Below are 114,800 nucleotides of genomic sequence, written 5' to 3' on the forward strand. Positions count from 1 at the left end.
CCGCGGCCGCGCAGCCGCCGCGCGGCCGCGGCCGCCGCGGCGAGGAGGGCGGCGGTCAGCGCGGCGGCGAAGGTGACCAGGGGCGCGCCGCCCAGGGCGGCCAGCGGCGTCAGCGGCGAGGCGGTGTTGGCGAAGGCCAGCCGCCCCCAGGGGAAGCCCCCGAAGGGGATGCGGTCGCGCGCCCACTCCTCGGCGACCCACAGGCAGGCCCCCCACAGCGGCCACAGCGGCAGCCGCGAGGTGAGGGCCAGCCCGGCGCCCAGCGGCACGAAGAACAGCGCCTCGACCAGGGCCAGGCCGAACACCGCGTCCCAGCCGACGACGTGGAGCCACTTCAGCAGCACCAGGAAGAACGGCAGCCCCGCGGCGAAGCCGAGCCAGGCCCCCTGCCGCGCGGTGCGCCCCCGGGTGAGGAGGGCGAGCGCGGCGACGGCGGCGACCGACAGCGGCCACAGGTCGTAGGGCGGGAAGGCGGCGGCCAGGGCGGCGCCGCTCACGGCGGCCGCGACCGAGCGGTACGCCCCGCGGCGTGCCGCCCGGACCAGCCGGGCCGGGGAACGGCGGCGTACGGAGCCGCCGGGGGCTGCGGCGCCGGGATCGCCGGCGCGCTCGTCCGCCCGGCGGCGCGGCGGTTCGTCCGGCCGTCCGGCGGTTGGACCCCCGGTCTCGGCTTCGGCGGTGGTGTCGGGACCCGATGGCACGGTCGCGGCCTTCCTTGCAGGTCGTGGGGTGACGAGCCCGACCGTACAACGCCGGGAGGCTCCGGCGGTCCGGGGGTGGCCCCCGCGGGAGGGGAGACGGGGGGAACGGGAGGCGTGAGGGAGGCCGGCGGGGCCGGAAGGAGGGCCCCGGGCGGCGCGGCGGCCGGGGCCGCGGCGGGCCGTCGCGGGACGGGGGCCCGGCGCCCTTCGGGCCGGCCTGGGGTCCGCCGGCTGCGGATCGGCCCAGGGCCGTTGTCTACTGAGCGTCCGGGCCCCTCCCGGGTCGCACCTGCCGGCCGGTCCGAACCCCTCCGCCCTCGGGTCGCGGGCGCTGGACCTGGCTCCCGGCCGTGCGCCGCTGGGGCGCACCGCCCGTGGCCCAGCCCGTCCGGCGACTGCGCGGAGGTTCTCCGGCCGAACGTCCTGTGGTGGACTCGGCCGAACCTACCCGCCCACGGCCGCCGCCTGTCAACACCCCCGTCACCTGCGGTTCTTCAACAAACCGGCAGGTCAGTGACGAGGACCGGACCGGGAAGCGGCCGGAGGCGGGAACATCGATCGGCGGTACCCGCGCCCTCCGCCGTCACTCGTCCGGGTGCACGTACACCGTCCGTCCGGCGACCACCGTCCGCAGGCAGACGGGCAGGTCACGGCCGGGCGTGAGGTCGGGCAGGCCCGGGGTGCCCGAGCGCGGGTCGGTGGACCAGGCGGCGATCCGGTCGTCGGGGACCTGCACCACCAGATCGCCGACGCGCCAGATCGCGTAGTCGGCCGGGGCGCCGGGGACGAGGACGCCGGCGTCGTCGCGGCCGATCGCCCGCCAGCCGCCGCGGGTGTGGGCGGTGAACGCGGCACGGACCGAGATCCGGTGCTCGGGCGTGCGGTGGAACGCCGCGGCCCGCAGGGTGCCCCAGGGGTCGAGGGGGGTGACGGGGCTGTCGGAGCCGAACGCCAGGGGGATGCCGGCGCGCAGCATGGCGGCGTACGGGTTGAGGGTGCGGGCGCGCCCGGGCCCCAGGCGGCGGGCGTACATGCCCTCCTCGCCGCCCCAGGCGGCGTCGAAGGCGGGCTGCACGGAGGCGGTGAGGGCGAACTCGGCGAAGGCCGCGATGGTGGCCCCGGTCAGCATCTCGGCGTGTTCGACGCGGTGCCGGGCGGCGCGCACCCGGTCCAGGCCGACCCGCTCGGCGGCGGCCCGCACGCCGTCGGTGACCGCGGTGAGGGCGGCGTCGCCGATGGCGTGGAACCCGGCCTGGATCCCGGCCTCGGTGCAGGCGGCGACGTGGGCGGCGACGGCGTCGGCGTCCAGGTGCGCGGTGCCGCGGTGGCCGGCGTCGGCGTAGGGCTCGTGGAGGTGAGCGGTGTGGGAGCCGAGGGAGCCGTCGGCGAAGAGGTCCCCGGCGGCGCCGAGGGCGCCCAGCTCCCGTACCCGCTCCGCGCCCTCGGCGGAGGTGATGTGCTCGGCCCAGTAGCCGAAGACCCGGGGTCCGGGCTCGTCGGCGGCCAGCCGCAGCAGGCCGGCCAGGTCGTCCTCGCCGGAGATCTCGGGGCCCGCGCACTCGTGGAGGGTCCCGATGCCGCGGGATGCGGCGTGGCGCAGGGCGGCGCGCTGGGCCTCGGCGCGCTGGGCGGGCGTGATCGAGGCGTGCGCGACGGCCCGGGCGGCGTGGTGGGCGTCGCCGGTCAGGGGGGCGTCGGGGGCGTAGCCGGACAGGCCGGTGATGCCGGGGACGAGGTCGAGCAGGGCGGTGGTCGCCAGCGCGGAGTGGACGTCGACACGGGTGAGGTAGAGGGGCCGGCCGCCGGCGGCCTCGTCGAGTTCGGCGCGGGAGGGCGGCCGCTGCTCGGCCCAGGCGCTGGCGTCCCAGCCGTGGCCGAGCAGGATCCGGTCGGCGGGGCGGGCCTGCGCGTGGGCCCGGACCCGCTCCAGGACCTCGCCCGGGGAGCGGGTGCCGGACAGGTCGAGCCCGGTGAGCGCCAGACCGGTCGCGGTGGTGTGGACGTGGGCGTCGGTGAAGGCGGGGGTGACGAGCGCGCCGTCGAGGTGGACGACCTCGTCGACGCCGTCGGCGAAGGAGTCCGCCGCTCCTTCGGAGCCGATCCAGGCGATGGCGTCGCCGTCGACGACCATGGCGGTGGCGAAGGGATCGGCGGGACTGTGGACCTCGCCGCCGCGCAGCAGGACGGTGCGGGGCCGGTCGAGAGGGGCCGTGCTGTCGCTCATGACCGCCAGTCTCCCCCGTCCCGGCGGCCCGGGGCCGCCCGGGGTGGCCGAGGCGGCCCCGGATCCCTCACATGCGGGGCGGCCGGGCCTCGTAGGGCGTGGAGAGCACCACGGTGGTCCGGGTGGAGACACCGGCCAGGGACCGGATCCGGGCCAGCAGGTGCTCCAGCTCTATGGGCGAGGCGACCCGCACCTTGAGGATGTAGTTCTCGTCGCCCGCGACGCTGTGGCACGCCTCGATCTCGGGGACCTCGGCGAGCCGTTCGGCGATGTCGTCCGGCGCGCTGGGGTCGAACGGCTTGACCGAGATGAACGCGGTCATCGGCAGCCCGACGGCCTCGGGGTCGACGATGGCCCGGTAGCCGCGGATGACGCCGCGCTGCTCCAGGCGCCGGACGCGCTGGTGCACCGCCGAGGTGGACAGGCCGGTGGCCTTGCCCAGATCGGTGTAGCTCATCCGCCCGTCCCTGACGAGCAACTCCACGATGCGACGATCCAGCTCCTCCACGACAGGCAACCTACTGCGCCGGGCGCGCCGGGTCACACCGGACGTGCCCGCGGCACTCCTCCGGCGCCCGCCTGTGACGAACGCCACACCGATGCCCCCCTGTCCGCGGAGGCGGGGTGATTACGCGCCGGTCACGGCGGGAAATGCTTGCTGTGGCCGGGGCTCCCAGCGAAACGGACGCCCGGCGGCCCGTCCAAGGGGGATGCATGCGCATTGTGAAGTCACGTCATACCGGTCACCCGGAGCCCGAACTCCACGAGGAGAACGCCGAGGAGTACGACGCGTACGAGACCTACGAGATCTTCCGGGTGGTCTGCCCGGACTGCTCGCAGCCGATCGCGCTGCTGGCCGAGGAGGAGACGCTCCCCGAGCACGCGCTGTGCCCGACGCCGTGGAACCCCTTCGGGCTGACGGTGTGCCGGGGGTCGGGGCGCTCCGTGGACGACGCCCGGCCCGACGGTCCCGAGCACGAGGCGCAGGAGCGGGACGCCGCGACGCTGCTGACGCTGCCCGAGGGACTGGACTGGCGGACGCAGCCGTTCTCCCACGCGGGAGGCCCGGGCACGCGCCCGATGCGCGTCCCGCACCGGCGGCGCCCCCGCCGCTGACACGCCCGCGGGCGGGCTCGTCCGCCCACCGGTCCACCCGCCGGCGCCGCGCACCGTCCCCGCGGACCGCCTCCCGGCGCGGCCCGCTCCCCGCCGGCCGGTGATCCGCCGCCCGCGCCGCCTCCGCCCGGCGGGCCGCGGCGACCCCGTGCACGAGGCCGCCGCGCCTCCCGCTCCCGCGGCGCCGGGCCCGCTCAGCGGCTCTCGGGGCCCACGAGGCGGCGGGCGATCACCACCCGCTGGATCTGGTTGGTGCCCTCGACGATCTGCAGCACCTTGGCCTCCCGCATCAGGCGCTCGACCGGGTACTCCCGGGTGTAGCCGTAGCCGCCGAGGAGCTGCACCGCGTCGGTGGTGACCCGCATCGCCGCGTCCGTGCAGAACAGCTTGGCCATGGCGGCCTGCCGGGCGAACGGCTCCCCGGCGTCGCGCAGCCGGGCCGCGGCCAGGTACAGGGCGCGCCCGGCCTCGATCTGCGTGGCCATGTCGGCGAGCATGAACCGCACACCCTGGAAGTCGGAGACGGGACGGCCGAACTGCTCGCGTCCGGCGGTGTGGGCCAGGGCCTCGTCCAGGGCGGCCTGGGCGACGCCGACCGCGCAGGCGGCGATGCCCAGGCGCCCGGAGTCGAGCGCGTCCAGCGCTATGGAGAAGCCCTGACCCTCCTCCCCGATGCGGCGGCTGTCGGGCACGCGGACCCGGTCGAAGTGGACCTGGGCGGTCGGCGAGCCGTTCATGCCCATCTTCCGCTCGGGCGCGGCGGCGCTCAGCCCCTCCGCGTCGCCGGGGACGAGGAACGCGGTGACGCCCCGGGGGCCTTCGCCGCCGGTGCGGGCCAGGACGGTGTAGAAGTCGGCGATGCCGCCGTGGGTGATCCACGCCTTGGTGCCGTCGATGACCCAGTCGTCCCCGTCCCGCACGGCGCGGGTGCGCATCGCGGCGGCGTCGGAGCCGGAGGCGGGCTCGGACAGGCAGTACGCGCCCAGCAGTCCGCCGGTGAGCATCGCCGGAAGGTGCTCGGCGCGCTGCTCCTTGGTGCCGAAGCGGGCCAGGGCATGGCAGGCGAGGGTGTGGACGCTGACGCCGAGGCCGACGGTGAGGCGGGCCGCGGCGAGCTCCTCCAGGACCTGCAGGTACACCTCGTAGGGCTGGTCTCCGCCGCCGAACTCCCCGTCGTAGGGGAGGGACAGCAGTCCGGACTCCGACAGCAGGGCGAAGGTCTCGCGGGGGAAGCGGCCGGCTTCCTCCTCCTCGGCGGCGGCCGGCCGGATCTCCCGCCGGGCCAGGTCGCGGACCAGGGTGAGGAGGTCGCGGGCCTCCTCCGTGGGCAGTCGGCGTTCCACCGGCTGGGGGCCGTACTCGGTCATCGCGACGCTCTCCTCCCTGTCGGGCGCTGCGGCGGTGCGCGCTCGGGGTGTGGCGGCGCCGCCGGGTGTGAGTGCCCAGCCGGTGTGGCTTCCTCGGGTCGCGAAGCGGCCTGCCCGCGGCTGCGGCGATTGGAGTATGCCCGATCATCGGCACGGCGTCACTGCGGGAGAGGAGCCGCGTCCGGACGGTGGGCGGGCGGGCGCGGGCGGTTGTCGGTGCCCGCTGCCACACTCGCCCCATGCGGAGTGATCGGGGCCGGTCCGTGCGCTGGGCGATGGCGGTGACCGCCGAGGGCGCGGCCCGGCTGTGCCCGCTGGACGCGCGGGGGCGCCCGGCCGGGCCGGTGGTGACCGAGCCGGACGCGGCGCGGGCCGTCGCGGCGCGGCCGGAGGCGGCGCGGTGGGTGTGGCGGTCGACGGCCGAGGTGTATCCGCGGCTGCTGGACGCCGGGGTGCGGGTGGCGCGCTGCTACGACGCCGAGGCGGCCGAGGCGCTGCTGCTGGGGCACGAGGGGCGGTGGGGCGAGCCCCGGTCGCTGGCCGCGGCGTGGGCGCGGCTGCACGGGCGGCCGGTGCCGGAGGACCCCCCGCTTCCCGGGGCCGACCTGCAGCCCTCGCTGTTCGCGCCGGGCCCGGTGCCGCTGCCGTCGGGCACGGACCCGCTCCGGGCGCTGCTGGAGGTGTACGCCGATCAGGTGAGGCGGGCGGAGGCGACCGGTCATCCGGAGCGGACGCGGCTGCTGCTGGCGGCCGAGTCGGCGGGGACGCTGGTGGCGGCGGAGATGAACCGGGCGGGGGTGCCCTGGCGGGCGGACGTCCACCGCGAGCTGCTGCGGGAGCTGCTGGGGGAGCGCTACCCGGGCGGCGGCGAGCCCAGCCGGCTGGCGGAGCTGGCCGAGGAGGTCTCGCGCGCGTTCGGGCCGGGGGTGCGGGTGCGGCCCGATCTGCCGGCGGACGTCCTCAGGGCGTTCGCCCGGGCCGGGATCCGGCTGTCGTCGACCCGGGCGTGGGAACTGCGGAAGGTCGACCATCCGGCCGTGGCCCCGCTGCTGCGCTACAAGCGGCTGTACCGGCTGCACACCGCGCACGGCTGGTCCTGGCTGCGCACCTGGGTGCGCGACGGCCGCTTCCACCCCGAGTACGTGCCCGGCGGCTCGGTCACGGGCCGCTGGACGAGCAACGGCGGGGGCGCGCTGCAGATCCCCAAGGTGGTGCGGCGGGCGGTGGTGGCCGATCCGGGGTGGCGGCTGGTGGTCGCCGACGCCGACCAGATGGAACCCAGGGTGCTGGCGGCGATCTCCCGCGACCGGGGGCTGATGGAGGTGGCCGGCAGCGGCCGGGACATGTACTCGGTCCTGTCCGACCGGGCCTTCGGCGGCGACCGGGACCGGGCCAAGCTGGCGCTGCTGGGCGCGGTGTACGGGCAGACCTCGGGGGACGGCCTGCGGCACCTGGCGGACCTGCGGCGCCGCTTCCCGGCGGCGGTGGCGTACGTGGACGAGGCGGCGCGGGCCGGCGAGGAGGGCCGTCTGGTGCGCACCTGGCTGGGGCGGACCTGCCCGCCCGCCGCCGTGCGGGAGGAGAACGGGGAGGCCGGGGCCGGCGGCACGCCCGCGGAGGGGGCGGACGGGGAGGACGCGGGGGGCGGTGCGTCCGGGGCCCGCGCCCGGGGCCGGTTCACCCGCAACTTCGTGGTGCAGGGCAGCGGGGCCGACTGGATGCTGCTGGTGCTGGCGGCGCTGCGCCGGTCCCTGACGGGGATGCGGGCGGAGCTGGTGTTCTTCCAGCACGACGAGGTGATCGTGCACTGTCCCGCCGAGGAGGCGGACGCGGTGGCCGAGGCGGTCCGCGCCGCGGGCGACCTGGCGGGCCGCACCGCCTTCGGCGAGACGCCGGTGCGCTTCCCGTTCACCACGGCCGTGGTGGAGTGCTACGCGGACGCGAAGTGACCGGGGCTCCGGGGGCCCGGGACCGCTCCGGGGCGAGGAAGGCGCGCAGCGCGGCGGCGACCTGCTCGGGGGCCTCCTCGGCCATGTGGTGGCCGCTGTCGATCGTGCCGCAGGTGACGTCGTCCGCCCAGGCGCGCCAGATGCCGGGGATGTCCGGGTAGAGGTCGCCCAGGTCGTCCTTCCGCGACCACAGCACCAGCACCGGGCAGGTGACGCGGCGGCCCGCGGCCCGGTCGGCGTCGTCGTGGTGCCGGTCCACGGTCAGGCCGGCCCGGTAGTCCTCCAGCATGGCGCGGACGGTGGCCGGGTCGTGGACGGCCCGCTGGTAGTCCTCCCACGCCTCGGCGCCCATCGCCTCCCGCGAGCCGCCGTACCAGGCGGCGGGGTCGGCCAGGATCGCGCGTTCGGGCTTGTCGGGGACGGCGAAGAAGAACCAGTGGTACCAGGCGCGGGCGAAGCGTTCGTCGCAGCGGGCCAGGTGCTCGCCGATGGGGATGCAGTCGCCCACCGCGAGGCGGGTGACGGCCCCGGGCGCGTCCAGCGCGAGGCGCAGGGCGACGTACGAGCCGCGGTCGTGGCCGAAGACGGCGAACCGCTCGTGCCCCAGGCGCCGCATCAGGGCCAGGCAGTCGCGAGCCATGGCGCGCTTGGAGTACGGCGCGTGGTCGGCGGTGGTGGGCGGCTTGGAGGACTGCCCGTAGCCGCGCAGGTCGGGGCAGACCACGGTGTGGGCGTCGGCGAGCAGGGGCGCGACGCGGTGCCAGGTGGCGTGGGTGCGGGGGTGGCCGTGGAGGAGCAGCACCGGCGGTCCGGAGCCGCCGTGGCGCACGCGCAGGGTCGCCTCCCCCGTGTCGATGCGCTCCAGTGCGAAACCGTCGAACACGTCCGCTCCTCGGGCCGGTTGGCTTCCGGATTCCCCGGGAGCGGGCGGCCAACCCGCCGGTCCGGGAATCGGGGCCGCTCGGCCCTGTCGGCGGGGCGCGCCCGGAGGGCGCGGGGGCCCGCACGCCCCGGCCTGCGGGCCCCGGCCCCGCGGTCGGACTCCTCCAGGAGGGTCCGGCCCCGCCCGTCACGGCGGGCCGGAGGGGACGTCCTCCCCCGGGGCGCGTCCCGCCCCGCCGAGCGGTTCGCGCGCCTGGAGGGCGCGGACGCGAGAGCATCGGGGGAGCACAGCCGTACCACCGAGCGACCGACGTCCCCGTGTCCCCAGGAGCCATCGCATGAGCAACCCGGTCACGAGCAACCAGGCGCAGATCGGCGTCACCGGACTGGCCGTCATGGGCCGCAACCTGGCCCGCAACCTGGCCCGCCACGGCTACACCGTCGCCGTGCACAACCGCACGGCCGCCAGGACCCGGGCCCTGGTGGAGGAGTTCGGCCACGAGGGCGACTTCGTGCCCGCGGGCACGGCGGAGGAGTTCGTGGCCGCGCTGGAGCGGCCGCGCCGCCTGGTGATCATGGTCAAGGCCGGCGGGCCGACCGACGCCGTCATCGAGGAGTTCGCCCCGCTGCTGGACGAGGGCGACATCGTCGTCGACGGCGGCAACGCCCACTTCGCCGACACCCGCCGCCGCGAGCGGGCGCTGCGCGAGCGCGGCATCCACTTCGTCGGCGCGGGCGTCTCCGGCGGCGAGGAGGGCGCCCTGAACGGGCCCAGCATCATGCCCGGCGGGCCGGTCGAGGCGTGGGAGGCGCTCCGCCCGCTGCTGGAGGACATCGCGGCGAAGGCCGCCGACGGCACGCCCTGCACCGCGCACATCGGCCCCGACGGCGCCGGGCACTTCGTGAAGATGGTGCACAACGGCATCGAGTACGCCGACATGCAGCTCATCGCCGAGGCCTACGACCTGCTGCGCACCGTCGCCGGGTACGAGCCGGCCCGGATCGCCGAGGTCTTCCGCACCTGGAGCACCGGCCGCCTGGACTCCTACCTGGTCGGGATCACCGCGGAGGTCCTGGCCCACACCGACGCCGCCACCGGGCGTCCCTTCGTCGACGTCGTCGCCGACGCCGCCGAGCAGAAGGGCACCGGCCGGTGGACGGTCCAGACCGCCCTGGACCTGGGCGTGCCGGTGTCCGGCATCGCCGAGGCGGTCTTCGCCCGGTCCCTGTCCGGCCACACCGGGCTGCGCGAGGCCGCCGCCGGGCTGCCCGGCCCGCGCGGCCGGGCCCTGGACGAGGGGGAGGCCGCGCGCTTCGCCGACCGGGTCGAGCAGGCGCTGTACGCCTCGAAGGTCGTCTCCTACGCGCAGGGCTGGAACATGGTGCGGGCGGCGAGCGAGGAGTACGGCTGGGACGTCGACCCGGGGGCCGTGGCCGCCGTCTGGCGCGGCGGCTGCATCATCCGGGCCGCCTTCCTGGACCGCGTCCGCGCCGCCTTCGCCGCCGATCCCGCGCTGCCCACCCTGCTGGCCGACCCCGGGTTCGCCGAGGAGGTCGGCGGGGCCCAGCAGGCGTGGCGGGAGACGGTGGCCGAGGCCGTCCGCCACGGCGTCCCCGTGCCCGGCTTCTCCGCCGCGCTGGCCTCGTACGACGCCCTGCGCGCCGGACGGCTGCCCGCGTCCCTCGTCCAGGCCCAGCGCGACTACTTCGGCGCCCACACCTACCGGCGCACCGACCGGGCGGGCTCGTACCACACCCTGTGGGGCGGGGACCGCTCCGAGGTGAGCGCCGACATCTGAACACCGTCCGGGCGTCCGCACCGGTCCGTCCGGGCCGGTCCGTCCGCGTTCCGGGGCCGCTTCCGCCGGGCCGGGCGGGAGCGGCCCCCTTCATTGGTATGGACATGACCGCGACACCCCCTCTACAGTCCCCTTGGACTAGACCTGAGAGCGCTCTCGGCTCCTCTCAGCGTCTCTCCGCTGTCCTGCCCCCACCCCGGCCCCGCTCGGGCCGGGCGACAGTAAGGAGACCGACCTCATGCGCGTCGCACGACGCAGAACCGGGGTGCGCGCGGGCCTGTCCGCGCTGCTCGCGCTGGGCGCCCTGACCGCCACGGGAACCGGCCTCCCCGCCGCCGCCGCGGCCCCCGCCCCCCAGGCCCACGCCCCCGCCCAGGCCCTGGTGGACGCCATGGAACGCGACCTGGGCCTGAGCGAGCGCCAGGCACGGGAACGGCTGCGGCAGGAGGCGGCGGCCGCCGCCGTGGCCCCCAGGGCCGAGAAGGCCGCGGGCGCCGCCTTCGGCGGCTCCTGGTTCGACGCCCGCACCGGGAAACTGGTCGTCGGCGTGACCGGCGAGAAGAAGGCCGAGGCCGTACGGGCCACCGGCGCGGTGCCCCGGATCGTCGAGCACAGCGCCGCGGAACTGGACGCCGCCAAGGAGCGGATCGACGCCCGGGCCGAGAAGAAGGCCGCCCCGTCCGGCGTGAGCGGCTGGCACGTCGACCCCCGCTCCAACACCGTGGTCGTCGACCTCGTCGAAGGGACCGCGCGCGACGCCGCCGTCCGCGCCTTCCTGGACGACGCGCGCGAGGCCGGCCCCGTGACGGTGCGCGAGAGCACCGGCGAGGTGCCGCGCACCTTCGCCGCGGGCGTCGTCGGCGGCGACCCGTACTACACCGGCAACGCCCGCTGCTCCATCGGCTTCGCCGTGCACGGCGGCTTCGTCACCGCCGGCCACTGCGGCCGGACCGGCGACTCGGTGCGCGGCTGGGACGGCTCCCAGATGGGGCAGTTCCGGGGCTCCTCCTTCCCCGGCAACGACTACGCCTTCGTGAGCACCGGCCACGGCTGGTGGACGGTGCCGGTGGTGCTGGGCTGGGGGAAGACGCCCGACGTGCTGGTGCGCGGCTCCGCCGAGGCCCCCGTCGGCGCCTCGATCTGCCGCTCCGGCTCCACCACCCAGTGGCACTGCGGCCAGGTGCTGGCCAAGAACGAGACGGTCAACTACAGCCAGGGCGCCGTCCACCAGATGACCAAGACCAGCGTCTGCGCCGAACCCGGCGACTCCGGCGGCTCGTTCATCAGCGGCGACCAGGCCCAGGGCGTCACCTCGGGCGGCTGGGGCAACTGCTCCAGCGGCGGCGAGACCTGGTTCCAGCCGGTCAACGAGATCCTGGCGGTGTACGGCCTGACCCTGCACACCGCCTGACACACCGCCGCACCGCCCCCGGGGCGCGTACGCGAGGGGCCGCCCGGCCGACGCCGGGCGGCCCCTCCGCCGCGTTCCCGGCGCCGCACGCCGGGGCTCCGCCGCGGGCAGGGGCGTCCACCAGCCGGCGAGCACCCCGCCCCGGGGGTGACAGCTCCGTCCCGGGGGTGACAGCTCCGTCCCGGCCCTCCCTCAAGTCACATGCGTGAACGCCGCCGCTCTTCCCGCCCCCGCGCACGCGGCCCACCGGGCCCACCGCACCGGCCTTCTTGACGCTCGCTCCGCCCCCTCCTAGGGTTCCCCACGGTTCACGAAACTGAAGCTCGTTCACATCCATATACAGGGGATTCGTGCCGGCCCGCCCGCAAGGCCCCCGCGCCTCCGCCCCGCCCGGCGGCCGGCCCCGCGGCGGGCCCGGAAGGTGCGCACCCGCCCGGCGCCCGATCCCCGCCCCCTCACCGATCTGTTGGAGGAACCGGTGGACCACGGCCCGAGGACGGTGGACGCATGAAGATACGCGACCTGATCATCACCCCGATCGCCTTCCGGGACCCGCCCCTGCTCAACTCCACCGGCGTCCACGAGCCGCTGGCACTGCGGTGCGTACTGGAGCTGGTGACCGACGACGGCACGACCGGCCTCGGGGAGAGCCCCGGCGACAAGGAGCACCTGGAGCGGCTGGCCGTGGCCCGCGAGGCCGTCCTGGGCATGGACGTCTTCGCCACCACCGCCATCGGGCAGGCCGTGGACGCCGCACTCGGCGGCCCCGGCGGACCGGTGCCCACCACCGCGCGGGCCGGGGTCTTCTCCGCGATCGAGGTCGCCTGCCTGGACGCCCAGGGAAAGATCACCGGACGCCCGGTGTGCGACCTGCTGGGCGGAGCCGTCCGCGACGCCGTCCCCTACAGCGCCTACCTGTTCTACAAGTGGGCCGAGCACCCGGCGCAGGACGGCCGCGGCCCGATCCCCGACGAGTGGGGCGAGGCCCTGGACCCCGAGGGCATCGTCGCCCAGGCCAGGCGGATGGTGGACCTCTACGGCTTCCGCTCCCTGAAGCTCAAGGGCGGGGTCTTCCCGCCGGACGAGGAGATCGCCGCGATCCGCGCCCTGGCCGAGGCGTTCCCCGGCCTGCCGCTGCGGATCGACCCCAACTACGCCTGGACGCCGGAGACCTCGCGGTACGTGGCCCGGGAACTGGACGGCGTCCTGGAGTACCTGGAGGACCCCACGCCCGGCTTCGACGGACTGGCGTCCGTCGCCGCGACCGCGACCATGCCGCTGGCCACCAACATGTGCGTGGTCTCCTTCGAGACCGTCCGCCCCGCCGTGGAACGCGGTTCGGTGCAGGTGATCCTCTCCGACCACCACTACTGGGGCGGGCTGCGCCGCACCCGCGAACTCGGCGCGGTCTGCGAGGCGTTCGGCCTGGGAATGTCCATGCACTCCAACTCCCACCTGGGCATCAGCCTCGCCGCCATGACCCATGTCGCGGCCGCCACCCCCAACCTCACCTACGCCTGCGACACCCACTACCCCTGGAACCGGGAGGACGACGTCGTCGTCCCCGGCGCGCTGCGCTTCACCGGCGGCAGCGTCCCGGTGCCCGACGGGCCGGGCCTGGGCGTCGAGCTGGACCGCGAGGCGCTGGCCGAGCGCCACCGCACGTACCTGGAGTCGGGCCGCGAGCGGCGCGATGACACCGGCTACCGCCGCCGCCTCGACCCCTCCTACGACCCCGCGATCCCCCGGTGGTGAGACGCGTCACGGCGGGGATCCGGCACCGCGGATCCCCGCCGGAGCGGGATACGTGTGTTACGGTCGTAGCAGTTGCAGTTTTGGTACCCATGAACTCTGTGTGCGCCTGACGGTTTGTGACCTTCGGGCGCCTTTTGTTTTTCCGGCTCTTCCGGCGGGGTCTCAATGCGGCGACACGGAGATCGGCACAGTGCGGATCTCCTGCACTGCCCCTTACCTGGAGGAGAAAAAATGGCCAGCGGCACCGTGAAGTGGTTCAACGCCGAAAAGGGTTTCGGCTTCATCCAGCAGGACGGCGGCGGCGCCGACGTCTTCGCCCACTACTCGAACATCGCCACCCAGGGCTTCCGTGAGCTCCACGAGGGCCAGAAGGTGACCTTCGACGTCACTCAGGGCCAGAAGGGCCCGCAGGCGGAGAACATCCTTCCCGCCTGACGCCCTAAGCGCCCACACGGCGCCCTGCAGACCGGGGCCCGCACCACACCGTGCGGGCCCCGGTCCGTGCTTCACCCCCGGCGCACCGGCGAACCCGCCGCCCGCCGCCCCTCCCCGCCCCGGCACGGGCGGGCCCGGTCCCGCGCGGACCGCACGACTCCCCACCGCACCGCGGTGGCGGGGGTCACGTCTTCTCACCGGCTCGTTCCCTCGATTCCCCGCCCGGCCGTGCCCGCGGGGTCTTCCTCGGCGCGTGCCACCCCGAGGAAGGGTCTTCCATGAGCTCCCCCACCCGTCCCACCCGTTCCACCCGTTCCGCCCGCCGCCGGCCGCCCCGGGCCGCCGTTCCCGCGCAGCGCCGCACCAGCCCGCCGCCACGGGACGGGCTCACCCTGCCCGCCGGCACCCCGGGCCTGCCCCCGGCCGCCTCGTTCGCCGAGCTGGACATGCCCGCCCCCCTGCTGGAGGAACTCGCCCGGCAGGGCGTCACCGCGCCGTTCCCGATCCAGGGGGCCACGCTGCCCGACTCGCTGGCCGGCCGCGACGTCCTGGGCCGCGGACGCACCGGGTCGGGCAAGACCCTCGCCTTCGGCCTGGCCCTGCTCGCCCGCACCGCCGGCCTGCGCGCCGAGCCCCGCCGCCCCCTGGCCCTGGTGCTCGTCCCCACCCGGGAACTGGCCCAGCAGGTCACCGACGCCCTCACCCCGTACGCCAAGTCCGTACGGCTGCGGCTGACCGCGGTCGTGGGCGGCCTGTCGATCGGCCGCCAGGCCGCCGCCCTCAAAAGCGGGGCCGAGGTGGTCGTGGCCACCCCCGGACGGCTCAGGGACCTGGTCGAACGCGGCCACTGCCGGCTGGACCAGGTGCGGACCACCGTGCTGGACGAGGCCGACCAGATGGCCGACATGGGCTTCCTCCCGCAGGTCACGCAACTGCTGGAGCAGGTCCGCCCCGACGGCCAGCGAATGCTGTTCTCCGCCACCCTGGACCGCGACGTGGACCGGCTCGTCCGGCGTTTCCTGACCGACCCGGTCGTCCACTCCGTGGACCCCCCGGCGGGCGCCGTCACCACCATGGAGCACCACGTCCTGCGGGTGGCCCCCGAGGACAAGCAGGCCACCACCGCCCGCATCGCCGCCCGCGACGGCCGCGTGATCATGTTCGTCCACACCAAGCGCGCCGTCGACCGCCTGGTCCGGCGCCTGCTCGCCGACGGCGTGCGCGCCGCCGCGCTGCACGGCGGGAAGTCCCAGAACCACCGCAACCGCACCCTGGAGCAGTTCCGCTCCGGGCACGCCACCGTCCTGGTGGCCACCAACGTCGCCGCCCGCGGCATCCACGTCGACAGCCTCGACCTGGTCGTCAACGTGGACCCGCCCGCCGATCCCAAGGACTACCTCCACCGCGGCGGGCGCACGGCCCGCGCGGGCGAGTCCGGCAGCGTCGTCACCCTCGTCCTGCCCGAGCAGCGCCGTGACGTCGACCGCATGCTGACCGCCGCCGGCGTGTCACCGCGCGTCACCGCGGTCCGTCCCGGCGACGCGGAACTCGCCCGCCTCACCGGCGCGAAGGCCCCCTCCGGCCTCCCCGTCACCCTGACCGCACCAGCCGCCGCGCAGCCCCGGCGCGATGCCGCCGACGCCCGCCCCGGGCGGCGCCGCCGCCCCGCACGGGGGCGGCGCACCGCGGGCGGCGGACGGGGCGGGAACCCGCCCAGGGCGGCGCGCGGCGCCTCCTGACACCAGACACTCCACGGCCCGCCCCCGGCCGCGGGCGCCGGGCGCCCGTGCATGCCCCCCGGGCCGCCCGGGTACCCCGGACGGCCCGCACAGACCGGAGGCATCCCATGGGAAAGATCAACAACCCGATCGAACTGCAGAAGGCGCTGGGCGGCGTGGACTATCCCGCCGACCGCGACACCCTGGTCGAGAACGCGAAGAAGAAAGGCGCGAAGGAAGAGGTGGTGAAGGAGCTCTCCGCGCTGAAGAAGGACCGCTTCGACGGCCCGGACGACGTCAGCAGGGCCGTCTTCGGCAAGGGCGGCTGAAGCCCGCCCCGCACGCGTCCGGCCGGGGCGCGGCCCGCCACGGGCCGCGCCCCGGCCGCCGGGCGCCCCGGTTCCCCCGCCCGGGGGCTAGCCGCGGCCGCCCTCGCCCTTCTCCCCGGTGAGGTCCTCGCGGTCCACACCGGCCTCGGACATGGCGTCCTCCAGCTCCCGCCCGACGTTCCCCCGGTTCTCGTTGGCCGCCTCGGCCCGGCGGGCGGACTGCTCGCCCTGCTCGTCGAAGATCACCTGGTCGGTCTTCTCGGTCTTGGGCCGGTTCTCCTCGGGCGTGCTCATGACGATCTCCTCGCTCCGTGACGTTCTGCGACGGTCCGTGGTCCTCGCGGATCCTCCGGACAGCGGACGCCGTACCCGCTCACGCCCGGCGCATGCGGACCGGCACGAAGACCCGCGCACCGAGGAACACCCCAGAAGCACTCCGGGGGCACCCGGGCCACGCCCGGGACCGCCGGAAGCGCCCGCCACCGCCATGCCGCGGCCCCCGGGCGGGTAGGACTCCCCGGACCGGAAACCGCGGAACACCCCACCGGAAGGGACGCGAGGTGCGACACATGGCCGCGACCGCCGACGAGCCGTGGTGGAAGACCGCGGTGGTGTACCAGATCTACCCCCGCAGCTTCGCCGACTCCGACGGCGACGGCATCGGCGACCTGCGCGGCATCCTGGAAAGACTGGACCACCTGGCCCGCCTGGGCGTCGACGTGATCTGGCTCTCCCCCGTCCACCCCTCCCCCCACGACGACAACGGCTACGACATCTCCGACTACCAGGACATCGACCCGCTCTACGGCACCCTGGCGGACTTCGACGACCTCCTGGCCGAAGTCCACGCACGCGGCATGCGGCTGGTCCTGGACCTGGTGGTCAACCACACCTCCGACGAGCACCCCTGGTTCGCCGCGTCCCGCGACGGCGGACCGAACGGCCCGAAACGCGACTGGTACTGGTGGCGCCCCGCCCGCCCCGGCACCGTCCCCGGCACACCGGGCGCCGAACCGAACAACTGGGGCTCGTTCTTCTCCGGCCCGGCCTGGGAGTGGGACGAGACCTCCGGCGAGTACTACCTGCACCTGTTCTCCCGCAAGCAGCCCGACCTCAACTGGGAGAACCCCGAGGTGCGGCACGCCGTGTACGCCATGATGCGCTGGTGGCTGGAGCGCGGCGTGGACGGCTTCCGCATGGACGTGGTCAACCTCCTGTCCAAGGACCCCGCCCTGCCCGACGGCGAGGTGCCCCCGGGACGCCGGTGGGGCGACGGATCGCCGTACTGCGCCTGCGGCCCGCGCATCCACGAGTTCCTGGCCGAAATGCACCGGAACGTGTTCGCCGGACACCCGAAGACGCTGCTGACGGTCGGGGAGATGCCCGGAGTGACGGTGGAGGAGGCGCGGCTGTTCACCGACCCGGCCCGCCGCGAGGTGGACATGGTGTTCCAGTTCGAGCACGTCGGACTCGACCACGGCACCGGCAAGTTCGACGTCCGCCCGCTGCGGCTGCCGGAACTGAAGGCGTCGCTGGCACGCTGGCAGACCGGACTGGGCGAAACCGGCTGGAACAGCCTGTACTGGAACAACCACGACCAGCCCCGCGCCGTCTCCCGCTTCGGCGACGACCGCCCCGCCCACCGGGTGCGCTCGGCGACCGCCCTGGCCACCGTCCTGCACCTGCACCGCGGCACCCCGTACGTCTACCAGGGCGAGGAACTGGGCATGGCCAACGCCCCCTTCGCCTCCATCGGCGACTTCCGCGACATCGAGTCGCTGCGCCACTTCGAGGAGGAGGTCCGGCACGGCGCCGACCCCGAGAAGGTCCTCGACGCGCTGCGCACGATGGGCCGCGACAACGCCCGCACACCCATGCAGTGGGACGCCTCCCCCCACGCCGGTTTCACCCGGGGCACGCCCTGGATCGCCGTCAACCCCGACCACACGGAGGTCAACGCCGCCGCGCAGGCCGCCGACCCGCACTCGGTGTACCACCACTACCGCCGGCTGATCGCCCTGCGCCACACCGAACCGGCCGTGGCCTTCGGCGACTTCACCCCGCTGCTGCCGGACGACGAGCGGATCTGGGCCTTCCTCCGCCGCCACGCCGACACCGCCACCGAACTGCTGGTGCTCGCCAACCTCGGCCCGGACCCGGTCGCCGCTCCCGTCCCCGGCGACTGGGCCGGCGCCGAGACGCTGATCGTCAACCACCCCGGCGCGGCCCCGCTCTCCTCCTCCGCCACGCTCCTCGCCCCGTGGGAGGCCCGCGTCCACCGCCGCACCACAGCGGCATGACGGCCCGTCAGGAGACCGCCCGGTCCCCCTCCCCCTCCCCGGAGGCCGGCCACGGCACGGTCGGCTGGAGCACGGCCTCGGCCAGCGCACGGGTCCGCAGCGCCGTCACCCGCTGGTACTCGGGGTCGGCGACCATGCGACTGAACGCCTCCCGGCTCGGGTACCGCACCAGCAGCACCGCGTCCCACGCCTGCCCGTCCTCCGCGACCAGCGGCGTCGTACCGTCCCCGGCGTAGAGGACCTCGGCCCCGTAGCGCTCCAGGAACCGCTCCCTCAGCCGCCGCGCGTACTCCTCGTACGACGGCCTGCCGCCCGGAGCGAACCGCAGCAGGTTGAGCATGACCACCGGCCCTCCCGGGTCCTCGGCCAGCATCCGCTTGAGATCGGCTCCCGTGGGATCGACGGCCATGAGGGTCTCCTTGTCGCCATGCCGGTGCGCCGCCGGCAGCGGGAAGGGCGCGCGGTGGGAGCTTAACCGCACCGGCCCCCGCTGCATACCGCCCGGTCGGTACAGCACGGGCGGCGGCCGGACCGAACCGCGCCCCGTCCCCTCCGGACCCCGAAAGGCCCCGGGACGGATTCACCGCGGGCACGGGCGGGTACGGCGCCCCGGGGACGACACGCAGGACACGGACGCAGAAGGCACAGCGGAGAGGAAGACGACGTGGAAAAAGCGGTGAACACGGTGAACACTGCGGACACGGTGGGCACGGCGGCGGACGGTGCGGTGGACATCGTCGCCTACGGAGTCGTCGCCGACGAACGGCCCCTGCTGGAGGAGGCGTTCCGCGGGCGGCACCGCCTGCGCTGCCTGGACCTGGTCCTCAACCGGGACACCGCCTCGACCGCCGCCGGCTGCGAGGTCGTCTGCAGCAGCGTCAACGACGTCCTGGACCGCGAGACGCTCACCGTCCTGGCCCGCGGCGGCACACGGCTGATCACCCAGCGCGCCACCGGCCACAACAACATCGACCTGGACGCGGCCCGGGAACTGGGCCTGTCCGTCGCCCGCGTCTCCTCCTACTCCCCCCACTCGGTCGCCGAGTTCGCCTGGGCCCTGGCCCTCGCGGTCAACCGCAGGGTGGCCAGGTCGGTCACCCGCACCCGCGACTTCGACTTCCGGCTCGACGGCCTGCTCGGACGCGACTTCCACGGGCGCACCGCCGGCGTGCTGGGCACCGGGAAGATCGGCGCCGCCTTCGCCCGGATCGCCGCGGGCTTCGGCATGCGCCTGCTGGGATCCGACATCGCCGAGAACCCCGAATGCCTGGCCCTGGGCGTGGAGTACGTCGACCGGGACCGGCTGTTCGCCGAGTCCGACCTGATCAGCCTCCACCTGCCCCTGGTCCCCGACACCCACCACGTGGTGGACGCCGACGCCCTGGCCCTGATGAAGGACGACGCGATCCTGATCAACACCAGCCGCGGCGGCCTGATCGACGCCCACGCCCTGGTGGAGACCCTGCGGGCGGGCCGTCTCGACGGCGTGGGCCTGGACGTCTACGAGGAGGAGGCGGGAGTGTTCTTCTTCGACAAGTCGATGGAGGTGATGACCGACGACACCCTCGCCCGGCTGATGACCTTCCGCAACGTCCTCGTCAGCTCCCACCAGGCGTACTTCACCCGCGACGCGGTGGGCCAGATCCTCGCGGCCACCGTCCGCAACGTCGAGGACCACCTGGCCGGCCGCACCGGCGAGAACACCCTCGTCCCCCCTCCCGCCCCCCGCTGACCGCCGACGGCGCCCCGCCCGGCCGCACCCGCCGCACCCGGCGGGGCACGGCCGGGACCGGCCGGGACCGGCCGGCCGCACGACGGCACGCCACCCGCGACCACACCGCATCCAGGACGCCTCTCCCGCCCCGTCGCGCCCGCACCCCCGCCGGACGCCCGGCGGCCCACCACGTCACGGCCGGGGCTCCCGCTCGGATCCGCCCTGGTCCAGCCGGAACGGCGGATAGGCGTCCGTCATCAACGCCGCGTAGGCCACCACCCGCAGCACCCAGCGGTTGAGCCCGACCACCAGATCGAACAGCCCCCGGGGATAGACGGCCGTAAAAGCCACCGCGACGACCGCGAAGAACGCCAGGACGGTGATCAGCCCGGCGTAGGCGAACCACCACCGCTCCCCGCCCGCGCCGCCGGCGAGGAACCCGACCACGATGTAGTGCGGGACCGCCAGCAGCCACCACTTCACCAGCACCAGACCGCGCGAGAGCCGCTCCGGACAGGCGATGTCCAGCCGCGCCGGATAGTCCGGCTCCGGTCCCAGGCTGAACGGCGGATAGCGGTCGGTGGCGAACGCGCCGGTCGAGTAGTACGACACCCGCCAGTTCCAGCGCAGCACCCCCAGATTGAAGTCGAACAGCGGACGCGGATAGCGCGCGGTGAACAGCACCGCGAAGAACGCCACCACGGTCACCACCGCGAACGCGATCCACAGGAAGAACAGCACCACGTAGTGCGGCACCAGGAGGATCCACTTCACCAGCCACAGCCAGCGCGACAGCGGCTCCTCCAGTTCCGCCTCCACCCTCACGGGCCCGGCGGACACCGTCGCCGTCCGATCGGTCACGGCGATCAACTCCTCACGGTACGAAGGCGTGCGCAGACGCCACGAGGACCACGCACCCGGCAGGGGAAGCCCGCCCCGCCGGCGGCCTGCCGGCCCCGGCAGTGGAACCGCGGACACCGGCACACCCCGCCGGGACGGCCGTCACGGCGCCCTCCCTCCCCTCCCCGGAACCGGCACCACGAGCACCGGACAACGGGCGTGATGGATCAGGGCGTGCACCACCGGCCCCAGCCGCATCGCCAGCCGCCCCCGCCCCCGATGGGCCGCCAGCACCAGCAGATCCGCCTCCCGGCTCGCCTCCACCAGAACGTGCGGAGCACTGCCGACGACCGTCCTGACCTCCACGCGCACCCCCGGATACCTCTCCCGGAACGGATCCACCACCCGCTCGGCCTCCACCGCCTCGGCGCGCCCGATCCGCCCCATGTCGTCCGCCGGCGGCCCGGAGGGCACCAGCGGCTCACCGGGCGGGGACAGACGGTGGTAGACCCAGGCGTGCACCGCCGTCAGCCCGGCCCCCCGCGCCGCGGCCTCCTCGAAGGCCAGGGCCACCGCGTCGGCGTCGGCGCCGCTCTCCACCCCCACCACGACCGTGCCGCGCCTCCGGCCGACACCCCCGGGCCCAGCCCCGCCCCGCACGACCAGCAGCGGCCCGGCGGCGTGCGCGGCGACCCGCAGACTCACCGAGCCCAGCAGCAACCCGGTGAACCCGCCCAGCCCACGGGATCCCACCACGGTGAGCGCCGCCCGCCGACTCGCCTCCACCAGCGCCTCGCCGGCGTCCACGTCCACCACCCCGGCCAGGACCTCCAGCCCCGGGGCGAGCTCCCCCGCCCGGGCGGCCGCCGCCTCCACCAGCGCCCGCGCCCCCTCGCGGGAGGACGCGCCGGACCCCCGCCCGGCGCCCTCCGGACGGGCCCACGGCCTGCCGTGCACGATCTCCAGCGGGACCGCCCGGCGCCGCGCCTGCCCCACCGCCTCCCCCAGCGCCGCCTCGGACAGCGAGGAACCGTCCACCCCGACGGCCACATGCCCGCGCGGCCCGCCCCCTCCGGGGAACGCGCCGGTGCCGCCGGTGCCATGGGTCCCGTGGGTGCCGTTGGCGTCCATCATGCTCCTCGCGGGGAAACCGCCGGCCCGGCCGGCGGGGGCCTCCCCAGGTCGCGGTGGCCTCCTCCCGCCTCCCGGAGTACCGCCCCCGGGCCGGACCACGCCTCCGGAGGCAGGAGAATCACCCCGGCGTCCCCAGAACGCGCGCAGGGTCCCGTCCCCGCGCGGCCCGCGCCCGGCGGGCGGACGCGCCGACGACACGGCACGAACACCTCACCGGTACGGGACGACGGCGACCGGCGCGGGCGAGTGGTGCATCAGCGCATGGGTGACCGGCCCCACGTGGAACCCCAGCGGCGTACGGCGGACATGCCGGCCGACGACCACCAGGGACGCCTCCCCCGCGGCGTCCAGCAGGTGGTGCGCCGGCCTGCCGATCACGGCCTGCTCCCCCACCTCCACCTGCGGATGCCTCTCCCGCCACGGACGCAGCGCCGCCTCCAGCGCCCGCGCCTTCTCCGCGGCCAGGTCGTCCACCGGATTGGGCCCCAGGGCGACGGGGTTGATCCCGTAGACCGGCGGCGGATCCCACCCGTGGACCACCCGCAGCGGCGCGCCCCGCAGAGCCGCCGCGTCGAAGGCGAACTCCAGCAGCTCCCCGGCCGGCCTGCCCAGGTCCAGCCCCAGCACGACGTCCCGGTACGGACCGCTCTCCCCCTCGCCCTCCCCGGCGCCGGCCCGCACCAGCACCAGCGGGCACCTGGTGCGGGCCACGGCGGACAGCGCGACGGAACCCACCAGGAACCCGGCCAGCGCCCCCCTGCCGTGCGACCCCAGGACCAGCAGCCCGGCATCGGCCGCCGCCTCCACGAGCACCTCGGCCGGACGGCCGGCCAACCGCTCCACCCCGACCTCCAGACCGGGATGACGGCCCACCAGACCGGCCGCCGCATCGTCCGGCATCCGCCGCCACCCCTCCCGCGCCTCCGCGTCCATGGCGGACAGGAAACGCCGGTGGTGGGACTCCGCCTCCTCCACGTGCACGAGCCTCAGCGGCAGCGACCGCAGCCGCGCCTCACGGGCCGCCCAGTCCGCGGCGGCCAGGCTCTCGGGCGAGCCGTCCAGGCCCACGACGACGGTACGGGTCATGGCGCACACCTCCACAGGTCTCACCGGGCCCAGCGCCCCCACCGGGTACCCGCCGGACGCGGAGGACACCGCCCCCGTACCCCCCTCCCCGCACGGCCCGCCCCCGCGACGCCCGCCGGGGCCGAACGGCCCCCGCCCCGGCCCCCCGACCGCCCACCACCGGCAGGCCGGCCCGCGGGTCAGCCGGGGGTCAGCGGAACACGCCAGACCAGGCGGCTCCCACCGCCGTCCGAGGACTCGATCAGCAACTCGCCGCCGAGCTTCTCCGCTCGCTCCGCCAGATTCCTCAGACCACTGCGCCGCCCCGCTTCGGGAATGCCCACACCGTTGTCCGCCACGGCGACGGCCAGGACTCCGGAACCGGCCACCAGGGAGACCTCGGCCGCCGAGGCGTCCGCGTGCCGCGCCACATTGGACAGCGCCTCCCCCAGCACCGCCACCACGTCGTCGGCCACGGCGGGCGGCACATCGGTGTCCAGCAGCCCCTCCATCCGCAGGGACGGGGTGAAGCCCAGGCTCCGCACGGCCTCCTCCACCGCCCTCGCCACCCGCACCCGCAGCCCCTGCCCCGCCGGACCGGCGCCGTGGCTGCGCAGCCCGAAGATCGTCGACCTGATGATCCTGATGGTCTCGTCCAGGTCGTCCACGGCCCGCAGCAACCGCTCGCTCGCCTCCTGGTGCCCGACGAAACGCACCGCGCTCTGCAGCGTCATCCCCGTCGCGAAGAGCCGCTGGATGGCCAGGTCGTGCAGATCGCGGGCGATGCGGTCCCGGTCCTCCAGCAGGGCCACCTGCTCGGCGGCCCTCCGCCGCTCCGCCAGCTCCATGGCGACCGCCGCCTGGGCCGCGAAGGACAGCAGCGGAACCGTCTCCTCCTCCGTGAACACCGCCGCAGGCTCCCGGCGCGCCAGCAGCAGCGCGCCGTGCGCCCCCTCACCGGTGCCCAGCGGCACCGCGACCGCCGGTCCCATCCCCTCCCACCGGGAGGAACCCGCCGTGATCCGCGGATCGTCCACGACACGGGCACTGGTGATCGGCTCCCCGGCCTCGACCGCCGCTCCCAGGAACGACCCCCGCCGGGGCAGCACCAGCCCGCGGAACGCCTCGCCCCGCTCGCCCGTGGCCAGCGCCACCTGCAGGTTGTCCGTGCCGTCCAGGGGGAGGGCCAGCACGACCAGATCCGCGGCGAGGATGCGGCGCGCGTGGTCGGCGATCAGCTCCAGCACCCGCTGCCCGCCCACCCCCGACAGCAGCCCGGCGGTGATCTCGGCGTTCGCCTCCAGCCAGCGCTCCCGGTTGCGCGCCTGCTCGTACAGCCGGGCGTTCTCGATCGCCACACCCGCCGCCACGGCGAGGGTGGACAGCACCGTCTCGTCCTCGGCGTCGAACTCCAGGCCGCCCCGCTTCTCCGTCAGGTAGAGGTTGCCGAACACCTCCTCGCGGACCCGGATCGGCACGCCCAGGAAGGAGTGCATCGGCGGGTGGTCGGGCGGGAAGCCGTGCGAGCCCGGGTGCTCCGACAGCTCCGGCACCCGCAGCGGCTCGGGGTGCCGGATCAGCTCGCCCAGCAGCCCGTGCCCCGAGGGCAGCGGGCCGATGGCCCTGATCTGCTCCTCGTCCATGCCCACCGGGATGAACTGGGAGAGTCCGCCGTCGCCCCCGATCACCCCCAGGGCCCCGTACTCGGCGTCCACCAGGACCACCCCGGCCTCCACGATCCGCCGGAGCACCTGGGGCAGGTCCAGCTCGCGCCCCACCGACAGCACCGCCTCCAGCAGGCTGTGCACCCGGTCCCTGGTGCCGCGCACGGCGTCGATCCGCGCCTGCAGCTCGTCCAGCAGCTCGTCCAGGTGCAGCCGCGGCAGGTGCCGCCCGGCGGCGCCGCGTTCCTCGCCCTCCATGCCCACGGGTCCCTCCCTCAGGCCACGAGCCCATCCGGCCCACCACCGTAACGGCCCGTACCGGCGGATGGCCGCCCCACCCCGGCGGGACCCTCCGATCCGGGGCCCCAACTCCCCCCGAAGCAGGCGTGGTTGACCCGCGGCCCGGTGCGCGGCCGGTCGGACGCCCTTCGGCTGCGCACCGCTTGGCACAGTTTTTCTACGGGTTTCCTGTGGATTTCCCATGGGCTTCCCGTGGGCGCCCGTCGCGGACGGCTCCCGCCCTCCGGGTGAACTCGGGCGTTTCGGCGGGCCGTGCCGCCGCCCCGGCGGGGGACGTGGCCACCCTGGGAGACGGCCGCGCCGAGGGCCGGCGACCCGGAAGAGAGGACCCAGGAGACCCCATGGAGATGCCCGTTGTGACGGAGTGCGCGGTGGAGTCCTGCGCGTACAACAGGGACGGTGACTGCCACGCGCTGGCCATCACCGTCGGAGACCCGCTGCACGCGCACTGCGACACGTACTTCACCGCGCCGCGCAAGGGCGGGAGTCCGTCCGCCGCCGGCCACGTCGGCGCCTGCAAGATGTCCGACTGCCGGTACAACACGGACTTCGAGTGCCAGGCCTCCGGCATCTCGGTGGGGGCCCGGCAGGACTCGGCCGACTGCCTGACCTACTCGCCGCGGTAGCGCGGACGGGTCAGGGGGCGATGTCGAGCACCTCCGACAGCGCGCGGCGCGGCGTCTGCGGGCCCGGGGGGCCGTAGCCCAGCCGCAGCACCATCTGCACCAGGCCCTTTCCGGACACGGGGTCGCGCAGCGGCCAGCGCAGGTCGGGCCATTCGAGGGCCTGGGTGGCGGGCGCCCCGGCCAGTCCCTCGGAGGTGGCCGCCAGCAGGACGCGTTCCATGGCCTGGCCCGCCCTCAGCCAGTCCTCGGGGCGGTCCCGGAGGGTGCTGAGCAGGGCCAGCTGGGGTGCGCGTTCGAAGTCGGCGGACTCCCGGTCGGGCATCCGCCGGGTGCCGGCGAAGTCGCGGACGGGGGCGCCGTCGTGTCCGCGCGGCCCGAAGGCGGGGGCGGGGACTCCGTCCCCCGCCGGGCCGGCCGCCCCGGGGCCGGTGCGGGTCCACCGCTCCAGGTCCTCCCGCCGGCCGGGGTCGGTGCGGTTGCGGGCATCCGCCTCCCCGGTCAGTTCCAGCACCCACCGCAGGTGCCGGGGGCCGGGGAAGTCCAGCAGGGCTCCTTCCCGGCGGGCGGCGCGGGACAGGGCGGACCGCACGTCCTCGGGGATGCGGGTCCCGGCGTACGGCCGGCGGCTGGTGTGCCTCCGCCGGACGGCCGGGTACAGCGCGGCGAGGTCGCCGCCGCCGCCGTCGGGTTCGGCCAGGTGCACCGTGGCGAGCAGGGCGGGGTCCCGCGGGTCGGGCAGCAGCCGGGTCTTCGGGCGCCAGCCGGCGTGGGCCGCGGCGACCCTCAGGTTGAGGACGGCCGCTCCGCAGCCGATGTGGAGGCCGCGCGCGTCGGGGTCGGTGTGCGGCAGGCCGCGTCCGGGGTCCGCGCGGATCTCGAAGGTGCGCTCGTTCCTGAGGCATCGGAAGCGCCACGGCTGCGCGTTGTGCAGGGACGGGGCGGTGGTGGCGTCGTGGACCAGGTCCGCCGCGCGTTCTTCGGTAAGGGTGCGTGCGCTCACCGGTTCTCCCCTGGCTGTCGCCCGTCCGCCGGCCGGCGGACGGTGGGTTCGGGACGCCCGCGGCGCCGCACCGGGCCCGGTGCGGCGCCGCCACGGCGGCCGCCGCGCCGTGACGGCGCGGCGGGTGCGGGGGCGCTGGTCAGGGGCCGGGGTGGGAGAGGCCCTCGATGTCGGTCCGGGCGATGGTCAGCAGTTTCTGCGCCAGGTCGTTCATGGCGCGGCCCGCCGCGAGTTCGTCGCCGATCTCGGGGATGTCCTTGTCGCGTGGGTTGCGGCGCGCGACGCCCTGGCCGGTGACCGACGTGCCGCCGATGTCCAGTTCCGCTTTCGCCTTCGTCGTGTTCTCGTCCTCCGTGAGGTGGAGGCGGACCTGCCAGTCCTGTGTGTGCCGCGGCATCGTGTGCTCCCTGGGTCTGCCGGGTCTGCTGTGCCCTGCCGGCGGGCCGGCGCGGCCCGTCGGCGGGGCGGTGGACGCGGTGGTGGGCGTGGTGCGGGTGGGTCCCGCGGGGCTCGGCGCGCGCTCCGTGCCGGCCGGGTGCCGTCCCGCGGTCTCCCGGCGGCGTTCCCGGACGTCCTCCGCCGGGCGTTTCAGGCGCTTCCGCCGGACGCGACGGCCAAAGGCCGGTGCGGCGCGGCCCGCCGGGGTGCGGGTCTGCGCCGTGAGGGGTGTGGGTGCGGCCGGACGCCCGGCCCGGCCTTGGCTTCCTCGGGCATCGACGGCACCTCCTCGGCGTCGGTGCGCGCCCGGTTCCGTTTCCACGGTACCCCTGGTGCCCCGGGGGTTCCATCGGACGGCGGAGGGCCGTCCGGGGGCCGGGGTGTTTCCGCGCCGGGCGCCCCCGGTACTCCCACCTACCGGGGCGTCCGGCGCCGTCCGGGGCGGGTGCCCCCGCGGTGGCCGCCGGCGGCCGTCGCACGGCGCCGGGCCGGCGGGCCGTCCCCCGCGCCGTGTCCACCGCGAACTCCAGGGTCCACCGCGAACTCCAGGAACGGATGCCCACAGGCCATGAGCGGACAGCTGACGGTGCCGGGAGCGCTCACCACCGATCTGTACGAGGTGGGCATGGCCCTGGCGTATCTGCGGGACGGCATGACCGGCGAGGCGGTCTTCGGCCTGTTCGTCCGGAAGCTGCCGCCGCGGCGCGGTTTCCTGGTGGCCGCGGGGCTGGAGTCGGCGCTGTCCTATCTGGAGGGGCTGCGGGTGGGGCACACCGAGGCGGCCGCCTTCGCCGAGGCGCTGCACCGTCCGGTGGAGGATCTGGAGCCGCTGGTGGGGCTGGAGTTCACCGGGGAGGTGCGGGCGGTGCCCGAGGGGCGGATCGTGTTCGCCGGGGAGCCGCTGCTGGAGGTGAGGGCCCCGCTGCCGCAGGCGCAGCTCGCCGAGACCTCCCTGCTGAACCTGATCAGCCACCAGACGGCCGTGGCCTCCAAGGCCGCCCGCTGCCGGATCGCCGCCGCCGGCCGCCCGGTGGTGGACTTCTCGCTGCGCCGCACCCAAGGGGTGGAGGCCGGGCTGCGCATGGCCCGGCTCGGCGCCCTGGTGGGGTTCGCCGGGACCAGCAACGTCGCCGCGGCCACCGCCTACGGCATTCCGGCGGTGGGCACCATGGCGCACTCCTTCGTCGAGGCGTACGAGGACGAGGAGGCCGCCTTCCGCGCCTTCGCCCGCGCCCATCCGGGTCCGGTGACGTTCCTGGTGGACACCTACGACACCGAGGAGGGGGTGGCCACGGCCGCCCGGGTGCTGCGCGACCTGGGCCACGTCCCCGGCACGGGCTGCGGCGTCCGCCTCGACAGCGGCGATCTGGGCGACCTGGCCGTGCGGGCGCGGCGGATCCTGGACGCGGCGGGGCTGGGCGAGGTGCGGATCGTCGCCAGCGGCGGGCTGGACGAGGACGCGATCGAGGCCCTGGTGCGCTCGGGCGCCCCGGTCGACGTCTACGCGGTGGGGACCCGGGTGGGGGTGTCGGCCGACGCCCCGTACCTGGACTCGGCCTACAAACTGGCGGTCTACGACGGCCGGCCGGTGATGAAGCTGTCGGCGGGGAAGGTCACCGCCCCGGGCGCCAAGCAGGTCTTCCGGGGCCCGGGCCTCGCCGACACCGTCGGGCTGTGGGACGAGGCCCCGCCGCCGGGCACCGAGCCGCTGCTCGGGACGGTGATGTCCGGCGGGCACCGCGTCGCCGGGCCGGCCCCGCTGCCGGCCGTCCGCGAGCGCTTCGAGGCCGATCTGGCCGCCCTGCCCGAGGAGGCGCGGCGCATCGCGGACCCGGTCGCGCCGAGGCCGGCCGTCTCCGGCGCCCTGGCCGAGCTGACCGAGCGGGTCCGGCACCGCATCGAGCGGCGGGTGTTCGGCGGGCGGGCGGCGGACGGCTGAGCGGGCGGGACGGCGATGCCCCGGGCCCCGGTGGGGGTGATGGCGGCGGAGACGCCCGGCATGCTGGTCGTGCAGGAGCCGTAGGCGGGCGGGTTGAGGGGGCCGGAGACGGGGCCGGCGGGGTTGGTGTTGCCCGGCGCCGCGGGGATGCGGTTGCCGGCGTCGGTGCCCAGCGGGGAGGTGGGCAGCGAGCTGGACACCGAGCAGGTCACGGTCACCGCGCCCGCCTTGAAGGTGGCCTTGCCGGTCAGCTTGGCCGCGAAGTAGTGCCCGGCCGGGGTGACCGTCGTGGCGGCCGCGGCGGCCGGGAACGCACCGGTGTCCCGGCGGGGGGATCCGCCGGGGCAGCGGTGCGTCAGGGGCCGGTCAGGGCCGGTCGAGCTGCTTCAGGTGCGGCAGGGCCGGCGGCGCCTTCGGCGCCGGCGCGGAGCGGCTGGTGGTGACCCGCCAGCCGGAGGAGTCGATCCAGGCCGCCCGCTGCACCAGCCAGTCCTGCATGAGCTGGAGCTGCTGCTGCCAGGTCTGGGTGGTCTTGGTCTGGAACGGCCCGACCATGGCGGTGTTGAGGATGGGCCACCGCTGGAAGTTGCGCTGGGCGCCGTTCGCCAGCGGCGACGCCAGCCGGGAGACCCGCGCCCGCAGTTGCGCGTCGGACAGCACTCCTTGGCGCAGTTCCTGCCAGCGCTGCCTGACCTTCTGGTTGAACGACGGGTCCTGCATCAGCTTGAGGAACCAGTCGGTGGTGGCCGGGAAGCCGGGGAACGAGAACGGCTGGAACTGCCAGCCCTGGATCGAGTCGCTTCCCGGGATCGCGCCGAAGCCCAGGTCGTAGTCCCACAGGGGCCCGGTGAACATCTTCCCGTCGCGGTCCTTGTGGAAGTACTGGCTGCGGATGTAGGCGTCGCCCTGGCGGCTCAGCTCGTTGACGATGACCAGGTTCACGAAGGAGTCGACGTCGATGTACGCGGGGTAGCCGTTCTGCGGGTCGGACGGGTTGGCGCCGCGCAGCGAGTCGTGGAACCGCTGGACGTACTGGGTCAGCCAGGTCCGCTGCGCGGGCTGGAGCGGATCGGGGTCCATGACCTCCAGGTCGCGCCAGCAGGTCTGGGTGTTGCCGGTGCACACCAGCTTCGGCTCCTCGGCCGCGAAGGCGTCGAACTTGAGGATGTAGCCGCCGGAGACCGCCGGGGGCGCGGTGTCGTCCTCGTCGAGCTCCTTCAGGTCCAGGCGGTTCTTGGAGTTCTCGATGGTCTCGTCGAGCAGGTAGACGCCCTGGTAGTCGCCCGCGGTCAGCGGGCCGCCGTCCAGGTTCAGGTAGACCTCGACGAACCGGTGGCGCGGGGCCTTCAGCCCCATCTCCTGTCCCAGGCTGTAGGCGAAGGCGTCGCGGACGAGGGTCTTGTCCGGGAACGGGCTGCGCAGCACCCAGTCGCCGTCGGCCGGCATGCCCAGCAGCGGGTACTTGGCGTCGTCGTCGTGGTTGTCCCACAGCTCCAGCCGGTAGGGCGCCTTCTCGAACGAGGCGGAGGACTGCCCGCGCAGGTGGAAGCCGGCCCGGGTGGCCACCGCGGGCTTCGCGGCGAGCGTGGCGGACCCGTTCTGCGGCTCCATCACCAGGGCGGCGACGTCCTTGTACTCGCGGCCGGGCTTGCCGCCGCCGTAGGCGTCCAGCACCACGACGGGCAGGTCGTGGGAGGCGTCGACGGCGCGGGCGACGTACAGGGAGGTGCCGGGCTCGCCGCTGGCGGTGCCGTTCACGAACGCCTGGGCCCTCAGTTGCGTGGTGGCCGTCAGGCGCAGGGGCCCGGAGTACACCGGCGAGGAGGCCGTGGGGAGCCTGCCGTCGGTGGTGTAGCGGATCTGGGCGCCCGCGACGGAGGTGCTCAGCGAGACGGACACCTCGCCCCTGAAGGTTCCGCTCGGCACGGAGAACACGATGTCCCCGGCCAGGTCGTCGGCCGCCTGCCGCCCGGCGGCGGCCTGTTCGGCGGTCCGGTCCGCGGCCTGCCCGGCGGGGCGTTCCGCGGCCCCGGCCCGCGGCGGCGCGGGGTCGGTCTCCGCGCCCGCCTGTCCCGTCATACCGGTCATGAGGATGGACAACGCGGCCAGCAGGCCCACCGCGCCCGTCCGTCTTCTGCGCACAGTGCAACACCTCGATCCGTGAGAAAGCGTGACGTCTGGCGCACGCGCGCCCCGGCGGCGGACGCTGTTCGCCGCCGGGGCGCGCGTGCCGGTGACTGCCCCCGCGTACTGGTACGTGCTGGTGCGTGCGTGCCGAACGAGGCCGCCGGGGTGGCCGGGGGGCTGCGGAGTGCCCCGGCGGGGAGGTCAGTCCGCCGCGCCGGCCCCCGACAGCGCCATCGCCGGCGGGAGCGGTACGGCGGTGGGTGCCGTCCCGCGGAAGTTGCGGCGCAGCGTGCGCTGCCAGGGCGTGGCGGGCAGGTGCGGGCGCAGCGCGGCGAGGCCGGTGGCGTACTTGGAGATCCGGCTGGGCCGGTGCCCGCTGCGCCACAGCAGCCGGTCGACGGACGAGGCCGTGGAGCCGGTCTTGGTCTCCACCACCGCCGTGGTGGGCAGGCCGAGCTCGCGTTCGCCGTCCTGCCACACCAGCTCGGTGTCGATGGTGACGCGGCTGCCGGTGTCCGGGAGGTAGAGGGTGGTGCGGCGGTACCGGGTGGTCAGCACCGGCGCGAAGGTGAACCGGTGGCTTCCGGGTATGCCGTGCTCGGCCAGGACGGAGTCGACGAAGGGGCGTCCCGGGGCGAGCGTGGCGTGGTCGTCGGGCTCGTAGGGCAGGCGCTGCTTGACGGTGCTGCCGCGCGACCCGCAGACCTTCACCTCCAGCCAGCACTCGGCCGACTGCTCGTAGATCCTGGTGCGTATCTTGAACCGGCGCCGGCGGCGGTGGGCGGCCAGCCGGTAGCTGAGCAGGTCGGGGGTGTCGAAGTACAGCGACCGGTAGGCGAAGCCGCGGTCGCCGTCGATCTCCAGGATCCGGGTCCCGGGCGGCAGGCCCTCCAGCACGGTGCTGACGGTGTCGACCGGCAGTACGTACTTGCGGTCGACGCGGGTCTGGAGCGACGCGGAGGCGACGAGCTCCTCCAGCCCGATCGGCGGGAGTCCCTCCGGCACCGCGCCGAGGAGCGCGGCGCTCACGGCCGCACCGCCACCGCGGTGGTGCCGCCCGCGGCGACCGCCGTCCCGGCGCGTGCCGCGGCGCCGTTCTCGGGCCGGACGCCGGGGGTGCTGCGGTAGCGCACGTCCACCACGGTGGTGTCGTTGACCAGGTCCACCCGCTGCACGACGGCCGAGTGGACGCGGGCTCCCAGAGTGTGCTCCAGGTGGGCCACCAGCGCGGTGTGCTCGGGCAGGGCCGTGTCCAGCACCACCACCTGGCGCCGGTAGCTGCTCAGCAGCCGCGGGTGGTCGCCCACGAACAGCACCGCCAAGACCATCGCCATCAGGCCGGCCGGGAGCCGCACGTCGGTGGTGTCCATCGCGCCGAGGAGGCCCAGGGCCAGCGCCGAGAAGTAGTAGGCGACCTCGTGCTGGTCCAGTTCGGTGGAGCGCAGCCGGATGATCGACAGCACGCCGAACAGGGCCAGTCCGAGGCCGATGCCGGCTCTGGAGTCCGCGGCGCCCAGGGAGCTGGCCACCGCGAGTACGCCGACGTTCACGCCGAGGTAGGCGACCACGAGGTCCCGTCTGCGGTGGCGTGGGAAGTACAGGCCGAAGACCAGGAGACTCACTGCGGCGATGTCGCACAGCAGCAAGGCGAGTCGCTCCATATTGTGGTCCTTCCAGCGGTTGTGGGGGGAATGTCCGCAGCGGTCGTGGGGGTGTCCGCTCGGTGAACCAGAACTGGCCTGGCGGTTACCAGCACCGTAAATGCGGCCTCGTCGCCGCCGCTATCCACTTCCGGCCGATCACCGGCTCCGGGAATTCCCTGGTCACGACCGCGAAGACCGCGCCGGCGCGGGTCCGCCCCAGCACTTCTGACGGTCCGTCAGAGCAGCTCAGTCCGCACAGCGGCGGCGCGGCCGCACCCGCGTCCGGCGCGGCCGGGCGGTGACCGGAAGTGTCGCCTCCATCACAGTTACCGGAATTTTTCCGAGCCGAGAACGAGGGAGCGAGCAGCCCTCCCTCCGCTGCGACTCCAGCTCAATCCGCATATCGGCGCGGCGGCCACAGCCGGATGCCGTACGGTCGAACGCCGTTCGACACGATCACGTGCGAGAGATTTACCGGAACTTTTCCGGACCGGCGCTCGCTGCTCCGGACCGCACCGGGCAGCGGCCGGATGTCGGCGCATCACCGCTGTGACCTGCGGCACGGTGGTGTGACGGGCGGCACCGAGGGCAAGAGCCCTTCATGCGTCTGGCTGTGGTGGATGTGGGATCCAATACGGTGCGGCTCGCCGTCGCCGACTGCGACGGCGACGTGCCGCTGCCGGTGCACACGGCCAAGCGGCGGCTGCGGCTGGCCGAGCACATGGAGCCGGACGGGCGCCTGGGCGAGCAGGCCGTGGACGACCTGGTGGCGGCGGTCGCGGATGCGAAGGACGAAGCCTGCCGCTGGGGCGTGAAGGAACCTTTCGCCTTCGGCACCGCGGTCATCCGGGACGCGCCCAACCGCCACCAGGTGCTCCAGACCATCCACACCGAGACGGGCGTCCCCCTGTACGTCATGCCGGGCACGACGGAGGGCGAGCTGACGTTCCTGGCGGCCCGGCAGTGGATGGGCTGGCGGGCCGGCCCCATGGTGCTGCTGGACATCGGCGGCGGATCCATGGAGGTGGCCTCCGACCGCAGCAGGACCCCCGACTTCGTGGCCTCCCTCCCCCTGGGCGCGGGACGCCTGACCCGCGAGTACCTGGCGGCGGGCGACGACCCCCCGTCGGCCGAGACGGTGCGGGAGCTGCGGCGCCGCGTACGGCACGACCTGCGGGACGTGGCCACCCGGATCCGCTGGGAGGGCCCCCGTACGGCCGTGGCGACCTCCCGCACGTTCCAGCAGCTCGCCCGCCTGCGCGGGGCCGCTCCAGGACGGCAGGGGCCCTTCGTCACGCGCAGCATCACCCGCAGGGACCTCAAGGCGGCCGTGGACACCCTCGCGTCCATGCCCGTCGCCGCCCGCTCCTCCCTGCCCGGCATCTCCCCCGCCCGCGCCCGGCAGTCCCTGGCCGGAGCCGTGATCGCCCACACCGCCATGCGCTGCCTGGAGATCGACACCGTCACGCTCTCCCCCTGGGCGCTGCGCGAGGGCGTCCTGATCAAGCACCTCCAGGAGCAGGCGCCGCTGTGGCGCGAGAAGGTGATCGGCACGCAGCACCGGGTGGACCCGTCGCCCGCCCCACCGGCGTCCGACTGAGCCGAGCCGGCACGGACACGACCGCGCCCGGTGTCCCGGAGGAACCGGGACACCGGGCGCGCGTGCGGTGTGCGGGTGTCAGACGTCCGCGCGGGACGCCAGGGCGAGGAAGGACTCCCAGGCGTCCGAGCCGACCGCGAGGCCGGGCCGGGCGACGTCTTTGGAGTCCCGCACGTGGACGGTGCCGGGGCAGGTGGCGACCTCGACGCACTGGCCGCCTTCATTGCTGCTGTGGCTGGACTTGTGCCACGTCATGGCGACCTCGACGCAGTCGCCGCCTTCGTTACTGCTGTAGCTGCTCTTGAACCAAGCCAGATTCACCGTGCTCGGCTTCGACTCCCGATCGGTCATGTCTCTACCAGCAACCTTTCGATGAAGGCCGTCGACTCACTCGGAGTGAGCGCTTGAGCACGGATGATCCCATACTGCGCTTCGAGTTCGCGGACAGACTTCCGCTCCGTGTACAGATGACCGGACCTTTGCACCTCGGCGTAGGCGATGCGTCGACCCTCGCTGGTCTCAATAACTTGAATGGGCCAGCCAGGCCAGCGTGTTCCTCCTGCTCGGTCGGCATTACCTGGATCTCCACGTTCCGCCGTTGCCCGAACAGGAGCAGGTGCTCCAGTTGACCGCGCAGAACGTCGGCGCCGCCGATAGGACGTCGCAGCACGGCTTCTTCGATGACGAAGCTCATCAGTGGCCAGGCCCCCTGAGTGAAGATTTCCTGCCGGGCCATGCGAGCAACCACCAGCCGCTCAATCGTCGCCTCGTCCAGAACTGGCCGACGCATCTCGAAGGACCGCCGTGCGTACTCCTCTGTCTGCAACAGACCGTTGACCATGTGCGTGTCGTAGGCGTGCAGTTCGACCGCCTCGGCCTCCAGCCTCGCGGCGTCGCGGAAGAACGCGGGGTACTGGGCCTTCCGTACCTCCTCCTTCATCTCCTTCAGGACGCCGCCCGCGTCCAGCACCTCGTCGGCCTTGTCGATGAACTGGTCCGGCGGGATGCGCCGGCCCTGCTCGAACGAGGCCACCGCCGAGGGGGCGTAGCCCGTCGCGGCGCCCAGGTCGCGGCGTTCAAGGCCCGCCCTCGTCCGGAACCGCTTCAACTGCCGCCCGAACACGAACACCACGCCCGTGTCGTGCTCGTACTCAAGCTGCGTGTCGTCGGCCGTCTCGACTTCGCTCATGCCGTCTCCTTCCATCACAGCCCGCAACGCGGCTACGCCGCGTTGCGGCACGGCGCACGGCGTGTACAACCGGCCGACCGCGCAGACAAACCGGTCATGTCAGCGCCGCCACCGTAGACACGCAAAGGCCGGTATGTTCCGCGAACGCCCCACATGCCCCCACACGTGTTCCGTCCCCGCAGAGGCGCTCGGACGGACACGTCCCGCCCGCCGCCCACCCGCCGTACCGCGCAGGGGACTTGGGCGCTGTGACCTCGGTGGCGGAGCGGGCAACTGTCCGGCCGCCCCGATCGTCCTTGGGGCATGGCACAACCCAACCCCGAACCGTCCCCGACCCCGCCGCCGTGGCCGCACTGCGGCCACGGCACCACCGCGGCCGATCCGGTGGGCTGCCGTGGCGTCCGCGTCGGTGAGCACGCCGCCTGCCTGGCCCACCTGGACGAGGCCGCCCGCGCCGCCTATCTCGCCGCCCTCTCCTCCGGCGCCGACATCGACCACCGCGGCACCCCCTTCACCGGAGACCTGTCGGCCCGGCTCCTCGACGCCCTGCGCGACCCCGCCACCGGACGCCCCTGCTTCGGTGGCGCCCGGTTCAGGCAGGCGGTCTTCGAGGGGGACGCCGACTTCGGGTCGGTGACGTTCAAGGGCCACGCCGACTTCGGTTCGGCGGTCTTCGAGGGCTACGCCGACTTCGAGCGGGCGGCCTTCGGGGAGGAAGCCGGGTTCTGGTCGGCGGTCTTCAAGGGGTACGCCAATTTCGAGTCGGCGACCTTCGAGGGCTACGCCGGGTTCGGGGCAGCGGTCTTCGGACGCGACATCGTGTTCGAGGCGGCCGTCTTCAGGGGCGACGCCGGGTTCGTGGAGACGGTGTTCGAGCAGACGGCCACGTTCGGGCCGCTGGTGTGCGCCGGGCGGATGGTGCTGTCCGGGGCGGTGTTCGGTGCCCCGGTGACCCTCCTGCTCGCCGCACGCCGCCTGGAGTGCCGGCGGACCCGCTGGTCGTCCACGGCCGAGGTGCGGCTGCGCTACGCCACGGTGGACTTCTCTCACGCGGTCTTCGAGCACCCCCTCACGATCGCCGCGGAGGCCGACCCCTTCGTCCTGCCCGACGGGGGTGTGGTGGCGGAGCGGGCTCTGGCCGGTACGCCCGGTGCCACGGTGCGGCTGGCCTCGCTGCGCGGGGTGGACGCGGCCCACCTGGTCCTCGCCGACGTCGACCTGTCGCGGTGCCTGTTCACCGGGACCGTGCACCTGGACCAGTTGCGGCTGGAGGGCGCCTGCTCCTTCGGCACGGTCCCGTCCGGCACGCACCGGGTGCGCGGGCGGCCGGTTCGGTTCACCCGGCGCCGCATCCTCGCGGAGGAGCACCACTGGCGCGCGCGCCGTCCGGGAGCGGTGCGGGGCTGGAACGCGGCGGTGTTCGGTGCCGGGAACGCCGGGCCGGCGCAGTTGGCGCCGGTGTACCGGGCGCTGCGCAAGGCGCTGGAGGACGGCAAGAACGAGCCGGACGCCGCCGACTTCTACTACGGCGAGATGGAGATGCGCCGCCACGACACCACCCGCCCGCGGGGCGAGCGGGCCCTGCTGACCGCGTACTGGGCCGTCTCCGGCTACGGGCTGCGCGCCGTCCGCGCCCTGGCCTGGCTGGGCGCCGCGATGCTGGCCACCGTCGTGCTGCTGATGGGCTTCGGGATCCCGCAGGACTCCCCGAAGCAGGAGGCGACCGGCACCGTGCCGCCCGGCGGCGGCCGCGTCACCTTCACCATCGACAGGGCGGACCCGGTGAACCCCACCGGGGACCGGTTCACCGGCGAGCGGTTCGACAAGGCCCTGGGCGTCACGCTCAACTCGGTGGCGTTCCGCTCCTCCGGCCAGTACCTGACCACCTTCGGCACCTACACGGAGATGGCCTCCCGCCTGGCCGAGCCCGTCCTCCTCGGCCTGGCCGTCCTGGCCGTCCGCAACCGCGTCAGGCGCTGATGCGGACGCGGCGAACTGCCGGCCTGCCGAACTGCCGAACTGCACAAGCGGAAGGACTCGTACGGCTGGTGCGGGCGATCTTCCCCTGAGTAGCGTGAGCCTTCGGACCGCACGACCGCCCGCATGCCGCTCCCCGGGCTCCGCGCCCGGCCGTCCGGCGGCGGAGGCGGCGCGCCGCGGGGTGAGGGCCGTTCCCCGCCCCGGGACGGCCGGCGGCGACGGGGCCGGCGGCGTACGCGCCGCCGACGCCGCAGAGACCGAAAGTGAGCTGAGCTGATGCAACCGACGTTCGTCCTGGTCCACGGAGCCTTCGCGAACTCCTTCTCCTTCGCGCCGCTCCAGGCGGAACTCGGCCTCCTCGGCCACCGCTCGGTCGCCGTCGACCTGCCCGGCCACGGGTTCGGGGCGACCTACACCCGCGCCTACCAGGCGCCGCAGGACCCCGGAGGGCTCGCCACCGCGCCCGGCGCGATCAGGGGCGTCACGCTCGCCGACAACGCCGCGCACCTGATCGGGGTCCTGGAGCGGGCCAAGCGCAACGGCCCGGTGATCCTCGTCTCCCACAGCCGCGGCGGCGTCACGGCCACGGCCGCGGCCAACGCGCGGCCGGACCTGATCGACCGCATCGTCTACGTGTCGGCCTGGTGCCCGGTCGCCCTCGACGTCGGCGACTACTACGCCGAGCCGGAGATGGCCACGGTCGACGCCGCCTCGCTGGGCCTGGCGATGGCCGGCGACCCGGCCGAACTCGGCCTGCTGCGCGTCAACTTCCGCACCGCCGACCCCGGCGCCCTCGCAGCGCTCAAGGCGGCCTTCCTCGCCGACGGCACCGACGAGGAGTTCCTGGCCTTCCTCAACACCTTCCAGCCCGACGAGAACCTGGACGCCGGCACCTCCGCCGACCGGGCGCAGGCCGCGACCTGGGGCCGGATCCCGAGGACCTTCGTCCGCCTGGCCGGCGACGCGAGCATGCCGCTCGCCCTGCAGGACCGGCTGATCCGCGAGGGCGACGAGCTGACGCCGGACAACCCGTACGACGTCCGCACCCTTGAGGGCAGCCACCTGAAGTGGCTGGTCGACCCGGCGCCGGCGGCCCGGCTCCTCGGCGAGCTCGCCGCGCTCGCCGCTCCCCCGGCCCCGTCCGCCCGGCCGTGACCGCGGGCGGCCGGGGCCGGCGGAAGGAGCAGCCGTGATCTTCCTGGTGCCGGTGGTGTTCCTCACCGCCCTCGCGCTGGTCGTCTTCTGCCTGCTCCGCTGCTTCGGCATCGGCCTGCCGGGGCACCGGCGGTGGTCCGGATGGCGCCGCGCGGTCGTGGCCGCCGCCTACGCCTGCGCGGCCGTGGCCACGGCCTCGTACTCGCTGGGGGCCATGGGACTGATGACGACCGTGGCCGTGGCGCAGGACGGCGGGGCCGACTCGGCCCCGTTCCCCTACGACCACCCGTGCAGGAAGCAGTTGGCGCCGGAGAGGGCGGTGGACTACGAGGTCCGCTTCCTCACCCTGCGCACGGTGTGCGTCATGGAGGACGGAACGCTCAGGGAGGTGGCGGACGTACCGCAGCGGGTCCGGGCGACGGCGGCGGCATCGGCCGCCTCCACCGCCGTACTGGCCGGGACCGCGACGGCCGCCACCGTCCTGCGGAGGCGCTTGCCCGCCGGCGGGGGCCGCTAGGGCCTCCCGTCCGGGGTTCCCGGATCGTCCTCCTCGTCGCCGGGGCCGAACCCGACACGGGACATGGCGTCGACGAGCGCGTCGGGGGTGCCGCCCGTCCGCTCCCGCGGCCACTCGGCATGCGTGCGCAGCCCGCCGTCCCCACGCACGGTGGCGACGGCCCCGTGACCGACGGGCCGGCGCTCGGGGCCGAAGGACGCGGGGAACCGGGCTGTGGGGACGGTCCGCCGGCTTGGGCGGTCCTCAGTCGGTGGAGTCCATGAAGTCCAGCATCCGGCGGTTGACCTCCTCGGCGTGGTCGATCTGCGGTCCGTGGCCGGTGTTGGAGATGATCTCGGCTCGGGCGCCCGGTATCAGGCGCGGGATGCGCTCCGCCTGCCGCTGCGGGTGCACGAGGAGGCTGCGCTTGCCGAGCACCAGGTAGAGCGGGGTGCGGATGCCGGACAGTTCGGCCTCGGAGAGCGGCAGCGGCGCCGGGCGGCGTATGCGGTAGGCGCGGACGCCGAGTCTGATCATGGTACGGAGTTCCGGCACGACGAGCACCGGCTGCTCCAGCCAGGCCGCCAGCCGCGGCCGCACCGCCTCCGGCGCGAAGGTTGCGAAGAAGCTGACGAAGATCCAGGTGAAGAAGCGCAGCCCCACCTTCTCCAGGCCGCCGGGGTCGAGCAGGGTGACCGAGGCGAGGCGATCGGGCCCGCGGTGCGCCTGGTTCAGGGCGAGCCATCCGCCGTACGACGAGCCGACGAGGTGCACCCGGTCCAGCCCGAGCCCGGCGAGCGTCTCCTCCAGCCACTGCGCGGCGTGTTCGGGTTGGTGGACGGGTTCGCGCTGGAGGCTGCGGCCGGGGTCGCCCGGGGTGTCGATCGCGTAGACGGGCCGCTCGGCGCTGAGGGCGGGGGTGTTCGGGTACCACACGGCGGAGCAGGAGCCCGCTCCGTGCAGCAGGACGACGGGGGTGCGGCGCCGGGCGGCCGGGTCCGCGGGGCCGCAGCGGTAGACGTGGGTGGTTCCGAAGGAGGTCTCCACGTCCTCCTCCCCCAGGGCGGGTGCGCCCATCGCGTAGACCGCGTCGCAGGCCGCGAAGTAGCGGTCGCGCCAGGCGTCGCTCACATAGCGGCCGACATCGGGTCGGGTGCGGACTGCAGCGGTCTCGGGCACGGCCACCTCCGGTACGGTCGATCTTCGCGATACGACCGTACCACGAAAATGGTACGGTCGTATCATCAACAGGAGGTGGGCGGAACCCCCGTCAGCACCGACGACGAGCGGAGAGCCGGACGATGCCCAAGCGCGTGGACCACGCAGAGCGGCGCACCGAGATCGCCGAAGCGCTCGTCCGGGTCGCCGCCCGGCGCGGGCTGCACGCCGTGGGCATGCGCGACGTGGCGGCCGAGGCGGGAGTGTCCCTCCGGCTGGTGCAGTACTACTTCGAGACCAAGGAGAAGCTGCTGCTCTTCGGACTCCGGCACCTGACCGGGAAGTTCAGGGAACGGGTCGCCGCCCGGGTCCGGGCCGCCGGGGACGCCCCGGAACCGCGCGCGGTGATCGAGGCGCTGCTGATGGCGGCACTGCCGACCGACGAGGAGAGCCGCACCTTCCACCACCTCCTCACCTCGTACGCCGTCCTGGCCGTCAACGACCGGGCGCTCGCGGCCCAGCCCTTCATCAAGGACCCCGATGCCGCCGAGGACGCCCTGGCCGGCCTGCTCCGGCAGGCGCAGGAGGCCGGTCTGCTGCGGCCCGGTGTGGACGCCCGGTCGGAGGCGGTCGGCCTGCTGGCCATGTCAGCGGGGCTCGGCACCAGCGTCCTCGTCGGCCAGCGGACCCCGGAGTCCGCCGCCGCGGTGCTCACCTACCACCTGGACCGCGTCTTCCACCCCGCCGAGCACGATACCCCGGCCCGGCGGACGCGGGAGTGACATCACTTTCCCCCGGCTTCGGGCCGGCTTCCGCGGCCCGGCGAAGGCACCTGCCCCGTGAACCTTCCTCCCATCCGCCCGACCTGCGATGCGCCTGCGGTGGGAAGCCCTGCACGGATCCGCTCCGGAAGCTACGGGACCGCGCGGTCAGGCGGCGGAACACGCGGGAGCGCATCCCGCACGGCCTGCGGCACGGGCGGTCCGCCACGCCCCGGGCAACGGCGCCCCTGCCACGAGGTGTCACGGCGGACCGCTACGGCCGTCTGATCGCCGACGGCATCGCTCGCTGCTGTCGGCCTTCGCCCGGCGGCAGCTCAGCAGATGCCGAGCGACCGTAGCACCCGGTACTGACCCGGTGACGGCTCGGCCGGGGAAAGAAGGCGGCAGACGCCTCCCGTGACGTGTCCGAGAGCGAACGTCCGCAGGTGGAGGCTGCCATCGCCGCCGGTACGGTGGTCCAGCCCCCGGCCGGTACCCAGAGGCGCGGCGACGCCCTGGTCATCGGCATCGCGGAGGAGGTGGGCGGTGTGAGCGACGGCACGGTGCCGATGAAGTCGGCGGTCACTCCGGCGGAGGTCGACGCACCGCAGCACCAGAGGGGCACGAGCAGCGAGTTGAGCCTGCTCTTCGTGGCGTGTACACGGGCGCGGGAGGCGCTGCGGGTGTCCTGGCACGGCACGCCGAGCCCGTTCCTGGCACCCGTCACGGGCAGGAGCCCTTCGTAGCCCCGGGCGGGCGGGCCCCGCACGACGAGCGTGCGGGGCCCGCCCCTGGTCCTCAGTACGTGCCGGGATCGCCGTCCGGCATGCGACGGGCCTCCGCGAGGGCGACCGTGTGCGCGAACCACTCCGGCACGGCGCAGATCTCCTCGCTGTGCTCCGCGAAGACCTCGACCGGGAAGGAGGGCCGCAGGTCGAGCTTGGCCTCGGCAAGGTCGACGCCCTCGATCTCGTTGAGTTTGGTCATCAGCTCGCGGCGCAGTGGCTCGTCGTCGAGGGGAGGGCTTCGCTTGAGGTGCTGGAAGACGACCTCGACGGTGCCGGTGAACGGATGGATCGCGATGGGCCACAGAAGGCGGGAGTCGGTCCGTCCGCTCGGCCTGATCATGTGATACGGTCCGGCGCCAGCACGACGGAGCCGAGGAAGTGCGCGGCCGGGGACTGCCCTTCCAGGCGGTCCTCGGCCAGCTCCGTCACGTCGTCCCGAAGGCGTTCAGGTTCCTCCTCGCCCCAGCTGTACGTCCGCTGGTAGCGCGGGACCTGGAACTGCTTCTCGCCTTGGACGAGCTTGCTGAAGGTGGTCCTCTGAGCGTGCACGCGTATGTCTCTCTCACGGTGGTCCGGGCCGGACTCCCTCATCCCACCACCAGGGAAGAGGCCGGAAGAGGAAAACTCATGAGTCGGCGCCGGAGCCTCGGCGTGCGGGCCGGACCAGCCGGGGACCGGCCACGCCCGGGGTTCCCGGTAGCGGAGTTCCCGGTGGCGGCCGGGCACTAGTGCCCTCCTCGGCTCGCTCCCAGCCGGGTGGCGGCGAGCGCCGGGCACGTCGTCCGGCGCCACGCAGCTCGGACCCTGCCCGCGGCAGCGCCGCGACCCCGCGCGCGGGCCCGGGGCCTGGCCGGCCAGGGCACCGGCATCCTTGTGCAGGTGGCCCCCGGCCTTTCGGCCGGGTGGGGCCCGGCAGCCGGTGGCCCAAAGTCCCGGCAGCACGGGCCAGGGGATGCGCAGATGCGGCAGCGGGACCGGCGCAGCACCGGGGCCACCTGCCGGAACGGGCTCCGGCACCCGCGGCTCTTTTCGGGGTGCCGGCCCTCCGGCGGCCGGGGGCTGGCAGGCGGGCGGGGAGATCGCCGCCGGGTGGGGACGTCGAGCACGGCTCCACGGGAAACCGGCGTGAAGCCTCTGGTGCCGCATCGGACGGTCTTGCGGAAGAACCGCCTCACCAGCGGCTTCAGGTCCGCCCCGCCGAGACGGAAGTGATCAGCCCGTCCCGGCACCCAGGCCTTATCCTGCTCCGCATAGATCATTCAGCCGAAAGAATCTTGTTGACACCGTCACATCGAATCTCGGTCGCAACCTGAACCGCGGTTCATCCCATGGCGGAAAAGCAGCACTCAATTCAAGCCGTCGAAGACGGTGAACGGGTCGGTTGCGCCGACCTCCGACGCGGGTGATCCGCCGGCCTCGCAGACGGGGAAGCCGGATGGCGGGCTCCTGCTCGGCCCTCGGCGCCGTGGGGCTGGGCAGTCGCGCAACAGCACGCCGACCGATGAATCAGGGGGGATCAAGAGGGCAGGGCAGGACCGGGTTTCGCGCGACGGAAGCGTCCGCCTTCCACCGGACACCCCCTTCCGGACACAGGCGTGAACCAGACGCTTCACCGGTCGCCGACCTGGCCGAAAATACTTCCGCAGGACCATTGACACGCGCTTGACGCGGTTCGGTGCGTGGGTCACGATATTCCCCGCGAGGGTGCTCGCTTCCACGTCACCCGAGGCTTGAACGACCAACTGATTTACTGCGCGCATACCGAGTCGAATCTTCCGCATGATTCAGATTCTTCGACCGGCCCTATGCGCACGAATGGAGAACACTCTAAAATTCGCATGCGAGCTGTCCGCATCCGAGACGGAGTTGTCGCGACTCCACGCATTGCCGTAAACTGTCCGACAAATCGTCATCGAAAAAATTTCGCGAACCGCGCGGCGACAGCACTCGACGACCGTCCCGGATTTTTGGTGTTCCGCATATCCCCAGGGGTATTCACCAGATCAGTATCCTGAGGGGTATTCTCCAGATCATGACGAACCATCTCCACCACCCGGCAAACGCCATCGAGACGGCGCGCGCCGGTGGGATCCGTCTGTGTGATACGGACGGGGAAGACCGCATCGGTTACGCACCCGCGGCATTCGATCCGAACCTTGGCTCCCCCCGTCCAGCGGTGACGGAAGCGACACGGCAGCAGGCCGGCGAACTCGCGTACTCCGCATCGCCGTGTCGAAGCGCCCCCTTGAACGGCCTGCTCCGACGGCCGGCGGAGCCTTCGCCCGCCAACCCCGCCCGGGTACACCCGAAGGCGGTCGGCGAACGGAGGCATGATCGGTCTGCCCGGCACGCCACCGGTCGTACGAAGGTCGTCGCACACCGCGCGGGTGCCGCTGTCGGCCGCCTTCGGCATCGGCCCGTCCGGCTCGTCCCGCAGGTGTTCGACAACGCGGGCCTCGCAGGCCTGCGGACTTCAGGGGTGAACGTGTCCCCGCCGACGGGCCCGGCTGCCCGGGCACACTCGCCCGGGTGGACGTCACACGGCAGCGCACCCCTCCGACGCCGCTGAACGCCACGTTCCTTCTCCCTCTCTCCTGCTTCTGCGCGGTGGCCGCCGTGAACGCCGTCATCCTGCGGTCCCTCGCCTGAACCACCGCCGGCGAAAGACCGGCGGAACACGGGATCCCCGCGGCAGCCGGCAGAACAGCGCCCCAGCCGTGCCGCCGAGCGGGTCGGTGAGCCCGCGCGAGGACGCAGCCTTCCAGAACAAATCTCCGAGGCCGCCTTACCCGATCAGCAATCCATTTACATTCCAAATTCCAGCCGCGCAACCAGTGAGGACATATGAACTCGCGCACTGTTTCCGCTGTTCCCGACGAATCCGTGAAAACCCTTCTTCTGGAACACTTCACTCCTGTGGACGCCGGAGTGCACCGCGACTTAGCGGTGGAGACAACACGCCGACACGTCGGCGACCTGATGAAGCGGCTCTCCACCGCCGCGGAGATAACCCGGCCAGGTGAAGGAGCGGCGCTCATCGCACGTATCTGTTCCGAGTTAGCCCCTGATGAAGGCTTGCTGCGGGATGTCGACGCCGTGCTGGAGTTCGGTCGGCCGTACGGTCTCCTGACCGCCGAGGAGAAGGCCAAGGCCACACGGGCCGAGATCCGGCAGGAGGTGCTGCACTTCGACCGGATCATGGACTTGGACCACCTCGATCAGGGTGCCCGTCCGTTGAAGCACCGTCGGGACTTCGTACACGACGACGGAGCACTGGGGGCGGCCGAGCGGATACTCGTACTGGTACACGAGCGGTTGGTGCTCCGCGGCGCACGCCCGGCCCGTTGGCAGGACGTTTCAAGCGTCGTGCAGCAGCTCGTCGGCGAGGCCGGAGACGGTGCGCGCCTGGAGCGGACCCGCTATCCGTTCCTGGGCGCGGTGGCGGCCGGGCCGGGGGCCCGGGACCTGCTGGGCGTCTTCGAGCGGTACGCCATCCGGCACCCTCTGCCGGTGGCCATCGGGCTCACGGACTACTTGCTGCACAACTCGCAGACCGGACCGCAGAGCCTGGTCGCGGCCGGCCTGCAAACGGACACGGCGGGCACACGGACAGCGGAGATCTGGGCGGCGGGCCGTGCCTCCTGGATGGTGCTGGCTCGCGACGGATTCCGGCAGCGCGTAGTCGGCCGCGGGCTCCTGGAAGGTGCACGGGCGGGGTCGGAGACGACGCGTTACGGTCACGCGATGCTGGCTCTGGAGGACGACCAGTGGCTGGTGCTCGCCCTGGACGGCGGTGAGCTCGCCCGGGCCGGTCACGTCGAGGACGAACTGAACCGGCCGGGACGCTCCGGACGCATCGACCTGGCCGTCAATCTCGGCCGTCTGCTGGGCCGGGCGCCGTACACGCTGGTCAAGCCCGGTCCGGTGCCCGCGATGGCGGCTCCGACGGTCGCCGACAGCGAAGAGGACCTCCAGGCGGTCTGCAGGGACCTGCTGGCCGGCTCGCGAGGTGTGGAGCTGTCGCTGGAGTGCGGCCATGTACACGCTGATCGGGAGGTCGGACCGGCGCAGATCCGCGGTCTGGAACTGGGCGCGCGACTGGTCGACATCCTGCGGCAGGAGGCGGATCGGCAGGGAGTGAGCGCCGCGGTCGACGTGACGCCCATGGTTGATGACGACCATGTCCTCAACCGCTTCCGGTTCGCCGACTACGAGGGCCTGTTCGACTCCCGTGGGCTCGCCGTCGACGACCTGATCCTGGAGTCGAGTCCGCTACCGCGGGCCGTGGCACACGACGTGCTGCGCCGGGCGGTCAGCCGCGACGGGCAGGGCTACCGGCTGCATCGCATCGGCGGCAACCTGTACTTGGAGTCCGGGGACCTGCGCGTGGAGATGGTGGAGGACCTCGAAGGCGAGATGCGCAACGGATGCGTCATGTTCGAGATCGGCCTGATCGCCTACCGTGCCGCCCGTCGGCGGATCACGGCCGCCTTCACCGAACTGACCGGCCGCGACGCCGAAAAGCTGCACCGGGACATGGCCCGCGCCTACGACGGGCAGAGCGACCCTGCGCAGCGGGCCTCGCTGCGAAGGGAGTTCGAGCGTCTGTACATCGACGGCTGGGACGAGGTGACCGCCACTCTGGAGCACACCCCGTTCCTCGACGCGTTCACGGAAACCATCGCGGAGCGGGAACGGATGGGGCGGAGGACCGTCGTCCTGAACGTCATCGAGGACTACTACCGCCCGCAGCAGGAGAAGGTCGACCGCGTTGCCCGCCTCCTCGGAATCCGCCTGCCCATGCAGGCACTGTTCTTCAGCCCGCACGGCCACGGCCTCGTCCGGCTCGGCTGAACCACGGCGTGAGGCCACAACCGATGGCCGACTCCCGGAGAGGGGAACCATGAGAACCGTAGAGAACGCGCGGGGGGACCGCGACCTGTCGGTGAACGGCGGTCAACCCGCGATCCCCCGGCCGGACCAACCGCCGGAGACCGACGAAGCGCTCGCCGAGGAGTGCGCGAAGCTCATACGCGACGGACACGCCCTCCAGTGGTACGGCGGCGAGCGGCAACGCGCCTTCGAGGACGCCTTCGCCCGGCTGGTCAGTGCCCGGCACGCGGTGCACTGCGCCTCCGGCACCGCCGCCCTCCACCTCGCTCTGCATGCGTGCGGAGTCCGCCCGGGCAGCGTCGTGGCGGTACCCACGCTGGGTTTCTATTCGGTCCTGAACGCCGTGCTGGCCATGGGAGCGCTGCCGTTCCTCGTGCCGGTGCGGCCGGTCGATCTCGTGATGGACGTCGACCGGGCCTGCGAGGAGATTCCGCGCGGGGCGACGCTGGTCGCCGTGCACCACGTCGGACGCGCGGTCGATGTGGCTGAGATCCGTGCCCGGCGCCCGGACCTGGTGGTAGTCGAGGACGCAGCGGACGCCCAGGCCACTCGCGTCCACGGCCGGCCGGTCGGCCGGGAGGGGCTGGCCGCGTGTTGGTCGTTCACCACCACGCACAACGTAGTCAACACCATCGTCCCGTCGGGGATGGTGACCACCGACAGCGAGGAGACCGCTGTTCGGATCAGGCGGCTGATGCACTACGGCAAAGACTTCCGGCGGTACACGTCCGGGACGCCGCTGAACCCGCTGCCGGCAGAGATGGGATTCAACTACATGTCCCACGAACTGGCGGCCGCCATCGGCCTGCACTCGGTGCGGAACGCGGCGGAGCGATGGGAAACGCGCCGGAGGAACGGCGCGGCCCTCGAGGAGGGCCTGGCGGGCCTGGGGCTGCGGACGTTCCCGGTCGCGCCCCACGTGGAGCAGAACTACTACGACGTGGTGTTCGCGCCCGACGCCTCCTGGCGGGAGGACACGGGTTGGGCGCTGGACGCCCTTGTCGCCGAGGGCTGCCCGGCATGGAGCTACCACAGCATGTTCGCACTCCCGTGGGTGCGAGCGGAACTCGTACAGCGCGGTGCCTGGACGGCTCGCGAGGACGGACTCGCCCGCGCGAAGGACCCCACACTGCGTCACCTGCTCGGCATCCGGCCGCCCGCCTTGGCTGCGCAGGTACCGGACTACATCGCGGCGGTACGGAAGGTGTTCACCAAATGAGGACATTACAACAAGGTGCGGAGACGCTGGACACGGCGGATGCCGCCGATTTCACGCTGAGCGACGCCCTGCTACCCGGTGAGGAGCGTCTGTTCGAGGAACTCCTGCTGGCCGAGCTGCCGCACTTCTACGACGAGGTCGACCCGAGCTTCCCGCGGTCCCTGATGTACACCGCCCGGCTCGGCTCCGACGACTACGGCTACTTCACCCTCCGCAAGCGGATCTTCGTCGCCCGCCGGGACCGGGTGCCCATCGGTTTCACGGTCGCCACGTACAAACGCGGCGGGTCCGTCAAGATGGGCCCGACGGTCACCGTGGCGGAACTGCGCCGCACGGGCATCGGCACCAGGTTCCGCGGCGCCGTCGAGGCGGAGATCGCCCGTGACCCCCGGATACGCAAGTTGTACCTCACCATCAGCGGCTCCAACGATCGCACGCTGCTGTTCAACCTCGGTCTGGGCTACCAGGTCGAGGGGGTGCTGCGAGGGCAGTACCGGGCCGGGCAGGACGAGGTCGTGCTGGGCCGGATCGTCCGGCCTGCCGGCGAAGCGGCTGTGGGACGCAACCAGATCCCGGCCGGCTCCGGCCGCGCACCCGAGGTGCGGCAGGGCACGGTGGACCCCGACCGGCTGGCGGAGTTCATGCTCCGCCGAATGCGCTCGGGCTTCGCAGGCGTCGACCACAGCTTCGTGGAATCCATAGTGCGAGCGCTCGCGGCGGATCGTCAGGTGTACGCGCGCAAGGGGAAGTCGCTGCTGACTGCGTACCACGACGGCGCTGTGCGGGGCGTCGGGGTCCTGGTGCCCAAGCGGGGCGGTGCGATCAAGTTGTCGCCGCTGCTGGTCGACGACCTCGGCGTGGCCCGCGCCATCGTCCGTGCCGCCTGTCGGCTCGCCGACGACCAGGGTAGGCGGCGGATCTACGTGGTGCTGCCCATCGCCGACAACTCAGTGGTCGAGTTGTTGTTGAGGGAGGGCTTCGCACTCGAGGCACAGCTACGCGAAGCGTACCGTCCGGGGATGGACACGCTGGTCCTGGGGAAGTGCCTGTGCTGACCGGCAACCGGCCCGGCGCCATCGGCTTCACCGCTGTGGTGGCCACCGGAAACCGGGCGAAGATCGACCTGCTGCGCTCCGAGTTCGACGCCGTGCTCGCCGTGCCGGTCACGTTCGAGGGGCGTGATCCGGGGACCGCGGAAGACCGGGCGGAGGTCGGCTACCTCTCCGCGGTGCGGGCGAAGGCCGGCGCGGTGGCGGCGCAGTTGCCCGGCAGCGTCGTCGTGGCCCACGACTCCGGCTTCGAGTTCGCCTGCCTGGGCGGTGGTCCCGGACCGCTGACAGCCAGGTACCTCTCCGAGCACGGTTTCGGCGCACTGGCCGCGCGGCTGGTCCCCGATTCCGACGTACGGGTCGTGCACGCCCTGGCCGTCGCGTGGAACGGCGTCGTGCGCACTTTCCAGCACGCCGACGAGCGGCGGGTCGTGGCGGATCCCATGGCCCGGCCCGGCTCGGGCTCGCTGCCTGTGGCCGCACTGACCCGGGGGCCGCGAGCAGCGCTGCGCCGCTGCGCCGCCGAAGCTGCGGCGTTGTGGCGGCCCGCCCGTTCCGAGGCGGAGGAGGGGAGCGAGGGGTGGGTCTGAGGAAATCCCGCCGTGGCCCGCTGAAGTCCCCGAACTTCCGGTGGCTCGCCCTGAGCTCGACGACCTCGGCCCTGGGCGACGCGTTCGGGGGCTTCGCCCTGCTCTTCCTGGTGCTGGAGGCAGGCGGTAACGCCGCGGTGGCCGGCGCGGTGGTGGCGGCGGTGGAGCTGCCGGGCGTACTGCTGGCTCTGCTCGGCGGCGTATGGGCCGACCGCCTCGACCGTGTGCGGCTGATGGTCGTTTCCGACATCGGCCGCGCGGTGTTCCAGGCGGTTCTGTTCGCGCTCTTCTGGACGGGTGCGGCGGCTTGGTGGCACGTGGCCCTGTTCGGGTTCCTGACCAACGCGCTCGGCTGCGTGTACGCCCCCAGCGTGACAGGTGTGATCCCTCAGACGGTCGCGGACCGCCACCTCACCGACGCCAACGGACTGCTGCACACGGGCCGGACCGCCGCGGTGGCGATCGGAACCGCGGCCGGGGGCACGGTGATCGCGATGTTCGGCGCGAGCGCCGCGATCGCGGTGAACGCGGTGAGCTTCGTACTGAGCGCGCTGTTCCTGTCCGCCATGCGACTGCCCTCGTCCGCGCCGCGGGCCGGCGGCGGGGCAGCACAGGGTGTCTGGCAGGATCTGCGGGCCGGTTGGTCGGAGGTCCGCAGGCGTTCCTGGCTGCTGAGCGAGTTGCTGCGCTCGGCTGTCGAGATGCCCATCGTGGTGGCGCCGTTCGCGATCATCGGCCCGCTGATGGCCTCCGACACTCTGGGAGGAGCCGAATCGTGGGCCACGATCAGCATCGGATTCCTGTGCGGTTCCCTGTGCGGCCCCTTCGCGGTCCGGCTCTGGAAGCCCCGGCGCCCGATCTGGGCCTGCACCGCACTGATGTACCTGGGAGCCGTACCCCCGCTGCTGCTCGCCCTGACGACCTCGGTGCCGTTGATCACGCTGGCCGAGGGAGTCAAGGGGGCTGCCGTGGGTTTCTTCGGCACGATCTGGGCCTCGTTGCTCCAGCGCGAGATCCCCGACACCGTACGCTCCCGCGTCAATGCGTGGGACTACACCCTGACATCCGGTCTGATGCCCCTCGGCTACCTGCTGGCGGGTCTGATGGTCACCCAGTTCGGCCGGCAACCGATCCTGATCCTGGGCGTGGTGTGGAACATCCTGGCGGTCACCCTGGTGCTGGCGCTTCCCGGCGTGCGCCGCTTCCGCATCGACTGGAACGCCTCCGCGTCGGTTGATCCACCCACATCCAGCTCCGGCGACAAGACGAAAGAGGCGACACGATGACGCCTGACGCTTCCCTGCGGACGGCTCAGCGGCCCATGCGGGTACTGCTCGGCGGACCGATCAAGGCAGGCTTCCGGGACGGAACCGATTTCGACGCCCGGCTCCGCCTGTACGTCGACCGACTGCTGACCGGGCTGCGGGCCACCGGGATGGTGATCGACTCCGCGCACGAGGCGGAGGGCTTCAGCCGGCTTCCCGAGGGGACGGTTCACGCCGCCGTCGTGCGGCGCGACCATCAATGGCTGACCGGCTGTGACGCCTATGCGTGCTTGCTGCCTCTGCGGGACGGCACCGTCTACCCGTCGATCGGGACGGGGGTCGAGCTGGGCTGGGCCACCGCCCGCGGCATACCGGTGATCGCGCTCGTCGAAGTGGCTCGTATGGCCGCCTATAGCCCGTTCCTGCGAGGTCTGGGATCGATGTTCGACGTCACCCTGATCGACATCGACGAGGCGGTCGCCGATCCCGCCGGGTTCGCCGATGCCATCGCCGCGGCCGTCGGTACGTCCGTCCGGGCAAGGGGGGCACGGTGACCGTCTGCGCCGTCGGAGAGCCACGCGTACGGATGGCGCCCGTCGCCTACGGTTTCGGCCCGGTGGGCAAGGCACTGCACGTGGCCCGTGCCGTCCGGGCCAGGATGGGCGACGGGGTGACGCTGGAGCTGAGCGGCGCCGGCCATACCGGCGCCACCGCGGAGCCGGGCCTCTTCGACGCGGTCACCCCGCCCGGATCCCCGGCTGCGCGCGCGGATCTCGTCGTGTCGGTGATGAACCGGGCAGCGGTGGCTCTCGCCGCCGGCCGCGGTGAACCGGTCCTCTTCCTCGACTCGCTCGCCTGGCTGTGGGACGGCCCCCTGGCGATGCCGGGAGACTGTGTCGGTTATCTGTACCAAGACCTGCCGCTGCTGTCCGTACCCGCGGCGAACGTCGACTCCCAGCCAGGCTGCCGTCCGATCGGCGGGATCACAGGCGAGCCGCCGACCGCCCCGTCCGCGCCGGGCCGGCGTACGGAGCAGATCGTCCTGTCGCTGTCGGGGCTGGAGAACTTCGAGAACGACGTGTGCCGCGGCAACGTCTGGTATGCGCAGATGTGGATGCAGGCGGTACGCACCCTGGAGGAGGAGCAGCCGGAGCTCGCAGCCCGCGTGGTCGTGCACGGCAATCCGCAGGCCCTCGCCTGGGCGGGCGGAGTGCGCGGAGTGAGCCGAATCGGCAGCGGCCTCCAGGAGGACTACCTGCGCGACGCGGCGAATGCCGCGAAGGTCCTCATTCCACCCGGATTGACGAGTATCGTCGAACTGTTGCACGCTGGCGTCCCGTTCCAACTGCTGCCCCCGCAGAACTACTCCCAGTTGCGCATAGCGCAGGCAGTGAACCAGAGCGTTCTGGATGTGGCGGCGCAGCGCTGGGAATCCCAGTTGCTCGACTGGCTGGCGGAACGTGTCGTGCCCGAGCCGGTCGGCTCGCAAGCCGTTCGCAACACGATCTGCGAGCGAATGCTGGACGGCGCGCCCGATCCCCGTGAGTTCGCGGTACTGCTCGAGTCGACGGCCGAAGCCCCGGGCCCGGACCTCGTCAGGTCCGTACTCGGCCCGGGCGACGGAGCCGACACAGTGGCCGCCGAGATAGAGCGGCTCGTTGGATGAGGCGGAGCGCAATGCCGAAGAGGAAGGGAAACATATGGGACACGTGGACGTCCAGCAGGTCGACTACGGCCTGCCCGACGGACGACTGTTGCTCACGCAGGTGAGCTTCCGGGTCGGCGAGCGGTCACGGGCAGCGCTGGTCGGTCCGAACGGCGTCGGCAAGACGACGCTGCTCCAGATCGTGGCGGGCGACGTGAAGCCCCAGGCGGGTGCGGTGACCTACTCGGGGGGCCTGGGCGTGATGCGCCAGTTCATCGGGCAGGTCCGGGGTGACTCCACCGTCCGCGACCTGCTCCTGGAGGTCGCGCCGCCCTGGATCCGCAAGGCGGCGGCGGAGCTCGAGGCCGCTGAGAACGCGATGATCGAGGCGGACGACGAGCCGGCGCAGATGGCATACGCGACGGCCCTCGCCGACTGGGCCGACGTGGGCGGTTACGAGTACGAAACGCTGTGGGACATGTGCACCACGGCCGCGCTCGGGGTTCCGTTCGGCCGGGCTCAGTTCCGTGGCGTGACCACGCTCTCCGGCGGCGAGCAGAAGCGGTTGGTCCTGGAGGCCCTGTTGCGCGGTCCCGAGGAAGTGCTGCTGCTGGACGAGCCGGACAACTACCTCGACGTGCCGGGCAAGCGCTGGCTGGAGGAGCAGTTGGCGGCCTCCGAGAAGACCGTGCTGTTCATCTCCCACGACCGCGAGTTGCTGTCCAGGGTCGCCACCATGATCGTCACGGTGGAACCCGGGGCAGCGGGCTCCACCGTGTGGACGCACCCGGCGGGCTTCGGAACCTGGGACGAGGCGCGCGAACAGCGCAACTCGCGCCTGGAGGAGTTGCGCCGGAGGTGGGATGAGGACTGGGCGCGGCTGCGCGAGCAAATGCTGCGCTACAAGCAGAAGGCGGCCTACAACTCGGACATGGCCTCCCGGTACCAGGCGGCGCAGACCCGGCTGGCGAAGTTCGAGGCGGCCGGCCCGCCGCAGCAGGTGCCGCATCGCCAGCGGGTCCGGATGCGGCTGGAAGGCGGCCGCACCGCCAAACGGGCGATCATCTGCGACGGGCTCGGACTGCGGGTGTCCGGCGATACGCCGACAGCAGGCGACGAGATGCTGATGAAACCGTTCGACCTGGAGGTCTGGTTCGGCGAGCGGGTGGCCGTGCTGGGCAGCAACGGTTCGGGGAAGTCGCACTTCCTGCGTCTGCTCGCGGCGGGCGGCACCGACCCCGACAAGGGGCACCTGCCCGTCGGCGATGCCGTGCCGACGCCAGTCGATCACAATGGGAGGGTCAGTCTCGGCTCACGGGTTCGGCCCGGCTGGTTCGCGCAGACCCACGAGCACCCCTCGCTGCTGGGCCGGACGCTCCTTGATGTGCTGCACCGCGGTGACGAGCACCGCAGTGGGCGGTCGCGGGACGAGGCCGCCCGCGTCCTCGATCGTTACGGCCTCGCTCAGGCGTGCGAGCAGACCTTCGATTCCCTGTCAGGCGGGCAGCAGGCCAGGTTCCAGATCCTGCTGCTCGAACTCTCCGGAGCCACCCTGCTGCTGCTGGACGAGCCCACCGACAACCTGGACCTGCACTCGGCCGAGGCGCTGGAGGAGGCCATCGCCTCCTTCGAGGGCACTGTCCTGGCGGTAACGCACGACCGTTGGTTCGCTCGGGAATTCGACCGCTTCCTGGTGTTCGGCCAGGACGGCTCGGTGTACGAGGCACCGGAACCGGTGTGGGACGAGAGCCGGGTGCACCGTCGGCGCTGACGGGTGGCAACTCACTGCTGAAACGATAGGAAGCCAAATGGGCAACCGGAACAAGTACTTATTCATCCGAATACTCGAGGCCTGCAACGCCGACTGCTTCATGTGCGAGTTCGCGCAGTCACGGGACACGTACCGCTTCACCCCGGAGGCGTTCGAGGAGCTGCTTCCGCAGGCCGCGGAGATCGGCGTCCGGGTCGTCCGCTTCACCGGCGGCGAGCCGTTGATGCACCGCGACATCATGGAACTGGTCCGCATGGGCACCGGCTACGGGATGCTGATGTCGTTGATCACCAACGGCCTCCACCTTCCGCGGAGCATCGACGGACTCGCCGCAGCCGGGCTGGCACAGGTCGTTGTGTCCCTCGACGGCGGTTCGGCGGCCACCCACGATCTGTACCGGCGGTCGCCGGGCACCTTTGACGCCGCGGTCCGCGGACTTCGGCGCGCGGTCGAACTCGGGATCGTTTCCAGGGTGAACACTGTCGTAGGCCCTCACAACTACGCCGAAATGCCCCAGCTGCAGCATGTACTGGCCGAACTCAAGGTACAGCAGTGGGAATTGTCGACACTCAAGCTCAGTCGCTCGATCACGTACGGGGACCGAGAGGACGTACTCGCGGTGTGCGAGCCGCTCTACGGACAGGACAGCCCTCTGGTACCCCTGGGCAAGCGCTTCTACGGCGACACCGAGCACGAGCAGGACGCGTTCTTCGAACAGTCGATTCCGCCCCGGGCGTCGGGGCCGCTGTGCCGGGTCACGGAGGATGTCATCTATCTGGACCCCAGGAACGACTCCGTGTTCCCTTGCAGTTGCCTGCCGCACAGGAGAGATGAAGGCAGGGGTGGGCCGACGGTGACCGGTGATGCGCGAGTACTGCTGGACACACCGAGGTTCAGGGGCGAGAGGGAGTACTTCCGGCTGAACGGCCCCTCCGTTTGCCAAGGCTGCTCGGCCACCTCCGCCGGTTACAGCGACGACGTGGCCCGTCACGGCACCGTGCCGTTGTGGCGCTACTGAGGGAAGAGACATGGCGCGAAACACCGGACAACCCGCCCGGACACTGGGCAGTGTCTCGATTCGGGCGCGTGAGCACCCCGATTCCACCGCCGTGCTCACCTGGATCTGCGAACACATCACCGATCTGGACATCACCGGGGAGCCCGGCGGTGATGTCTTCCTCGTCGTCGACGAGCCGGAGACCGCCGCAGAGCACACTGATCACGGCCGGCCCGGCGTTCATGTGGCCACTGGCCCGCCCTTGCCGACGCCGCCGTCCGGCGGAGCCGGTGTGTGGTGCCTTGCCGCTCCCGAGTGGCTCGGGAGCGGGTCGGCCGCGGGGTTGCGGAGCGTGGGATCGGCGATTCCCCGACGCTCCCCGCGGTGGAGGTCCGGCGACGTGGTGCTGGCCCATATCGTCGTCCCGCCGGCAGCGGAAGCCGACCGCGTGGAGTGCCTGACACGCGAAATCCTGGCACTGGCCGCCAGCCTCCCGGCGTCTGTGACGCTGCGCGTCTCGGTGCAGGGCAGCCTGGGCGAGGACTGGGCACCCCGGCTGGCAGCGGCAGCCGAGCGGATCGAGATCACACGGTCCGACGGGAGGCTCGTGCTGGACGGTGTCCGTGCCGCCGCCGTCTCCCCGTCTCCGGTGGCGTTCGGGCAGGCGCAGTACGCACGCGTGCCGATGCTCGCGCTGCCCGCGCTGGACGAGGGCCAGGAGATCGTCGCCGGGGCGGCAAGCCTGCTTGCCGCCCCCCGGGAGGCGGGTGACACACCCCCGGGGCCCCTCTTCGGAACCTCGGTGCTCGCCGGTGACGCGTCTGCCCGCGACATGGACGGACGGGCGTTGCAGCGGGTGGCCCGACAACTCCGGCAGTTGGTGCTGGCCCCGTTGTGATCGTTGTCGACCAGCACGGTCATCGGTATGTGAAGGAGCAGGAATATGTATGTCGAGAACGGCCCCGTGGAACTGCTGCGTCGGCGAGCAGCGGATTCCGCGGACCGAGTGGCCCTGGTCGATGGGGTGGGGAACGCCTTGACCTACGGCGTTTGGCTCGATGAAGCACTGCGGTCCGCGGCCGCCCTGCGGAGCATGGGCCTGCAGCCGCGGGGCCGGGCGGTGCTGGTGTTCTCCAACGCCGACATCCTGGAGTACGCCACAACCTACGTCTCGGTTCTCATACTGACCGCGACCACGTGCCCCGTTCCGGGGACGTACACGGCGCGGGAGGTGGACAGTGCCGTGCGCAACTGCCGGGCCGATCTGGTGCTGCGGCCGGGCTGGCGCTCCGAGGCGTCCGCTGCGGGGGCCCGTCCGCCCACCGTGGACGCCGAGCGAGGGGATTTCCTTGCCCAGATCCTGCTCACCTCCGGCTCGACCGCGGTGCCGAAGGCCGTGGCCGCCACCTACGCCAACCTCGCCCGCGGGCTGACCGGCTCCTACGTTCCGTTACCGCCTACCGAGGAACGGGACCTTTTCGTCCACGCACTGCCGATCGGCGGGAACGCTGCGCAGTCGATGCTCCTCACCTGCCTGACGGCGCCTGAAGAAACACTGGTCCTGCCGAGCTTCGACAGCCGGCGGTTCGTCGACGCCCTGGACGGTTTCCAGGGCGACGCGGGAACGCTGCTCATCCCGGCGATGGCCGCAGCCTTGGTGACCCACTGCCGGCAGAACGGCGTCGAGACGATCGGGAACCTGACGAACCTCGGCCTGACCGGCGGCCGGAGCAGGCCCGGGCTGCTCGGCGCGCTGGCGGAGCTCTGCCCGAACGCCACCATCACCAACTTCTACACCACCACCGAGGCCTGGCCTGCAGGGGTGAGTATCGAGTACGACGGAAAGCGGCCGGAGTCCGTGGGCCGGATCCGGGACGGAAGGGTGCGCGTCGTCTCGGACGAGGGCAGGGACTGCAAACCCCATGAGGTCGGCGCCGTCGAGTTCCTGGTCCCCGGTGAGGAACGGCGGACCTATCTGCGGTCCGGGGACGCTGGGACCGCGGACCGGCCACAGGTTGTCACGGACGACTTGGGGTACCTGGACGACGAGAACTACCTGTACCTGACCGGTCGGCGGACCGACGTGATCGAGACGGGGGGGTACAAGGTGTCCGCGGCTGAGGTCGAGGACGTGGTGTGTGCTCTGCCGTACGTCGCGGACGCCTGCGTCTTCGGCGTTCCGAGTGCCTCCATGGGGTCGGTGGTCGTTCTGGCCGCGGTGTGCGACGAACCCACCGAGCCGGCCCGGCTGCGCCGGGACTGCCGGGAGCGCCTCGAGCCTTCGAAGTGCCCCGCGGTGGTGTTCGTGATGAACGAGCTCCCCCTGAACCACGCAGGAAAACCCGACAAAGAGGCACTCCGCCGCAGAGCCATGGCCAGGCAGGAAGGACCGTCTTCGTCCCATGACGCGCACGATGACCCGCTGGCGGCGCGGCTGTGCCGGCTCTGGGAAGAGGTGCTGGAGCTGGAGCGGGTGGAGTCGGACGACAACTTCTTCCTCATCGGCGGGGACTCTCTGGCAGTCGTGGGACTGCTCAGCCGGGTCGAGGAGGACACTGGCGTCGAGGTCGGTGTCTTGGATTTCCTGGAGAACTCGACGCCCCGTTCCCTTGCCGGGCTCCTCGGAGCCGGTTCGAAGCTCAGGTGACCATGGCGGGGCGCAGGTCACGACAGGCGCCCGGAGTAGTCGATCCGCCGTCGCCCTCTACTGACCCGGATGTACGGGTCAGCGCTGCCACCACCGCTCCGGCCGCCTCCCGGCGATCGCGCATAGACCCCGAACCGGGACCCATCGCCGCTTTCTCGAAACAAACCATCGACGGAATCGACCTGCCTGTCCGGATAGAAAGTGGAAAAGAAATACCGTGAGCAGTTCTCTCGCGCCGCCCATACCTCATCGCTTGGACAGGACAACCGTCCGAGCAGTGCTCTTCGACCTTGACGGCACGCTGTGGGATCCCGAGTCACACATCTTCGCCACTTACGCCGAGGTTTTTCGAGAGCATGGTCATAAACTGACCCGCCGACACTGGGAAAGCATTATCGGCACTGTCGGCTTCGACCTCTGGAGTGAGCTGGAGGAACGTGTTGGACGGTCCCTGGACCGGGCAGGTCTGGAAGACCGGGTTGCCGTGGACGTGGAGAAGAGAACCAGCCTTCTTCAGGCGCGGCCGGGTGTGCGGAATCTTTTGGAGCAGGTGGACTCGGCCGGGCTCGCCCGGTCGATTGTCAGCAACAGCCCGGCCCGGTGGATCACCCGTTGCGTGCGCCAGTGCGGCATCGACACCGGATGGCACGGCATACACAGCCCCGACACGGCAGGAATCCGCGCCAAGCCTGCGCCCGACCTGTACAGCAAAGCCCTGCGAAGGCTCGGGGTGTCTCCCGAGGAGGCCATCGCCTTCGAGGACTCGCCTACGGGGATCCGGGCAGCACGAGCGGCCGGAGTGCACTGCGTGACCGTGCCCAATGAAATGACTGCGGGTTTGGATCTCAGCCACGCCGACCTGCGGGTCGAGTCATTCCGGCATGTTGATCTGGCGCAGATCATCGACAGTCTGCTGGCGCCGGGAAACAACCGTGCCCCACTCGTGCCTGCCACGGGCAGGTGACCGCGGGGGCTCGTCTGTCCGCAGCACCTTGTCCGCCCGCTCGCCGGCGTCTGCACCGAGCTGCCGACGCCGACCGGGAAACAACCGTCGCGCGGATTACCGACAGAAATGACAGCTGTCCGAAAATCGGAACCCGAATCGTCGAGCAGGATGACGCATGTCCACGAAAACAACGCCAGACCAGCACAGGGACGAGTTTCTGCAGGTGCGGTCGGCGGAGACACACGATCAGGCATTTCCAGGAACCTGGGCACAGCAAGCCTTCTGGGACGCCATGAAGGCCCTCGGCGAGGATGACCACCAGTTCAATCTCAGCCAATCGGTCGACATTGGGGGTGACATTTCCGCTGCCGAAGCATTCGAGGCCGTTGCGTGGATGGTCAGGCGCCACGAATCTTTCAGAACGCTTTTTTTCGAAGACTCCGAAGGGAGAGTGACCCAGCAGGTACAGGGCACAGTGGAGGTTCCGGTGCGCGTACTGGAGTCGGACGCCGACGCCGATCAAACGGATGCGGAGACAGAGTGGGTGTCCCGAAGATTCCGACACGTTTCCGAAATACCGCTCAGGGTATGCCTGATAGGCCTTGACGGCGGGCCGAAGAGGCTGGTGCTCAGCATATCGCACATGTGCGCGGACCTGTTCGGAATTCGGATCGCAATCGGGGAGTTGACCGACGTCCTCGGCGGCGCGAATCCCCTCTCCTTTCCCTGTCCCGTACAACCGCGTGAGGTGGCTGAATTCCAGAACTCAGACGAGGGGAAAACTTTTTCGGACCGAGCCGTCGCGTACTGGATCAGGACCCTTCTCGACTTGCCTGCCATGCGCGTCGATCCCGGATTTTCCGATCACAGAGAACCGCGATTCTGGCAGGGACAGCTTTCTTCCGGGAGTCTGCCCCGCGCTCTCACCCTGCTCTCTTCCCGATTCGGCGTCAGCAGTTCCGTTGTGCTGCTTTCCGCAGCTTCCCTGGTACTGGGAGAACTGACAGGGACCACAAGACCGAGCCTCATGCTGATGTGCGGGAACCGAATCAACGCGGCAGACCGCAGGAATGTCAGCCCTCGTGTACTCGAGGGACTCTTCACCGTCAATGTTTCCTGTGACGGCTTCGCTGAACTGCTGAAGAGGACATGGCGTTCCTCGCTCACGTCCTACCGGCATTCCCAGTACAACAAGGTCGACTTGCTGTCGGAGATACAGAGCAGCGGCGCGGACCGCTGCAGACTTCACCGGACGGTGTTCTACAATGACGCGCGCATGGGAGGAAGCGAATCACCGGTCACGGCCGAGTGGCCCACGGACGAGGCTCTCAGGCCCGGCGAGTGCGATGTGCGCGCACTTACAGACAACCGTGGGGAAGAGGACATCGCCCTGCATGTCCACGACGACGGCGACCGGCTGCGTATGACCTTCACCGCGGACACCGAGCTAGTGGGCCCGCAGGCCATTGAAGATTCCCTGCGGGAAATCGAGCGGATCATCCTCCGCGCTGTCAAGCATTGCCGCCGGTCTTGAAAAGCGATGCCTTGATGCCGGCCACTGGGAGAGGTGCGCGCCGCTCAGCAGTGCCTGTACGGGCCGCCTCCCACAAGGCGGAGTCACGGAGTCTGGGAGCCAGCGCGGCGACGCCGGCCAAGCAGTCAGCGCTGTCGCCCGGACTCCGGCGGAAGCGGGCATCGTCGGCGGCGCCGAAGACGCCCTTCACGTCCGCGTCCCCGCCCTTGTGGGAGGGCGGGCCACGACGGGCCGCTGGTTCGCCGGACAGGCCGTCGGCGGAGCGGCACCACCGTGGCTGGGGTCGACGGGTCGAAGCACGCCGGTGAACGCGGCCAGGACGTCGCCGACCGGCCCCGGCGACTCGTTCTCGTCGTTCGGCGTACGTCGGGGCCGCGTCCGTTCCGCGTCTCCGTCGGTCCAACACGGTGGTACCCCCTGCGATGTCCATCCCGGCCGAGGCTTCGGGTCCGTTCCCTCCACCAGCCCGCCGTACCACGTCGCAGGCGTAGCGACCTCGCCGGTGTCGCCCTGCGGCGACGTCCCGATGACAGTCGTACCCGCAGTGCCTCGGCTCCCCGTCCCCCGAGCGATCGCAAGGACTGACATGGAAGTACTCGGCGGCCTGAGACCCACCGAATGGCTGACGCCGAACGCGGGCCTCCGATCGTGCAGGCGGCCTTGGGGCCGGCGGAGCCGGACGGCGTCGAGACGGCGGCCCGGCTCCTGACCGCAGCGGGGGACAACCACGACCGGCCGGGATCCGGAGCCCGGCCTCGCCCGTCTCTGCGGGGCGGTCCAGGTCTCCGCCGGCTCCGGACGGACCGGCCGCACCGCCCCCGGCCCCGGCGGCGACCGCCGGGTCGGCCATGCCCTCCACGCGACCGCACGCGTGTGGGCGCGCCACGCCCCCGCGCGCGGCTCCGCATCGCGTGACGCACAGCCCGAGGTATGTCGAAGAAGGACTCCTCCGCTGCCTCAAACGCTTCATCGCCCGTGAGATCGCACATACCCGGCCAGCACGGATATCCCACGGCGAAAAATCCCGCAGGCCGCCTGGCGGTCCGCGGAATCCCCCGTAATGGATCCACACACCGAAAGGCAGGCCCCCGTATGCCGGCATTGACCCCCGACGATCCGCAGGTCCTGGCCCAAGCTGTCGTCACTGCCTTGACCGTCGACGTTGACCCCCAGGCCCGGGAAGCCAGCATCGCCTTCTGGGAGCGGGGCGTGGCGTACCGGCGAGCGGTTCTGGAGGCCGCGGAGAAAGTCGCGGACGACACGATCTGCCGACTCCTGGCGGCACTGCGGGCGGACCCCACCGATACACACCCCCAACGGGAGCTCACAAACCATCTGCGAGACCTCGCAGCCCTTCGGGACCTCAGCACCGAAGAGTTGTTCGCGCTCGCCTGGCAGGCGGAGTCGAACTCCCGCCTCGGCTACCATCTGGGGCAGCGGTACGGCGGCCCTCCGGCCACCAAGGCAGAGGTCGGCGAGCTGCGCGCGCTGCAGGCCGGCGCCTCCCTCCCCGCCGCAGCAGATCCCCCCGTACTCATCGTGGTGCCATTCCGGGACCGAGGCCCGGGGCTGCGGCTGCGCAACCTGCTGGCCTGCCTGCTGTCCCTGCGCGATCAGTCCGCACCGCGCTCCTCCTACCGGGTCGTGGTGGTCGAGTCTGACGACACCCCGCGCTGGCGTGACGTCATCCTGCCGTACACCGACCACTACCTGTTCGCCCCCAAGAGCGGCACCTTCAACAAGTCGTGGGCGGTCAACGCCGGAGCGGTCAACACCCCCGGCCGCCCGGAGATCATCTGCGTACTGGACGCGGATGTGCTCACCGACCGGGACTTCGTCTCCCGGAACGCCGCCCGCTTCCGCCGGCCCGGCACCATGGGGCACCTCACCTACCGTGACATGTGGTGTCTCGACGAACCCTCGACGTCCTGGGCGATCAGGCAGCGGCTACACGAGCGAGCTCCAGAGGCAGGCAGCGACCACCTCAGGGCATTCGTGCTACGGCGCCCACCGGGCTGCTGTGTGTGGGCGCGTGCAAGCGCGTACCACAGGATCCAGGGCATGGACGAACGCTTTGAGGGCTGGGGCGGAGAGGACAATGATTTCGCCTACCGCATGGATTACCACTCGGCATTCGACCATTACAACGATCCACTGCTACACATGTACCACCCGTCCTCGGCCCTCCTGCGCGAAGACGGGGACACCGTGAACGCGCACATTCCCGCGCTCAGTTGGCGACCCACCGAGCCCATCGGCGACCTCACCCGTTTCGTCGGGACACCGGTGACCTGACGCGGAACTGTGAGGGCCGGGAAGCCATGGGAGGCGGCCCGACCGGAGTACCGCCCCCACATCACGGAAACCCCCGTATCGGCGGCCGTATCACCGGAGAAGCGCCTCTGCGCTGACAGGCGCCGTCTCCTGCCCGGGGTTTCGGCGTGGTTGCGTACGGGCGCCGATGCGGTCCAGGACCGACGGTGGGGCATCGGCGGCCCACTCGCTGATCGCCAGCAGCGACGTCGCACCGGTCAGCACTGCGCAGGCCGCCAGTGCCGGTACGCACACCGGGCTGTAGCGCACCCCACGCGGCTTGCGGAGATCGGGAACCTGCGCCGACCGGACCGGCGGCCCGGTCAGGCCGTCCTCGGCGGCGTCAGGCCGATCGCGGAGTCGGCCAAGGACGGGCGGAATCGGAAAGGACACGACGGAAGGCACGGGCTTCCGTAGGGATCACTGGGCTCGACACCCGCATGGTCCTGGAAGCTCGTGCCTGCTCCGCGTCCGGGCCGCCGCCGGCGCATGTCGGAAAACCCGCCCACGCCACGGCTGCGCCGAAGTTTCGACTCGGCCGAGGAGGACCCGGAACCCGCCCGGAATCCCGACCATGACCACGAGTTCCACCTGGCAACCGGGGGCAATCCTCCCCTCATCCACCGCAAGCCGTCGCTGCTGAACCGTCGCCACCCTCCAGGAGACGCCGACGGAACTCGCCTTCCTGCCCCGGAGCGATACAGCGTTCAGGGCGGCTCCGGTGCCGGGGCAGGAGCCGCCCGACGCCACATCCGACGGCGAGCGCTCTCTCCTCTACGAGTCTCCACGAGTCTCTATGAGGACAGTCCCGCATAGGCGCGCATCGCCGCGCGGTCCTGGGGGAGGCCCCACGCGCGCAGGATCTCCAGGAAGTTCACCCACCGCCACGTGTCCTCGTCGAGCGCGGCCAGTACGCGGACCAGGCGCTGCTGACGGCTGTCCAGGTCCGCGAACTCCGGAAGGCCGGCGGGGCGCTGCGGGCCGAAGGCCAGGTGCAGGGCGGCCGCGGCGACCGCGAAGCCGGCAGGTCCCGCCGTCGCGGCCAGTCCGTCCGTCACCGCGTCCAGGGCCTCGGCCGGGTAGCGGTCGGCGAGCAGGGTGAGGCTCGCCGCGGCGTAGCCGCGCAGGTTGCCTTCGTGGAACAGGATGCCGGGCGGTCCGGGCTCCGGCGGATCCGCCTCGGCGGCGGCCAGTTCGGCGAGCACCTCCGCGCCTACCGTGGCTCCGGCCTCCGTACTGCCCAGGCGTGCCAGGGCGGTTGCCGCCGCCCACCGCACCGCTCGGTCCCCGGCGGCGAGGAACGGCCGCAGCCCGTCGGTCAACGTGGCATCGCCCAGCAGCCCCGCCGCCACCAGCGCCGTGGCCACGACGGCCTGGTCCGTCTCGTGGTCGAGCAGCCGCAGCAGTTGCGGCACCGTGCGGTCGGCCTCCTCGGGAAACCAGGCCACGAGGTAGGCCGTCGCCGCACGGACGGCCGGATCGCCGTCTCCCAGCAGCGCGCACAGGGCCGGCACCTCCTGCCGCACCGCGTCGTAGGCGCCCAACTCGGCGCCCGCGGCCCGCAGGTGCGCATCGAAGTCGAACATCGCGCGCCGCATCTCACGCACGCGCCGCTCGCCCTCGTCGGGCGCCTCCTCCACCCAGGTGTCGTACTCGGCGCGCACCTGCTCCGGGTCCCTCGCCGCGAACTCCGCGATCTTCCGCCGCCACCCGGCCACGTCGACGCCGCCCGGCAGATGGGCATCGTCGTACCCGATGGCCAGCGCCGCCAGCAGTTCCAGGACCTCGTGCCGGTCGGGCAGCGAGACATCGGCCGCCATACGGGCCAGGAACGGCACGGCCGCAGCCGACGCCTCGTAGCGGCTGCCCTGGTGGAAGATGTTGCCGTACAACCCCTGCAGGGCTTTCTGCCGCCCGTCCGCATCCGCCTCGCACAGCGCCCGTAGCTGTCCCGGGACGTCGTCCGCGGCGCCGTAGGCGTGCTCCAGGGCCGCCCAGTCGACCGCGTCCAGCCCGGCCAGAGGATTGTCCTCCGTCGTCACGAGCGGCAATCTCCCATACCGCCCTGACACCCGGTCGTGTCACTGCTCGGTACCGGGTTCAGGCAGGTAGGCGCCGGCCAGGGTGCCGCCGTAGCCGGAGGCGCGGACGGCGGCGGTCCGGCCGGTCCGCCGCCGCTTCCCTGAAGTGGAGGCGGACGCCTCGGGTGGCCCGACGAGCCGTGGGCGCAGCCGCCACGGGGGCGGCGTCGGGTCAGAGGATGCCCAGCTCCCGTAGCACCCGGTGACGGCTCCGCGGGGAAGAGGATGTAGCAGATACCTCCCGTACCGCTTCTGACCTGGCCTTTCTCGTTGTAGCGCTAGTACTCCAGTGCGGTTTCGTGATCTATCCAGTGAGTTGGTCAGTTGACCGTTGTCGGTAGTGGCTGCGGCGGGCTGTTGCTTGGTGGCGTCGGCGCCATGTGGACCAGTGCAGGAGCCTGGCCGCTGTCACGGCCGGGGGGATGAGCGCGACGACGAGTAGGCGGCGGATCTCGGGGACGGTCAGCGTGATCGGGTCGCTGCCGCGGGCGGGGTGGTGGGGATCGATGGGTCGGTCGGGGGCTGCGTCGGCGGCGAGGGCGGTCAGGAAGGCCAGGGCGAGCATGGCGAGTGTGATGTGGCGGTGCCACGAGGTCCAGTTGCGGACCTGGTAGTGATCGAGTCCGACCTGGCCCTTGGCGGCCTGGAAGCACTCCTCGACGCTCCAGCGGACGCCGGCGACCCGGACGAGTTCCGCAAGGGTGACCGCGGCAGGTGACCAGCACAGGTAGAAGGCAAGTTCACCACTGGTGCGGTTGCGGCGGACGAGCAGGTGGCGGTGTCCGTCGGTGCCGATGTGGATCCAGGCCCAGTCGTAGTAGCGCGGGCCCTTCGCGCCGTTGCCTGCGCTGTGCCGCTGCCAGGCGCTGGCGGGCAGGCGTTCGGCGACGGTGTCCGCGCGCATGGTGGTGCGGCCTGAGTTGATCCGTACCCGGGTGGAGCAGGCGACGGCCATGACGTAGCCGGTCCCGCGTGCCTCCAGGGCGGCACGAAGCTGAGGGTCCTGCCCGTAGGCTTCGTCGCCGGTCACCCACGGTGTCTCCACCCCGGCGTCCAGCGCGGTGGCGATCATCTCCCAGGCCAGGCGGGGCTTGGTCTGGAACTGCATAGTCTCGGGTATCCCGGCCGCCTGGCGGCGTCCGGGATCGGAGCACCAGGACTGTTCGGGCAGGTAGAGCCTGCGGTCGATCAGTGTCCGTCCCCGGCTGGTGGCATAGGCGAGGAAGACGCCGACCTGGGAGTTCTCGATGCGCCCGGCGGTGCCGGTGTACTGGCGCTGCACGCCCGCCGAGGCCCGGCCCTTCTTCACGAAGCCGGTCTCGTCCACGATCAGCACCGCGCCCTGGGCGCCGAGGTGTTCGACGGCGTAGGCGCGGATGTCGTCGCGGACGGCGTCGGCGTCCCAGCGGGCGCAGCGCAGCAGCCGCTGCATCGGGCCCGGTCGCGCATGGCCTGCCTGTTCGGCCAGATGCCAGCAGTTCTTCCGCTCGGCATGCGACAGCAGTCCGAGCAGGTAGGCGCGGGCGGTAGCCCGGGGTTCAACTCGGCTGAACCGGCCCGCAATCCGCGCCATGGCCTGCTCGAACATCGCCCGCCATCGGGCGCCGTCTATGCTGTGACCTGCGGCCATCGCACGATCGTCATGAGTCCACACAACCCTTGATGATCACGCGGTGGCCGTTCCAGTTCTCACGCGGATCTGACCCAAGATCGCGAAGTCACACTGGAGTACTAGGTGCGCAGCCAGACATTTTCAAACTGCTACGGCAAGCCGGGCCAGAAGCGGCACCACGAGGCAAAAGCCCGGCTCAGAGGCTTGGACCCGTCCACCACGGACGGGCCCAAGCCGCTCTCCGCGTTGGCTCAGTGCTGCCCCCAGCGCCCCTCATTCCGGTCCGCTCAGGCCCATCGCACTGGTTCGGCGCTGACTCCCGCCCACCGACTGGGACACCGGCGCCCTCCCCGCACCACACTTTTCCACCGAAACAACCACCCATCACAGATGGTGACCGCCTGTCAGAGAAACGGACAATGAGCGTTTTCCAACCTCATGCTGATACGGCGAGGTGGAGAATAAGAACGGCCTGGACCAGGCCGGTGATGCGGGTGGTGCTGCAGCGGAGCTTGCGCAGTAGCTGCCAGGACGTGAGGGCGGCCACCGCCTGCTCGCCCAGGGCGCGGATGCGGGCGTGGGAGCGGTTATGGGCCTGCTGCCCGGCCGAGAGCTTCGCCCAGCGGCCCCAGTAGGGCACCCGCACGGCAGGGCCGGCGCCTCGGTAGGCCTGGTCCGCCCAGCAGGCCGCGCCGGCCTCGGTCAAGGCGTCGATGATGTCCCCGGAGGGGGCGCCCCCCAGCGGGTGCGGGCCGCACGGAGATCGTGGACCGCGCCGGGCAGGGCCGGGGAGGCCCAGAGCAGCTTCCCGGACGGGTCGGCGGGGACCTGGACGTTCATGCCGTGCCGCTGGTGCTTTCCCGAGTGGTACGGCCGGTCGGCGGCGATCTCCCCCAGCCTTCGGCCGGGAGGTGCCCCCAGTCGATCGGCAGCAGGGTGCCGTCCGGGGACCCCGGCGGCAGGCGCTAGGTGATCTACGACGAGGCCTGGCGCGTAATGCGCCACGTCGCCCTGCTGGAGCGCATGCAGTCCCAGTGGAAGCTCAGCCGCGGCCTGGGCATCGCCAACATGATGGTCATCCACCGTCTGTCCGACCTGCTCACCGCAGGCGACGCCGACTCCCGCAGCCGCGCCCTGGCCGAAGGGCTGCTGCCCGACTGCTCCACCCGCATCGTCTACCGCCAGGAACCCGACCAGCTCGCCACCGCCGCTTCCCTCCTCGGCCTGACCGGCGTCGAGGCCCAGGCCGTCGGCGCCCTGGCCAAGGGCCGGGGCCTGTGGAAGGTCGCGGGCCGCTCCTTCATCACCCAGCACCTCCTCCACCCCGCTGAGCGAGAGTTGTTCGACACCGACGCCCGCATGCATGCCTGACGTCCATGCATCGCCCGGCCTTCCGCGCTGTGCCGATCAGCACCCGGGAGACCACCGGAACCGGTACAGGACGCCAAGTTCACCGGCAAGGCGACGGAGTTCCCTCCCTCATCGGACCGGTCCCGACACCATCTCTGTCTTCGCGGACGTGTACGGTTCCTGGGGCGTTTCAGGAGTCATGCCTGGGGGTGGCGATGAACCTTGTGCATCAGACCGAGAAGTTCGTCAATGCGTCATGGTCCCTGGTGGGGTTGCGCGATCTGATCTTCGAGATGCTGGGGTTGCTCTCCACCGAGCTCGGCAAGCAGGAGGGCATGGTCGGGGACGACGACGCCGGCCGGGCCTTCGCCGCCGTGTACAAGCCCGCCGTGCAGGCCGTCTTCGACAAGGCCGGCTTCGCCCACCAGGTCATGGCCGGCGGTGCCGGATCCCTGCTGAAGGCGGCCGAGGAGTTCTTGAAGAACGAGAGCGACACCGCCGCCGCTTTCCTCAAACAGGACCCCGGCGCCCCCAGCACCCCCGGCGTCGCCCCGCAGCCCTCCGGCCCCGACTGCACGCCTCGCGCCAGCCACAACGCCGAGGACCTGCCCGAGATCGTCGGCGAGACCGGCTGGGTCGACCAGTACCTGCTGCACAAACGCTTCCGCGGTCAGCAGGGCAAGCTGCGCGCCGTCGCCACGACTTGGCGGAACGCCGCGAAGATCCTGGAAGACGCTTATTGGGACTCGGAACGTGCCTGGCAGACCGCCAACCTCGGCCAGGTCGGCGACACCGCCGATGCCGTGGAGGACTTCTTCAAGAAATTCGTGGGCAAGACACCCCCGCCCGGTGAAGTCGGCGAGGGCGAGACGCTGATGGCGAACCTGCCCACCGCGTGCAGAATGATCGCCAAAGCGTGCGATGCCTACGCCGACCACATCGACACCGCGCTGGAGCGCATCCCCCTGGAGTCGAACCCGTTCATCGGCGAGTCCCTCCCCCTCTGGGAGAATCCGTTGTTCGGCGGCAACGGGCACGACGGCGGTCTGCACGAACTCGTCTCCGGCGATGTTCGCATCGCGGGGCTGGGCACCATACCGCCCTCACTCGACAGCGCCCGGGAGCGGGTGAAGATGCCGCAGCCCGACGGTGGCGGGTTCGGCCTCCTCCCCTCGGTCCCGCCGTTCCTCGCGCCCCTGGTCCGCATTCCCACCCTTGTCCCGGTGGCCTACCGCCCGCCGGTCCCCGGGTTGCGCATCCAACCGGTTCCGCCCCCGACACCTCCCGACCCGCGCTTCCCCGCCCTCACCGGGCCCGAGCGGCAGAAGTTTCAGACGTGGCTGGCGTCGCTGCGGCCCGGTGATGTCTCGGGCGGCAAACCCGCCGAGGTTGCCTACCAGAAGCGGGTGGCCGGATACCCGGAGTACGAGGTGCCCATCCCCCAGGGCCTCGGCAAGAGCAACACCCTGATGGTCGACGGCTTCCGGGAGGTCGACGGCATGGCCATCGATGCCAAGTACGTCAACGACCCGAACAGGAAATGTTACCGCTCCCTCGAAGAACTGCGCGAGAACCACAGAACCGGCAAGAGAGACTTTCTCTATGACAGCGACCGAGCGGAATTGAAGAAGTACGCCGCGGCCTTGAAAGATCCGCGTAACGCGGAGATGCGAGGGGTGGAGATCGCCACCAACAACCCGGACTCCGTGTCCTACTGGCGCGTGATGATGGCCGCCTACGGCGTCAAGGGTTACGCCCGCCACGTTCCATGATCAACAAATCGCCACACCGCAGGAGGGCATTGTGGAAGCGCAGGAGATCGCCGAACTCCGCACCATGTACATCTTCACCCCCGCGGAAGGAGCGACATGGGGCCTCACCTACTCGCTTCTCGAGGAGAAACTGCGGGCTCGAGATCCTGACGAGTTCATCCGCTTTGACGGCGATCCGGACGGTCCCGCGCACGGCTCGGTCATGTACTTCGGCATCACTCTCGACGGAGAGGAGCTGGAGGGCATCGCACGGCTGTCGCCCGAGGGCGTGGCCATTCAGGACTGTACGGCTCACCTGGCCGTCGAGTTCGTGCGGTGGCTCCGAACCGAGGTCGTACCGAACGGTGCAACGATCACCTACAACACGGAATGGGGGCTGGAGAGCGACCTCCCCGACGACATCGTTCCCGACGTCCCACGCCCTCGACTCGTCGGCGTCTTCGTGACCCACATCGAAGCCACTGGCGGACTGGACTTGGACTGAGAGGACCACGACTGGCCATTTCAGGAAGGAGAAAGAAAGGTGCGAAGACGCACGTCTGTGCGAGCGCGCCCCGGACGAGTTCGCCTGCATCGATGACGCCCCAGAGGGCCGGGTTCCCGCGGCCCGTCCATGAGCTTCGGCTTCACTCTCCAGGACGAAGCCATTGAAGGATTCGGCCTGACGACCCCGGAAGGCGCAGTCGTCACCGACGTGACAGCCCGGGCGGCGGAGTTCACGATGTGGCTCCGCGACCACGTCGTGCCGAGCGGAATGCCCATGGTGGTCAACACCGAGTGGGGAGTGGAAGACGGCATCCCCGATGCTCCGGTACCGGATGTACCGCTCCCCGGTCTCATCACAGCCCTTCTGTCGCATCTTGGGAGGAGACACTTGACTGACCGGACACCGGCGGCCGTCAAGTCTGTTCTTCGAAGACCGCATTGGTGCGCTTGACACAGAGGACAGGGCCTTTGAGGGGCCTTGAGGTGGGATTTCCGACTGCCACACCCTGACAAGGTTTCCCTCGCGCCGCAGCAACCTCGAGCTTATCGGCTTGCTACCGAAAATCGGCGGCCCGGCCAAATCCCCCAGCTTCCGGATCCTGCTCCTACCCGGTCGTTCTCGCTCCGGGAAGCGGCTCTCACTCCGCTCCCGGGCGCTTCTCTCTCGGAGCAGCTTCCATGAATAGCCCGCACATCATGGTTTACCACCATGACGAGTTCGGTGTCGTGGCCCAGAATGTGCACGGTCACCACCTCGCCGATCACATGCTGCGTCTGGTCGGGTTCGAGCCGGTTCCCGGGCAGGCGCTGTACGCCCTCACCGAGCCGCACCGCGGCCTGACCCGGCGCGCGCAGCAGGCGGTCAGCTCCCTCCGGGCAGCTCGTCTCACCGTCACCGCCGATGCCGCCTACGACGTCACCCCGCCCCGCCGCCCCCCTGCTGGCTGCGGTTCCCTTGATCGGCACGACCGCGTTGCAGACCAGACCGTCGCCCAAAGCGACTCGCGTATCGAGGATCCGGCATCAGATGGCCGTGCTGGGGCCGGCGACCGAGCTTCATCCGCGGAGACCGGCCCGGACGTGGCCTTCGGCGTGCATTTCTCCCTGGGTGTCGTCGCCGCCGTCACCGACGGCCGCCCGGCGGGCGAACGGATCCTGCGGGAGCAGGGCTTCCAGTACCAGCCCCGACTGGATGTCTACGCGTTGCCGGACACCGTCGAGTACTGCGATGCCGTGCGGAAGGTCGCACGGGCCAGTGCGGTGATGCAGGGCGCCGGTCTGACCGTCGCCGCCCAGCCGCACCTGGCCGCGTCCGTGACCGCGATACGCGCCTCCTCCCGAATCGCACCCACACAGGTCGGGAGCACCGCGCTCGACGGCGGTCCCGCCCGTGCTCCTGAGACGAGGACGGCGCAGGCAGCCGTCACCTGTCGGACCGCGACCGCCGAAACGCGCCCCGCCCACGGCCTCTCCCGCTGATCAGTCCTTCCCGAAAGGAGCCATGTCTTCGATGGCCGTGAAGAAGATCTGGACCATCGACCACGCCTGCGGGCACCGGGTCGACCGGGACCTGTCCAACCGGCCGGCTGACCGCCGGGCCGGGTACGCCCGGTGGCTCGCCGAGCGTGACTGCACCTCCTGCTGGAGGGCCTCCCACACCAAGGACGCCGAAGCCAAGGCAGCCTGGGTGGAGGCGAAGCGGGCGGAGGAATTGGCCGAGGCCGAAGCATGGTCCGCGCAGTACCGGATGCCTCCGCTGGAAGGTACCGACCGCCTCATCCCCTGGGGCATCCGCTGCCGCCACCGGCTCATGACCGCCGCCTACACGGTCCTGGTCGTCGAGGGCGAGGTCGGCGAGGCGGAGTGGGAGCGCATTGAGGACGCCGCCCGAACCATCACCCGCGCCGGGTGGTGGGTCGACCAACGCGACGCCGATCCCGAGGACCTGCCCGAGCTGCTGGAGGCCGCCACCGAGACCGACCGTCCTACCGAGAACCCCTACGTCTGACCCGCTCTCCACCGAGGTCGCCATGCGTGCCCCCGATGTCGTCATCACCCGGCGCCCCGAGAGCGGCGTCACCGCCGAAGGCGGCGACGAGCCGGCCGCCGCCCTCCTACGGCGCGCGGGCTTCATCCGCAGCCCTCGCCCAGGCAGCAGTGGTACGGACTCCCCTACGACCTGGGGGAGCAGACCGAGAACGAGATGGCCGACCACGCCACGCAGATGCCGCGCGCCGTCGGCTACAAGGTCGATCTCGACGAGGCCGACGTCTACGCCCAGGCCACGCGCCCTCTTCCGGCTGGACCAAAGCGGCTACCACGTGGAGTTCGACTTCGACCTGTACGACCGCGACACCTACCAGCGCAGCCGCGTCCCGACGCTCGCAATGAGGACCGCGTGATGGCCGCTGGAAGCCCGCCGAGTCGCACCCACCACCGCCCCCGTCCGTTCCCGGAGCCCGCCGTGCCGTCTCCGCGCACCCGTACGCCCTCCCCCACCACCGGTATCGACCTGCTGCTCTACCCCCTGCTCGGACTCGCCGCCGCGGGGCTGGCCGGCGGCTCCCTGGCCTGGCTGACCGGCAACCTCACCAGCCTCCTCGCCGGTCACGGCCGGTGGGCCGCCTACCGGCCCGTCGAGGCGCTGTTCCACCCCGAGCGCCTGTGGCCCCACCTGTCGCCCACCGCCGTACTCGTCGGCACCCGCGCCGGCCCCGCCCTGGCCACTGCCGCCGTCATCGCCGCCGGGCTGCTCCTGTGGCTGCGTCTGCGCGGTCCGCGGAACGGGCTGGCCGGTCCGCGGGACCTGGCGGCGCTGCTGCCCGAGCAGAGCGCGGCCAAGGCCGTCGATCTGCGTCCCAGCTTGTCGGGCCGCAGGCCGAGGGACGTGCGCCCGGACGACCGCGGCGTCCTGCTCGGCGCCCTCGCCCCGGGCCGGGCCGAGGTGCGCTCCTCCTGGGAGGACGTCCTGCTGGCGATCATGGCTCCGCGCTCGGGCAAGACCTCCTGCCTGGCCGTCCCCGCCATCCTCCGCGCTCCCGGCCCGGTGCTGCTGACCTCCAACAAGGCCGCCCGGGACGCCTACACCGCCACTGTCGGCGCCCGTGCCGAGGTCGGCCGAGTCTGGACGCTGGATCCGCAGCAAATCGCCCACGCCCCACGCCGGATGTGGTGGGACATCCTCGCCGACGCCCGCGACCTGCCCGGGGCCCGGCGCCTGGCCGGCCACTTCGTGTCGGCCTCGGTGGACGAGTCCTCGCAAGGCGACTTCTGGTCCACCGCCGCAGCCAACACCCTGACCGCCCTGTTCCTGGCCGCGGCCCGCAGCGGGCGTCCGATCACCGACGTGCTGGCCTGGCTCGCCTCACCGGCCGACCGCACCCCGGTCGACCTGCTGCAGGACGCCGGGCTGGAGGCCGTCGCCGCCCAACTCCAGGGCACCGTCGCCGGGGCGGTGGAGACCCGGGACGGCATCTTCGAGACCGCCCGCCAGTACGCGGCCTGCCTGCTCGACCCGGAGGTCGCCGCCTGGGTCACCCCCACCGACGAGTTGCCCGAGTTCCGACCGCAGGAGTTCGTCACCAGCCGCGACACGCTGTTCCTTCTGTCCAAGGACGGCGGCGGCTCCGCCTCGGCGATCATCGCCGCAGCGGCGGACGCGGTGATGCGCGCGTCCGTCGTCCAGGCCGAGCGCGATGGCGGGCGCCTGGACCCGCCGCTACTGGCGATCCTGGACGAGGCCGCGAACGTCTGCAAGATCGGTGACCTGCCCGACCTGTACTCCCACCTCGGCTCCCGGGGCGTCATCCCGATCACGATCCTGCAGTCCTACCGGCAGGGCGTACGGGTGTGGGGCGAGGCGGGCATGGACGCCCTGTGGTCGGCGGCCACGATCAAGCTGGTCGGCTCCGGCATCGACGACGCGGACTTCGCCGACAAGCTCTCCCGTCTCGTCGGCGACCACGACGTGCCCACGGTCTCGAAGACCACCGGCGGGTCCGGCGGGTCGACCTCCGTCTCCCTGCGGCAGGAGCGCGCGCTCCCGACCGACGCCATCCGCGCCCTGCCCAAGGGTTCGGCGCTGCTGCTCGCCACCGGCGTACGGCCCGCCCTGCTGAAGCTCAGGCCCTGGTACAAGGAGCCGGGCGCCGAGGCGCTCAGCGCCGCCTCGGCCAGGGCGACCGCGGAGATCACCGAACGCGCCCTGGCCAAGGCCTCCGGCCACATGGCCACCGTTCGAGCCTCCGAGACCGAGGGCCGCCGGTGAAGCCCCTGGTGGAAGTCGAGCAGGCGGTGCTCGGCGCGGTGCTCCTCGACCCCGGCCAGCTTCCACGCCTGGCGGACTGGCTGGCCCCGGCCCACTTCTCCCGGCCCGTCCACGCCGCCCTGTACGCGGCGATGCTCAGGCTCCGCGCTGGCGGCCACCCCGCGGCGCGCGCGAGCGCCGACGAGGTGCCGCTGTCCTGGGTCACCGACACCGTCGCCGAAGCGAGCCGCCATGTGCGGGGACTCACTGCGGCGTACCCGCACGCCCTCGTCGCCGCATGCCCGCACCCCGGTCACGCCCCGGCGTACGGGCGGATGGTGCTGGAAGGCGCCATCCACCGCAGCGTCGCGGAGCACGCCGTCCGCCTGCACCAAGCCGCCCGCGCCGACGCGGTCCGGGGCGAGGTGGAGGAGAGCCTGCACCGCGCCCGGACGCTGGCCGAGGTGCTCGCGGACCTCGGCCGTCGGTGGGGCACCGAGCCGCGTGCCATCGCTCCGCCAGGCTCCGCACCGGCGGCCTCCCGATTCCTTCCTCTGCCGGACGAGCACCTGCTCGCCGACGAGCGGAACCTGCTCGGCGCACTGGTCGAGCGCCCGGCCCAGCTGGACCGGGTCGTCGCCTGGCTCCGGCCGGAGGACTTCGCCGTCCCCGCCCACGGCCGGCTCTACCGGTGCGTGGCAGCGCTTCACCACCGCGGCGAGCCCGTGGACCACCTCACCGTGCTGTGGGAGGCGCAGCACCGGGGCCTGCTGGCCGACGGCAGCGTGACGGCCGAGCAGGTCAGGGACGTCTGTAGTAGTGCGGCAGCCGGCTCCGCCGATTACCTGGCGCAGCAGGTCGTACGCGCCTCCGTGCTACGGACCGCCGCTGTCTCCGCCCGGGCCGTACAGGAGTTGGCGGACGACGAGTCCCTCTCCCCCGGCCGCCTCATCGGCTACGCCCTCCACGTCCTGGAACCGCTGGCGGAAACCGTACGCCGCTGGCAGCAGGCCACCGGCTCCTCTGAACCGCCCGCCACCGCCCGGCCGTTCCCCGCCCGTGTCGCCGCCGCCCGCGCCCGTACCCGCCTCTCCCCGCCGACTCCGACCGATCACCTACCCGCCGCGGCAGCCCGCACGGCCTCCCCTACCCGTCCACCCCATCGGAGCCGCTCATGAGCAACCGGTCCGACAACGGTGCCGAGACCCTGGCCGACGAGGCCGACAGCCTGCGCAGGCGTCTGCCGGCATCTCCGCTCTCCGACCGCCTGCCCGACCTCGTCGCCGTCTCACACCGGCTCGGCACCGCCCGTACCCTGCACGCCCGTCTCTCCGACGAGGTGCTGTTCCGCGTGACCGGCGCCGAGGGTCCCGTCTCCCGCGAGTACCGGCACCTCGTCGGCGCCCTCTCCTCTGCCGCCGCCTCCGTCGGCCGGGCCTTGCAGGGGCTCACCGAGGTATACGAGCAGTTCGGCTTCCTCTACTGGTTCGCCACCACTCCAACTCCCCAGATCTACGTGATGCCCGACAGGCCGCCGACCGAGTAGTCGAGGACCGGCTCGTCGAAGCCCGCAAGGCACTCCTGGAGACCTACCTCACCCTGCGCAGGGCGTCCGAGGACCTCCTCACGTCCTCGCCTCGCACAACGGCGGCCCGCAGCCGCACCACCACCGATGCGTTCACCACCGCGCTACGTCCGGCAGCGGCGCCTCCCACCACCCGGCCGACCGACACCCCTGCCGCACGACTGGGCCGGTGAGCCATGGCCCGGCACCCCGCGCCCACCCCCGCCGCAGCTCCTCAGTACAACCTGCCCACCAGATGGCCAGCTCTCTTCCCTAACTGCCCCTGGCCCGCTTCCTCCTGATCGTCTTCCCGGAGCTGCTCGTGACCAGCTTGACCGCCGAGGACGTCAAAGTCCTGTACGAGATGGCCCTGCGCTTCAACACCGAGCGGAAGCGCCTGCCTTTCCCGAACACCACGGCCACCTACCGAGCATCGTCGACCTCTCCCAACGGCTCAGCAGCCTCAGCGGGCTGCTGACCGAAGTATCGGACGAGGTGCTGTTCCGCTCAACAGGTTCCGAACCAACCGGATCACAGCTCCGGGCAGTCGGCCTGTCCACCGCAGCCGCCGTGCACGTCCGGCACGCCATATGCCTGATCACCGAGGTCTACCAGCAGCTCAGCGCCCCTCACACGGTGGACGTCGACCCCGAGGTCGCCGATCAGGGCAGGATCGCCGCTGCGGTAACGGACCGACTGGCCGAAGCACGCCTGGCCGTCCTCACCGGCGGCTTCCTCCTCCACCGGGCCGCGGAACAGCACAGTGCCCTGTCGCCTCGCGTCACCGCCGCGCGCAGCCGTTCCGCTCTCCCCGTTCCGCGCCACGCCGCACAGGTTCATTCCTCTCCCCCAGCGCAACATCCTGGATCGACTGCCGTCCCCGTCACGGACGCTGAGCATCTTCAGGAAAGGCACCACCGAACGGCGCTGAGGATCGGTGGCGACGGCGCCTTGCCGGTCCTGTTCCACCACCTCGCTCGGTCGCATGCCCGAGAGGGCCAAAGCGCGAATCCCCATACCCGCGAACACCGGCCAGGCCAAATCCGGTTCTTCGGTGAGTCTCGTGCTCGGTAGTTCGCAGTCCGACCGCGCGAGGAGATCCACCGTGCCCGAGCGTTCCGAGGGCTCCCAAGAGTCCGCCTCGGTATCCGGTCCCGACATCGACGACCTCGCTGCCACCGTCGCCCGGCTGGTTGCCGACACCCGAGCCCACGGCCGCCTGCTAGACCGGCTCGCCGACGAATCCGGCGACGCCTTGAAAGCAGCCGCTGCATCAGCGGATACGGCACCCGTTCCTGCTCACGGCGGCAAGGGACCGAGGTCAGTGTTCATCCTGGCCCTGGACGAGGAGGCTTACGCGGCGGAGTTGAAGGCGCTGCGCTTCTGGGTGGACAACCTCCTGCTCCCCACCTACGGGCGGGAAGTCACCACCAACCGGCCCTGGTGCTGGCAGTGGTACGAGCATCCCGAGGCCGTCGCGCGTCTGCACGCCCTGTGGCTGGCCTGGCAGCAGCTCATCGACGTCGAGGCGGGACTGGTCGGGCCCAACATCTGGCACCGCGACCACCTCGGCCCCGCCCTGCTGCAGCTACGCGCTCCTGACGGCCCCTTTGCCGCCTGCACCACCAACCCGGGACGGCCGAACCACCGCCTGCTCGCCACGCCCCAGTCCGACCCGGAGGAGAGGTGACCGTGCCCGACTACCACCTTGACGGCTTCACCCCGGCCGATCAGGCAGCCGCCGACGCCAGGGACTACCTCGACCTGGCCGGCGACGACTTCCACGTCCTGGCCGACCACCACACCGCCGACGCGGCACACAGCTTCCTCGTCGTCCATGACGGCTCGGCCACCTGGGGCGTCCCAGGCGCTCCCCAGCTCGTCTCGCTGCACATCACCCGCGATCTGCGGGCCCGCACCTTTCAGGTCGAGCACGCGCAGCACGCGATGCTGCCGTTCGCCCAGCGATGGCTGGTCGCCCGCGGCTGCGACCCTGCGGCCATCCGTCTCCCGGAGGGCAGGTACAGCCGTCCCGCTGACGCCCTGACCGCCCAGCTCGAAGAGCGCATCGTCCGCTCGGGCGAGCGGTACCAGGTTCTCGATCACCACACCCGCGACGACGAACCGCACGAGATCTGGGTCATGGTCCGGGACACCGATCCCGGCGCCGCCCAGCACCCGATCCGGATCTTCCTCGAAGAGGCCGACCTCGACACCTTCACCTACACCATGCGCGAAGGCGCCTTCCCGGACGGCGTCAGCGCCAACCAGTGGCTGACCGACCGCGACACACCACTCCCCGAACCCGCACAACACCCCGACGCGCCGAACCGCAGGACAGTCGCCGCGCTCTCCCGCTCCACCAGCAGCGCTGGCGCCCGCCCCGTTCCTGGCACCACCCGAGTCACCCCAGCGAAGGGCACAGGGCAGTGTCAGCGGCAGGTGCTAGACCATGCTCCATGAGCCTTGCGCCCCTGCCCGACCCCCATGTCGCCTTCGATGACCTCGGCACTGCCGACCTGGTGGTGGACGCCCTCTACGCCGGAGGGGCCAACGGCAACGCCGGCGATGACCCGATCGCCAAGCTAGTACCAGGGGTCGGCAACCAGGGAGGGTTCCGGCACTGCGGCTCGCCCGCCAAGGGCACCGTCCGCCTATCAGTGCTCTACACGACCGGAGGTGTAGTGGACTGGCCCGACCACCTCGACACGCAGACCGGTACCTTCACCTACTACGGCGACAACAGGACTCCGGGCCGGGACCTGCACGGCACTCCCCGCGGAGGCAACGTACTGCTGAGGGACGCCTTCGCGGCTTCGCACGGCACCGCCGCCGAACGCGCCGCAGGCGTGCCGCCTTTCCTGTTCGAGAAGGCAGGGGGTGCCGGCCGCGCTGTGCGCTTCCGCGGCCTTCTGGCACCCGGCGGGCCCAACATGGCGCCCGACGACGAACTGGCGGCCATCTGGCGGACCACCGGCGGCCGCCGCTTCCAGAACTACCGGGCCCGATTCACGGTGCTGGACCATGCCAGGGTTCCCCGTACTTGGCTCCAGCATCTCCTGGAGGGAGGGGATCCGCTTGAAGGCGGCTGCCCTCCGGCATGGGGCGCCTGGGTCAAGGGACGCGTCTACACCCCCCTGCTCGCGCCTTCCACCACCGTCATCAGGTCCAAGGCGGACCAACTCCCCGATGACCCCGAAGGCCGGGCCATCCTGGAGATGATCCGGGCCCACTTCCGCGGCCGGGAGCACGACTTCGAGGAGTGCGCGGTCGCTGTCTGGCGGCTGATGGCGCCCAGGACCGGCGCCTGCGACCTCACCCGCCCCAGTCGCGACGGAGGGCGCGATGCAGTCGGCGAGTACGTTCTCGGCCCGGAGGCGAGCCCCATCTCCATCGACTTCGCTCTGGAAGCGAAGTGCTACGCGGCCTCGAACTCTGTCGGGGTCAGAGAGGTCTCGCGCCTTATCTCCCGTCTGCGGCACCGCACCTTCGGTGTCCTCGTCACGACCTCGTACTTCCACAGGCAGGTGCAGGAAGAGGTCCGCGAAGACGGCCATCCCATCGCCCTTGTGTGCGGCCGGGACATCGTCGGCGCTCTGCGCCGGTACGGCTACACCACCCCGGCGGCTGTTCAGCAGTGGCTGGAGCAGGGTTTCCCCGGGCGGTAGGAGCCTCCTTCGGAATCACCGCCGCCAGTTCCCCTAGTCCTGCGCTGATTTGGTGCGGCCGGGATAATCCATAACATCACTCACCACGGCGCATCACGCCCCCGCTGGAATTCCTCCGGCGGGATGAGCATGCACGGAAGGTGAGAGATTGGCGCGGATTGTCGACAAGGGCCCCGGCCATAGCGGAAAGCGGTGGACTGTGCGCTACCGGGAGCCCGGTGGGAGGGCTGGGCGGCAGCGCGAGAAGTCGTTCGCCTTAAAGCGGGACGCGCTGGCCTTCGCCGTGAAAGTGGAGAACGACAAGCGGGAGAACCTGTACATCGACCCGGACGCCGGGAGGGTCCCCCTGCACCGGTACGCGGAGCAGTGGCTGGCGTCCAAGAGCATGGCCCCGGGCACCGCCGAGGCCTATGAGCGCATCCTGCGGCTCCACGTCCTGCCCCACCTGGGCCGCAAGGCGCTGGCCCAGGTCACCACCGCCGACGTGGAGGACCTGTACGCGCGGTGGCGGCAGGAGGGCGCGGCCCCGGGCACGGTCCAGTCCCGCCGCATCGTCCTGTCGGGCTTGTTCTCGCACGCGGTGCGGCACCGCCGGATCCCCTTCAGCCCGGTGCGGGAGGCCGGGAAACCGGTCGGCGCCGTACCGCGGGTGGACGAGCGGAGCCTGCCCAGTTTCGAGGAGATAGCCGCCCTGGCAAAAGAGATCGGGCCGCGGCTGGAACCCGCGGTCTGGCTCATGGCCGGCTGCGGACTGCGTATCGGGGAATCCCTCGGCGTGTTCCCCGAGGACATCTCCGGCGGAATTCTGCGGATGCGCCGGCAGGTGATAAGGGTGAGGGATGGTTCGGGAAAGTATGTGGTCCGTTACGCGCCGCTCAAGTACCGCAGGGAAGGCGAGTGGCGCGATGTCCCGGCCCCTTCCTCAATAGCCTCCCTCGCCGATCTGCTGCCGATACGCAGCAGCAGCGGAAGAATTCCCTATCCGAATCTGCTGCGCAATTCCTGGGTCCGTGCGATCCGGCGGCTGAAGATGCGGGAGTACACCCCGCACGACTTGAGGCACAAGTGAGCCACCGAGACCCTGAGTAACGGTGTTCCCCTCCACGAGGTGTCGCGGTGGATGGGGCACCGGTCGGTCAGGGTCACGGCGGACCGCTACGGCCACCTCACCGCCGACGGCGGCGACCGCTGCCGGCAGGTGCTGGAGGCCGTTCTCGGCGGCGGCTCAGCAGATGCCCAGCTCCCGTAGCACCCGGTGCTGGGCCGGTGCGGGCTTTGCCGGGAAGATCACATAGCAGATGCCTCCCGTGCCGCTTCTGACCTGGCCGTTCGCGTTGTAGCGCTTGGTTCTGAGCCAGATGTTCTCGAACTGCCCCGGCACACCGGGCCGGAAGCGGCACCACACAGTGAGCGTTTTCAGAGTGCCCACCGATCGGGTGGCGAGGACACTCTCCGCAACGCACGAGGCTCCCGTGCCGTTGAGAGAGGTGTTCAACGTCTCAACTCATCAGCACAGGAGCCTCGTTGGTTCCCTATCCTGCCGCACTCGACCTGCCGCACGCCCTGGTCGAGTGGGTCACCCTGCTCATCGTCACCCGGGAGGGTGACCGCCGCTGCAAGCTGCCGCCCCACCAGCGGGCCCTCGTCGGCCTCGTCTACCTCCGCCGCCACGACACCCTCGCGCAGCTCGCCGCCGGCTTCGGGATCTCGGTGGGCACCGCCCACGCCTACGTCACGGCCGTCATCGACCACCTGTCCCGCCGGGCACCCGGACTGCTGCGGGTCCTGCGGGAGAGCGACCCCGGGCACGTCCTGCTCGACGGCACCCTCGCCGAGTGCGACCGGGTCGGCGACAGTCGGGCCGACTTCTCGCAGAAACACCGCCGCCACGGCGTGAACGTGCAGGTCGCCACCGATCCCGCGGGCAGACTGCTGTGGATCTCACCCGCGCTGCCCGGCCGCACCCACGACCTCACCGCGGCCCGCACCCACCGGATCATCCGGATCTGCGAACGCCAGGGCGTTCCCGTCCTCGCCGACCGCGCCTACCTCGGAGCCGGCTCCTGGGTGACCACGCCGGTCAGGCGTCCGCCTCGCCGGGAGCTCACCCCGACCCAGCGCACGGTCAACCGGGCGCTGTCGGCGGCGCGAGCACCGGTCGAACGGAGCGTCGCGAGGCTGAAGTCCTGGCGGATCTTCCGCCGGGCCCGATGCAGCCCGAACCGCATGACGTCAATCGCCAAAGCCGTCCTCACCCTGGAGCGTCAGCGCTGAAAAGGCTCAGTAAACGCACAGGTCAACCGTGGGGTTTGTCCACCACGGGCAGGCCCACATCACTCCTGTGCCGACTCGGCACGGGCCCGTTGCCGTCCGTCCCGGCCCATTCGGTCCGCCGCACTGGTTCGGTACCGACTCCTGCTCGCCGACCGGACCCCACCCTCCGCCCCACACCACACTTCCCCCCCCCAGACGGTCATCCTTTACAGGGAGTGCCGCGGTCAGCGTCTTTTACACGGCCACTCCTCTCTTGACCTGGCGGGGCGGACGGCACGTCCCATGCTGATCAATCGGGCTTCTCCGGTGGTTTTCTTCCTGCTCCAGCCCATCGCTCTGGTTCGCTTGGCACAGTTTTTGCAAGTTGTTTCCGTAGATTCAGAAGGTCCAACACGCCGCAGTCGACGCATCGCCCGGAGCGCCGGTCATGTCCGGTGCAGGAGCCGGGGCTGCTGCCGTAAGCGCCGACGGGAAACGCCGGCAGCCATAACACCGGATCCCTTGACCGCACTCCTGGCAACGGCTGCCGTCGTTCCCTAGTCGTCCAGCCCTCAGCCCTCACGCAACCTGGTTCTCTGCTTCACCTCGGTGCCGCATCTGGCACCATGAACCAGTGACGAGGATCCAGCTCAGTCAAGAATCGGCAAAGCCCCTTTAACGCCGCAGGTCAGGAAGAGTGGTCCCCGCGCGAGCGGGGGTGTTCCGCGGCTGCTGGCCGCGCAGTTCGACCAGCAGCGGTGGTCCCCGCGCGAGCGGGGGTGTTCCGTGACCGGAAGTTCCTCGCACGCGCGCGTGCGCGTGGTCCCCGCGCGAGCGGGGGTGTTCCGCAGGCACAGGTAGCGGAACGCCGCAGGAAGGCGTGGTCCCCGCGCGAGCGGGGGTGTTCCGGGCGTGGCCGACGCCATGGGCCTGATCCCGGGGTGGTCCCCGCGCGAGCGGGGGTGTTCCGCGCCAGGCCGTCGTCGACCTCCTCCTCGCCGCGTGGTCCCCGCGCGAGCGGGGGTGTTCCGCCGGTCCACCCCGACATCCCCACCGACCGCGCGTGGTCCCCGCGCGAGCGGGGGTGTTCCGACCTCGCCGACATGGACCGCGACCCCCTCTCCGTGGTCCCCGCGCGAGCGGGGGTGTTCCGGTACTCGCGGACCAGGTCGGCCGGTGGATCCCGTGGTCCCCGCGCGAGCGGGGGTGTTCCGGCGGCCAAGGAGGCCGACGCCGAACACGCCGCGTGGTCCCCGCGCGAGCGGGGGTGTTCCGCTCGTCCGCCCCGCCACCCTCACCCAGGACACGTGGTCCCCGCGCGAGCGGGGGTGTTCCGGACCGCTCCCGCACCGAACCCCGCACCAAGCCGTGGTCCCCGCGCGAGCGGGGGTGTTCCGCCGATAACCCGCCCTACCACCAACCCCAGAAAGTGGTCCCCGCGCGAGCGGGGGTGTTCCGTCCGCGATCCGCGGGGTGGCCGCGGACAGGCCGTGGTCCCCGCGCGAGCGGGGGTGTTCCGGCCGTGCTGCTGGGCGACGGGGTGTACCGGCTGTGGTCCCCGCGCGAGCGGGGGTGTTCCGGCGGGGGTGGCGGTGCGGGTCGCGGAGCGGCTGTGGTCCCCGCGCGAGCGGGGGTGTTCCGACCCCCTGCTGAGAACCATGGGCAACGGCGACGTGGTCCCCGCGCGAGCGGGGGTGTTCCGCTGACCCAGGCGATCCTGGACGCCCTCGCCGGGTGGTCCCCGCGCGAGCGGGGGTGTTCCGGCGGGGGCCGGAACCGTCGTCGCCCAGCGGCCGTGGTCCCCGCGCGAGCGGGGGTGTTCCGGCGATGCGGTGGCGGAGGTCGTCCTGTTCGGCGTGGTCCCCGCGCGAGCGGGGGTGTTCCGGCGGAGCCGAACCGGGCCACGGCCACGCTGGAGTGGTCCCCGCGCGAGCGGGGGTGTTCCGGTCGAGTGCACGTTCAGCCTCGACCCCCGGCAGTGGTCCCCGCGCGAGCGGGGGTGTTCCGATTTCTTGTGTCATCCCCTGTAGGAATGAGGCGCACATGCGACGGGTTGCACTGTTCGGTCCCCCCGCCACGGGAAAATCGACGCTCGCCCGCTGGCTCTCCACGGAACTCGACGAACCCCACACCGATCTCGATGACCTCCTGTTCACCCCCGACGGACCGCTGCCACTGGAGGAATTCCGTCGGCAGGCCGCAGAGATCACCCGCACCGACGGATGGATCGTCGAAGGCAACTTCTCCAAACTCGCGGACGTCGTCTGGCATCGGGCCGACACCCTGGTCTGGCTCGACCTTCCCCTGCCCCTGATCCTGTACCGGATCGTCCGCCGCAGCCTGCGCCAGCTGACGGGGCGCGAAGACAGTGCACAGGCCCGCCGCCTGACCTGGTCCACCGCGTTCTTCGCCCGCAGGTCACTCCTGCGCACCGTCATCCGTAAGTACCGGACCAACCGCCCCCGCTACGCCCGGCAGGTAGCCGAAACCGCCGCCCTGGGCGTCGAGGTCGTCAGGCTCCGCAGCCCGCGCGATGTCCAGCGCTGGAGGCAGCAGACAGCGAAAGGGCCGGCGGAGAGCCGCTCGCGAGAAGCGGCCCGGCACACCACCGGCCCTTAACCAGCATTTCCGCGATCGGCATGACGCCGACGCGGGGAAGCGCCACCAGCGTACAAGGCACGATCGCAGCCAGAGCCCGAAGGGAAACGTGGTCCCCGCGCGAGCGGGGGTGTTCGCACAGGGCACAAGCGGACCGGCGCGGACGCAGCGATCTCCGTGCAAACGGAGGTGTCTGTTGTCGGCTCCATCTCCGTCTGCACGGACGCTCCTCGCTATATCCGTGACAGCCCTCGCAGCCCTCAAAGCCATGAAGGCCCGGTTCAAAAAGGCGGATCGGCAGCTTCCACGTACTCCTCGGGGCGGAAGGCAACGAGAGTAAGGCCGTCGAAGTCGACCGGGATGCGTCGGCGTTCGCCTGCAGTGCGGAGGACGTAGCCCTGCTCGTTGGCTTCCGGGTGGATGAGCACTGCGGCACCGTTACCGATGGAGGCGCTGACCACGCGCCAGAGTTCGTTGCGGACACGGGCCGAAAGTGTGCCGACGTAGAGGCCGGGGGCGGGTTCAATCATCCAGCGGGTGAGAGCGCCGCGGACGTGGTCGGGGACGGCTGTGGTGGACAGGACGGTCATGGACGGCACGGGTCGGTAGCCTTCCGGGAAAGACAGTGCGGGGCTCAGTGTGGGTCGCCGAGGTCGTCCTCCTCGAGTGGTTCCTCCCCCGGGTCGGAGACGTGGGGCTGATCGGCCTGGCCTGCGTAGTTCACGCCGGCGGGGACGGAGCCGACCTCCGGATCCCAGAGATTGACCAGCTCCACCGCGTGGCCGTCCGGCAGCGGTTGGGCCTCGTCGGGGGCAAGGAGGGACTGGACGTCCGCGACGATCCTCGGCAGCAGTTTGTACAGGCGCAGCCCTTCCCTGAAGCTGCGACGGGCCATGGCTTCGGGATGGGACGAGTCGTGCAGCGAGAAGGCCAGGGGGATGGTGAGTTCGGCTTTGTAGAGGTCGGCGATGTCGTAGACCATCGCGTGCTGCTTGCCTTGGTGTACGAAGCCGAGGGCGGGCGAGCAGCCCAGAGCGACAAGCGCGGCGTGGACGATGCCGTACAGGCAGGTGTTGGCGGAGGACAGGGCGAGGTTGACCGGGTCCTGTTCGTCCCAGGCGGCCGGGTCGTAATTGCGTTTGAACCGGCCGATGCGGTGCTGTTGCGCCAGGTGTTTGTAAAGCGCCTTGATGCGCTGCCCTTCCAGGCCTCGCAGCGTGTTCAGCGGTGCCGTCGGCGGGACGGCGACGTTGAACCGCTTGAGGTACATCTGCCGGGCCACGGCCAGTCGGCGTTCGGGGTCGCTCCACTGGTGCACCTGGTGTTCGAGCCAGCGGGTGGTGAGGGCGTCAGAGGTGGTGGCGGAGTAGCAGCGGACGCCGCCAGAACCGGTGCACACCACGGTGGTCCCGTGGCGGGCGAAGGTGGCCATGGCGGGTTGGGTGATGGAGGTTCCGGGGCCGAGGAGGAGGCAGGAGAGCGCCGAGGCCGGCAGGTAGACGCGGGTGGTCTCTCCGTCGGCGCTGGTGGTCTCGGCGCAGACGCCGGTGTCGTCCTGGACGATGCGGACCACGTCCGCGTACAGGAACGACAGGGAGTCGCCGACCCTGGGCAGCATGGCGAGCGTGGGCGCGGCGATGCGGCGCCGGGCCGTGTTCCTCTCGTGTGGGAAACGGGATGCCGTGGGGGCTGTCATGGTGGGCCTCTTTCACCGGTCCTGGCTGCCGGGGGCGAGGCTGAGCAGCCCGCACCCGTAGGACTTGCTGCGGCCGATGCCGTTCAGCAGTGCCTGCCGCAGCGCCTCTGCGTCGCGGACCGTTGCGGTGCCCTCGAAGCGTGTGGCCTCGTGGGGTACGAGCACCTGGTCTTCGTTCCGTTTGCCGCTGCTCTTCGCTGCCGCGGGCGGTGTGATGCCGCGGCCGGCGGGATGCCAGGCGGTGAGCGGTTCCGACGGTTCGGAGAAGACGGTGCGCAGGGCGAGTCCGGCGGCTGCGGCCCGCTCGGCCCACCAGCGGTCGGCTTCCTCGCCGCGCAGGGGAATGGCCTGCTTCCAGCGGCCTGCGGTGCTGTTGCGTCCGCATCGGCGGACGGCGTTGCCGAGTAGCCGGTACCGGACGGCAAGCCCGGGGCGCAGGGCGGCGAGCAGGGCACTCATGTCCTTGGTCCGGGCGTCCGCGTAGCCCTGGGGCAGGCGTGAGGTGTCGGGGGCGATGCGGCTTTGGACGAGCAGGACGGGGGCTCCGACGCTGTCGGCATCCAGTCGGAACAGGACGCCGGCGCGGGAGCGGGGGCTGTCGCCGAGCCCGTCCGGCACGAGGGTCATGACGCGCCGGTGCAGGGCGGCGGCGTTGCCGAGGTCGCGCTGCACGGTCCGGCTGGCGGTGTTGAGGCGCAGTCGGGTGAGCCAGGCGCTTCCGGTTGAGGTGGGAGGCGTGGGGGGGGCTGCGGTGGTCATGCGTCGGTCCGTTCGGGCGGGGACAGGCGGAAGTGGGTGTTGAGGGCGTCGAGGTAGTCGAGGCCGTAGCCCTTGCACAGGTCGGCGGGCAGCGGGCAGCTCGTTGTGTAGGCCGGGCGGCTGCGGTAGATGCGATCGAGGGGTTTCAGCCGTACGGGTTCGTCGTTGAGGGTGGTGACGGGGGTCCGGCTGGAGGCGGAGCCGGGGAAGCCTGGCGGGAAGGGGGTGTCCGCCGTGAACCGCACAGTGACGGTGGCGGGGGTGGGGGCGTCGTCTCCGCCGGTCGCCGCACCGGTTTCTTCCGGCGGTGCGTCTTGGGGCCGAGGCCGGGCCAGGGGGACGTTCAGCAGCTCGGATACCGGGTCGGGTACGTCGGTGCTCAGCAGGAGCAGTGCGCCGGGCGGGCAGGAGCGGCGGCCGAAGTGGAGCGGCCAGTGGGGTGCGGCGAGTGCCTGGGCGCACCGGGCCGTCAGGTCGGGGTCGTCCGGGGCGGTGACGGCGACGGTGAAGACGGCGTCTGCCAGGTAGTGGCGGCGGGAGACGATGGTGGCCTGTCCGGCGCCGCGCCGCCCGCCCTTGGCGGTGGGTACCGTCCGGTGGGCGGGGTAGCCGCCGCCGACGGTGTGGAAGTCGCGCAGCCGGACGCCGGGGCGGTCGTGCCGGACGGTGAATCGCAGGCGGGTGAGCCGGGTGAACAGTGCCTCCGTCTGCGAGGCGTCCGTGGAGTCGGCGACGGCCTGTTCCCGGGGGATGCCGAAGGCTGAGGCGATCATGCCGATGAGCCCGGAGCGGGTGGGGTGGGCGACGGTGTCGCGGTCGGTGAAGGCGCTGTGTTCGCCCCATGACTGCAGCGGGGTGCCGCCGAGCTGGATCAGGAGACCGCTCACGCTGCGGAGCTCCCGTCCTTCGGCAAGGCGGCGGCCAGCGCGCCGGCCACCAGATCGGGGTAGGAGCCGGCCCGGGTGCCGAGGCCGTCCCGGGCGGTGTCGTCCACTCCGGCGTATGCGCTGTGGACGAGACCGGAGGTGCCCAGCAGCTTGTTCACCTTCGCCGCGTAGGCGTCCAGGGCAACTCGGGAGGGCTCGCTCCAGCCGGCTCGCCCGGCCTTGACCGGGTTCTCGAACGCCGCGGCCAGGGACACCGGCCGGTCGGAGCGGACGGCGATGTGCACCAGGTCGGGGATGCTGTGCGGGGCGGTGGAGTTCTTCTTGGCGGACGGCAGGCTCTGGATGAAGGCGGTGGCGAACGCCTCGGCCAGCTCCTTCGCCATGACCGGGTCGGAGACGTTCTCGGCCAGGTCGCGCAGGTCGAGGGTGGCGTAGCGGTAGAAGACGCCGCTGCTGTACTCGCCGGTGTTCATGTGGGCGCTGCCGGCGTCGGTGGCCCACTGGTCGACGTCGTCGACCGCGGTGAAGAAGTCGGCCTGCACCGAGGTGGTGTGAGTGGTGAAGGCGTGGGCGACCTGCACCGCGCCGTCGACTCCGGCGCCGGGAATCTCGGCGAGCATGCGGCCGAAGAGCGCGATGGAACCGTTGCGCGACTTCATCACCTCGTGCACCGCGTCCTTGGGAAGCAGGGGCTTGGCGGCCGCCTTGGTGCCCAGGGCCTTCTCCAGCTTCTCCCGGTGCTCTTCGGCGATGTCGGCCAGCTTCTGGGCCGCGCTGTCGGGGAGGAACAGCAGGGAGGCGGTGTTCAGGGCGTCCTCCTTCTCCAGGTCGAGCTTGGACTCGGTGGACCGGATGACCTGGGCTCCGGCCAGCTCGGCCAGGTCCTTGGGCCAGCCCCGGTCGGTGAGGGCCTTGGCCACCTGCAGGGGGAGCCTGCGGGTGCGCAGGGCCCGCTCGCCGATGCGGGCCTCGACGGCCAGCCGGGTCGGCCTCTTCCACGCCTGGCTGGAGACCCGTGTCCTGGTGCTGCCGCCGAAGGCAACGGTCTTGGGGGAGCCGAGGTCGTCGCGGTTGACGTTGCTGAACGGCAGGGTCTGGAGGATGTGCAGGTCGAGGAAGCGGGGGGCCTGCGGGGCGGTGCCCGCTGCTGCGGTGGGCGTGGTCATGGTGTGGTTCCCGGTTCTGTCCGAAGGTGGTGGCGTGGAGTACGTCGTGTGAGGGGGCGGCGTGGACGCCGGTCAGCTGCCGCCTCGGTCGGCCGGTTCGGCACGGCGGAGAGTCCGGTAGTAGTCCTCCAGCCAGCGAGTGGCCGTCTCGTCACGCCGGTGGGTCCAGCGCGCGATGTCGTGCAGGAGGCGTCCGTAGTCGGCGGGCACTCCCGCCGAACCGAGTAGGCGCATGACGGCGGGCAGCATGCGGTGCAGGCCGTCGGTTTCCTGCCGCACCAGGAGGTGCAGCCGTGACTCGGCGCCGTTCGCCCGGTCCCTGTCCCGGATGACGGCCTGGGCCAGGCTCGCGCCCAGGCTCGTTCCCCAGGACGGCTTCTGCTCCGTGGGGGTGTGCGGGGCATCGCTGGTGGGCGGCTGCTCTGTGGGGTTGGGCGGCTGCCCGGCGGTGTCCTGGCCGTCTTGGGCGGTATCCGCGATGCGTTCGGCGCGGGGGCGTGCCGCGATCAGCGCGGCCACCGCGTAGTAGGCCCGCCGTACTTCTCCCTTCGCCTCGTCGGGGACGAGGCCGTCGCGCAGCAGTGCCGCGTGGGTCCGGGCAGGTACCTCGTGCACGGATTTGGCCAGGCCTCGCCGGAGCGCCTGCTGGGTGCCGGGGTTGGCGCATGCTCTGCGTACGCGTCCGACGAAGGTGTCGTATCCGGTGAGCCTGTTGTGGCGCGGCGGGGGCTCCGCGCCGCCCGGGGGCGGGGTGCGGTTCTCTTCGGGGGTGTTCATGGGTGCTTCTTTCGCTGGGGCCGGTTCATCGGTGCGTACGGTTGCGGGCCGCAGGTGCGCGGTCTCGGCGACACCGGCCGGTCGAGGGGCGGTTCAACGGCCTCGGGCGAGCAGGGTCAGGACCAGGCCGCGGGCGCTTTCGCGGGCCTTGGCCCCGCGGGGCTCGGCTGCTACCGATGCGGTGATGTCGTCGTAGACGCGCAGGGCGATCCGTCCGAAGGACGGGAGGGCGGTGGTGAAGTCCTCGGCGTCCAGCAGCTTCCAGAAGCGTTCCTCCGCTGCCGGCCAGTAGGCGGCCAGCGCGGCCTCCGGCCAGGGGCCGGGGTTCTTCTCCTGCTGCTTCTTGGCGGGTTTTCCGGTGCTGCCGCCGGAGCGGTCCTCCGCGGGCGGCTTGGTGTACTCACGCCAGGCGGTGCGCAGAGCGGTCGCCAGGTGCCAGGCCGCCTTCTCGGCCGCTTCGCGGCCCTCTTTGACCCCGAGGGCCAGCGCGGTGTCGGCCTCGGTTCCGGTGGAGTCGAGGAGCGCGAACAGAGGCGGGGTCATGGCGCTGAAGTAGGTGCGGTCCCGGGTCTGGCCGTCCTGGTCGAAGCCGTAGGCGGTGACGCGGAGTTCCCGGAAGACCGGCTCCGGCAGCTGCCCGCCTGTCAGCTGGTCGAAGGCCGGTGGCCTGCGTCCGCCGTCGCCCCGGTTCTGGAGGATCATGCCGTCGAGGTCCCGCCACAGCGCTCTCTCCGCATCGGCGTCCCGCGGGCGCAGGGTGCCGTCCCTGGACTCGTCCCAGATGAGGTACGGGTCCTGCTGCTCCGGCCGGTTGACGCGAAGGGCCCAGGTGATCGTCGCGTCCACCACGCTTTCCCCGTCCGGTGAGGGCCGCAGAAGGACGGCATGCTGGTACTGCTCGGTCAGTATCGACAGCGGGCCGGCTGCCGGCTTCGGCGGCTTGAGGGGGTTGATGGGTTCCGTGCGCTCCCAGGGGCAGGCGTCGCTGCCGTCGGTGCTCTGCGGCCAGGTGTCAGGGGCGGGGATGCCCAGCAGCAGGGTTTCGTACAGGTTCCTTCCCGTGGGGTGGCAGGACAGGGTGCGGCGCAGTGGGCCGGCCATGGTGTTGCCGTACCGCTGTCCGTCGACGGTGCGCGGCGTGCACTGTCCGGACGGGCCGTAGTAGAGCTGGGCGATGAGGTGGAGGACCGCCTCTGCGGACGGGAGCGCCACCTGTTCGGTATCGGTGAAGTGACCGAAGAACACCTGGTTGTTGCCGGCTGGTCGGGCCATCACCAGCTTGTTGACTCCGGACGAGCCAGAGCACTCGGCTGCCAGGCGCGGATCCTGCAGGAACGGGCGGACGGGGTCGTACAGGCGCAGCCCCTCCGCATGTTCGTCGAAGTAGGCGTGCACCCTGGCCGGTTCGAATGCGGAGCCGTCCTCCAGGAGTTCGTAGCGCCGGTCCAGCCACGTCTCGACACTGCCGTCGGCCAGCTCGTGCAGGCCGGTGATCCGGGCGGCCATCGCGTACAGCACACGCATCAGTCCGGAGGCGGCAGGTGGGACAGCCACGGCGAGACCGCTGAACTGGTGGGCCCGGAGAAACAGTTCACGCAAGCCGACCCGTTCCGTGTCACCGCCTGCGAAGACGGGTGTCCACGGTCGAAGATCAAGGGGGAAGCGGTCGTTGACCGCGCCAGAGGACATGGAGGAACAGCACCCCGATCACATAGCAGCACCGGTAGGCAGGGACGGCTGTGGGGGGAAGGCCGTAGTCTGGAAACCTCCGCAGCAGCGGAGAGGCTCCGCGCAGGCGGAGGTGAGCCGATGAGGAGTCGCGTTGGATTCGCTGACTCAGGCTCTGATCCCCGCGCGGGCGGGGGCCTGCAGCACTTGCCGCTCCCTGCTGGCTGCGGGGTCGGCAAGTGCCCAGTTCGTCGCGGCGACGGGAAAGAGATTAGAGAAGTCGAGCACCCTGCGTCCACAGATTCCGTGAAGATGAGTACTCGAGTTGTTCAAGCGATCAAATCCTTTCATCGTTTGATCAAACCCAGCGCATAGTCATAAGTGATCACGGACTTTCCGAGCAGCGCCCCGACTGTCCCGTCGCCCGTCACGCGCTGGGGCAGCAGAACGATGCGGGCCAACCGGGACTCCTTGCTCCAGGCGGCAGGCGGCTCGTTCGCCGGTCCGCACGCCTTGCGCCAATCTCCGTGGGCAAGGGGCACGACATAGGCGAGCAGTTCCCGGACCTCGGACGAGGTGAAGCGCCCCTTCCGCCCCCGGCCGGACTCCGGCAGCGGGATGCTGCATCCTTCGTCCAGCCACCGCCCGTCCTCGTTCTCGAACACCGGCAGCACCTGGACGGCCTCGGCTCCCAGGCGCGTACGCACCAGCTCCTCGTCGGCGTCGCTGGTGGTCAGGGGGTGCAGTGAGGTGACCCGGTGCGGTGGGGGCAGGGCGACCATGTCGGCCATGGCGCTGCGGGCCATGTCGTCCGCCAGCCGCCGGAAATCCCGCTCCATCAATTTGTCGGGGGCGGCGGAGACGAACTCCTCCGCGTACACGTCGTCCACCAGGGTCTGGACGTCGTCGGGAACGGCAATCGGTGTTCCGTTGCGCCGGTCCAGCAGTTCCAGGGTCCGCTGGAGCAGAGAGGGCTGGTACACCTCACCCCACGTCCTCGGAATCGCCAGATGGCCGTCCTTTCCGACGGGAGCCAGCACGACGAGCCTGGGAGCCTCCGTCCAGGCAGGGCGGGACGGCGGCGGATCCAGGTGGCGCCAGATCCGGCCCGCCCGCTGCAGCAGCATGGCCATGGGCGCCAAGTCGGAGACCACCAGATCGAAGTCGAGGTCGAGGGACTGCTCGATCACCTGGGTGGCGACCAGGACAGCTCCGCGCGGGCCGGCGGGCCGACGCACTCCGGGCTTGTCCGTACGGCCGAACCAGCTCTCGGCCTCTGCGGTGATCTCGGCGCGACGGCGTGCGGGGAACCGGGCATGAAGCAGCCGCAGCCGGGGGCCTGCCGCGGCGTCCTCCCGCTCGCCGTCCTCCGCCGAGCGGTCGTCCCAACCCAGGTAGCCCTGTCCGTAGCGGGAGCGGTAGTGGTCGCGGAGCGCCTCGTAGGTCTGCTGGGCCTCGGCGACGGTGGTGCAGATGACCGCCGCGCACCCGCCCCCATCGGCCACGCTGTCGAGCTCGTCGAGCACGGCAGCCAGCCGGCCGTCGGCCCGCTCCGGCTCGTAGGTGTGCACGACGTGGCGGACGTCCACCACGAGCTTGCGCTCCCGTTCGCTGCGGAGCGGTCCGGCGGGCTCGAGGACGAGGTCGCCGCGTGCGGAGGCGTAGACCCACCCGGGATAGGCCGGTACGGGTATCTCGCGGGAGGAGTTGGAGGGGTCGGCGCCGGTCAGGTAGGCCCGTACCAGCCCGCGCGCGATGTCACCGGTGAGTGTGGCGGACAGCAGCACCACCGGGGCGCCCAGGGCTCCCAGCCACTCCAGCAGCCGGAGCAGCAGTGCGTGGGTGTAGGCGTCGTAGGCGTGTGCCTCGTCGATCACCACGGTCTTCCCGGACAGACCCAGGTGCCGCAGTGCGTTCCGTTTGAGTGGCAGGACGCCCATCAGGGCCTGGTCGATCGTGCCGACGGCCAGCGGCGCCAGGATGCCCCGTCCGCGATTGCGCAGCCAGCGTCCTGCCTCGACGGAGATCCCTGCGTTCCTCTCGGCACCCGGCTCGCAGTCGGACAGCACGCGCGGCTCAGGAACGTCCGCAGGGGCGTCGCGCTGCGATCCGGCGTAGGGAAGGTACAGGTCGGCCGCGCCGTGCAGCAGAGTCAGCTGAGCCGGATCCAGCAGGTTTCGCTCGGCGAACGCCACGAGCCTGCCGTACATCTGGTTCGCCGTGGCCTGGGTCGGCAGGGCGAAGAACAGCCCGCTGCTTCCGCAGGCTGCTCCCATCAGCGATGCGGCATACAGCGCCGTCTCCGTCTTGCCGTCTCCTGTCGGCGCTGTCACCAGCAGGACGCCCGGCCCCCGCAGACCGGCGCCGGACAACCCCTCCTCGACACTCAGCTGCAGCGGGAAGGGCGACCGGATACGCGGAAACAGGTCACGGAACCCGCCGGTCCTGAGGGAAGCCCGCCCAAGGCCGGCATCCTCCAGCAGAGCGGGCGCCATACGTTCCGCGTTGCGCGCATGGACTCGCAACGAGGCGCGGGAACCGAAGCCCGCCTGCGCCCCGTCTGCTTTCTGCTGGGTCTCGATCACATGCTCCTGGCTGGCGATCCAATCGGAGACGATCACCATCCCGGCAACCACGACCGCTGTGGTCGGCGGCATTGCGCGGCAGTCGGGTACAGCAGGCCGCCCCAGCACCTCGTGCAAAGCCTCGGCATGCTCCTGCCGCTGCTCCGCCCAGGCACCGGAACCGAGTTCGGGAAGCCGGGCCAGAGGGTTGCGCAGATCCCGCGGATCGTTGTCCAGTGGGTAACGCCCGTGGTGCCCGCCCAGGATCTGAGCCACCTGAGTCAGCAGGAGTTTCGCAGGACGTCCCCCTGCGACCGGGTAACCGAGCTGGGCCAGCAGCTGCGGCAAAGCCCCGTGCGTGGCATTCTCGTGACGCGTCCTGCCGGCCTTGCCGTCGGCTTGCCGGTCGTGCGCGTAAGCCTCCTCGCTGAGGAACCCGCAGTATCCCGACCGCTCCTTGAGGATCATGTCCTGGAATTGCGGCATGATCTTGCCCAGATCATGTAATCCAGCCCAGAACATGACGATTCGCCTGGCTTCCGGTAGGTCAACCTCCAGCGCCTTCGCGATCCGATCGCGCTGCCCCTCGGTCAGCACGTTGTCCCACACGGCCCCGCATACCATTGCCGAGTCGATGAGGTGCCCGATGACGGGGTAAGGCTCCGCCAGCCCCTCAGACTTTCCGCACAACCGCACATCGACCACGTCGCGCCTTCCCTGGACGTTACATGAGACAGGCACTCCATCACATGCCTCTGACACCATGGGGAGGTGACGATGACGGGCAATGGTCAAGCAATGGCAAAGTGCTCCTAACAGTGCAGCTCAGGAAGGGTGATCCCCGCGCGAGCGGGGGTGGTCCAGCCCCCGGAGACACGCCAGTGCCCCGTCCCTCGTGATCCCCGCGCGAGCGGGGGTGGTCCGTACATGCGGCGCGGAACCAGTCTGTTCTACTTGTGATCCCCGCGCGAGCGGGGGTGGTCCGGACTGGCGCCACCGTTTCCTGACGGTGACCGAGTGATCCCCGCGCGAGCGGGGGTGGTCCGGCGTTTCCGGGCAGGAGGCGCAGCACCACCTGGTGATCCCCGCGCGAGCGGGGGTGGTCCGCGGTGGGCGATGCCCACCGCGCAGGCGCTGGCGTGATCCCCGCGCGAGCGGGGGTGGTCCGTTCGGCGACACCACCATCCGCATCGCCCGGCTGTGATCCCCGCGCGAGCGGGGGTGGTCCGCTGTCGCTGACGGTGTGGACCCGTGCCCAGGAGTGATCCCCGCGCGAGCGGGGGTGGTCCTCGCTGACGGCCGTGGCGCTGCTGGTGTCGATCGTGATCCCCGCGCGAGCGGGGGTGGTCCGCAGGTCCTCGAACGCTGCGGCTGCTCGGATGAGTGATCCCCGCGCGAGCGGGGGTGGTCCGCTGTCGCCGAACGCGCGCGGGTTCGTGAACGAGTGATCCCCGCGCGAGCGGGGGTGGTCCGCGGTCCCGGTGCCGCTGGCCCTCGGCGTGGGCGTGATCCCCGCGCGAGCGGGGGTGGTCCGGGACGCAACGCCATCGCCCGCGAACTCGGACGGTGATCCCCGCGCGAGCGGGGGTGGTCCGACGGCGGCCGAGCAGCGGGCGGCGCAGGCCGAGTGATCCCCGCGCGAGCGGGGGTGGTCCGCGGCCCGCCCTGCTGGAGCAGGCCACCCGCGAGTGATCCCCGCGCGAGCGGGGGTGGTCCGACGTCCGTACCGCCCTGGCACCCCTTCCACCGGTGATCCCCGCGCGAGCGGGGGTGGTCCGGCGGGCAGACGCACGGCGCACCGCCACCTGACGTGATCCCCGCGCGAGCGGGGGTGGTCCAGCAGGAAACGACGGACGACCGCACCGCCTGATCGTGATCCCCGCGCGAGCGGGGGTGGTCCGCTGATGGTCGCGGCGGTCAGCAGCCAGGCTCCGTGATCCCCGCGCGAGCGGGGGTGGTCCGAGAGTGAGCTGCTCGCCGGTCACGCGGCCTTCGTGATCCCCGCGCGAGCGGGGGTGGTCCGATCCTCCGGCCACGCAAGGGCCACTACGCCCCGTGATCCCCGCGCGAGCGGGGGTGGTCCGGCCCCCGAGACGCCGTCCGCGTCGGCGACCGGGTGATCCCCGCGCGAGCGGGGGTGGTCCGCCGTCCGCGTCGGCGGCCGGATCGCCCTCGCAGTGATCCCCGCGCGAGCGGGGGTGGTCCGGAGTTCGCCGAGCGGCTGCTGGCGTCGATGCCGTGATCCCCGCGCGAGCGGGGGTGGTCCGGAGCGGCCGGACCTGGCCGCCCAGTACACGCGGTGATCCCCGCGCGAGCGGGGGTGGTCCGGCCGCCCGTGCCCGCGAGAGCGCCTCTCCCGCGTGATCCCCGCGCGAGCGGGGGTGGTCCGAAGATCGCCGTGCTGATCCCGGTGGCGATGGAGTGATCCCCGCGCGAGCGGGGGTGGTCCGACGCCCGACCCGGTCGCGAACGCCATCCTCGCGTGATCCCCGCGCGAGCGGGGGTGGTCCGACGACCACCGTCATCAACCTCGCCGGCGCGCTGTGATCCCCGCGCGAGCGGGGGTGGTCCGCCCGGCGTGGACAAGATCCCCGACCCGGTCCCGTGATCCCCGCGCGAGCGGGGGTGGTCCGCACGAGGTGCCCGACCAATCGTGGTGGTCGGGGTGATCCCCGCGCGAGCGGGGGTGGTCCGACTTCCGCGGAGTAGTAGGTGCAGGCACCGTCGTGATCCCCGCGCGAGCGGGGGTGGTCCGGCTCTCGCCTGGCTGCTGGACCTCGGGGCCCAGTGATCCCCGCGCGAGCGGGGGTGGCCCGAACATCCTGGCCGACGAGCCCCGCCTCAAGACGTGATCCCCGCGCGAGCGGGGGTGGTCCGGGGAACGACGATGACTGACCTCGGCTGGGCGCGTGATCCCCGCGCGAGCGGGGGTGGTCCGTCCGTGGCCGTCCGCGAGGCCAGGCGGCGTTCGTGATCCCCGCGCGAGCGGGGGTGGTCCGTACCGGGCCGCAACCAAGGGATGCCCTCTGCGGTGATCCCCGCGCGAGCGGGGGTGGTCCGCGGGCCGCCCGCGGGATCGCACCCCGGCGGACGTGATCCCCGCGCGAGCGGGGGTGGTCCGAGAGACACACCGGAGGACCTGAGGCGACGAGCGTGATCCCCGCGCGAGCGGGGGTGGTCCTCGGCGAGCGTCCGCGTCATCCGCGAGCGCGACGTGATCCCCGCGCGAGCGGGGGTGGTCCGGCACGGCTGCGGCGCATCACCTACGAGCTGGAGTGATCCCCGCGCGAGCGGGGGTGGTCCGACCTCCTGGGACAGGCTCCGCGTCCCGAAGGTGTGATCCCCGCGCGAGCGGGGGTGGTCCGTGCTCCGGGGTTCGGAGCGTCTTCCGGCGGTCGTGATCCCCGCGCGAGCGGGGGTGGTCCGTTTGCGCGGCGGCTGAAACTGCGCAGGGTGCGGTGATCCCCGCGCGAGCGGGGGTGGTCCGGCTCAGCAGACGTGACCAACGACCGGCCCGACGTGATCCCCGCGCGAGCGGGGGTGGTCCGACCTGGTGCGGCTGATCCGCAAATGGGCGCGCGTGATCCCCGCGCGAGCGGGGGTGGTCCGTTTGCGCGGCGGCTGAAACTGCGCAGGGTGCGGTGATCCCCGCGCGAGCGGGGGTGGTCCGGCTCAGCAGACGTGACCAACGACCGGCCCGACGTGATCCCCGCGCGAGCGGGGGTGGTCCGACCTGGTGCGGCTGATCCGCAAATGGGCGCGCGTGATCCCCGCGCGAGCGGGGGTGGTCCGGACAGCGGCCAGGACAGCGGCCAGGCCAGGCCGTGATCCCTGCGCGAGCGGGGGTGGTCCGTTCTCCCGGTTCGGCCGGGACCGCGCCGGCGTGTGATCCCCGCGCGAGCGGGGGCGGTCCGCTGCACCACGGAGCGATCGGTGGTCAGGCGCCGCGACCTGCACCAGCCCACATGCCCCCGACTCCCCCGACCGCGAAACTGCCCGGATGACGGCGCGCCGTCCCCAACAGGGCTGGGACTACTGTGCAACAGCGTCGTCCTGTTCAAGGCTATGGGCGTGTCTCACGTGGTGGGTTCGGTGCGGCATGATGGATGGCCGTGAGTGTGGGTCTGTCGCAGCGTTTGGTTCCCGATGGGCTGTGGGAGTTGGTGGCTCCGCTGCTGCCGAAGTTCACGTCTCGGCCGCAGGGTGGCGGGACCGCTCCGGTGGACGAGCGAGCCGCTTTCACCGCTGTGGTGTACGTGCTGACCAGCGGGTGCGCCTGGTGGCATCTGCCGGAGACCTTCGGAGTCTCCCCGGCCACGGCGCACCGCCGGTTCACCCTGTGGACCGAGGCCGGTGTGTGGCGCCGGCTGCACCGGGCGGTGCAGGACGAACTCGGGGCCCGGGGCGAGGTGGACTGGACCGCGGCGATCGTGGACGCGGCGAGTGTGCGGGCGAAAAAGAGGGCTCGCTGACCGGGCGCAACCCGGTCGACCGGGGCAGGAAGGGCAGCAAGCTCCACGTTCTGTCCGACGCCCAGTGCCTGCCGCTGGCCGTGGCGGTCTCCGGTGCCAACGTCCATGACATCCATGCCCTCAAGCCCCTGGTGAGGGGCCTACCCGCGGTCCGGTCCCGGCGCGGCCCCGGCGCAGACGGCCCGGAAGGCTCCGCGCGGACAAGGCGTACCACTCCGTCGAGCACCTGCGCTGGCTGCGCGAACGCCGTATCGTCCCGCGCATCGCCCGGCCCGGGATCGACTCCAGCGAGCGGCTCGGACGGCACCGCTGGAAGATCGAACGATCGCTCTCGTGGCTGTTCGGCTACCGCCGCCTCACCGTCCGGTACGAACGCAAAGGCAGCCACTTCCTGGCCTTCCTCGGCCTCGCAGCCGCCTTGACCTGCTGCAAGAAACTCACACAGATCGCCACGTGAGACACGCTCCAAGCGGTTGAACATGAGGGAGTACAACCCGCATGATCTGCGGCACGCATGGGCCACCGTGACCCTGAGTAACGGTGTTCCCCTCCACGAGGTGTCCCGCTGGATGGGTCACCGATCCATCAGGGTCACGGTGGACCGCTATGGCCACCTCACCCAGGACGGCAGCGAGCGCTGCCGTCAGGTCGTCGGGGCCGCCTTCGCACTGCGGTAGCTCAGCGGATGCCGAGTCGGCGCAGAGCGCGGTGCTGACTTGGTGCTGGCTTGGCCGGGAAGAGGATGTAGCAGATGCCTCCCGTGCCGCTTCTGACCTGGCCTTCGGCGTTGTAGCGCTTGGTCCTCAGCCAGATGTTCTCGAACTGCCTCCGCTTGTAGACGCGGCGGACCGCCTCGTTGCTGTCGCTCGCCGGGTCGTTGGCGATGACGTCGCCGTCCTCCGTGAAGCCGATGACGGTCATCAGGTGGCCGGCGGTGCCGTAGCCCGCGCCGTCGAGTTCGGACTCCATGAAGGACTGGGAGGTGATCAGGGGGATGCCCGCGCGGATCAGGCGCTCGGCGTCGGTGAGGGAGTCCAGGCGTGTGACGATGCCCTGCATGCCGGGGTAGGTGGCGGCGTAGGCGGTGTTGAACGGCCAGTTGCCGCAGCCGGCGTACTGGTAGTCGTAGGTGAAGCGGGCCGCGTGGCAGACCTGGGGGTCGGCGTACTCGGGGTTGACCCAGGCCAGGTCCTCCGCGGAGGGCCGGCGTCCCCAGTACTCGACGATCATCTGCGTCGAGGTGGGGCTGCACCACGCCTCGCCGCCGTTGTCGTACTCGGGGTACTGGCCGATGTGGATGTTCTGCGAGTAGCGCGGGACGTTCAGTTCGACGCCCGCGCCCACGCCCGGCGCGGTGGCCGGGACCTCGAAGCGGGCGGGGACGTCGGAGCCCATGGCTCCCAGCCGCCAGACCACCGGGGTGGCGCCGCTGCCGGGGGCGCGGTGGAGGGTGACGCGCAGCCGGTAGGAGGCCAGGCGCGGTCCGGTGTCGGTGTCGTCGATGGAGAAGGTGTCCGTCCAGATGCTGGATTTTCCGTCGCCCTGGTCGTCCACGGAGGTGCGGCGGACGTCCTGGTCGCCGGAGGCCCAGACGCCCAGGGTGTACCAGGGGGTGTCGGTGCCGTCGGTGTAGGTGCCGAGCATCTCGATCCGGATCCAGGTGCCGGCGGGGGTGTGGGCGTTCCAGGAGGCGACGAGTTCGCTCGCGGGCACCGGCAGGCGGTGTGCCGGGGAGGTCCAGACGGCGTACTCCCAGGAGGCGGTGCGGCCGGTGTGCGGGTCGGTGTAGGCGGTGGTGCCCGCGGGGGAGGCGAGCGCGATGCCGGGGCGGCGTCCGGTGACCACGCGGGTGCCCTTCCCCGTTCCGGTGCGCCAGTCGAGGGCGGAGGTCCATGCGCGGTAGTCCACGGTGGAGTTCCCGCGGCGGCGGCCCGCGGGGGCGGCTGCCGGGGACGCGGCGGCCGGGGAGCCCATGGCGGCGGTCGCCGCGGTGGCGAGCGCGGCGGCGATGACTGTACGGCGGGTGGCCGGTCTGCTGTCGGTCATGCCCGGTCCTTCCGTGAGTCGGTACGTGCGGGAGGCCGCGTCCGGGAACCGCGCGGGTGCGGCGGATGCGGTGCGGCGGGGGCACCGTGAGGTGTCCTCATCTTGCCCCCGGTGGATCGGCGGGGCCAGTGCTCGCGTCTGCCGGTCACCCGGATTCATTGGTCTCGGCCTCTGACGTACGGGGCGCCGCGCGGGCGTCCCGCGGGAGGCGCCGGACCCGGGGCGGCGGTCCCCGGTCCGGCGCCTCCGCGGCTCACCGCAGCGCGGCCAGCACGATCGGCAGGCCCCTGGTGTTCCCGTCCTCCGCCTTGGCGTCGGTGGAGTTGACCGAGTAGACGACCACGCGCTCGACGCGCCCGTCGCGGCCGAGGGTGGCGCCCATGCCGGTGGAGTAGCCGTGGCGGCCGCCGGTCTTGCCGTATCCGACGGTGCCGTCGGGCAGCGTCATACGGGCCATGCCCATGGTGTACTCGGCTCCCTCGATCCCCTCGGGGACCTCCAGCATGTGCCGGAGCCGCTCCTTCGGCACGACTTCGCCGCCGAAGAGCGCATGGGCGAAGCGTTCCAGGTCGGCGGCGGTGGAGATGACGTCCCCGGCGGCCCAGCCGGCCGAGACGTTCCACTCGGTGACGTCGAGCAGGCCGTCGGCGGTCCTCTGGTAGCCGCGGTTGTGGCGGCCCGGGATGCGGACGCCGTTCCCGGGGAAGCAGGTGTCGCGCATGCGCAGCGGCTTCAGGATCCGGCTTCGCACCTGGTGCTCGTACGAGGTTCCGGTCAGTTCCTCGATCAGCAGTCCGAGGAGGGTGTAGTTGATGTTGAGGTAGTCCTGGCGCTTCCCCGGGGCGAACCTCCGCGGCTTGGCCATCGCGGAGGCGACCGTCTCCCGAGGGGTGGTGGAGTCGAAGCGGTGGGCGTACTGGTCGGCGAAGGAGTCCCCGGGGCCGTCGGCGGGTGCGAGGCCGCTGGTGTGGTTGAGCAGGTGGGCGACGGTGATCGAGGACCGGTCGGCGGGGACCAGGTCCGGCAGGTACTCCCGCACCGGGCGGTCCAGGGCGACGCGGCCCTCGGCGACGAGTTGGAGGACGACGGCCGCGGTGAAGACCTTGGTCACGCTGCCCGCCCGGAACCGGCCGTCCGCGATCGCCTTCCGCCCGGTCTCCAGGTCGCGGACGCCGGCGACCCCCCGCCAGGTGCCGTCCCGGCCCGAGACCCTCACGACCGCGGCCGTGGCGTCGTCGGCGGGCAGGTCGGCGATGGCCCGCTCCAGGGCCTCGGTGTCCAGGCGCCCGGTGTCCGGTTCGCCGGGGGCGTGGACGCCCGGGGCGTGCGCGGGGGTCCGGCCCGGGGCGTCGGCGAAGGCGGGCGCGGCCGGGCCGGCGGCCACCGCCAGGGCCAGAAAGGCGCACAGGGCCGTACGGGTGCGGAGGTTCATTCTCGCTGCTCCAAGGGGGATCGTCCGGGTGTGTCGGCGGTTCCCATCCTGGTGGGCGAGGGGATCCGGGCGGATCGCCGGAGCGGGCGATCCCCGTCCTCCCCCGCACGGGTGAGACCGCACGCGCGGCCGGGCGGCGCGGGGGAGCGGCGGGGCGTCAGGTGCCGGCCAGGCCGGTCTCGTAGGCGCAGATGACGGCCTGGACGCGGTCGCGCAGTCCCAGCTTCGACAGGACGTTGCTCACGTGCGTCTTGACGGTGTGCTCGCTCACCACCAGCTCGGCCGCGATCTCGGCGTTGGACAGGCCCCTGCCCAGGAGCGTCAGCGTCTCGCGTTCGCGGTCGGTCAGCGCCGCCAGTCTGCCGGGGGACGGCGAGCGCCTGCGGCGGGTGTAGTCGGCGATCAGCCGGCGCGCCACCGACGGCGCGACCAGCGCGTCGCCCGCCGCCACCACCCGCACCGCGTGGACGAGGTCGTCGCGGCGGACGTCCTTGAGGAGGAAACCGCTGGCGCCGGCGTGCAGGGACTCGTACACGTACTCGTCCGAGTCGAAGGTGGTCAGCATGACCGCGCGGGTGGCGGAGGAGGAGCAGATCTCCCGGCACGCCTCGATGCCGTCCACGCCCGGCATGCGGACGTCGAGCAGTACCACCTGGGGGCGGTGGCGGCGCACGGCCTCCACCGCGGAGGCGCCGTCGCCCGCCTCGGCGAGGACCTCGATGTCGGGCTGCGCGTCCAGGATCATCGCGAAGCCCCCGCGCACCAGTTCCTGGTCGTCGGCCACGACCACACCGATCGTCAACTCCCCACCTCCCGGGCGGATCCTACGAGGGGGAGCGTGACCTCCACCCGGTGGCCCCGGCCTCCGGGGCCCGGTCCCGTGCGGGCCGTGCCGCCGTGCGCGGCGGCGCGCTCGCGCATCCCGGTCAGCCCGTGCCCCGGGACGGCGCCGGGCGCCGGGCCGCGGCCGTCGTCCGTGACGGTGACGGTCAGCGTGTGCGGCCCGTAGGCGAGCCGCACCGCGGCCTCGCTCGCGAACGCGTGCCGGGCCGTGTTGGTCAGCGCCTCCTGGACGACGCGGAAGGCCGTCGTCTCGATGCCGGGCGGCAGCGGCCGCGCGTCGCCCGTGACGGTGTACGTCACGCGCGGTCCGCTCCGGGCGACCCGCTCCACCAGGGCGGGCAGGTCCGCCAGGGCGGGCTGCGGTTCGCGCGGGACGGCGGCGGCGCCGTCCTCGCGCAGCACGCCGAGGATTCCGCGCAGTTGCGCCATCGCCTCCCTCCCGGTCTCGGCGATCGCGTCGAACGCGGCCTCGGCCCGCTCGGGCGCGGACCGCACGGCGACGGGCCCGGCCTCGGCCTGGACGACCATCATCGCCACGGAGTGGGAGAGCACGTCGTGCATCTCCCGTGCGATGCGGGCCCGTTCGCGGGCCGCCGCCCGCTCGGCCTCCCCGCGGGCGGCCCGCAGCCTGCTGCGGCCGAGCGCGTAGGCGCCGAAGAAGCAGAAGAGGGTGAAGAACAGTTCCCGCGTCTCGCCGGTGTTGAGGCCCACACCGACGACGATCAGCGGTACTCCGGCCGCGCACGCCGCCGTCCGCCGCCGGCGGGAGGAGAGCACGGCGACCGTGTACACGGCGACCAGGCCCTCGTACGGCAGGGGCTGTCCCGGCCCGTCCAGGGCCAGTTCGTAGAGGAACCGGGCCGCCACGACGGCGGTGAGCACCGTCAGCGGCGCCCTCCTGCGCCACACCAGCGGCAGCACTCCCAGGGTGGTCAGCGCGTAGGCGGGCCAGGTCGCCGGGGGGAAGTGGGGCGGGCGCGGTATGACGAAGGGCATCGTGACCGCGAGCTGCACCAGCAGGGCCAGCCCGGCGTCCACGATCCGGGGGTCGGCCGTCCGCAGCCGCCGTGTGAGGCGTTCCATGACGGCACCCTGTCAGAGACGCGGGGCGGGCGTCCCGCGGACCGCGCGGCGGCGGCGCCGGCGGGCGGTCGTACGCTGGAGCGGTGGTCTCCCGTTCCCCCGGCGTCCCCGTGGGCGTCCCCTCCCCCGCCTCCCCGGCCGGTCTCGGCGGGCTCGCCCGGCGGCTGCGCGCCCTGCCGCCGTCGTGCGGCCCGGTGCGGCTGGTGGCGGTGGACGGGCACGCGGGGTCCGGCAAGAGCACGCTGGCCGGCCGGCTGGCCGAGGCCCTCGGCGGGGCGCCGGTGCTCCACCTGGACGACGTGGCCAGTCACGACGCCCTGTTCGCGTGGGCCGACCGCGTCCTGGAGCAGGTGGTCGCTCCGTTCTCGCGCGGGGAGCCCGCCCGCCACGGGGTCTACGACTGGGTGCGCCGGGCCTTCCGGGAGGAGCGTGTGCTGCCGCCCGCGCCCGTGGTGCTGGTGGAGGGGGTCGGCGCGGGCCGCCGCGCCCTGCGCCCCCATCTGGCCTGCCTGCTGTGGATGGAGCTGCCCGCCGGGGAGGCATGGGCGCGCGGACGGCGGCGGGACGGTCCCGGTCTCGCGGACTTCTGGGACGGCTGGGAACGCGCGGAGCACCGGCATTTCACCGCCGATCCCTCCCGTCCGTACGCGAACTGGCTGGTGCGGCAGCACCCGGGCGGGCATCTGGTGCTTCCGGGGCCGGCGGGGCCGCGGTGAACTCGTTTCCCCGCCACGCTCCGTGACATCCGCTCAGCTCTGAGCGTTCCCGTCCCGCCGGGTGGCGCGTTCCGGTCCCTCCGGCTTGACCGGCCCCCTGCCCAGGTTCTACGTTCTCTCTCGGCGGTCCGGAAGGGCCGTCCGTCCGCGAAGCCCCCGGTTGTTCCCCCGTGATCGGGGGCTTCGCGCTGTCCGCGGGCCTCCGGATCATCTCACCGAGTGTGACCGCCCGCTCCCCCGTGCTCCCGGGGCGCCGCCCCGTCTCACCTCTGGCCTGCCCCTATGCCGTCTACGACCGGGCCGGTGGCGCAGGTACCATGCCAAATGCCGCGGGCTGCCGGGGTGTTGCCCAGGCGTGTGCGGCAACTCCAGTCCGTGGCAGGTCCGTTGAACACCGACACCGCCGTCGGGCGACCGGCCGGCGTACACCACTCGGGGGATGTCTCGTGGGGGACGTGAGGGACCACGGCACGCAGGACACCCATGGCACGCACGCCCCTGCCGATCTCGCCTGGCTCCGCGGGGTGGACGCGTACACCGTGGGCGGCTACGCCCACGCCGAGGAGGAGTTCCGCGCCGCCGTACGGCTCGATCCGGGCATGGCCGACGCCTGGCTGGGCCTGCACGCCCTCCGCGTCGACACCACCACCGCCCTGCTGCGCATGCACGAGCACCGCGACCGCTTCGGCGAGCAGCGCGCCCGCCACGGACGTCCCCTGAACTCCTGGTACTGGCTGGGCTGGTGGGTGCAGCCGGTGCTGGAGACCGAGCGCGACCTGCTGCTGGCGCACGCCTCGCACTGGCTGGACGGCCGGCACGTCGCCGAGCTGGACCGGGCCCTGGCCGAGTGCCCGCCGGTGGAGACCGATCCGCAGGTGCGGTTTCTCCACGCCTGCCGGGCCTATCTCGCCAAGGACTGGGAGCTGCTCGTCCGGTACACCGACCCGCTGGTCGACGATCCGCTGCTGGGCGTGGAGGCGAGCCTGTTCGCGGGCATGGCGAGGGTGCGGCTGGAGATGTACGGGCAGGCCGAACCGCTGCTGGCCGCCGCGCTGATGCGCTGCCGCAGCGAGCAGCCGCAGCGCAAGGAGCTGCGCTACTGGCTGGCCCGGGCCCGGGAGGGGACCGGGCGCAGCGCGGCGGCGCTGCCGCTGTACCGGGCGGTGCACCGGGTGGATCCGGCCTTCATGGACACCTCCGCCCGGCTCACCGCCATCGCCGAGGGCGACGGGCTGGACGACACGGGGGGTCTGGACACGGCCGTGACGGTCGCGGACGCCTGGGAGGGCGGGGATCCGCCGCCCGGCGCCGCGGGCCCCGGACTCGGCGGCATCGGCGGCGCTGACGGTGTTGACGGTATCGACGGCACTGACGGCCTCGGTGGCCTCGGCGGGTTCGGCCCGGCCTCCGGGGACCTCCTGTCCGGCGGCACCGGAAGGGCTCCGTCCGGGCCCGTGCCGCCGGAGGCCGGCGGGGCGCGGCACGGGACGGCGGACTCCCCCGGCCGCCGGACGTCCGCCCGGTTCCCCGCGGGGCCGGCCGACCCGGCGCTGCTGGAGCGGGCCATGGACGAGCTGGATCGCATGGTCGGCCTGGAGCCGGTCAAGCGGCAGGTGCGGGCGCTGTCGGCGCAGCTGAAGATGGCGCGGCTGCGGGCCGAGCGGGGACTGCCCGTCCAGCCGCCCAAGCGGCACTTCATCTTCTCCGGCCCCTCGGGGACGGGGAAGACGACCGTGGCGCGCATCCTGGGAAGGGTGTTCTACGCGCTCGGCCTGCTGGGCGGCGACCACCTGGTGGAGGCCCAGCGGGCCGATCTGGTGGGCGAGTTCCTCGGCCAGACGGCGGTGAAGGCCAACGAGCTGATCGACTCGGCACTGGGCGGGGTGCTGTTCGTGGACGAGGCGTACAGCCTGTCCAACACCGGCTACTCCAAGGGCGACGCGTACGGCGACGAGGCGCTGCAGGTGCTGCTCAAGCGCGCCGAGGACAACCGGGACCGGCTGGTGGTGATACTCGCCGGCTATCCGGAGGGCATGGACCGGCTGCTCGCCGCCAACCCCGGCCTGGGGTCGCGCTTCACCACCCGCGTGGACTTCCCCAGTTACCGCCCCCTGGAGCTGACCGCCATCGGCGAGGTGCTGGCCGCCGAGAACGGGGACGTGTGGGACGAGGAGGCCCTGGAGGAGCTGCGCAGCATCAGTGGGCACGTGGTGGACCAGGGATGGATCGACGAGCTGGGCAACGGGCGCTTCCTGCGCACGCTGTACGAGAAGTCCTGCGCCTACCGGGATCTGCGGCTGTCCGGCTTCCCGGGCACGCCCTCCCGGGAGGACCTGGCGACGCTGCGGCTGCCCGACCTGATGCAGGCCTACGGGGAGGTGCTCTCCGGCCGCGGCCCGGAGGGGCCCCGGCCGGAGCCCCCGGTCCCCTCCTGAGCCGGCGCCCCGCGGCGGCCGCGGGCCCGGTGGGCCTCAGCCGTCCGCCGGGCCCGTGCCGTACCGGTCGGCCAGGGCCCGCAGGGCCTTCGCGTCCCTGAGGGCCCGTTCCCTGGCGATGCCGGGCTGGATTCCCATGGCGGGCAGGCTGGTGCCGTCGGAGAGGTCGAGGAGGACCCACGGGTCGCCGGGGCGGAGGTGGACCCCGACGATCTCCGCCCACTCCAGCCGCCGTTTGGTGGTGAGGTTGACGACCGTCACCCCGCCGGCGTCCGCCACCACCTTCGGGCGGCTGAGGAGGACGAGGACGCCGAGGAACAGCACGCCGGTGAGGACGAACGCCGCCCGCTCCCCCGGCCCGGCGGTCTCCAGCAGCATCGCGATCACGATGAGGGTGACGAGGATCGCGACGCCGACCGTCAGCAGGACGATCCGGGTCCGGGTGGGCCGGAAGGTCACCGGCAGGCCGGGACCGGGTTCGGGGGCGGGCACGGGGGTGCGGTTCCTTCGGTGGGGGACGTCGGGGATGCCGTCGGGGCGTCGCCGGGGGCGCGGCTCACAGCCGGCAGGCGTGGATGCCGGTGGTGAGGATCGCCCGGGCGCCCAGGTCGTACAGGTCGTCCATGATCCGCTGGGCGTCCTTGGCGGGGACCATGGAGCGCACCGCGACCCAGCCCTCGTGGTGGAGGGGCGAGATGGTGGGCGACTGGAGGCCGGGGGTGAGGGCCACGGCCTGCTCGACCTTCTCGGCGCGGATGTCGTAGTCCATCATCACGTAGCGCCGGGCCACCAGGACGCCCTGCATGCGGCGGAGGAACTGCCGCACCTTGGGGTCGTCGTCGGGGGCGCCGGTGCGGCGGATGACGACCGCCTCGGACTCCAGGATCGGCTCGCCGATGATCTCCAGCCCGGCGTTGCGCAGGGTGGTGCCGGTCTCGACGACGTCGGCGATGATCTCGGCGACGCCGAGCTGGATGGCGGTCTCCACGGCGCCGTCGAGCCGGACGACGGAGGCGTCGACGCCGTTGTCGGCCAGGTGCTTGGCGACCAGGCCGGCGAAGGAGGTGGCGATGGTCATGCCGCCGAACTCGCTCACGTCGCGCGCCGTGCCGGGGCGGGTGGCGTAGCGGAAGGTGGAGGCGGCGAAGCCGAGCTGCATGATCTCCTCGGCGGCGGCTCCGGAGTCCAGCAGCAGGTCGCGGCCGGTGATGCCGATGTCCAGCTTGCCGGAGCCCACGTAGACGGCGATGTCCCGGGGGCGCAGGAAGAAGAACTCGACCTCGTTGTCGCTGTCGACCAGGACCAGTTCGCGGCGGTCCTTGCGCTGCCGGTAGCCGGCCTCATGGAGCATCGCCGCCGCAGGCTCGGACAGTGAACCCTTGTTGGGGACGGCGATGCGCAGCATGGGGTGGTCTTCCTTCGTCGGTCGTCGCGTGGGCGGTGGGTTCGGCGCGGTGGCGCGGGGCGTCGGCGCTCAGAGGTGAGCGTATACGTCCTCGAGGCTGATGCCTCGCGCCACCATCATCACCTGAAGGTGGTACAGCAGCTGGGAGATCTCCTCGGCCGTCCGGTCCGGGCCCTCGTACTCGGCGGCCATCCACACCTCGGCGGCCTCCTCCACGACCTTCTTGCCGATGGTGTGGACGCCGGACGCCACCAGCTCGGCGGTGCGGGAGGTGGCGGGGTCGCCGGTGGCGGCCTTCTGCCGGAGCTCGGTGAACAGCTCCTCGAATGTCTTGTTCGCCATGGTGCCCCCTACCCTACGGGGTCGGCGGCCCCGCTCAGCGCCAGGGTTCGGAGACCGTGCGCAGGGTGGCGGCCGTGGCGACGGCCGCGGTGGCAGCCTCGTGGCCCTTGTCCTCGCTGGAGCCCTCCAGGCCGGCCCGGTCCAGGGCCTGCTCCTCGGTGTCGCAGGTCAGCACGCCGAAGCCGATGGGCACCCCGGTGTCCACGGAGACCTGGACGAGCCCCTGGGTGACGCCCTCGCAGACGTAGTCGAAGTGCGGGGTGCCGCCGCGGATGACGACGCCGAGCGCGACGATCGCGTCGTAGCCGCGGCCGGCGAGGACCTTGGCGACGACCGGCAGTTCGAAGCTGCCGGGGACGCGGAGCACGGTGGGCTCGTCGATGCCCAGGTCGCCCAGGGCGCGCAGCGCGCCGTCCAGCAGGCCGTCCATCACCTGCCGGTGCCACTGCGCGGCCACCACGGCCACCCGCAGGTCGCCGCAGTTCTTGACGGTCAGTTCGGGTGCGCCCTTGCCGCTCACGTTGCTTCTCCCGGGGTCTTGTCGCGGTCGTGGTGTGCGCCGGCCGGTGGCCGGGTGTGGCGTTCGGTGGCGGGCCGGCTCACTGGCTGCCGCAGACGGGCAGGGGCCCGCCGTCCAGCCAGGGCAGGTCGTGGCCCATCCGGTCCCGCTTGGTGCGCAGGTAGCGCAGGTTGTGCTCGCCCGCCTCGACCGGCATCGGCACGCGTCCGGTGACGCGTGCCCCGTGCCGGGTGAGGGCGGCGGTCTTGTCGGGGTTGTTGGTCATCAGCCGCAGGGAGCGCACGCCGAGGTCGGCGAGGATCTCGGCGGCGGCGGCGTAGTCGCGGGCGTCGGCGGGCAGGCCCAGTTCCAGGTTGGCGTCGAGGGTGTCGCGTCCCCTCTCCTGGAGCTGGTAGGCGCGGAGCTTGGACAGCAGGCCGATGCCGCGCCCCTCGTGGCCGCGGAGGTAGACCACCACGCCGCGGCCCTCCTCGGCCACGCGGCGCAGGGACTCCTGGAGCTGGGGGCCGCAGTCGCAGCGCTGGGAGCCGAAGACGTCGCCGGTCAGGCACTCGGAGTGGACCCGGACCAGGACGTCCTCGGCGCCGTCGACGTCGCCGGCGACCAGGGCGACGTGCTCCACGCCGTCGGCGGTGGAGCGGTAGCCGTGGGCGCGGAACTCGCCGTGGGCGGTGGGCAGGGCGGTGACGGCCTCGCGGCGGACGGCTGGCCGGGGGGCGGGCGCGGGGGAGGAGGAGCGGCGGTAGGCGATCAGGTCCTCGATGGAGATGATCGACAGGCCGTGCTTGCGGGCGAAGGGCACCAGCTCCGGCAGGCGCAGCATGGTGCCGTCCTCGGCCGCGATCTCGACGATGGCGGCGGCGGGGCGCAGGCCGGCGAGGCGGGCCAGGTCGACTCCGGCCTCGGTGTGCCCGGGGCGTTCCAGCACCCCTCCGGGGCGGGCGCGCAGCGGGAAGACGTGGCCGGGACGGACGAAGTCGCCGGGGCCGGCGGCGGGGTCGGCGAGCAGCCGGATGGTGGTGGCGCGGTCGGCGGCGGAGATGCCGGTGGTGACGCCGTGCCCGGCGGTCGCGTCCACGGAGACGGTGAAGGCCGTGCCCATCGACTCGGTGTTGTTCCGGACCATCTGCGGCAGGTCCAGCCGGTCGAGTTCGGCGGCCTCCATCGGGGCGCAGATCAGGCCCCGGCACTCGCTCATCATGAACGCGACGATCTCGGGGGTGATCAGCTCGGCGGCGGCGACCAGGTCGCCCTCGTTCTCGCGGTCGGCGTCGTCGACGACGACCACGGGGCGGCCGGCGGCGATGTCGGCGACGGCCCGCTCCACGGGGTCCAGGACCAGGTCCGTCTCGTCGGGGACGGTGATGTGGTGCGGTCGCCAGGTGTGCAGGACGGTCATGCCGCGGCTCCTTCCAGAGCGGGTTCGGTGGCCTTCCGGTCGCGGGAGCGCAGCCACCAGTCGCGGAGGCCCCACAGGACGAGGACGAAGTAGACGACGTAGACCAGGCCGGAGAAGACGAGGCCGCTGCCGAAGGCGAGCGGGACGCCCACGAGGTCCACCAGGAGCCAGGCGAACCAGAACTCCACCAGTCCGCGGGCCTGGGCGACCATCGCGGCCAGGGTGCCGACGAAGATGTAGGCGTCGGGCCACGGGTTCCAGGACAGCTCGGGGACGAGCGTGAACAGGCCGCCCACGGCGAGCGTCCCGGCGGCCGTTCCGCCGGCCAGCCAGGCGCGTTCGCGCCAGGTGGCGAACCGCACGGGGACCTTGCCGTCGGTTCCGGCGGCGCCGTCGGCGCTGCCGGCGCCGTCGGCGTCATCGGCGCCGCTGTGCCGGCGCCACTGGTACCAGCCCCACGCGGCGACGCCGATGACCAGCAGCTGCTTGCCGACGCCGCCGCCGAGCTGGGCGGAGGCGTAGGCGGCCACCAGGACGAGCCCGGACAGGAGCTGGGCGGGCCAGGTCCACAGGGACCGCACCCAGCCGAGGGCGAGGGCGATCAGACCCATGGTGTTGCCGACCATGTCGGACCACTTCACGGGCTGGCCGAACGCCTCGAAGGCGGTGCCGTTGAGGGTGCCGTCGATCCACTCCAGGGCGCTCACCGGGCGGCTCCGGCGGTCCCGTCAACAGCGGGGGACGCGGCTCCGGCGGCGCGGTGCCCGAGCAGCCGCTCGACGTACTTGGCCAGGACGTCGACCTCCAGGTTGACCGGGTCCCCGGTCCTCTTCACGCCCAGGGTGGTGAGGTCCAGGGTGGTGGGGATGAGGCTGACGGTGAAGTCCGCCTCGTTCGCCTCGACCACGGTCAGGCTGACGCCGTCCACGGTGATGGAGCCCTTCTCGACGATGTACCGCGTCAGGTGGGGCGGTACGGCGATCCTGACGATCTCCCAGTTCTCGCCGGGGACGCGCTCGGTGATGGTGCCGGTGCCGTCCACGTGCCCCTGGACGAGGTGGCCGCCCAGCCGGCCGCCCAGCGCCATGGGGCGCTCCAGGTTGACGCGGTCGCCGGGGGCGAGGACACCCAGGCTGGAGCGGTTGAGGGTCTCGGCCATCACATCGGCGGTGAACTCCCCGTCGGCGGTGTCCACGACGGTCAGGCAGACGCCGTTGACGGCGATCGAGTCGCCGTGCGCGGCGCCCTCGGTGACCTTGGGGCCGCGCAGCCGGAAGCGGGAGCTGTCCGACAGCTTCTCGACGGCGACGACCTCGCCCAGTTCTTCGACGATTCCGGTGAACACTCAGGACTCCTGGGTCTGGGGGGCGGGGTGGGCGGGGCGGGAGGCGGCGGGGACGGCGTCGACGCGCAGGTCGGGTCCGAGCCGCTCGGTTCCGGTCACCTCCAGGCGCAACGCGTCGGCGATGGTGGTGATTCCGGCGTCGCCGAGGGCGGCGGGCCCGGCGCCCAGCAGGACGGGGGCGAGGTAGGCGGTGACGCGGTCCACGGCGCGGGCGGCGGCGAAGGCCCCGGCCAGGGTGGGGCCGCCCTCCAGCAGCACGGACCGCACACCGCGCTCGTACAGGGCGGCGAGCAGGGCGGTGACGTCCAGGCCGCGTCCCCGGGCGGCGCGCGGCACCCGCAGGACCTCGGCGTACCCCTCCAGGTGGGCGGTGGCCGGGCCGGGCAGGTCGGCGGCGACGGCGACCAGGGTGGGGGCGGCGCCGTCCAGGACGCGGGCGCCGGGCTTGACGGCGGCGGCCTCGGTGTCGGCGACGACGCGCAGCGGCTGGACGGCACCGGGGACGCCGCGGACGGCGAGGTGGGGGTCGTCGGTGCGGGCGGTGCCGGAGCCGACGAGGACGGCGTCGGCCCCGGCGCGCAGCCGGTGGACGTCCGCGCGGGCCTCGCCGGAGGTGATCCAGCGGCTGGTGCCGTCGGCGGCGGCGATCCGGCCGTCGAGGGTGGCGGCGTACTTCCACCGCACGTGCGGGCGGCCGAGCCGGACCGAGGTCAGCCAGGCCTCGTTGACCTCGGCGGCCTCGTCGGCGAGCAGCCCGCCCTCGACGTCGACGCCGGCGGCGGCGAGGGTCGCCGCGCCGCCGCGGGCGTCCGGGGTGGGGTCGGCGACGGCGTAGACGACGCGGGCGACGCCGGCGTCGATCAGGGCCCGGGTGCACGGGCCGGTGCGGCCGGTGTGGTCGCAGGGTTCCAGGGTGACCAGCGCGGTGCCGCCGCGGGCGGCCTCCCCGGCGGCGGCGAGGGCGTGGACCTCGGCGTGGGGGCCGCCGGCGCGCCGGTGCCAGCCCTCGCCCGCCACGCGGCCGGAGGCGTCGAGGACGACACAGCCGACGACGGGGTTGGGGCTGGTGGAGCCGATGCCGCGGGCGGCGAGGGCGATGGCGCGGCGCATGGCGTCGCGTTCGCGCTCTCGTGCGGTGTGCTCTGCGGTTGCGGCCACCGGGTCCTCCTGCCTCTTCGGGCACGGACTCCGGGGTGGTCGCGGAACGACCTGGGGCGGTCCCGTGGACACGGACGGCGGCGCCGGACGCCGGGGCTCCCCCCGCGTCCACGAAGGGCGCGCGGATGTCCGCCGACGACGGCGTACCGGCCGGTTCACGGCCCGCCGCGCACTGCCTCCCATCCGGACTTTGACCGTCGGTCCAGGAATTTCACCTGGTCAACCGGCCGCTGGCAGCGGCCGGGTCGCGGACTGTAACCGCCGGTTCGGAGTTTCACCGACCCCGGAGTGCGCTTGACGTTGGTACCGCACCAGTGTGCCACGGCCGGCCGGTCCCCGGCAGTGGGGTGCCTCACAGGGTCCCATTCAGGCAGGTCGCGCGGGGCCGTTCCGGAGGCGGGCGGCTTCCGCCGGGCGCGACCGGGGCCGGCCGTCACCGTACGGCCGCCGTACGGTGACGGCCGGCCCCCGCCGTGTCGTACGACGTCTTCTGAGGGGCCGTCATCCGCGTGCCACGGGGCCGCCGGGCGCCGCCTCGCCCCCGGCTCGCGCCGGCCGTCACCGGTGAGCCCGGGGAACTCGCCCCGCTCCGCGGGGTGTTCGCCCCGGCCGCCGCGGGCACGGCCGTCCCCCGTCCGGCCGCCGGGGATCCGCCCGTGCATCCCGGGGCGTCCGGGATGCACGGGCGGATCCGCGGGGAGACTGTCCTCGGCGGACAGGGAGGAGCCCATGGAACCCGTGGAACCCGACGAGCCCGCAGCCCCCGCGGTCCCCGCGGCGGAGAGCGGGTCCGCGCCCGGGCGCGGACCCGCCGGCGGGTGGGAGGTGGCGCGCGCCCGGCGCGCCGTCGCCGTGGTCTTCACCGTCCACGGAGCGGTGAGCGGCAGTTTCGCCACCCGCATCCCCTGGATCCGGGAACACCTGGACCTGGGCACGGGCCGGCTCGGGCTCGCCCTGGTCTTCGCCACCCTCGGGGCCGCCGCCTCGATGCCGCTGTCGGCGCGGCTGGCCCACCGCCACGGTCCGCGCGCCGCCCTGCGGGTGCTGGTGGCGCTGTGCTGCGCGGGGCTGGCGCTGCCCGCCCTGGCGCCCGGTTTCGGCTGGCTGTGCGGCGCCCTCTTCCTCTTCGGCGCGGGCCTGGGCATCACGGACGTGGCGATGAACGCCCACGCGGTGCAGGTCGAGGAACGCATGGGCCGGTCGGTGATGTCGGGCCTGCACGGGATGTGGAGCGTGGGCGCGCTGCTGGGCGGCGGTGCGGGCGCGCTCGCCGCGCACGCCGCCCTGGACGCCCGGGTCCACCTCGCCCTGGCCGCCCCGGTGCTCGCCGCGGCGGGGGTGGTCGCGGCGGGCCGGACGCTGGACGTGCGGGCCGGTCCGGCGCAGGAGGAGCCGCCGCACTTCGCGCTGCCCCGCCGCGGGGTGCTGGCGATCGGGGTGATCGGTTTCCTCGCGGTCTTCGCCGAGGGCGCGTCGATGGACTGGGCGGGCATCCACCTGCGGGACTCGACGGGCGCCTCGCCGGGGCTGGCGGCGACCGCGTACACCGCGTTCGCCTGCACCATGGCCGCCGCCCGGCTGGCCGGGGACGCCGTGGTGCGCCGTCTCGGCCCGGTCCGCACCGTCCGGATCGGCGGCCTGCTGGCCGTCGCCGGAGGCGTTCTGGTGGCGACCGCCTCCGGGCCGGCGGCCGGCATCGCCGGATTCGCGCTGATCGGCGTGGGGATCGCCGTGGTGGTGCCGCTGTGCTTCGCCGCGGCGGGCCGCTCGGAGTCCGCGGCTCCCGGCCGGGCCATCGCGGGGGTGGCGACGCTGGCGTACGCCTCGGGGCTGGCGGCTCCCGCGGCGGTCGGGTGGATCGCCGAGTTCACCTCCCTGTCGGTCTCCTTCGGCCTGGTCACCGTGCTGCTGTGCGGGCTGGTGCTGGGGGCGGGGGTGCTGCGGACGGATCCGGCGGGCGCGTCCGGCGGGCGGCCGGGGGGCTG

At 72.4% G+C, this 114,800-nt stretch carries 96 protein-coding genes, 6 pseudogenes, 2 CRISPR repeat arrays and 1 riboswitch (1 of these 105 running past the window's edge); of the genes and pseudogenes, 54 read left to right on the forward strand and 48 right to left on the reverse strand.

Features of this window, described 5'->3' with window-relative positions:
* The 3 genes and pseudogenes from ABD358_RS17990 to ABD358_RS18000 form a co-directional block, all read right to left on the reverse strand.
* A pseudogene (locus ABD358_RS17990) lies at positions 1-701 on the reverse strand (apolipoprotein N-acyltransferase); the annotation flags it as partial.
* 583 nt (positions 702-1,284) lie between these two features.
* Positions 1,285-2,925 (reverse strand): amidohydrolase, encoded by a 1,641-nt coding sequence (locus ABD358_RS17995; protein WP_344632079.1) that lies wholly within the window; start codon positions 2,923-2,925, stop codon positions 1,285-1,287.
* A 67-nt stretch (positions 2,926-2,992) separates the two neighbouring features.
* Positions 2,993-3,433 carry an Lrp/AsnC family transcriptional regulator gene (locus ABD358_RS18000; RefSeq protein WP_344632080.1) on the reverse strand — a complete coding sequence of 147 codons (441 nt, stop codon included), beginning with the start codon at positions 3,431-3,433 and terminating at the stop codon, positions 2,993-2,995.
* A gap of 206 nt (positions 3,434-3,639) precedes the next feature.
* Here ABD358_RS18000 and ABD358_RS18005 point away from each other — a divergent pair, with 206 nt between their 5' ends.
* On the forward strand, positions 3,640-4,041 hold the full coding sequence (locus ABD358_RS18005) for a hypothetical protein (protein WP_344632081.1): 402 nt from the start codon (positions 3,640-3,642) through the stop codon (positions 4,039-4,041).
* 194 nt (positions 4,042-4,235) lie between these two features.
* On the opposite strand, the gene ABD358_RS18010 is transcribed toward ABD358_RS18005, so the two are convergent.
* Positions 4,236-5,408, reverse strand: coding sequence for an acyl-CoA dehydrogenase family protein (locus ABD358_RS18010; RefSeq protein ID WP_344632082.1), 1,173 nt, complete (start codon positions 5,406-5,408; stop codon positions 4,236-4,238).
* A gap of 239 nt (positions 5,409-5,647) precedes the next feature.
* Here ABD358_RS18010 and ABD358_RS18015 point away from each other — a divergent pair, with 239 nt between their 5' ends.
* Complete coding sequence (locus ABD358_RS18015; protein WP_344632083.1) at positions 5,648-7,357, forward strand: bifunctional 3'-5' exonuclease/DNA polymerase; 1,710 nt, start codon at positions 5,648-5,650, stop codon at positions 7,355-7,357.
* On the opposite strand, the gene ABD358_RS18020 is transcribed toward ABD358_RS18015, so the two are convergent.
* A complete protein-coding gene (locus tag ABD358_RS18020; protein WP_344632084.1) occupies positions 7,317-8,240 on the reverse strand; it encodes an alpha/beta fold hydrolase in 924 nt (307 codons plus the stop codon). The two genes, ABD358_RS18015 and ABD358_RS18020, sit on opposite strands and share 41 nt — an antisense overlap.
* A gap of 337 nt (positions 8,241-8,577) precedes the next feature.
* On the opposite strand from ABD358_RS18020, the gene gndA reads away from it, so the two are divergent.
* The 6 genes from gndA (at position 8,578) to ABD358_RS18050 (ending at position 15,686) form a co-directional block, all read left to right on the forward strand.
* Entirely contained in the window at positions 8,578-10,038 is a 1,461-nt protein-coding gene (gene gndA, locus ABD358_RS18025; RefSeq protein WP_344632085.1) for an NADP-dependent phosphogluconate dehydrogenase, read from the forward strand.
* Between the two features lie 238 nt (positions 10,039-10,276).
* The gene (locus ABD358_RS18030; RefSeq protein ID WP_344632086.1) at positions 10,277-11,449 is read left to right on the forward strand and encodes a S1 family peptidase; all 1,173 of its coding nucleotides are present in this window, start codon (positions 10,277-10,279) and stop codon (positions 11,447-11,449) included.
* Between the two features lie 507 nt (positions 11,450-11,956).
* The gene (locus ABD358_RS18035; protein WP_344632087.1) at positions 11,957-13,204 is read left to right on the forward strand and encodes a glucarate dehydratase family protein; all 1,248 of its coding nucleotides are present in this window, start codon (positions 11,957-11,959) and stop codon (positions 13,202-13,204) included.
* Between the two features lie 231 nt (positions 13,205-13,435).
* Entirely contained in the window at positions 13,436-13,639 is a 204-nt protein-coding gene (locus tag ABD358_RS18040; RefSeq protein ID WP_344632088.1) for a cold-shock protein, read from the forward strand.
* Positions 13,640-13,917: 278 nt separating this feature from the next.
* Positions 13,918-15,378, forward strand: coding sequence for a DEAD/DEAH box helicase (locus tag ABD358_RS18045; protein WP_344632089.1), 1,461 nt, complete (start codon positions 13,918-13,920; stop codon positions 15,376-15,378).
* 107 nt (positions 15,379-15,485) lie between these two features.
* On the forward strand, positions 15,486-15,686 hold the full coding sequence (locus tag ABD358_RS18050) for a DUF2795 domain-containing protein (RefSeq protein ID WP_344632090.1): 201 nt from the start codon (positions 15,486-15,488) through the stop codon (positions 15,684-15,686).
* An 87-nt stretch (positions 15,687-15,773) separates the two neighbouring features.
* Here ABD358_RS18050 and ABD358_RS18055 read toward each other — a convergent pair whose 3' ends face one another.
* Entirely contained in the window at positions 15,774-15,980 is a 207-nt protein-coding gene (locus tag ABD358_RS18055) for a hypothetical protein (protein WP_344632091.1), read from the reverse strand.
* 275 nt (positions 15,981-16,255) lie between these two features.
* Here ABD358_RS18055 and ABD358_RS18060 point away from each other — a divergent pair, with 275 nt between their 5' ends.
* Positions 16,256-17,986 carry an alpha-glucosidase gene (locus ABD358_RS18060; RefSeq protein ID WP_344632092.1) on the forward strand — a complete coding sequence of 577 codons (1,731 nt, stop codon included), beginning with the start codon at positions 16,256-16,258 and terminating at the stop codon, positions 17,984-17,986.
* Between the two features lie 7 nt (positions 17,987-17,993).
* Here ABD358_RS18060 and ABD358_RS18065 read toward each other — a convergent pair whose 3' ends face one another.
* Positions 17,994-18,395, reverse strand: a complete 402-nt coding sequence (locus tag ABD358_RS18065; protein ID WP_344632093.1) for a DUF1330 domain-containing protein — start codon at positions 18,393-18,395, stop codon at positions 17,994-17,996.
* Positions 18,396-18,713: 318 nt separating this feature from the next.
* Between ABD358_RS18065 and ABD358_RS18070 the strand changes: the two genes are divergently transcribed.
* Positions 18,714-19,718 carry a 2-hydroxyacid dehydrogenase gene (locus ABD358_RS18070; protein WP_344632184.1) on the forward strand — a complete coding sequence of 335 codons (1,005 nt, stop codon included), beginning with the start codon at positions 18,714-18,716 and terminating at the stop codon, positions 19,716-19,718.
* A gap of 174 nt (positions 19,719-19,892) precedes the next feature.
* Here ABD358_RS18070 and ABD358_RS18075 read toward each other — a convergent pair whose 3' ends face one another.
* The 4 genes from ABD358_RS18075 to ABD358_RS18090 all read right to left on the reverse strand — a co-directional run bounded on the left by ABD358_RS18075 (position 19,893) and on the right by ABD358_RS18090 (position 24,661).
* The gene (locus tag ABD358_RS18075) at positions 19,893-20,567 is read right to left on the reverse strand and encodes a DUF4389 domain-containing protein (protein ID WP_344632185.1); all 675 of its coding nucleotides are present in this window, start codon (positions 20,565-20,567) and stop codon (positions 19,893-19,895) included.
* A 135-nt stretch (positions 20,568-20,702) separates the two neighbouring features.
* Positions 20,703-21,671, reverse strand: a complete 969-nt coding sequence (locus tag ABD358_RS18080) for a universal stress protein (protein WP_344632094.1) — start codon at positions 21,669-21,671, stop codon at positions 20,703-20,705.
* 213 nt (positions 21,672-21,884) lie between these two features.
* A complete protein-coding gene (locus tag ABD358_RS18085) occupies positions 21,885-22,760 on the reverse strand; it encodes a universal stress protein (RefSeq protein ID WP_344632095.1) in 876 nt (291 codons plus the stop codon).
* A gap of 179 nt (positions 22,761-22,939) precedes the next feature.
* A complete protein-coding gene (locus ABD358_RS18090; RefSeq protein WP_344632186.1) occupies positions 22,940-24,661 on the reverse strand; it encodes a sensor histidine kinase in 1,722 nt (573 codons plus the stop codon).
* Between the two features lie 383 nt (positions 24,662-25,044).
* On the opposite strand from ABD358_RS18090, the gene ABD358_RS18095 reads away from it, so the two are divergent.
* Positions 25,045-25,329, forward strand: coding sequence for a DUF1540 domain-containing protein (locus ABD358_RS18095; protein WP_344632096.1), 285 nt, complete (start codon positions 25,045-25,047; stop codon positions 25,327-25,329).
* A 10-nt stretch (positions 25,330-25,339) separates the two neighbouring features.
* On the opposite strand, the gene ABD358_RS18100 is transcribed toward ABD358_RS18095, so the two are convergent.
* Together ABD358_RS18100 and ABD358_RS18105 are read right to left on the reverse strand one after the other, a co-directional pair.
* Complete coding sequence (locus tag ABD358_RS18100; RefSeq protein WP_344632097.1) at positions 25,340-26,329, reverse strand: Acg family FMN-binding oxidoreductase; 990 nt, start codon at positions 26,327-26,329, stop codon at positions 25,340-25,342.
* Positions 26,330-26,468: 139 nt separating this feature from the next.
* Positions 26,469-26,726: a DUF1876 domain-containing protein gene (locus ABD358_RS18105; protein ID WP_344632098.1), complete on the reverse strand. Its 258-nt coding sequence runs from the start codon at positions 26,724-26,726 to the stop codon at positions 26,469-26,471.
* Positions 26,727-27,335: 609 nt separating this feature from the next.
* Here ABD358_RS18105 and ABD358_RS18110 point away from each other — a divergent pair.
* Positions 27,336-28,706, forward strand: coding sequence for a nicotinate phosphoribosyltransferase (locus tag ABD358_RS18110; protein WP_344632099.1), 1,371 nt, complete (start codon positions 27,336-27,338; stop codon positions 28,704-28,706).
* 366 nt (positions 28,707-29,072) lie between these two features.
* Here ABD358_RS18110 and ABD358_RS18115 read toward each other — a convergent pair whose 3' ends face one another.
* The 3 genes from ABD358_RS18115 to ABD358_RS18125 form a co-directional block, all read right to left on the reverse strand.
* Positions 29,073-30,848, reverse strand: a complete 1,776-nt coding sequence (locus ABD358_RS18115; RefSeq protein ID WP_344632100.1) for a CotH kinase family protein — start codon at positions 30,846-30,848, stop codon at positions 29,073-29,075.
* Between the two features lie 186 nt (positions 30,849-31,034).
* Positions 31,035-31,862, reverse strand: coding sequence for a polyphosphate polymerase domain-containing protein (locus tag ABD358_RS18120; protein WP_344632101.1), 828 nt, complete (start codon positions 31,860-31,862; stop codon positions 31,035-31,037).
* Positions 31,859-32,494, reverse strand: coding sequence for a DUF4956 domain-containing protein (locus ABD358_RS18125; RefSeq protein WP_344632102.1), 636 nt, complete (start codon positions 32,492-32,494; stop codon positions 31,859-31,861). The genes ABD358_RS18120 and ABD358_RS18125 overlap by 4 nt, the downstream gene beginning before the upstream one ends.
* 583 nt (positions 32,495-33,077) lie before the next feature.
* Between ABD358_RS18125 and ABD358_RS18130 the strand changes: the two genes are divergently transcribed.
* A complete protein-coding gene (locus ABD358_RS18130; RefSeq protein WP_344632103.1) occupies positions 33,078-34,076 on the forward strand; it encodes a Ppx/GppA family phosphatase in 999 nt (332 codons plus the stop codon).
* Between the two features lie 78 nt (positions 34,077-34,154).
* Here ABD358_RS18130 and ABD358_RS18135 read toward each other — a convergent pair whose 3' ends face one another.
* Both ABD358_RS18135 and ABD358_RS18140 read right to left on the reverse strand, forming a co-directional pair.
* Positions 34,155-34,427, reverse strand: a complete 273-nt coding sequence (locus ABD358_RS18135; protein WP_344632104.1) for a DUF397 domain-containing protein — start codon at positions 34,425-34,427, stop codon at positions 34,155-34,157.
* Positions 34,424-35,265 (reverse strand): annotated as a pseudogene (locus ABD358_RS18140) (helix-turn-helix domain-containing protein). The gene ABD358_RS18135 and the pseudogene ABD358_RS18140 overlap by 4 nt, the downstream one beginning before the upstream one ends.
* A 303-nt stretch (positions 35,266-35,568) precedes the next feature.
* On the opposite strand from ABD358_RS18140, the gene ABD358_RS18145 reads away from it, so the two are divergent.
* From ABD358_RS18145 to ABD358_RS18155, 3 genes are all read left to right on the forward strand, one after another.
* Positions 35,569-37,245, forward strand: coding sequence for a pentapeptide repeat-containing protein (locus ABD358_RS18145; protein ID WP_344632105.1), 1,677 nt, complete (start codon positions 35,569-35,571; stop codon positions 37,243-37,245).
* Positions 37,246-37,521: 276 nt separating this feature from the next.
* Complete coding sequence (locus tag ABD358_RS18150) at positions 37,522-38,400, forward strand: alpha/beta hydrolase (RefSeq protein WP_344632106.1); 879 nt, start codon at positions 37,522-37,524, stop codon at positions 38,398-38,400.
* Between the two features lie 34 nt (positions 38,401-38,434).
* On the forward strand, positions 38,435-38,917 hold the full coding sequence (locus ABD358_RS18155) for a hypothetical protein (protein WP_344632107.1): 483 nt from the start codon (positions 38,435-38,437) through the stop codon (positions 38,915-38,917).
* On the opposite strand, the gene ABD358_RS18160 is transcribed toward ABD358_RS18155, so the two are convergent.
* Positions 38,914-39,066 carry a DUF6461 domain-containing protein gene (locus ABD358_RS18160; RefSeq protein WP_344632108.1) on the reverse strand — a complete coding sequence of 51 codons (153 nt, stop codon included), beginning with the start codon at positions 39,064-39,066 and terminating at the stop codon, positions 38,914-38,916. The genes ABD358_RS18155 and ABD358_RS18160 overlap by 4 nt on opposite strands.
* Positions 39,067-39,160: 94 nt before the next feature.
* Positions 39,161-40,075 (reverse strand): alpha/beta fold hydrolase, encoded by a 915-nt coding sequence (locus ABD358_RS18165; RefSeq protein ID WP_344632109.1) that lies wholly within the window; start codon positions 40,073-40,075, stop codon positions 39,161-39,163.
* 122 nt (positions 40,076-40,197) lie between these two features.
* Here ABD358_RS18165 and ABD358_RS18170 point away from each other — a divergent pair, with 122 nt between their 5' ends.
* Positions 40,198-40,836 carry a TetR/AcrR family transcriptional regulator gene (locus ABD358_RS18170; RefSeq protein WP_344632110.1) on the forward strand — a complete coding sequence of 213 codons (639 nt, stop codon included), beginning with the start codon at positions 40,198-40,200 and terminating at the stop codon, positions 40,834-40,836.
* A 425-nt stretch (positions 40,837-41,261) separates the two neighbouring features.
* Entirely contained in the window at positions 41,262-41,561 is a 300-nt protein-coding gene (locus tag ABD358_RS18175) for a hypothetical protein (protein ID WP_425576365.1), read from the forward strand.
* A 52-nt stretch (positions 41,562-41,613) separates the two neighbouring features.
* Here the strand turns inward: ABD358_RS18175 and ABD358_RS18180 are convergent, their stop codons facing one another.
* Complete coding sequence (locus ABD358_RS18180) at positions 41,614-41,943, reverse strand: hypothetical protein (RefSeq protein ID WP_344632111.1); 330 nt, start codon at positions 41,941-41,943, stop codon at positions 41,614-41,616.
* A complete protein-coding gene (locus tag ABD358_RS18185) occupies positions 41,940-42,152 on the reverse strand; it encodes a DUF262 domain-containing protein (RefSeq protein ID WP_344632112.1) in 213 nt (70 codons plus the stop codon). The genes ABD358_RS18180 and ABD358_RS18185 overlap by 4 nt, the downstream gene beginning before the upstream one ends.
* Before the next feature lie 2,295 nt (positions 42,153-44,447).
* On the opposite strand from ABD358_RS18185, the gene ABD358_RS18190 reads away from it, so the two are divergent.
* The 14 genes from ABD358_RS18190 (at position 44,448) to ABD358_RS18255 (ending at position 62,454) form a co-directional block, all read left to right on the forward strand.
* Entirely contained in the window at positions 44,448-46,457 is a 2,010-nt protein-coding gene (locus tag ABD358_RS18190) for a hypothetical protein (protein WP_344632113.1), read from the forward strand.
* Positions 46,458-46,506: 49 nt separating this feature from the next.
* Positions 46,507-47,715 (forward strand): DegT/DnrJ/EryC1/StrS family aminotransferase, encoded by a 1,209-nt coding sequence (locus ABD358_RS18195; protein ID WP_344632114.1) that lies wholly within the window; start codon positions 46,507-46,509, stop codon positions 47,713-47,715.
* A complete protein-coding gene (locus ABD358_RS18200) occupies positions 47,712-48,770 on the forward strand; it encodes a hypothetical protein (RefSeq protein ID WP_344632115.1) in 1,059 nt (352 codons plus the stop codon). The genes ABD358_RS18195 and ABD358_RS18200 overlap by 4 nt, the downstream gene beginning before the upstream one ends.
* Entirely contained in the window at positions 48,764-49,354 is a 591-nt protein-coding gene (locus ABD358_RS18205) for a non-canonical purine NTP pyrophosphatase (RefSeq protein WP_344632116.1), read from the forward strand. Before ABD358_RS18200 ends, ABD358_RS18205 begins: the two co-directional genes overlap by 7 nt.
* Positions 49,345-50,640, forward strand: coding sequence for an MFS transporter (locus tag ABD358_RS18210; RefSeq protein WP_344632117.1), 1,296 nt, complete (start codon positions 49,345-49,347; stop codon positions 50,638-50,640). The genes ABD358_RS18205 and ABD358_RS18210 overlap by 10 nt, the downstream gene beginning before the upstream one ends.
* A complete protein-coding gene (locus ABD358_RS18215; protein ID WP_344632118.1) occupies positions 50,637-51,173 on the forward strand; it encodes a nucleoside 2-deoxyribosyltransferase in 537 nt (178 codons plus the stop codon). Before ABD358_RS18210 ends, ABD358_RS18215 begins: the two co-directional genes overlap by 4 nt.
* A complete protein-coding gene (locus tag ABD358_RS18220) occupies positions 51,170-52,285 on the forward strand; it encodes a hypothetical protein (RefSeq protein WP_344632119.1) in 1,116 nt (371 codons plus the stop codon). Before ABD358_RS18215 ends, ABD358_RS18220 begins: the two co-directional genes overlap by 4 nt.
* 34 nt (positions 52,286-52,319) lie before the next feature.
* Complete coding sequence (locus ABD358_RS18225; RefSeq protein ID WP_344632120.1) at positions 52,320-54,035, forward strand: ABC-F family ATP-binding cassette domain-containing protein; 1,716 nt, start codon at positions 52,320-52,322, stop codon at positions 54,033-54,035.
* Between the two features lie 37 nt (positions 54,036-54,072).
* On the forward strand, positions 54,073-55,053 hold the full coding sequence (gene blsE / locus ABD358_RS18230) for a cytosylglucuronate decarboxylase (RefSeq protein WP_344632121.1): 981 nt from the start codon (positions 54,073-54,075) through the stop codon (positions 55,051-55,053).
* A gap of 10 nt (positions 55,054-55,063) precedes the next feature.
* The gene (locus ABD358_RS18235) at positions 55,064-55,930 is read left to right on the forward strand and encodes a hypothetical protein (protein ID WP_344632122.1); all 867 of its coding nucleotides are present in this window, start codon (positions 55,064-55,066) and stop codon (positions 55,928-55,930) included.
* A gap of 45 nt (positions 55,931-55,975) precedes the next feature.
* Positions 55,976-57,679: an AMP-binding protein gene (locus tag ABD358_RS18240; RefSeq protein WP_344632123.1), complete on the forward strand. Its 1,704-nt coding sequence runs from the start codon at positions 55,976-55,978 to the stop codon at positions 57,677-57,679.
* Between the two features lie 277 nt (positions 57,680-57,956).
* Positions 57,957-58,643, forward strand: a complete 687-nt coding sequence (locus ABD358_RS18245) for an HAD family hydrolase (RefSeq protein ID WP_344632124.1) — start codon at positions 57,957-57,959, stop codon at positions 58,641-58,643.
* 157 nt (positions 58,644-58,800) lie between these two features.
* Entirely contained in the window at positions 58,801-60,159 is a 1,359-nt protein-coding gene (locus tag ABD358_RS18250) for a condensation domain-containing protein (protein ID WP_344632125.1), read from the forward strand.
* Positions 60,160-61,251: 1,092 nt separating this feature from the next.
* Complete coding sequence (locus ABD358_RS18255; RefSeq protein ID WP_344632126.1) at positions 61,252-62,454, forward strand: glycosyltransferase family 2 protein; 1,203 nt, start codon at positions 61,252-61,254, stop codon at positions 62,452-62,454.
* Between the two features lie 90 nt (positions 62,455-62,544).
* Here ABD358_RS18255 and ABD358_RS18260 read toward each other — a convergent pair whose 3' ends face one another.
* From ABD358_RS18260 to ABD358_RS18275, 4 genes and pseudogenes are all read right to left on the reverse strand, one after another.
* Positions 62,545-62,877: a transposase family protein gene (locus ABD358_RS18260; protein ID WP_344632127.1), complete on the reverse strand. Its 333-nt coding sequence runs from the start codon at positions 62,875-62,877 to the stop codon at positions 62,545-62,547.
* 389 nt (positions 62,878-63,266) lie between these two features.
* Entirely contained in the window at positions 63,267-64,514 is a 1,248-nt protein-coding gene (locus tag ABD358_RS18265; RefSeq protein WP_344632128.1) for a HEAT repeat domain-containing protein, read from the reverse strand.
* Between the two features lie 343 nt (positions 64,515-64,857).
* Entirely contained in the window at positions 64,858-66,183 is a 1,326-nt protein-coding gene (locus ABD358_RS18270; RefSeq protein WP_425576366.1) for an IS701 family transposase, read from the reverse strand.
* A gap of 418 nt (positions 66,184-66,601) precedes the next feature.
* A pseudogene (locus ABD358_RS18275) lies at positions 66,602-67,062 on the reverse strand (transposase family protein); the annotation flags it as partial.
* A gap of 72 nt (positions 67,063-67,134) precedes the next feature.
* Between ABD358_RS18275 and ABD358_RS18280 the strand changes: the two are divergent.
* The 10 genes and pseudogenes from ABD358_RS18280 to ABD358_RS18325 all read left to right on the forward strand — a co-directional run.
* Positions 67,135-67,536, forward strand: a pseudogene (locus ABD358_RS18280) (ATP-binding protein); the annotation flags it as partial.
* 194 nt (positions 67,537-67,730) lie between these two features.
* The gene (locus ABD358_RS18285) at positions 67,731-69,287 is read left to right on the forward strand and encodes a restriction endonuclease fold toxin-2 domain-containing protein (protein WP_344632188.1); all 1,557 of its coding nucleotides are present in this window, start codon (positions 67,731-67,733) and stop codon (positions 69,285-69,287) included.
* Positions 69,288-69,318: 31 nt separating this feature from the next.
* Positions 69,319-69,771: a hypothetical protein gene (locus tag ABD358_RS18290; RefSeq protein WP_344632129.1), complete on the forward strand. Its 453-nt coding sequence runs from the start codon at positions 69,319-69,321 to the stop codon at positions 69,769-69,771.
* A gap of 129 nt (positions 69,772-69,900) precedes the next feature.
* The gene (locus ABD358_RS18295) at positions 69,901-70,224 is read left to right on the forward strand and encodes a hypothetical protein (RefSeq protein WP_344632130.1); all 324 of its coding nucleotides are present in this window, start codon (positions 69,901-69,903) and stop codon (positions 70,222-70,224) included.
* Between the two features lie 227 nt (positions 70,225-70,451).
* Positions 70,452-71,252, forward strand: a complete 801-nt coding sequence (locus ABD358_RS18300; protein WP_344632131.1) for a hypothetical protein — start codon at positions 70,452-70,454, stop codon at positions 71,250-71,252.
* A 31-nt stretch (positions 71,253-71,283) separates the two neighbouring features.
* Positions 71,284-71,781 carry a hypothetical protein gene (locus tag ABD358_RS18305; protein ID WP_344632189.1) on the forward strand — a complete coding sequence of 166 codons (498 nt, stop codon included), beginning with the start codon at positions 71,284-71,286 and terminating at the stop codon, positions 71,779-71,781.
* Positions 71,782-72,237: 456 nt separating this feature from the next.
* A complete protein-coding gene (locus tag ABD358_RS18310) occupies positions 72,238-74,040 on the forward strand; it encodes a type IV secretory system conjugative DNA transfer family protein (RefSeq protein WP_344632132.1) in 1,803 nt (600 codons plus the stop codon).
* The gene (locus ABD358_RS18315) at positions 74,037-75,197 is read left to right on the forward strand and encodes a DnaB-like helicase N-terminal domain-containing protein (protein WP_344632133.1); all 1,161 of its coding nucleotides are present in this window, start codon (positions 74,037-74,039) and stop codon (positions 75,195-75,197) included. The genes ABD358_RS18310 and ABD358_RS18315 overlap by 4 nt, the downstream gene beginning before the upstream one ends.
* Positions 75,194-75,565, forward strand: coding sequence for a hypothetical protein (locus ABD358_RS18320; RefSeq protein WP_344632134.1), 372 nt, complete (start codon positions 75,194-75,196; stop codon positions 75,563-75,565). The genes ABD358_RS18315 and ABD358_RS18320 overlap by 4 nt, the downstream gene beginning before the upstream one ends.
* 340 nt (positions 75,566-75,905) lie before the next feature.
* Positions 75,906-76,061 carry a hypothetical protein gene (locus ABD358_RS18325; RefSeq protein ID WP_344632135.1) on the forward strand — a complete coding sequence of 52 codons (156 nt, stop codon included), beginning with the start codon at positions 75,906-75,908 and terminating at the stop codon, positions 76,059-76,061.
* Between the two features lie 53 nt (positions 76,062-76,114).
* On the opposite strand, the gene ABD358_RS18330 is transcribed toward ABD358_RS18325, so the two are convergent.
* Positions 76,115-76,687: a hypothetical protein gene (locus tag ABD358_RS18330; protein ID WP_344632136.1), complete on the reverse strand. Its 573-nt coding sequence runs from the start codon at positions 76,685-76,687 to the stop codon at positions 76,115-76,117.
* A gap of 1 nt (position 76,688) precedes the next feature.
* Here ABD358_RS18330 and ABD358_RS18335 point away from each other — a divergent pair, with 1 nt between their 5' ends.
* From ABD358_RS18335 to ABD358_RS18355, 5 genes are all read left to right on the forward strand, one after another.
* Positions 76,689-77,273, forward strand: coding sequence for a DUF4913 domain-containing protein (locus ABD358_RS18335; protein WP_344632137.1), 585 nt, complete (start codon positions 76,689-76,691; stop codon positions 77,271-77,273).
* 2 nt (positions 77,274-77,275) lie between these two features.
* A complete protein-coding gene (locus ABD358_RS18340) occupies positions 77,276-78,046 on the forward strand; it encodes a glycosyl hydrolase (RefSeq protein WP_344632138.1) in 771 nt (256 codons plus the stop codon).
* A complete protein-coding gene (locus ABD358_RS18345; RefSeq protein ID WP_344632139.1) occupies positions 78,043-79,251 on the forward strand; it encodes a restriction endonuclease in 1,209 nt (402 codons plus the stop codon). The genes ABD358_RS18340 and ABD358_RS18345 overlap by 4 nt, the downstream gene beginning before the upstream one ends.
* 199 nt (positions 79,252-79,450) lie before the next feature.
* Complete coding sequence (locus tag ABD358_RS18350; RefSeq protein WP_344632140.1) at positions 79,451-80,320, forward strand: tyrosine-type recombinase/integrase; 870 nt, start codon at positions 79,451-79,453, stop codon at positions 80,318-80,320.
* A 51-nt stretch (positions 80,321-80,371) separates the two neighbouring features.
* Positions 80,372-80,500 (forward strand): hypothetical protein, encoded by a 129-nt coding sequence (locus ABD358_RS18355; protein ID WP_344632141.1) that lies wholly within the window; start codon positions 80,372-80,374, stop codon positions 80,498-80,500.
* On the opposite strand, the pseudogene ABD358_RS18360 reads toward ABD358_RS18355, so the two are convergent.
* Positions 80,477-80,623, reverse strand: a pseudogene (locus ABD358_RS18360) (peptidase C39 family protein); the annotation flags it as partial. The gene ABD358_RS18355 and the pseudogene ABD358_RS18360 sit on opposite strands and share 24 nt — an antisense overlap.
* Positions 80,624-80,775: 152 nt before the next feature.
* Between ABD358_RS18360 and ABD358_RS18365 the strand changes: the two are divergent.
* Both ABD358_RS18365 and ABD358_RS18370 read left to right on the forward strand, forming a co-directional pair.
* Positions 80,776-81,525: a transposase family protein gene (locus tag ABD358_RS18365; RefSeq protein ID WP_344632142.1), complete on the forward strand. Its 750-nt coding sequence runs from the start codon at positions 80,776-80,778 to the stop codon at positions 81,523-81,525.
* Between the two features lie 676 nt (positions 81,526-82,201).
* A CRISPR array of direct repeats spans positions 82,202-83,511; the repeat unit is 29 nt; unit sequence GTGGTCCCCGCGCGAGCGGGGGTGTTCCG.
* Positions 83,512-83,547: 36 nt separating this feature from the next.
* Positions 83,548-84,123, forward strand: a complete 576-nt coding sequence (locus ABD358_RS18370) for a P-loop NTPase family protein (protein WP_344632143.1) — start codon at positions 83,548-83,550, stop codon at positions 84,121-84,123.
* Positions 84,124-84,383: 260 nt separating this feature from the next.
* Here ABD358_RS18370 and cas2e read toward each other — a convergent pair whose 3' ends face one another.
* The 8 genes from cas2e to ABD358_RS18410 all read right to left on the reverse strand — a co-directional run bounded on the left by cas2e (position 84,384) and on the right by ABD358_RS18410 (position 94,324).
* Positions 84,384-84,701 carry a type I-E CRISPR-associated endoribonuclease Cas2e gene (gene cas2e, locus ABD358_RS18375; RefSeq protein WP_344632144.1) on the reverse strand — a complete coding sequence of 106 codons (318 nt, stop codon included), beginning with the start codon at positions 84,699-84,701 and terminating at the stop codon, positions 84,384-84,386.
* A gap of 35 nt (positions 84,702-84,736) precedes the next feature.
* Positions 84,737-85,798 (reverse strand): type I-E CRISPR-associated endonuclease Cas1e, encoded by a 1,062-nt coding sequence (cas1e, locus tag ABD358_RS18380; RefSeq protein ID WP_344632145.1) that lies wholly within the window; start codon positions 85,796-85,798, stop codon positions 84,737-84,739.
* A 12-nt stretch (positions 85,799-85,810) separates the two neighbouring features.
* Positions 85,811-86,557: a type I-E CRISPR-associated protein Cas6/Cse3/CasE gene (gene cas6e, locus ABD358_RS18385; RefSeq protein WP_344632146.1), complete on the reverse strand. Its 747-nt coding sequence runs from the start codon at positions 86,555-86,557 to the stop codon at positions 85,811-85,813.
* The gene (gene cas5e, locus ABD358_RS18390) at positions 86,554-87,444 is read right to left on the reverse strand and encodes a type I-E CRISPR-associated protein Cas5/CasD (RefSeq protein WP_344632147.1); all 891 of its coding nucleotides are present in this window, start codon (positions 87,442-87,444) and stop codon (positions 86,554-86,556) included. Before cas5e ends, cas6e begins: the two co-directional genes overlap by 4 nt.
* Entirely contained in the window at positions 87,441-88,610 is a 1,170-nt protein-coding gene (cas7e, locus tag ABD358_RS18395; protein ID WP_344632148.1) for a type I-E CRISPR-associated protein Cas7/Cse4/CasC, read from the reverse strand. The genes cas5e and cas7e overlap by 4 nt, the downstream gene beginning before the upstream one ends.
* A 72-nt stretch (positions 88,611-88,682) precedes the next feature.
* Positions 88,683-89,387, reverse strand: a complete 705-nt coding sequence (gene casB, locus ABD358_RS18400; RefSeq protein ID WP_344632149.1) for a type I-E CRISPR-associated protein Cse2/CasB — start codon at positions 89,385-89,387, stop codon at positions 88,683-88,685.
* 93 nt (positions 89,388-89,480) lie between these two features.
* Positions 89,481-91,076, reverse strand: a complete 1,596-nt coding sequence (gene casA / locus ABD358_RS18405) for a type I-E CRISPR-associated protein Cse1/CasA (protein WP_344632150.1) — start codon at positions 91,074-91,076, stop codon at positions 89,481-89,483.
* A gap of 326 nt (positions 91,077-91,402) precedes the next feature.
* Positions 91,403-94,324 (reverse strand): CRISPR-associated endonuclease Cas3'', encoded by a 2,922-nt coding sequence (locus tag ABD358_RS18410; protein WP_344632151.1) that lies wholly within the window; start codon positions 94,322-94,324, stop codon positions 91,403-91,405.
* A gap of 129 nt (positions 94,325-94,453) precedes the next feature.
* Positions 94,454-97,533: a CRISPR direct-repeat array (repeat unit 29 nt; unit sequence GTGATCCCCGCGCGAGCGGGGGTGGTCCG).
* 198 nt (positions 97,534-97,731) lie between these two features.
* Here ABD358_RS18410 and ABD358_RS18415 point away from each other — a divergent pair.
* Together ABD358_RS18415 and ABD358_RS18420 are read left to right on the forward strand one after the other, a co-directional pair.
* Positions 97,732-98,548 (forward strand): annotated as a pseudogene (locus ABD358_RS18415) (IS5 family transposase).
* 22 nt (positions 98,549-98,570) lie between these two features.
* A complete protein-coding gene (locus ABD358_RS18420) occupies positions 98,571-98,768 on the forward strand; it encodes a tyrosine-type recombinase/integrase (RefSeq protein ID WP_344632152.1) in 198 nt (65 codons plus the stop codon).
* A gap of 1 nt (position 98,769) precedes the next feature.
* On the opposite strand, the gene ABD358_RS18425 is transcribed toward ABD358_RS18420, so the two are convergent.
* The 4 genes from ABD358_RS18425 to ABD358_RS18440 form a co-directional block, all read right to left on the reverse strand.
* The gene (locus ABD358_RS18425; RefSeq protein ID WP_344632153.1) at positions 98,770-100,137 is read right to left on the reverse strand and encodes a peptidase C39 family protein; all 1,368 of its coding nucleotides are present in this window, start codon (positions 100,135-100,137) and stop codon (positions 98,770-98,772) included.
* Between the two features lie 253 nt (positions 100,138-100,390).
* Positions 100,391-101,569 carry a serine hydrolase domain-containing protein gene (locus ABD358_RS18430; RefSeq protein ID WP_344632154.1) on the reverse strand — a complete coding sequence of 393 codons (1,179 nt, stop codon included), beginning with the start codon at positions 101,567-101,569 and terminating at the stop codon, positions 100,391-100,393.
* A gap of 157 nt (positions 101,570-101,726) precedes the next feature.
* Entirely contained in the window at positions 101,727-102,371 is a 645-nt protein-coding gene (locus tag ABD358_RS18435; RefSeq protein ID WP_344632155.1) for a response regulator, read from the reverse strand.
* Positions 102,368-103,495, reverse strand: coding sequence for a sensor histidine kinase (locus ABD358_RS18440; protein WP_344632156.1), 1,128 nt, complete (start codon positions 103,493-103,495; stop codon positions 102,368-102,370). Before ABD358_RS18440 ends, ABD358_RS18435 begins: the two co-directional genes overlap by 4 nt.
* A 110-nt stretch (positions 103,496-103,605) precedes the next feature.
* Here ABD358_RS18440 and ABD358_RS18445 point away from each other — a divergent pair, with 110 nt between their 5' ends.
* Together ABD358_RS18445 and ABD358_RS18450 are read left to right on the forward strand one after the other, a co-directional pair.
* Positions 103,606-104,211 carry a uridine kinase family protein gene (locus ABD358_RS18445; RefSeq protein ID WP_344632190.1) on the forward strand — a complete coding sequence of 202 codons (606 nt, stop codon included), beginning with the start codon at positions 103,606-103,608 and terminating at the stop codon, positions 104,209-104,211.
* Positions 104,212-104,657: 446 nt separating this feature from the next.
* Positions 104,658-106,646 (forward strand): AAA family ATPase, encoded by a 1,989-nt coding sequence (locus ABD358_RS18450; RefSeq protein WP_344632157.1) that lies wholly within the window; start codon positions 104,658-104,660, stop codon positions 106,644-106,646.
* Positions 106,647-106,682: 36 nt separating this feature from the next.
* On the opposite strand, the gene ABD358_RS18455 is transcribed toward ABD358_RS18450, so the two are convergent.
* The 8 genes from ABD358_RS18455 to ribD all read right to left on the reverse strand — a co-directional run bounded on the left by ABD358_RS18455 (position 106,683) and on the right by ribD (position 112,815).
* On the reverse strand, positions 106,683-107,138 hold the full coding sequence (locus tag ABD358_RS18455) for a PH domain-containing protein (protein WP_344632158.1): 456 nt from the start codon (positions 107,136-107,138) through the stop codon (positions 106,683-106,685).
* A gap of 64 nt (positions 107,139-107,202) precedes the next feature.
* On the reverse strand, positions 107,203-108,051 hold the full coding sequence (hisG, locus tag ABD358_RS18460; RefSeq protein WP_344632159.1) for an ATP phosphoribosyltransferase: 849 nt from the start codon (positions 108,049-108,051) through the stop codon (positions 107,203-107,205).
* Positions 108,052-108,120: 69 nt separating this feature from the next.
* A complete protein-coding gene (locus ABD358_RS18465; RefSeq protein ID WP_031511193.1) occupies positions 108,121-108,393 on the reverse strand; it encodes a phosphoribosyl-ATP diphosphatase in 273 nt (90 codons plus the stop codon).
* Positions 108,394-108,427: 34 nt separating this feature from the next.
* Positions 108,428-108,913 carry a 6,7-dimethyl-8-ribityllumazine synthase gene (ribH, locus tag ABD358_RS18470; protein ID WP_344632160.1) on the reverse strand — a complete coding sequence of 162 codons (486 nt, stop codon included), beginning with the start codon at positions 108,911-108,913 and terminating at the stop codon, positions 108,428-108,430.
* A gap of 79 nt (positions 108,914-108,992) precedes the next feature.
* Positions 108,993-110,312 (reverse strand): bifunctional 3,4-dihydroxy-2-butanone-4-phosphate synthase/GTP cyclohydrolase II, encoded by a 1,320-nt coding sequence (locus tag ABD358_RS18475; RefSeq protein WP_344632161.1) that lies wholly within the window; start codon positions 110,310-110,312, stop codon positions 108,993-108,995.
* Positions 110,309-111,019, reverse strand: coding sequence for a nicotinamide mononucleotide transporter family protein (locus ABD358_RS18480; protein ID WP_344632162.1), 711 nt, complete (start codon positions 111,017-111,019; stop codon positions 110,309-110,311). The genes ABD358_RS18475 and ABD358_RS18480 overlap by 4 nt, the downstream gene beginning before the upstream one ends.
* Entirely contained in the window at positions 111,016-111,657 is a 642-nt protein-coding gene (locus tag ABD358_RS18485; RefSeq protein ID WP_344632163.1) for a riboflavin synthase, read from the reverse strand. Before ABD358_RS18485 ends, ABD358_RS18480 begins: the two co-directional genes overlap by 4 nt.
* On the reverse strand, positions 111,658-112,815 hold the full coding sequence (ribD, locus tag ABD358_RS18490) for a bifunctional diaminohydroxyphosphoribosylaminopyrimidine deaminase/5-amino-6-(5-phosphoribosylamino)uracil reductase RibD (RefSeq protein ID WP_344632164.1): 1,158 nt from the start codon (positions 112,813-112,815) through the stop codon (positions 111,658-111,660).
* A gap of 165 nt (positions 112,816-112,980) precedes the next feature.
* A riboswitch (FMN riboswitch) is annotated at positions 112,981-113,111 on the reverse strand.
* Between the two features lie 433 nt (positions 113,112-113,544).
* On the opposite strand from ribD, the gene ABD358_RS18495 reads away from it, so the two are divergent.
* On the forward strand, positions 113,545-114,800 hold the 5' portion of the coding sequence (locus tag ABD358_RS18495) for an MFS transporter (RefSeq protein ID WP_344632165.1). The gene runs 1 nt beyond the window's last position; only the first 1,256 of its 1,257 coding nucleotides appear in the window; its start codon is at positions 113,545-113,547; its stop codon straddles the right edge of the window (only 2 of its three bases are visible, at positions 114,799-114,800).

This window comes from Streptomyces glaucosporus (assembly GCF_039533345.1).
Lineage (GTDB): Bacteria > Actinomycetota > Actinomycetes > Streptomycetales > Streptomycetaceae > Streptomyces > Streptomyces glaucosporus.

What these genes read in the sequence shown, in the direction of transcription:
- ABD358_RS17995 (WP_344632079.1), bottom strand. Translation starts at nt 2,925, where the DNA reads ATGAGCGACAGCACGGCCCCTCTCGACCGGCCCCGCACCGTCCTGCTG.
- ABD358_RS18005 (WP_344632081.1), top strand. Translation starts at nt 3,640, where the DNA reads ATGCGCATTGTGAAGTCACGTCATACCGGTCACCCGGAGCCCGAACTC.
- ABD358_RS18010 (WP_344632082.1), bottom strand. Translation starts at nt 5,408, where the DNA reads ATGACCGAGTACGGCCCCCAGCCGGTGGAACGCCGACTGCCCACGGAG.
- ABD358_RS18015 (WP_344632083.1), top strand. Translation starts at nt 5,648, where the DNA reads ATGCGGAGTGATCGGGGCCGGTCCGTGCGCTGGGCGATGGCGGTGACC.
- gndA (WP_344632085.1), top strand. Translation starts at nt 8,578, where the DNA reads ATGAGCAACCCGGTCACGAGCAACCAGGCGCAGATCGGCGTCACCGGA.
- ABD358_RS18030 (WP_344632086.1), top strand. Translation starts at nt 10,277, where the DNA reads ATGCGCGTCGCACGACGCAGAACCGGGGTGCGCGCGGGCCTGTCCGCG.
- ABD358_RS18035 (WP_344632087.1), top strand. Translation starts at nt 11,957, where the DNA reads ATGAAGATACGCGACCTGATCATCACCCCGATCGCCTTCCGGGACCCG.
- ABD358_RS18040 (WP_344632088.1), top strand. Translation starts at nt 13,436, where the DNA reads ATGGCCAGCGGCACCGTGAAGTGGTTCAACGCCGAAAAGGGTTTCGGC.
- ABD358_RS18045 (WP_344632089.1), top strand. Translation starts at nt 13,918, where the DNA reads ATGAGCTCCCCCACCCGTCCCACCCGTTCCACCCGTTCCGCCCGCCGC.
- ABD358_RS18050 (WP_344632090.1), top strand. Translation starts at nt 15,486, where the DNA reads ATGGGAAAGATCAACAACCCGATCGAACTGCAGAAGGCGCTGGGCGGC.
- ABD358_RS18055 (WP_344632091.1), bottom strand. Translation starts at nt 15,980, where the DNA reads ATGAGCACGCCCGAGGAGAACCGGCCCAAGACCGAGAAGACCGACCAG.
- ABD358_RS18060 (WP_344632092.1), top strand. Translation starts at nt 16,256, where the DNA reads ATGGCCGCGACCGCCGACGAGCCGTGGTGGAAGACCGCGGTGGTGTAC.
- ABD358_RS18065 (WP_344632093.1), bottom strand. Translation starts at nt 18,395, where the DNA reads ATGGCCGTCGATCCCACGGGAGCCGATCTCAAGCGGATGCTGGCCGAG.
- ABD358_RS18080 (WP_344632094.1), bottom strand. Translation starts at nt 21,671, where the DNA reads ATGGACGCCAACGGCACCCACGGGACCCATGGCACCGGCGGCACCGGC.
- ABD358_RS18085 (WP_344632095.1), bottom strand. Translation starts at nt 22,760, where the DNA reads ATGACCCGTACCGTCGTCGTGGGCCTGGACGGCTCGCCCGAGAGCCTG.
- ABD358_RS18090 (WP_344632186.1), bottom strand. Translation starts at nt 24,661, where the DNA reads ATGGAGGGCGAGGAACGCGGCGCCGCCGGGCGGCACCTGCCGCGGCTG.
- ABD358_RS18095 (WP_344632096.1), top strand. Translation starts at nt 25,045, where the DNA reads ATGGAGATGCCCGTTGTGACGGAGTGCGCGGTGGAGTCCTGCGCGTAC.
- ABD358_RS18105 (WP_344632098.1), bottom strand. Translation starts at nt 26,726, where the DNA reads ATGCCGCGGCACACACAGGACTGGCAGGTCCGCCTCCACCTCACGGAG.
- ABD358_RS18110 (WP_344632099.1), top strand. Translation starts at nt 27,336, where the DNA reads ATGAGCGGACAGCTGACGGTGCCGGGAGCGCTCACCACCGATCTGTAC.
- ABD358_RS18125 (WP_344632102.1), bottom strand. Translation starts at nt 32,494, where the DNA reads ATGGAGCGACTCGCCTTGCTGCTGTGCGACATCGCCGCAGTGAGTCTC.
- ABD358_RS18130 (WP_344632103.1), top strand. Translation starts at nt 33,078, where the DNA reads ATGCGTCTGGCTGTGGTGGATGTGGGATCCAATACGGTGCGGCTCGCC.
- ABD358_RS18135 (WP_344632104.1), bottom strand. Translation starts at nt 34,427, where the DNA reads ATGACCGATCGGGAGTCGAAGCCGAGCACGGTGAATCTGGCTTGGTTC.
- ABD358_RS18145 (WP_344632105.1), top strand. Translation starts at nt 35,569, where the DNA reads ATGGCACAACCCAACCCCGAACCGTCCCCGACCCCGCCGCCGTGGCCG.
- ABD358_RS18150 (WP_344632106.1), top strand. Translation starts at nt 37,522, where the DNA reads ATGCAACCGACGTTCGTCCTGGTCCACGGAGCCTTCGCGAACTCCTTC.
- ABD358_RS18170 (WP_344632110.1), top strand. Translation starts at nt 40,198, where the DNA reads ATGCCCAAGCGCGTGGACCACGCAGAGCGGCGCACCGAGATCGCCGAA.
- ABD358_RS18180 (WP_344632111.1), bottom strand. Translation starts at nt 41,943, where the DNA reads ATGATCAGGCCGAGCGGACGGACCGACTCCCGCCTTCTGTGGCCCATC.
- ABD358_RS18190 (WP_344632113.1), top strand. Translation starts at nt 44,448, where the DNA reads ATGAACTCGCGCACTGTTTCCGCTGTTCCCGACGAATCCGTGAAAACC.
- ABD358_RS18195 (WP_344632114.1), top strand. Translation starts at nt 46,507, where the DNA reads ATGAGAACCGTAGAGAACGCGCGGGGGGACCGCGACCTGTCGGTGAAC.
- ABD358_RS18200 (WP_344632115.1), top strand. Translation starts at nt 47,712, where the DNA reads ATGAGGACATTACAACAAGGTGCGGAGACGCTGGACACGGCGGATGCC.
- ABD358_RS18215 (WP_344632118.1), top strand. Translation starts at nt 50,637, where the DNA reads ATGACGCCTGACGCTTCCCTGCGGACGGCTCAGCGGCCCATGCGGGTA.
- ABD358_RS18225 (WP_344632120.1), top strand. Translation starts at nt 52,320, where the DNA reads ATGGGACACGTGGACGTCCAGCAGGTCGACTACGGCCTGCCCGACGGA.
- blsE (WP_344632121.1), top strand. Translation starts at nt 54,073, where the DNA reads ATGGGCAACCGGAACAAGTACTTATTCATCCGAATACTCGAGGCCTGC.
- ABD358_RS18235 (WP_344632122.1), top strand. Translation starts at nt 55,064, where the DNA reads ATGGCGCGAAACACCGGACAACCCGCCCGGACACTGGGCAGTGTCTCG.
- ABD358_RS18240 (WP_344632123.1), top strand. Translation starts at nt 55,976, where the DNA reads ATGTATGTCGAGAACGGCCCCGTGGAACTGCTGCGTCGGCGAGCAGCG.
- ABD358_RS18250 (WP_344632125.1), top strand. Translation starts at nt 58,801, where the DNA reads ATGTCCACGAAAACAACGCCAGACCAGCACAGGGACGAGTTTCTGCAG.
- ABD358_RS18255 (WP_344632126.1), top strand. Translation starts at nt 61,252, where the DNA reads ATGCCGGCATTGACCCCCGACGATCCGCAGGTCCTGGCCCAAGCTGTC.
- ABD358_RS18270 (WP_425576366.1), bottom strand. Translation starts at nt 66,183, where the DNA reads ATGGCCGCAGGTCACAGCATAGACGGCGCCCGATGGCGGGCGATGTTC.
- ABD358_RS18285 (WP_344632188.1), top strand. Translation starts at nt 67,731, where the DNA reads ATGAACCTTGTGCATCAGACCGAGAAGTTCGTCAATGCGTCATGGTCC.
- ABD358_RS18295 (WP_344632130.1), top strand. Translation starts at nt 69,901, where the DNA reads ATGAGCTTCGGCTTCACTCTCCAGGACGAAGCCATTGAAGGATTCGGC.
- ABD358_RS18300 (WP_344632131.1), top strand. Translation starts at nt 70,452, where the DNA reads ATGAATAGCCCGCACATCATGGTTTACCACCATGACGAGTTCGGTGTC.
- ABD358_RS18305 (WP_344632189.1), top strand. Translation starts at nt 71,284, where the DNA reads ATGGCCGTGAAGAAGATCTGGACCATCGACCACGCCTGCGGGCACCGG.
- ABD358_RS18320 (WP_344632134.1), top strand. Translation starts at nt 75,194, where the DNA reads ATGAGCAACCGGTCCGACAACGGTGCCGAGACCCTGGCCGACGAGGCC.
- ABD358_RS18345 (WP_344632139.1), top strand. Translation starts at nt 78,043, where the DNA reads ATGAGCCTTGCGCCCCTGCCCGACCCCCATGTCGCCTTCGATGACCTC.
- ABD358_RS18355 (WP_344632141.1), top strand. Translation starts at nt 80,372, where the DNA reads ATGGGGCACCGGTCGGTCAGGGTCACGGCGGACCGCTACGGCCACCTC.
- ABD358_RS18370 (WP_344632143.1), top strand. Translation starts at nt 83,548, where the DNA reads ATGCGACGGGTTGCACTGTTCGGTCCCCCCGCCACGGGAAAATCGACG.
- cas1e (WP_344632145.1), bottom strand. Translation starts at nt 85,798, where the DNA reads ATGACAGCCCCCACGGCATCCCGTTTCCCACACGAGAGGAACACGGCC.
- cas6e (WP_344632146.1), bottom strand. Translation starts at nt 86,557, where the DNA reads ATGACCACCGCAGCCCCCCCCACGCCTCCCACCTCAACCGGAAGCGCC.
- cas7e (WP_344632148.1), bottom strand. Translation starts at nt 88,610, where the DNA reads ATGACCACGCCCACCGCAGCAGCGGGCACCGCCCCGCAGGCCCCCCGC.
- casB (WP_344632149.1), bottom strand. Translation starts at nt 89,387, where the DNA reads ATGAACACCCCCGAAGAGAACCGCACCCCGCCCCCGGGCGGCGCGGAG.
- casA (WP_344632150.1), bottom strand. Translation starts at nt 91,076, where the DNA reads ATGTCCTCTGGCGCGGTCAACGACCGCTTCCCCCTTGATCTTCGACCG.
- ABD358_RS18420 (WP_344632152.1), top strand. Translation starts at nt 98,571, where the DNA reads ATGAGGGAGTACAACCCGCATGATCTGCGGCACGCATGGGCCACCGTG.
- ABD358_RS18425 (WP_344632153.1), bottom strand. Translation starts at nt 100,137, where the DNA reads ATGACCGACAGCAGACCGGCCACCCGCCGTACAGTCATCGCCGCCGCG.
- ABD358_RS18430 (WP_344632154.1), bottom strand. Translation starts at nt 101,569, where the DNA reads ATGAACCTCCGCACCCGTACGGCCCTGTGCGCCTTTCTGGCCCTGGCG.
- ABD358_RS18440 (WP_344632156.1), bottom strand. Translation starts at nt 103,495, where the DNA reads ATGGAACGCCTCACACGGCGGCTGCGGACGGCCGACCCCCGGATCGTG.
- hisG (WP_344632159.1), bottom strand. Translation starts at nt 108,051, where the DNA reads ATGCTGCGCATCGCCGTCCCCAACAAGGGTTCACTGTCCGAGCCTGCG.
- ABD358_RS18465 (WP_031511193.1), bottom strand. Translation starts at nt 108,393, where the DNA reads ATGGCGAACAAGACATTCGAGGAGCTGTTCACCGAGCTCCGGCAGAAG.
- ABD358_RS18475 (WP_344632161.1), bottom strand. Translation starts at nt 110,312, where the DNA reads ATGACCGTCCTGCACACCTGGCGACCGCACCACATCACCGTCCCCGAC.